We start from the raw sequence: 115,343 nt of genomic DNA on the forward strand, positions 1-115,343 counted from the left end.
TCTCGAATTGGTTGATAAACTAACTCAAATTCTCCTTGCTCTTCATTTTCTTCGATTCCTAATTCCACTAATGTTTCTTTACATAAAATTTCTCTTGCTTCAGCTTCTGTTACTTCTACTTTTGGATATGTAAGTTGATAATACTCTTGGAATATAGTAGCCGCTGTAATAGTACCGTATGAATTGATCTCTATAACTGCACCAGAATTAGGTAAAGGGAGTTTTAATTTTTTATCTATAGCTTCATAAACTACTAAATATTCCCCTTCGCCAATCTCAGAGAAATTACTAAATTGTACTGCTTCACGGCCGAAATCCTTCACAAAGGACTCTGTAATATGTAAAATTTCATCCATCCCAAGTTCTTCTAGACTTTCTAACTCTACATCGTTATTTTCTACTAATCTATCAAAATCAATATTGATGTTTGTCAGCTCTTTATCGTCCGTCACTTCAATATAACCGTATTTGACATCATTTCGTGCATCCAGTACTTCAATACTATCTTCCATCGTTTCATCCTCATTTATTACAATGGAAGGCTGTCCAATTAAATATTTCTTCAATTTCATTTCTATCTCTATCATACGATGCTCCCTTTCAAGAAATGTATTATTGTTACTATAATATTAACTTCTTAAACAGTGAATTACTATCAAATCGGACATAATATAAAAAAATTAACTACAAATAACGTCATATTTCTAATTTAACAGAAAAAAAACCAAAAAAAAGAAAAAAGACTCATCATTCGCAAGTCTTTTTTCCTGTCATTATCCAATTAAAACTAAATTAACCCATAAATATATTCTGTATGTGATAACTCTCCAATAAGCAGATATCCCTATATAAGTTATATTAAATTTATCGATTTAGCCTTTTATTACGTTATTGATACTCAAATATATATTATAAAATGCTCTTAGTATTTTGGGTCATCTAACGCCTGATAGTCTTGTTGATATTTACCGCCATCAGCAACTTCTGCATGATATAAAGCTTTCAATGCATAGTTTTTTTCAAGATCTAAAGATTTTTTCAACTCTTTAAATTTTGTATGCAATTCTTTGTTTTCATTTATTAATTGTTGCATTTGTGATTTAATGTATTTCAAAGATTTTCATCTCCTTTCAGATGGTTAATCTATTTAATTAGTATACCACTAAATGTAATGCTTTTTAATGTCCATAATTTGCTTAAATTAAAGTGAATATTTTGAAATTCTAAGAACAGAAATAATTAGAAGGAACTTTTCAATGTAACTACCAGTGATGAAGATCAAACTATACTACATACGATATTACTAAAAAGTTTTTAATAAATATGAATATAAACAGCGATTTACAAACTACCCTCTAAAACTTCAATGTATATTTTATCAAGATTTCCTAATGCTACTTTTAATAAATATCATCGTTTGACACTAATGGCTTCTCTCCCTTAAGAATCCCTAACATTAAACTCTTTTTTAACTTCCCAACGCGATTTTTTTATGAATATTTATTGAATAACTGCAGAAAAAGATGAAAACGCTTATTTTCTTTTGACATAAGGCCAAAAATAATGTAAATTACTAAAAGACGAACGTTTTATTTACAAGAATAATTATTATTCGGTTTTAGGAGTGTGTTTTATGGAAAATGTATTTGATTACGAAGATATTCAATTGGTTCCCGCAAAATGTATAGTAAATAGTAGATCTGAATGTGACACATCAGTTACTTTAGGTGAACATACATTTAAATTACCTGTAGTACCTGCAAATATGCAAACTATTATTGACGAAAAAGTAGCCATCCAATTAGCTGAAGATGGATATTTCTATATAATGCATCGTTTTGAACCACAAAAACGTGCAGATTTCACTAAAGATATGCAAGCTCGTGGATTAATCGCTTCAATTAGCGTAGGTGTAAAAGAAGAAGAGTATGCATTCATCGAAGAATTAGCAGCAGATAAGATAATTCCTGAATTCATCACAATCGATATTGCACACGGTCATTCAAATGCTGTAATCAATATGATTCAACATATTAAAAAACACTTACCTACTAGCTTTGTAATTGCTGGTAACGTTGGTACTCCAGAAGCTGTAAGAGAATTAGAAAACGCTGGCGCTGATGCTACTAAAGTGGGTATTGGACCAGGTAAAGTATGTATTACAAAAATCAAAACTGGCTTTGGTACAGGCGGCTGGCAATTAGCGGCTCTACGCTGGTGTGCAAAAGCTGCTACTAAACCAATCATTGCAGACGGTGGTATCCGTACTAATGGTGATATCGCTAAATCTGTACGCTTCGGTGCTTCAATGGTCATGATCGGTTCATTATTTGCTGGACACGAAGAATCTCCTGGTAAGACTATCGAAAAAGACGGTAAACTTCTGAAAGAATACTTTGGTTCAGCTTCTGAATTCCAAAAAGGTGAGAAGAAAAACGTAGAAGGTAAAAAACTGTATGTTGAACATAAGGGCTCTCTAAAAGATACTCTTACTGAAATGCAACAAGACCTTCAATCATCTATCTCTTATGCTGGCGGCAAAAAACTTGACGCTATCCGTACAGTAGATTATGTTGTCGTTAAAAACTCTATCTTTAATGGTGATAAAACGTACTAAGAACTTGAAACACATTAAAAACCGCCAAAAATTTTTTGGCGGTTTTTTCATTTATCTATATTTGATTATTTTCTACGATTTCAACAAATTTTGTTGAAGCTAGAGATAGAGGCACACTTTTTAAAAAGCATACGCCTATACTCCTTTTCGGTATATCTTCCATTAAAGGGACTTCATATAGTATTCCTTTATTTAAATACTCTTTGGAAAATTCTTTTGTTACACACGCTATTCCCAAATTTATTTTTGCAAACTCTAATAATAAATCATGGGAACCCAGTTCAAATTCTGGAGAAATCATAACACCCTTTGTCATCAGATAATCATCTACATATTTCCTCGAGACAGATTGGCGCTCAAGTAGTATTAGTGGCAAATCTACTATTGAAGCAAAGCTAAGTGGCTCCGTAATGGTCTTCATGTATTGCTCTCCACAAACGAATATGTCTTGAACATCAAGACAAGGTTTAAGCTCTAATGTTGGATCATCAATAGGGAAATTACAGAAGGCAATATCAACTTCTCCCGATTTTAATACTGTACAAAGCTCCATTGTCGTACCATTCATTATCTTAAATTTAATATTTGGATACTGATTATGAAAAGCTTCTAAATAAGGAAGTAAAAAATACTTTGAAATTGTATCACCCACACCTATTTTCAATTCGCCAGTAGTTAAATCTTTAAACTCTAAAAGCTTCTCTTCTCCAACACGAAGCAAATTAATAGCTGAATTTGCATATTCAAATAACAAACTACCTTCATATGTTAATGTGACCCCTTTAGGCGTTCTATTAAATAGGCGGATATCTAGTTCATTTTCTAATTGTTTAATAGCTTGACTAACAGCTGGCTGTGTCATATACAGATCATTTGCGGCTTTTGAAAAGCTTGAGCTTTTACCCACTTTACAAAACACTTTATATAAATCTAATTTACTCACCATATAACATCACCTTATACCTATCATTTGATATATTAATTTTACTTATATCACTATTTTGAGGTATATTACAAGTTGTGAGTTTTAAAAAAAATGATAGTAAACAATATAGCAATGAGGAGCGATTATTTTGGAAAGAGTAGTTGGAACAGTTGTAAGAGGTCTTCGTGGCCCAATCATCAATCAAGGCGATAGCATTGAAGATATCGTTGTAGAAAGTGTATTAAAAGCATCAGAAGTTGAAGGCTTTAATATTCAAGATAAAGATATCGTAACAGTAACAGAATCCATCGTTGCCCGCGCTCAAGGTAACTACGCTACAATCGATCACATCGCAAAAGATGTTAGTGCAAAATTCGGAGATGACACTGTAGGCGTTATTTTCCCTATCTTAAGCCGTAACCGCTTTGCTATCTGTCTTCGTGGTATTGCAAAAGGCGTTAAAAAAGTTGTTTTAATGCTTAGCTACCCATCAGATGAAGTAGGTAATCACTTAGTTGACCTTGATATACTTGATGAAAAAGGCGTTAACCCATGGACAGACGTTTTAACTGAAAAACAATTCCGCGAATTATTCGGACATAACAAACACACTTTCACTGGAGTTGACTATATCGATTACTACAAATCGTTAGTCGAAGAATACGGTGTTGAATGTGAAGTAATCTTCTCGAACAATCCAAAAACAATCTTAGAATATACTAAGAGCGTATTAACTTGTGATATCCATACAAGATTTAGAACAAAGAGAATTTTAGAAGCTAACGGTGGAGAAAAAATCTACAGCCTAGATAATATCCTAGCTGAATCAATTGATGGTAGTGGCTTCAACGAAAGTTACGGTCTACTAGGATCAAATAAATCAACAGAAAACAGTGTGAAGCTTTTCCCACGTAATTGCCAACCTGTTGTAGATAAAATTCAAGAAATGCTGAAAGAAAAAACAGGCAAAAATGTTGAAGTTATGATTTATGGTGATGGCGCATTTAAAGATCCGGTAGGTAAAATCTGGGAACTTGCTGATCCAGTTGTATCTCCTGCTTACACAGCTGGTCTTAATGGCACACCGAATGAAATCAAATTAAAATATCTTGCTGATAATAACTTTGCTGATTTAAGAGGCGAAGAACTTAAAAAAGCTATCTCTGAGTACATTGATAATAAAGGAACTGACCTTGTAGGAGCTATGGAAGCACAAGGTACTACACCTCGCCAACTAACTGACCTAATCGGTTCTTTATCTGATTTAACATCAGGCAGTGGTGACAAAGGTACTCCAATGATCTTTATCCAAGGTTACTTTGATAACTATACTAAATAAGATATTAATTTGCTGAGCGGGACTGTAAGAACCTAAATCAGTACTCTAATCAAAGAAGGGAGAATAGGCAATTGTCTATTCTCCCTTTTTATTTTATCGATCTATATTCCATAATCTGTAGTAATTCCTTTACTACTAGTTTTTTCATGCTGAAGTAGCCATTCTTTTCTCCACACGCCCCCTGCATAACCTGTTAATTTTCCGTTTGATCCAATAATTCGATGACAAGGTATAACAATACTTAATTTATTTTTTCCATTTGCATTTCCTACAGCTCTAATAGCCTTTTCATTTCCAATTGAAACTGCAATATCTTTATACGCCACTGTTTTTCCGTATGGAATACTTGTTAAGGCGTTCCACACAATTTTTTGAAAGTCTGTCCCTTCATATTTAATAGGAAGCGTAAATTCACGACGCTCTCCTTTAAAATATTCATCAAGTTGACAGTAGCAACTTTCTAAAACAATTGGCGTTTCGTCTAGCTTATTATTTACGGATCTGTCCTGTTCAGAAAACATAATAGAGTTAATTGCTTCATCTGTACCAGTTATTTCTATCACTCCAATTGGAGATTCATAATCTAATTTATATAACTTGCTCATATAAAGACCTCCATAGATAAAAGGTTGCGTATGCTTGCAGCCCTCCCCAATTTGCTGAGAGCTCTTTGATTTCAACTATTGTCGGCTTACGTCCTAGGCCTAAATGGATTTTCAGCGCATTGTGGAGACCGACATCCGTTATTGGAAAGGCAGATGGATGATGTAAGCATTTCATCATCACATAGTCAGCAGACCAAGCTCCTATTCCTCTAATCTTCATTAACGACTTTTGAATTTGTTGATAATTTTGATCGCCCAGTAGCAAATCCTTTGTTAATTCACCACTTGCCATGATCTTAGCTACGCCTATTACATATTCGGCCTTTCTAACTGAAAATTGCAGTTCCCTTAACTCATCCACACTTATAGTTGCGATCTTTTCATAGTTCGGGAATAGCCAAAAGGTGTCTCCTTTAAAGGTAAGACTTTCACCAAAGTTCTCAACAAAGCGTTTTTTTAATATGTAAGCAAATGTTAAATTTATTTGCTGTCCAATAATTGCCCATGATAGTGCTTCAAATAAATCTGGAATACACATGATCCTTAAGCCATAATATTTTTGAGCAAAACCCTGTAACACCTTGTCCCGCTTTGCTGCTTCATAAAACACTCGAAGATCTGTATCCAAATCAAACCATTCCCATATATACGATGCCACTTCTTCACGGATTCCTTTGGAGGGTGGAGTGATTGGAAAATCAACTAGAATTATATTTTGATTGCATCCAATCTTACACAAAATTAACTCTTGATTTACTTTTATTAATTTATATAAATATCCATCTTTTATTTGATGCAATATTTCTTGTTTAGACCTGCTTAAGAACAACAAACACTCTTCGAAACTGAATTCTTCAGGCGTATAAATTTCTATATATGATTGGTGATCAATCCAATTCATTTCAACAACTCCTTACCCCTCAAGGGTACGATATTCGCTAGGGGAACACTTTGTTAAACGGCGGAATGACTTATAAAAATTGGAAGTGCTTTGAAATCCAACTTCATAACAAATCTCGAGATTCGTGTGATTAGTATTTTTAAGAAGATGCATCGCCTTATCGATTCGAATTTTCTCTAAATAAGTACGCGGAGTTTCTGAAGTTTCCTGTTTAAATAGGCGATCAAGATGATATGGGCTTATACCGACATAATCAGCAATATCCTGTAATGCTACCTTTTGTTTATAGTTATTGACCAAATAGCTAGTTACATTTCTTACAAGTCCGATATGCGGGGTATGCTCAACTTCTGGCTGGCATCTCTTACAAGCACGGAACCCCGATTTTTCAACTTCAATTATGTCATAGTAGAATTCTACATTTATTTTTTTTGGTTTCCTTGATTTACATGAAGGACGGCAATAGATTTTTGTTGTTTTTACTGCTGTAAAAAACAGCCCATCGTATGTTCGATCACACGCAATAATCTTTTCCCACATTTCTTCAAAAGAGAGATTAATATTATTCACCTTTAATTTCTCCGTTCTTTTAGTTTAATCTTCATATAAAAGTGAAGTATCCTTCAACTCGAGTATTTGTGTCGCATTTTTCTCTAAAAAGGCAATTACTTTATCCGATAAAGCATTTCCAAAGCTAAACCGCTTCACACCTATATCCTTCAGCTTATTACAATTGGTTAAACCAGGTAAAGACAGTATATTAAGAGGGGCGCCTATAAGAAAAGCGATCTCTTTAATTTCATCCTCTTTTATTAATCCTGGGATAAATATTCCGCTAGCCCCACTTTCAACGTACGCCCGTGTTCGAATAATCGTTTCCGAAAGTGGATTTTCCATTTGTAAATAAGTATCCGTTCTTGCATTGATATAAAAATCTTTAAAACCATTTTGATCAAGAGTTGTTCTAATTTTCGTTAAAAGATTACAGTGATCTTTTAACTCTCTTAATCCTTGTTGTTTTTTTAGCGAATCCTCAATATTGATTCCTGCGACACCAATATCTGCTGTTCTTAATACATGATTAACAATTGTATCAATATCTTCACTATATCCCGCTTCAATGTCCCCTGAAACAGGTATTTTAACATTATCTGTAATAATCTTAATTATTTCTAAATGCTTCTCAAAATCAATTAGTTCACCATCCGCATATCCAAGTGAATTGGCAATCCCCCAACTGGTCGTACCAATTGCTTTGAATCCTGCTTTCTCGAGAATTAAGGCAGATAGTAGATCCCAAGCATTCCCCAAAAATAATGGTTCCGTCGACGAATGAAGTTCATTGAATTCCTGAATTGTTGTCATTTTATTTCCTCCTATAGTGTACTGAATCTCATTTTAACAAGGCATAAACATTCAATTCGTCCTCATTCTTGCTCTTATGGTCTAGAAACCAAAAAAAAGAAATCATTGATAACTTCTCCTTTAAATTTATTGAACAATTCTACCTAACTGTCTTAAGCTGATAATTAAAATAACGTCTTATGTCTTAACCACTCTTCTATATCCACGCTACCTTGAACGGCTAATAATCTGTATAAATATCGATACGGTATTCTACACTTTGTTAAATTTGGAATTTCCATTACCATTTCATAGCCCTTTTTAAAATCTTGAACTGATTTTACATCTAGCACATATTCTAATGCGATAAAATCTAACTCTCTAGGGGCTATAACATATGCTTCCGTATCGACAAGACCAGTGATTTCCCTACCATCTGATAAAAACTGTGTTGGATCCATATCAACGAGCACAAACGTCGAATATTCAGGTACAGATAATCCATTGATTAAATTATTTATTTCAGGGAGCTTGCTTTTTATTGCTTCGTCCTTAATGTGAAAACGGTTTACTAATTCAAATAAAGCATCCTTCATATGTTGATTAAATTCTTTCAAACTTACTTGATAGCTTCTTGATGGATTACCAACAAAATTTTCTTTATGCCGATGAATTTTAGCCAAACCTTCTCCTAAACTTTGCAAAACTGAAGATGGCTGATCAATAAAGGACTCGACTATTTGTCCTTTTAGTTTTTCTACAACAACAAATTCTTTTGTTAGAATCCTCCCTTTATCTATTACTCTTGGTATTGGTATTGAATTTAGCTTACTCAATGTATTATTTACGTGTTCTAATTCATAAACTTGCCTTGGGTCAATTCCAAATAACTTTTTGCATCCCCACCAAAATTCATTATTAGGATCTTCTTTCATTTTAGAAGAACGCACAACTACTTCTTGATTATTTGTTTTTACCAACCATACATCACTAGCATGGTCTTCATAACCAGGGCTTAATTCCAGTGTCTCTTTAATTGGCTCTTTAAATAAAAATTGTAAATCCATAGAATCTTCCTACTCTCATAATGCATACTTTACTAATATATTTTTCTATAACCGCTTTAAGTTCTCCTTTATAATTTTTTCTAAAAAATCCCAAGTTAAATAAAACTTTATTTTTGAAGACATGAAATATTGCTCAAAAAAGAATTATCCTACCATATAAAAGACTTATATTAATGTGCAATTTGTGCGATTTAAAATATTGAAAAAATTAGGGAGTTTCGTTTACAAAAAAAGGTAATAAAGTGTAAGCTTGTAAGGTATTATAGGGGGTAAACAATTTAAATGGTAAATCATTTTTTTCTTTTTTGAACAAAAATAAGGGGGTGTCCTCATATCTAATTTAAATAATCTAACCGAATTTGAAGAACTTTACGTGGAATTTCAGCGAAAAGTATCAGTTGAATGGAATAAGCATTTAGATAAGCTTGTTTCTGGATCACAAGCGATAATTTTACGAAATCTAGAAGAAAAAGGACCACAAAATGCATCTACATTGGCAAAACATTTGCGTATTACGCCAGGTGCAGTTACTAGCCTATCGGATAAATTGATTACCAATGGTTATGCACAAAGAAAAAGAGATAGTAATGATCGTAGAATGGTACTTTTAGAAATTACTGAACAGGGGCGTGAAATATTACAGTTATTTAAAGTAGAAATTAAAAGTGTCGTACAACAATTTTTCTCAGGTTTACCCGACGAAGATATTAACCATTTAATACGTATTTATCAGCATGTGTTAATGAATATTTCTACAAAGAAAGAGGAGAAAAGTTAATGACACATCTAACCAATAAAAAGAAAATTACCATTATGATAGCTATTCTTACTTCATTGTTTTTTGCTGCAATAAATCAAACAATCATCGGCATTGCCATGCCACGTATTATTGCTAAACTTGGAGGTATGGACTATTATTCATGGGCCATTACAATTTATCTGCTCACTTCAACAGTTTCATCAATTTTGGTTGGTAAACTTTCTGATATTTACGGTAGAAGACCATTTCTTCTATTAGGAATTAGCGTATTTATGATTGGAGCAATTTTATCTGGCTTTGCTACAAATATTTTTCAACTAATTTCCTTCCGTGCTATTCAAGGTGCTGGAGCTGGTATTATTATGTCTACCGTTTTCACTGCCGTAGGGGATTTATATGAGCCACGAGAGCGTGCTAAATGGTCTGGTGTAATGAGTGCAGTTTTTGGAATATCTAGTGTAGCAGGTCCTTTACTAGGCGGGTATATTGTTGATCATCTTGATTGGCATTGGGTATTTTGGATTTTCTTACCCCTTGGTATTATTGCTTTTATTTTAATACTCATCAACTTCCCTAAAGGTACGAAAAGAACTGGAGAATCGGTGGATTATTGGGGGTCATTCTTCCTGACATCAACCATTGTTCCTTTACTTCTTGCCGTATCATTGGCAGGCGACGGCCCTAACAAATATGCATGGGGATCGTGGCAAATCATTGGACTATTTACGATTACTATTGTTGCTTTAATATTCTTCATCTGGATTCAAACAAGAGTGAAAAGCCCAGTATTACCACTTGGTTTATTTAAAAACAGTATCTTTACTGTTTCCAACTTAGTTACTTTCTTTTTAAATGCAGGGATGATGGGCGCAATCATCTATGTACCATTCTTTGTACAGGGCGTAAAGGGAATCTCACCTACCATTGCAGGTTATGTAGCAATGCCGATGTCCATCGCTATGTTACTAGCTTCGGCGCTTTCTGGTAACCTCATGACCAAAACAGGGAAGTATAAAAAAAGAGGGATTCTAGGGTTAATCGTGATGACAATTGGCATCATGTTGCTGTATTTCATGACACCCGAGACACCTATATATGTCCTAATTGCATATCTACTTATACTAGGATTTGGACTCGGATTAGCAATGCCTGTATTTACTATAACAGTACAAAATGCAGTCGCACCTCAACAAATCGGTGTAGCAACAGCAACATCTCAACTATTCCGTAATCTTGGCGGAACTATTGGTATTGCTGTAATGGGAAGCATCCTGAGTACCAGCATCGCAAATAAGATGGCTGAGCTATCCGGAATAAAAGGTCAAAGTACAATACCTGTATCAACAGATCCTGCATTAGGAGAAGAACTTGCTCTTTTTAATAATCCACAGAACCTATTAGATCAACCCAAAATCGAAGCTACTTTAAAAAGTTTATCTCCTGAATCACAAGTAATATTTACGAAAATACTGGATACAGTTCAAGAAGCCCTGAGCTATGCCATTACAACTACCTTTTTAGTAGGGGCCATTATGGCTGCTGTGGCTGTTATTATTGCTTTATTTTTAAAAGAAATACCTTTACGTTCAGGTAAAAATATGGAAATAAAAGAGGAAAATATCAAATCTAAAGTTACTACTTCAAAGAAATAACTACGTAAATTTATTATGAAATAAGAGTGGGTTTAATCAACCCACTTTTATTTTTGGATACGAGTTACAGTTGGTGGATGCCATTAGCCATTTAGTGCACTCCTTTGCGAAGTATACATTCGATTCCTCCTACATAAATTGTTCTTGATAGAAGCCTACCTATATTTAGTTTGTGCAAAAAACTTAGAGAAACAGGCAATTATAGAATACTTAAAAAGGGGATAAGTAAGTATTGAAATCAAATGATAATAAAAAATATTCTTTTCAAACTCATGTTATAAGAAAAGGTATTAGCTATGGAACATGCTTATCTATGATTATTTCTTATACCGCATATCATTCCATAGGATGGGCTATCATACATGGGTGTTTTAGCTGGCTTTACGTCATCTATTACTTAATCAAATATTCACCTGGTTTATTTTAAAAAGCAGAAAAGACCTCTAACAAACTCTAGAAGTCTTTCTTTAATATTAATCAATGACTGTTTAATACATGCCTCATGGCTATTTATGAACGGGTTCATCTTGCTCTAAAGGCATCGTCACAAAAAATGTAGTTTGTTCACCTAGTTGGCTTTGCACTGAAATACTGCCATTATGCATGTTTATAATTTTTTGCACGATAGAAAGTCCTAAGCCACTGCCCCCGTTGGATACTGCTCTCGATTTATCGGCTTTAAAGAAACGTTCAAATATATGTTTTTGATCTTCTTCTGTCATTCCTATCCCAGTATCAGTAATAGAAATAGTCGCCGTATCATTTTGTTTGAATAAGCGAATGTAAATCGTTCCTCCATTAGAAGTGAACTTTATACTGTTACTAATTAAATTCATCCACACTTGATTCATCAAATCTTCATCAGCAAAAACCAGAACATTTTCCAAATCGAGTTCCATTTCAATATTTTTAGATATCCATCTAGGTTCACAGGATAAAACCACATTACGCAATTGTTTATCCAGACGATACGACTTCGGCTCAAATGGGTGATGTTGTGATTCTAATGATGTTAACTTTAGTAAATTATCACTAATTTTCGATAATCGGTGGCTTTCCATCTCAATAATCTCTAAATAATGCTCCCTTTTTTCATCAGTCAAATTAATGTTTTTCAAAGCTTTTGCAAATCCATTAATCGAGGTTAAAGGCGATTGAATTTCGTGCGAAACGTTGGATATAAATTCCTGACGCATTTTTTCTATTTCACCTAATTCAATTGCCATATGATTTATTCCGCTAATGAGTTGTCCAAAATGATCTTCGTCATCGTCTGATTTCAAGTCTAATTTGACGCTAAAATCCCCTTTCGCAATTCGCCCTATAGCATCAACCACCGTATCCCAATAATTACGCTGCCTTCTAAATCCAAATAAAAAGAGAACGGCAGCAGTACATGCAAAAAGGATAAATACACCTATTACAGTATAAAATTGTTGCCAAAAACCTTGGGGATGCTTGCCAAGCCAATCATATATCAATGAGGTCACGTGATAAGAAATAAATGCAAAGAGCGTATTAGTTAAAAGAAAAAGTATAAACATACTCAATACTTTTAACGAAATTACCCATTTCTTCATGCCCCTAACTCCAATCGATAACCGAGCCCCCGGATCGTCCGTATTGTGAATTCACTTTTATCTTCTGGGAATCGCTCTCGAATTCTTTTAATATGAACATCTACTGTACGATCATCACCTTCATAGTCATATCCCCAAATTTCTTCTATTAACTGTTCTCGTGAGAATGTCTTCCCAGGGTAACTAGCTAATGTAAATAATAATTCGAATTCTTTTAATCGAAGCGTAATATTTTCTCCTCTATAAATTAGTTCATAGGTTTCCCGATTCATCTTAACATTACCGACCTCTACTGTTTGGGATGCAGAAATACGATAACGCTTTAGAATAGATTTAACACGCACGATTAACTCTGCTGGCTCAAATGGTTTTACAAGATAATCATCTGTACCTAGATTAAATCCTTTTACCTTTTGAGCGGTTTCTCCTTTTGCAGTCAGCATAAGAATTGGCAAATCATTATTCAGCTTTCGTATTTCTCTGCATAATTCCCATCCATCCATATTCGGCATCATTATATCCATAATGACCATATCAATTTTTTCCGATTCTAGCTTGGACAGTGCATCAACACCGTCCACCGCTTCAAGTATACTTAGTCCTTCATTTTGTAAAAACACACTTACTAATTCTCTAATATGCTCATCATCATCCACAACTAACAATCTTGTCATGACAACAAATCCCTTCATATTTACTCTTGAATACGTAACTGTTGTTTCGCAAATTCTTTGTACATCTCATGTGATTGAAATAACGCATTATGCGTCCCGCTTCCCGTAATATGGCCCTTCTCAATAAATATAATATTGTCGGCATCGACAACGGTAGAGAGACGGTGAGCAATGACAAGTGTTGTTCGACCTTTCATCAAATTGTCTAATGCTTTTTGAACATAAATTTCTGAATTACTATCGAGACTAGAAGTTGCTTCATCAAGCATTAAAATTTGAGGGTCGCGTAATAGTGCTCTAGCAATTGCAATTCGCTGGCGCTGTCCGCCCGAAAGCTTGATTCCTCGCTCTCCTACTTCAGTGTCAAACTTATCAGGAAGTGCTTGAATAAATTGATCGGCATACGCCATTTTTACGACTTTTTCAAGTTCTTTATCTGTAACCTCTTTTTCTATTCCATAACAAATGTTATCGCGTATTGTTCCAGATATAAGAGCACTTTCCTGAGCAACATACCCAATTTTACGTCTCCAAGAATGTAAGGAGAATGTATCGATTGGTGTATCTCCTAATGTTATGCTTCCCTTCGTAGGTTGATAATACCGTTCTAAGAGAGAAAATGTAGTGGTCTTTCCCCCTCCACTAGGACCAACAATAGCCGTTACTTTACCGGGCTCAATTGTAAAATTAATATTAGATAAAATCGCTTCTTTTCCATATGCAAAATCCACATGATTCACATGAATAGGTTCTGTCACTAGATCTAACTCTTTACCTTCATATATATCTTCCTCATCATGATTAAGTACTGCACTAATTCGTTCAGTTGCTCCCATTGCTTTTTGTAATTGAGTAAAGAACATCGTTAATTGCGTCATCGGTATAATAATTTGAATTAAATATAAAATAAAAGCGACCATATCGCCAGCTGTTAATGCACCAGAAGAAACACGTACTCCTCCGTACCCAATAACTGCCACTAACACAATCATAAGGATAAATGAAATCAATGGTGAAATAAGTGCATGTATTTTAGCTTCTTTTAAACCAAAATTGAAAAGATTTGTAATACCTCTTTTTCCACGATTATATTCTATGTTCTCTGCATTTGAAGCTTTTACTAAACGTGATTCTGGTAATACTTGATTTAATACAGCAGTAAATTTTGCCGTTTCATCTTGCATTCCTTTTGAAATTACATACATTTTCTTACCTAACAACATTAATATCACCATTGCAACTGGAACAGCAACAAGCATTACTAAAGTCATTTTCCAATCTAAGAATAGCAAAATCGTAACAGAACCGATAATTGCAATAATGCCAGATAAACAATTAGCAAGATGTTCTGTAATGAGTTCCTTCACAACAGCAGTATCATTTGTTACACGGCTCAGTGTCTCCCCTGTATCATTCTTATCATAATAAGGTATTGGTAGGTGAAGTAGTTTTTTCCACAACCTATCTCTTAATCTTGCTACTACGTGATGACCAACACGATTTAACAAATAAATCGAGAGTCCGCTCGCTATTGCTTGGGCAATAAAAGCAATTACTAATAAAATTATTTGCCAATAGTTAAGTGAATCTAACGAAAAACCATCCACTAATTTTTTTGTAAACAACGGTACGACAAAGCCTACCCCTGTTGTCGCAAAACTCATACAAAGTGCGATAATTAACAAAAGCTTAGGCGGTTCAGTTTGTTTTATTAACTGCACAAACTGTCGCCAACCCTTTAATTTGTTTTCTTTTATATCTTCTTTCATTGTTCATATTCCTCCTTATATATTCCCAAACAACGGTTTAGCTATCTTATAATAGTTACTTTAGCATTTCATTATGAACTCAATATGAAGCGAACGTAGGTAGTGAGAATTAATGAAAATGATCTTCTTATTAATTTTACTATAGATAGAATCTCTTAGTATGTAAGCGAAGATTAATATAACTACTGAGGAAGTACAAGAGAGATTTAAGAGCTGCGAAATTAAAGTACCCTTCATTTTCATACTTAGATATAAATAAGAAAAAGAGAAGTAATATCATCACCAGTGGATGATATTACTTCTCCTTATATTAATCGAATTCAATTTTCCTACTATATTAATTTATACCTTTAACCCAGGTTTATTTTATCATTTAAAGCTCAGTATCGAAAAATCATTTCATTAGGATAAAACTTATTTATCCTTTTTATCCACTACAACATGCTCAAATTTTTCGCCAGATAAATCAATATCAAATGCTTGACCAAAGCCAACTACATAGCGACCTTCTTTTGGCGTAAGTTCAAATAAAGATAGATCTAATCCTCGTAAAACGCCCATCATTGGTGCGCCATGATTCTTTTCAAACTTAGCAAAAATTTCTTCATGGCCATCATTTCCGACATTCTCTGCAACACATTGGAAGCGAGCTCGCTCACGTGCAAATAAGTTTGGAGAATCTTGTTCATCTGTAATCATCATGATACTGATTAGATTATTATCTTCAATAAATTTATAATGGTCTGTTATGATACTTATATAGATATAAATCTTCCCATCATGCTGAACATACGGCGCATAACTAGTAAATGGGTTACCCTCGTTATCTAAGCTACTAATGACAACTGTCTTACACTTATCGATAAACTGTAAATATTGTTCCTTCTTTTTAGTGATATCAATTTGTTTTACCATTTGTTTTCCTCCTATTATTGAGCACTTACTTTTGAGATTCCTAATAAGTTTATACGTGGTTTTCCATGCTGGAAATGTGAATCAATTTCACATTCCACTCCGTAAACATTACGAATCATTTCTTGAGTCATTACTTCTTCTGGCGTACCGTATTTTACGACTATTCCCTTGGAAATAACGCATATTTTATCGCTATAAATACTCGCCTGATTTAAATCATGTAGTACCATTACAACCGTCATGCCTAATTCACGATTAACGGTGTGGACTAGTTCTAACAATTGAAGTTGATGAGCAATATCTAAGTAAGTTGTAGGTTCATCAAGCATCAAAATTTTCGGTCTCTGCGCTAAGGACATAGCAATCCAAGCTCTCTGCGCTTCTCCACCTGAAAGTGAGGCTACTAATCGGTCTTTCAAAGGTGTTAATCCTGTTTTTTCAATTGCCCATTCAACTATGCTTAAATCCTCATCACTCGTACGTTCATACCATTTCTTATGAGGTATACGTCCATATTTCACTAGTTCTTCAACTGTAATATCTGAAGGTGGCTCATTTGATTGAAATAAAACACTCATCATTTGTGAAATTGATTTTGTACCTAATGACTGTAAATCTCTACCATCTAAAAAAACTTTTTCTTTTTGCACCGGAATCAATCTAGACATCGCTTTTAAAGCAGTAGATTTCCCCGAACCATTCGGACCTATAATCGAAACGATTTCGCCTTTTTCTACGTTTATCTCAAAATTATCTAATATTTTTTTCTGATCATAGCTAATATCCAATGATTGAGCTTTTAGCATCTTAAATGTCACCCGCTCTCATTAAATATAAAAAGTAAGGTCCGCCTACCATTGCCATGACGATACCTGCTGGAATATCTAAAGGTGAGAATAGGGATCGTCCAATTGTATCCGCAACTAGCAGGACGACAGCCCCTAATACCATACTCATAGGCATTAGAAGACGATAATTTGAACCGACTATTAACCTCGACATATGTGGCACAATAAGTCCTACAAAACCTAATAATCCAACAATTGATACTGAAATAGCTGCTAAATACACGGCCACTAAAGACAAGATAATTCGGATTCTGTTTGTATTTTCCCCTAAGTTTACGGCCACATTTTCGCCTAAGCTCAAAATGTTCGCTGAACGAATACAAAATAATACGGCAATCCACCCAACAATGGAATATGGGAATAGAATACTTACATCTCCCATTCCTTTCGCTGATAAACTACCATTCATCCACTGTAAAGCTGAAGGAAGACGATCACTATAAAGAATCGATAGTAGCCCCGTTATTCCTCCGAAAACTGCATTCACCGCTACTCCTGATAAAATAATCCTAACAGGTGAAATACCATTCTTCTTCCACGCTAATGCATAAACGAGCGTAACAGCTATCAATCCACCTACTACAGCAGCAAGGGGAATCCACTTACCGAATTCAGGGAATAACAATAAGATAAATAATACTGTCACTGCAGCACCACTTGAAACCCCCGTTAAACCTGGATCTGCAAGAGGGTTTCTCATTACGGCTTGCAGTAATGCACCAGATATAGCTAAGTTTATGCCCACTATAGCAGCAATAAGGACTCTAGGTATCCGTAAATCCCAGACGATTGTTTCTGACAATGATTCACCAGAACCGAATATTGTTCTTATCGTTTCCATAGGTGACAGTTGCACACTTCCAATACCGATTGACAGAATCATAAAAATGATTAATAGAACAGCTGTTATACCTATGCTAAATTTTTTCTTCGGTTTCACTTTCATTACGTCCAACCCTCATCCTAAGTCATATTACTTATATAAAATTTCGTTTAACTGCTCTAATCCTTTTGTTGCTTTTTCAATTGAAGCATAACCGAATACTTCATAGTCAAGGGCTTGAACGCGATCTTCTTTAAAGGCTTGTAACTTCTCCCAAGCACCATTCTTCTTCACTTCTGCTTTAAATTGTTCTAATGCTGCTGTTGGATCACCGTGTGAAACAAGAAGGATTGCGTCTGGATTTGAAGCAACTACATCTTCCATATTCATCGGTACATATGCTTCTGTTGATTTTAACGCTTCATTAACTATATTCGTAGCACCTAACTTCTTCACCAAACTACCAACATATGTTTTTTCGCTCATTAACATGAATGACTCTCCTGAACCAAATAACACCATTACTTTAGATGCGTCTTTACCTTTCACCGCTTCTAATACTGCTGCCTCTTTCTCTTCTAATTGTGAAAGATATGTTTTTGCTGCATCTTCCTTATGTAAAACTTTCCCCATTACTTCAAATGAAATTTTTAGATCTTCATAAGAATCTGTTGGAATATATGCAGTTGCTACTTTACTATTTTTTATCTTCTTGTCTAAACTGTCTTTAATCGATTCTGGTCCGATTAAGATATCAGGTTTAAGACTTACAATTTTCTCTACATCTGGCTCGATAGTAGAACCAATTTGTTCAATTTTATCGAATCCCTCAGGTAATTTATGTGTTGAGGTTGGAATTCCAACTGGTTTTACATCTAAAATATTCATCATTTCTAAAATAGAAACTGAAGTTGTAACGATTGATGTAGGTTGTTCTGCTGGAAATTGTTTTAATAATTTTTCTACAGCTTTTGTATGTTCACTAGAAACCTTTTCATTGCTTTGAGATTTCGTAGCATCATTCTCTTGACTAGTTACAACTTTGTCTTTAGTTGTTTCTGATTCTGCCTTATCCTCTCCGCATCCACCTAAAACAAGTAATGCAGATAAAAATGCAGCTCCATATAAACCTTTTTTCATTATAAAAAAATCCCCCGTCCGATTTTAATTGAAAATAATTATCATTATCATCTAGAAATATATCAGACAATGGAAATGTTTACAACCACTTTTTCAAAAAAATATGATAAATACAATTAAAATATTTAGGATTCAAAGAAATTAACTAAAAAAATCGCACTCTATAGTTAGAGTGCGATTTGAAAGAGATTTGTATTAAATTGTCTACAATTTGATGCCAAATGATTTATATCCTCTACAAAAAAATAATGATAATCTCGATTCTTTTGTATAAATTAATCCCTAGTTATTTAATTTCAACAAACCATTATTCTCAATAAAGGTAGTTGTATTAAATAAAAATAATACATCTTCAATTTCATTTTTTGACATGTATTCTCTAATATTACCGTTATAATATCGAATATCAATCATATGAATTTCTGGCACATGATTTGTCAGAAAAGGGATTACGCTATGCGCATAAGAGTCTTTAATAACTAGTAGCTTCTCTTGCTCAACCTTACTCAATTCAAGCCGGGTTGAAAGCTTTATCAATGCATGGACACCACCTAAGAAATAAGAATATTGATCCTTCTTATTAAGAAAACTTGTATCATACATACTCGTGACAGTCTTATCAGTATCCGCAATATACATTTCTGTAGGTGAAGGTTTACGGGGCGTATAGGCTTGAATAGTATCAGGAGCTATTCCACTAAACTGCCCTTTTGTATGAAAACTACCTAGAAAAGAATTGCTCACCGTTGTAATCTCGAAGTCCTTTTGTTGAAGGGCATGCCAACCCTTCCGATCTGCATAGGCCTTGTAAGCTAAATAAGCTCCATAGGTCGTCCAATGATGATCCGTCCGATAATAAATGGGCTCTGCAGTATGTGCGCTAAAGACATCAAAACCATCTATAAAGGTTAACTTATTCTGTATTTGATCAGAGATGAATTGATGCACCTTTTTTTGAGGATACGAAGGTGCTAACCATGGCAAGCGTTCAGGATAAAGTCCAATTGATGTAGGTGCAAGTAGGAAGGTCATATTTACTTTTGAATGTTTGCTAGCAAATTGGTTTATTGATTCTGTGTATTTTTGTATTTGCATATAATTTGGCTCTGAGAATTTTTCAAATAAATAGCCATCTTTCCCTTTATAAATATCGTTATTCTCCTGCTGAAGCCGAGATTGTTCAACAGTCGACTTCACTGATATCCATTTTTCTCGAAAAGGAAAGTGGTCGGTAATGAAAATTTCAACATCTTCTGCGTATTTCTTTGACCATATGTTATTCCAAGTTAGCTGAGGAACGCCTTGTAAATACCTGTTTTCAAGTTCAGAAAACTTTTGTTTAGGTAAAATTAAAAAAATCAGCAGGAGTAGAAATAACGTTCCAACAAACCCCAGTACTAATATTCGATCTGTTTTTGCCTTCATGTTTTTCTCTCTCCTTAGAATCGGAAGTATAAGAATGGGTTAAAAGTTGCGTCTACCAAATAAGCAATGGAAAGAAAGAAAAGAAAACCATACCAAACTACAGAAAGAAGAGAAGTAAAATTATTAATTGGTATTTGTTTCTTAGGTAAAGAAGAAATAATCAGTATTATGAGCAAAATTCCATTCGTATAAGCGTAGTAAATCGTGCTGTCATTCCAAAGTGGCTGATGATTGAACCCGGACATAGCTTGCAAATAACTAACTATTAAAGTAGGTTTCTCAAAGACAAATAATACCCAACCAATCAAAATAAGTACGAGTGCATAAACGTGCCTCAACCAACGTGGCAATCGCTGCAACAACTGTAATCCCCACCACTTTTCAATTATAAGAATGACACCAAAATACAAACCCCATATTATAAAGTTCCAGCTTGCTCCATGCCAGAAACCTGTAAGTAACCAAACGATTAGTATATTACGCATTTGAATAGCTAACCCTCGTCGGTTGCCTCCAAGTGGAATATAAACGTAATCTCGAAACCAACTACTGAGGGAAATATGCCATCTTCTCCAGAAATCAGTAATACTTTCCGCTATATACGGTTTATTGAAGTTTTCTTTAAAACGGAAGCCAAACATGAGACCAAGCCCAATAGCCATATCAGAATAACCACTAAAATCAAAATAGATTTGGAAAGCAAATGCGATTATACCGATCCAAGCTGTTAATACAGGCATCGAATCTGCATTTGAAATAGAAATGGTATGCCAAAGTAAACCAATATTATTAGCCAGAAGTACTTTCTTAGCTAGTCCAATAATAAACCTGCGAACCCCTTCTGCGAACATTTCGATATTTTCGGATCGCTTTCGTAGCTGTTTTGCAATCGTGTTATATTGTACGATTGGACCGGCCACTAATTGCGGAAACAATGCCACATAAGTCCCGAAGTCAAGCCAATTTCGCTGTGCTCTAGCTGTGCCTCTATATACATCTATTATGTAAGACATAGATTGAAAGGTATAGAACGAGATTCCAATCGGTAAAGGCAGTTCATTAAATTGGATATGTGTACCAAGTAAAGTATTAATATTTTGTATAAGGAAATCTGCATATTTAAAATAAGAAAGTAATCCTAAGTTAACAATGATAGAAAGGGTAACAATTAACTTACGCTTCAAAGTAGACAGTTTCGGCCTATCAAGTAACAAACCGAAACTGTAATCTGTAATCGTGGATATTAGCATTAATACGATGTAAATTGGTTCGCCCCATGCATAAAAGAACAAACTTGTTAAAAACAAAATGCCATTTCTAAATCGCCTTGGTGAACAATAATAAAGAGCTAAAACTGTCGGCAAAAATAGGAATAAGAAAATCAGGCTACTGAATACCATGACCTATTATTTTTTTGCAAAGAAGCTTTCATATTCTTTTACAAGTTCATCTGATCTATCAGAGATAACTAATAAAACATATTTCCCTTTAGTTATTAGCTTATAGTTTTTTGCATTTTCATATTGATCAGGGAGATATGTTTCAAATTGCTTTTTAACATCTTCTGCTCGTTGTTTTACCGCCGATTCTACGTCTGAAATATCCTTAGCATCTTTTACTTTTAAGATAGCAATCTCATTGGTCTTGACGTTCATCATTGGTATTCTGATTGCATATTCTTCAAGCTTTTCAGGGTCCAGGTGGTATAACGTCTTTACTTCATCTGCTTTCAATTCTACTTGAGCAGGTTGTTCTACTTTCTCTACCATCTTATCAGCCATTTCTTTCGCAGATAGCTCAGGTTCAATTGCAGTTTCTTTTTTGCCTGAACAAGCTGTAAGTACACTCCCTAATATAACAGTTAACATAAAAATGATTATTCCTTTTTTCATAGTTAAGTACTCTCCATTCCGCATTTGTAATTTTAAAGTAAATAGATAAATTATTATCCAATATTGTTACATTATTTATACCCTTCCAGATGAAAATTTTAACACAACAGTTGCATAAAATTATTATCAACTGCTTAATTCAGAAATTTGAAGCATTAATAAAAATGAAAAACCGACAACATTTGCCGGTTTGGAAGACTAATTCTATTGTAAAAATTCCTTGAGTAGACTATTAAAGAAAGTCTGATTTTGATGGAGATGAGATAAATGTTTCATTCCATAAGCTCCATATTGTAAAAACAATCCCTCTTTATTTGCCTGGAAATCCAGGTGTTTATCTGGTACGGACATTCTTTGAGCCATAGTAGCATGATATACCCAAGATTTTAAATAACACTTTGGACGCCAATTAGTTCGGGTTCCCATATAATAAAGATAGCCTAGCAGTAAACTATCATCTTCATACCCTTGCTTTCCTTTAAAAAACTGAAGGTCATAGCCCCCAATAACTTTTAAAGCATTTGCCTTATGAATGACAGGATGAACAAATCGTTCACTCACTACCTCTTCAGCAAGACTTTCTAGTATTGAAATCATATTCTCTTTATTTTGTGGAAGGACTATAAAGCGCCCTAATGGTTGTAACTCCCCACTGCTTGTTAAAATACCAGGCGATACCATGGGTTCATCAGTAGTTTCTAAAAAATGAATTAGAGGTTCATACCAGTTTTTAGGGAACACCATATCCAGATGTATTTCAGAAATATAGCCTACTTCTTTAAAATTCCCCCAAATATACTCAAAACACTTTTGTCTCGCTTGGGCAATTCCAATGTTTTCTCCATCTCCTAAAATCACGTTAGGGATTTTGTAATGAGCGAGCTTTTCTTCTAAAACAGATTTACTAAGATTCCCTTGGTTATAGATAACAATAAATTTTTCATCCGATTCCCCTAAACTCTCAAAACATTGTTCAAATAATGTTAAGTCCGAGGACTGATACATAAGTGGCATTGTATGAATAATTTTCATTTGAATCACGCCCTTCTTTAAAAAGTTTATTAAAGTGGCAGTTATATTCCATTGAAAATGGTTATTTTAAATAACTAATAAACATGTACTTTCACTTGAAATATTTATAAATCGCAAATAAAGACCATCTCAATTACTATATGCTTGTTGCTGTATAAACGTTCAGATGATTGCGGAGAGAATCGTATCATTGCACCAAGTTCAAAGAAAAAACCCGTACCTACTTATGGTACGGGTTTTCTAATGTATCTAATATTTAATTACTGCTAATTTCATTACTAGTAAATATAACAAGTATGAAGCTTACTTCTTATTAGCTTCATATACCTTCAATAGTTTACCTTTTATAGTTGTATTCTTCATGTTTTTCAACACAATCGAACCTTTATCATTCAATATTTCAACATAAGAAAATGCATCTAAAATTGTGATTATTCCTATATCCTCTACTGTTACACCGTCGATTTTTGCAATCGTTCCAACAAAATCTACTGCTCTCAGTTTCTTTTTCTTACCACCATTAAAATACAATTTCATTATTTGTTTGTTTAATTTTTCGCTTTTCGCTTTTTTCAACATTGGTTCAATATTCATTTTTTCTTCAAAATCAGATTTCTTATTTAGAACTTCTTCTTTTGATGGAACTTCCATGTGCGGAATTTTAAAACCAATATACTCTTCAATTTCACTTAAAAATTTATCCTCAAATGGTGTCACTAACGTGATGGCTTTCCCTTTTTGACCCGCTCGTCCAGTTCTTCCTGTACGATGGACATAGCTTTCTTTCTCTAACGGAAGATCGTAGTTAATGACGTGAGTAATATTATCAATATCAATTCCTCTAGCAGCTACATCTGTTGCTATTAAATAACGGAAATCGCCACGTTTAAAATCATTCATCACTTCTAGGCGAATATCCTGTACCATGCCCCCATGAATCTTATCACAACTATAACCTAAATCTGCTAATTGTTCGCACAAAGTATCTACTCGATCTTTTGTTCGGCAAAAAATAATACAGCTATCTGGATTTTCTACAATTGTTACATCTTTCAGGATAGAAAGCTTATTATTCTCCTCTACAACGACTAGTGCATGGTCAATTTTATCCGTTGTAAGTCCAGTAGCCTTAATTTCAATATCAGTAGGTTTTTTCATATAGTTAAGAGCTAAGTTTTTAACTGCCTCTGGCAAAGTTGCAGAAAATAACATCGTCACTCTTTTTCGCGGTAATTCTTTAATAATAGCCTCCACTTGTTCAATGAATCCCATATTCAACATTTCATCTGCTTCATCAATTACAAGATAGCGAATCTGATCTAGAGCTAGAGTGCCTTTCTCAATATGATCCATGACACGACCTGGAGTACCCACAACTACATGCGTTTTTTGCTTTAATTCAGTCTTTTGGATGGCAAAGGGTTGTTTTCCATAAACAGCCGTTGCTTTAATACGTTTAAATCTACCTAAATTTGTGAAATCCTCTTTTACTTGAACAGCCAGTTCTCTAGTTGGTGTTAAGATTAATGCTTGAGGTTTATTTTCTTTCCAATCAACTAATTCACATATTGGAATTCCGTAAGAAGCCGTCTTACCACTACCTGTTTGGGATTTAACGACAAGGTCTTTATTCTCCAAGACTAGTGGTATTACTTTACTTTGAACCTCTGTTGGATTTTTGTATTCTAAGCTATTCAGCGCATTTACGATTTCATTACTTAATTTATAATCTTTAAAACTTTTTCCACTCATAACTAAGCCTCATTTTTAAATTATTTACTATTAATATTTCCGAAAAGATGATTATCTTATACAAACTTCAATTATACTCGAAAATTCACTCGCACAGGCATTTCTGCCACTAATAATATAACCAATAGAGTTTTAATGATGTACTCAAAGTGATTTCTCATCAATTAATGACTGTTCTCATAGAATGTAATGACATTATTATTTTTCCATACTAACTTTTAAAAAATTTAAATAGAATAGGAGAATCGAATGAATAAAAACAAAGTGAAATTGTCTGTAATTATAAAGAAAATACCAGTATTTTTACAGTTATTTCTAAATTCTTGTCTAGTTATTTTAGCGCTCATTTTATCATTCTTACTTGTGAAAGAGATAGTCGTGTTCTTGGAGATATTAATGACTCATGGTAGTAGTGATTATAAACTATTCCTCGAAAATATCCTTATCTTCTTTTTGTACTTCGAATTTATCACGATGATTGTGAAATACTTCAAAGAAGATTACCATTTTCCACTTAGATATTTTATATATATCGGCATTACTGCGATGATCCGACTTATTATTGTGGAGCACGATCATCCTACGGATACATTAATATATTCACTCATAATTTTAATTCTGATTATAGGTTATTTCATTATCAATATTACGCCACTAGAAAGACCTATTCATTTATGGTTCTTTAACAAGAAAGAAAAAAACTAAGTATCCTTAATAGTATTATATTAGAATTTCATTATTTGGAATAAAGATGTTATATAAGAGATTTAAGTAAAGACAAGATGCCCCTTCAATATCTCCAAAATAAAAGCAAGCCTAGGAACACTTCCTTTGGCTTGCTTTTATTTCGTGAACCCACAAAACACGTTTCTCTAAAAGTTTTTTCTATTTCTGTTTTTAATTATTAAACAGTTTCTGAAATTTACATCGCTTGTGTATATGCTCAATCTAAATTAGAAAAAAGACAAAAAGGATTTGTGCAACATTAGCCCCAAAAAATTACTACCTAACTCGATTTGGTGGCTTAATCATTTTTCATCTTACTTACATACTTTCTTTAAAAATTATGGGCATTATTAAGAATTTTATTGATAGTTTTAAGCGAAATTTTCAAAAATAGGTACAAAGCCAAAGCAAGTCTTATTAAATTTACATATAAATACAGAGTAATATAACTAAAAAATAAATAGTGGGGTGATAAAGGAAAACTCATTTTAAACAAAATATGTATTCAATTCATAACAATATTAAATAAACCTAGCTAGAAAGAAGGTAGAAAAATATGCAACCAATGGCTTGGGTGACCATTTTAACTTTCTTGGTTACTCTTGTATTTATTCTTTGGCGACCTAAAGGAATTAATGAAGCCATACCTGCTACAATCGGTGCTATTATTGTATTACTAAGTGGAAGTGTCTCGCTTACTGAGCTTGGCATAATTACAGGAACCATAAGTGGTGCAGCCATAACTATTATGGCAACTATTGTTATGGCAATAGTTTTAGAAAGCTTTGGGTTCTTTAACTGGGTCGCAGAAAAACTGGCTGAAAGAGCAAAAGGATCAGGTATCCGATTATTCTGGTATGTCAATCTTTTATGTTTTCTCATGACACTTTTTTTCAATAACGACGGCAGTATATTAATCACAACACCGATTTTGGTCATGTTACTAAACAATATGGGATTAAAAAACCATCAAAAAATCCCGTATTTACTATCTGGGGGCTTAATCGCAACCGCCTCAAGTGCTCCTATTGGCGTAAGTAACATTGTAAATCTAATTGCTCTAAAAATCGTTCATATGAGTTTATATGCGCATACGGCGATGATGTTTGTTCCAGCAACTCTAGGTTTACTATTATTAGTTGGGCTTCTGTTCCTACGATTTAAAAAAGACTTACCAAAAATCGTGCCTACTAAAGTAACCGGACTGTCACTGCCTTCTTACCATCCTCTCAAACAAAATTCTATCTATTCTTCGGAGAAGGATCGTTCAAAGTTTATGCGAAACATCCTACTATTTGTATTTGCAGTTCGTATCAGTCTCTTTGTCGCTTCATTCTTCTCAATTCCAGTCTCTGTCATGGCTGTTATTGGATCACTTGTACTTCTAGGTTGGAGATGGGCATATTTAAAAGTACCTCCTAGTGATATGCTAAAAAAAACCCCATGGTATATTATTATTTTCGCGTTTAGTATGTACATCATTATCTATGGGTTAAATAACATTGGTTTAACAGATTGGTTAATCGACTTTATGCGTCCTATGGTTTCTGGAAGTCTACTCCATACCAGCGTGTTAATGGGCGTATTACTATCTGTACTCTCCAACATTTTTAATAACCACCCAGCCCTTATGGTCGGAACTCTCACTTTAACAAGTATGAATTTAGATTTACTATCCTTAAAGGTTGCCTACCTAGCAAATGTTATTGGCAGTGACATAGGATCTTTACTACTTCCAATGGGAACGTTGGCAACGTTAATGTGGATGCACATTGTAAGACGCGGAAAAGTAAAAATCACATGGTGGCAATATATAAAAGTCACTATTGTCGTTATACCACCTACATTAATATTTACGTTAGTACTTTTGTATTATTGGGTTACTTGGCTATTTTGACAAGGAGCAAAACGATACTTCCAAAATAACTAGCACAAGTATTTCAAAAAAATTATTTGGAACTCGTCAAATGCATAATCTTCTTTTAGGTCTACCACATATGATTAGCATATGATTGAGATTAAATTTTGTTCAAAGTAGAGTTAATTTAGAAGTTGTAAATTCACATACTTTTATTATGAACTGTTTATGTCGTATCCAAGAAATCCCCTTAAATCTACATGCTTTATTTTTCTACTTAAGCTAATCAACTAGATTGGTTTAAGTAGAAACTTTAACAATCCCATTAATATAAACTGATTGATACATAATAAAACTCACATAAAAAGTAATATGAGTTGTGAAAATAAAGATTCTGCGTATCTTTCAATTTTCTTTTTGTTCAACTTTAATAACCGTACCTACACGTAGTACGGTTATTGGTCTTATAGAAGAGTAATTATTAAATTCCCCAGGCAATAACCATTAGTTTTTAATGGACATTCGCCTAACTCCCTTTTCAACCGCTGACCCTATTTATGAGTAGTATGTAAATCTACTCTATAACCATTTACTTTTCATGCCAAGATAATTGCATCTTACGTTTTCTACAAATCGTTAATCCTGGTGAAATCGGAATTGTCATCAATTCATATGATTCCGTATCCTTTGATAATTCTTCAATTGCCTGATAAGCAGTTTCACACAAAGCTGGATGCATCATGCTCTCATCTGCAGGGTGTGTATCATGCAACAAAATTAAGCCATGAGGAGCGACGAATGGAAAGAAATCTCTAAAATCCTGCAACACTGCATCTTTAGCATGATTTGCATCAATGAATAACATATCAATTTGCAATGGGTGAATTTCTAATTCCTTAGCAAATTCCTGCGTAGTACCATGGAAAAATTGAGCTTTCGCCGAATTTTTCATATAATTACCTGCATCTGCGTTAATATCTACGCCTATCAATTGGTCTGCGACGGAATCCATACGATTAAAAAGACCACAATGAAATAGTCCAAGTTCTACATATACCTTCGGGCGTACAAGACTTCCCAGTTGGAAAATAAAATCTTCATGCCATGCTGTTCCCACATTACTCAACCCTTTCAATTAAGTGTTGAATTGTTATCCACACTTAAAATTTCATCCATTCTGTTTGAATCTAATTGCCAAGCGTTAATCCTCTGCACTCCCCAAGACCAAGGAAACTTAAAGTTGTAGTCACTTTGAAGACCTACTTTTAAGCATTATTTATAATATTTAACCAGGCTAAAAATAGTTACAATCTCTGCTCCAGGAGTAAATAAAACGTTTAAAATTCAGCCCTATACGCATAAAAAAACACATTCGCTAATGCGAATGTGTTTTAAATCATTTTGATAAATCAATTCTTTTATTTAATAAGTAAATAGTAATACCTCCAACAATCATAGACAATAATTCCCCAATTCCTACTGTAAACCAAGTCGGCCAAAATGGAAGGTCATAAAGAATCGTTAATTGTCCTGCAACTGTAAACATTGATATAGCAAAAATCAATGCGGTAATTACCATCTTCAAAATATCATTTTTTATTTCTTTAGTTATTGCACGACAAAGAATTAATACAAGAAAAGTAGAAATACCACCGATTGGTACATCTAGTACCCAAGTTGGTGACATAAAATTCGCAAGTATTACCCCTATTGTTACTGCCACAACATAGCGCTTGTTATACAATGCCAGATAATTAAACATCTCGGACAAACGTAATTGCACTGCTCCAAAACTAATGACTGAAAACAAAACAGTCACTGCCACATATACGGCTGCTACAAGTGAAGTCTTTGTAAGCTCACTTACAGAAATACGAGTACGTGGTGAATCCTTTGAAATAGATGTATTCAATTTTAATTCTCCTTTGTAAAATAGCACATCCGCTATTCTAGTAATAACTACGACCAAAGGAAGAGAGCCTATCGCCCTATCTGAAGTGCCGTAGTGCAAGCCCTATTTGCTTACTTGCGTATTATATCAGAAGAATTTAACATTAAACAAGACTATCTTGCAATCCAGCCACCATCAATAGGTACAACAGCCCCATGAATATAATCAGATGCTTGACTAGCCAAATAAAGCGTTAAATTTGCCACTTCAATTGGTTGAGCCCAACGTCCTGCTGGTGTTTCTTTTGCTACCCATTTTGCTATTTCACCGTCTCCTTCAAAATCAGCCTTATTCATCGGTGTTTGAATCGCACCAGGTGCAATCGCATTTGCACGAATTCCTTCACGGCAATAATCTTGATCTAACTGCTTTGTATAACCAACAATTGCATGTTTAGAAGCTGTATAAGCTGCACCGCCACCGCCTGCCACAAGCCCTGCAATTGATGCCATATTAACGATTACGCCCGATTTTCGTTTTAACATTTGAGGTAATATTGCATTCGTTACAAAATACGTCCCCTTTACATTCGTGTTCATAATTTGATCCCAAAGATCCTCATCTGTATCGAGTGTTTTCGCAAATCCATCTAAAACTCCAGCGGTATTCAGTAAAATATCTATTTTCTTGAATGTAGCCACAGCTACTTCAAACGCTTGCACTACATCTTCCTTAATACAAACACTACCTATAGAGTGAGCAAAACGTGCACCATATTTTTGATTAATGCTTATTAAGCCCTGCTCATCTAAATCGAAACCAAATACATTCGCCCCATTCTCTAAAAAAGCAATTGCCTGAGCCTGCCCAATGCCGGATGAAGCACCTGTCACAAATACTGTTTTTCCCATGTACTCTTCAAATTTCAAAACTTCACTCCTCATAACAAAAAGCCCATGATTTCTCATGAGCTTTTCCTATTAATCGACGATTATCCAATCTTCTGCTAACAAATCACATACTGTTGGTGTGAACATTGTATAGCCCTCACCTTGTACATTAATTAAAAAGTATGGGTTTAAATTCTCGCCATCATGTTCGCTTTGCCCAACAAGTTTCACATACAATTCGGCACCGCCCCAGCCTTTACGAATCACTTTCTCGCCAGTTTTCAAACGTGGTAATACCTCTTCAAAAGTCAATTATTCTCATCCTTTATATCAGTAATATCATGCGTTCTTTACCGGGAAAAGTATACTGGATTGAGAAATTTTTTACAACTAAAGTTTGTATTGTATGGTTTGTTACTGTAGTTGGTTGATTGATTAATTTATTATTTACCTTGCACTTTACTTCAAGGTTAATATAGGTTATTGAAATTCAAACTATTTCCTTTCCGTTAATTTATTTGTGATAAAAAAATGTATCAATGCCATATTAAGAATAATTCAAAATGAAAGGAGCGATTTGGAATGGGAAGAGACAATAAGCAAGGGAAAAGTCATAACAAGGGTACATTACCTCAAACACCTAAAAATCAAAAAATAGCGCCAGACAAAGTTAATGAGGAATTCTCTCAAGAATTAGCTGAACTTGATACATTAGTTACTAAAAGCAAAAGAAAAAAATAGGTATTTTTGAGGTAATTATTTCTCTTCAAATAGAATTTGAATTCAGTTATAATATCTCTGGATGAATTGATGAGTTATTTGGAGAAGGCAATAGAACAACTATCCATTTAAGAAGTTCATTAAAAAATCTGAGATGGATATTACAATATCGAAAATAGAATTCCCCATACAATAATCAAATCATCCCATTGGATTAGCATCCAATGGGATTTTTTAGGGATTAGCTAAAATGAAATACTTCTTTAAATATCTCAAGGTATATTACAAATAAACAGTGCCAAACTACGCTTATTCATTTATAAAATTCTTTTAAACAAATGATAAGCATAGTAAAAATATAAAAATTGAATTGGAGGAATGTAAGTTGAATTTAACACAAGGAGATAAAGTTGTATTAGTTGGAACAGGTGCAGTAGGGTCTAGTTATGCGTATGCGTTGATCAATCAAGGGATATGTGAAGAACTTGTACTTGTTGATATAAACGAAGCTAAAACTAAAGCCGATGCAATGGATTTAAATCATGGACTTGTTTACGCTCCAATACCTCAAAAAATTAAATATGGGAATTACAGTGATTGTAAAGATGCGGCAATCGTTGTAATTTGTGCAGGGGCAGCACAAAAGCCTGGAGAAACACGACTGGACCTTGTAAGTAAAAACCTTGCAATTTTTAAATCCATTGTAGGAAGCATTATGGATTCTGGATTCAATGGTATATTCTTAGTCGCTTCAAATCCAGTAGATATTTTAGCTTATGCAACTTGGAAATACTCTGGTCTGCCAAAAGAAAGAGTTATTGGTTCAGGTACAATTTTAGACTCTGCTCGATTCCGCTTTTTATTGGGTGAAGAATTTGGCGTAGCACCAACAAGTGTTCATGCTTATATCATTGGTGAGCACGGCGATTCAGAACTTCCAGTTTGGAGTACTGCTAATATTTCAGGGAAGCTAATTGCCTCTGATTTAACTGATCAAAGAAAAGATGAAATTTTCGTCCAAGTTCGAGATGCAGCTTATGAGATTATTGAGTCAAAAGGAGCTACTTATTATGGAATCGCAATGGGGCTAGCTCGAATAACAAAAGCCATTTTACGAAATGAAGAGGTTGTATTACCGGTTGGCTCGTTGTTAGAAGGAGAATATGGTCACAGCGATGTATATGTTGGTGTTCCTACAATCATTAACCGTGGGGGAAGAAAGAGTATCGTAGAGCTTTCTTTAAACCCAGAGGAAAAGGAAAAATTGGCAAATTCCGTAAAAACATTGAAAGATGTTCAATCTCCATTTTGGAAGTAGTTCCGAAATGAAGTAGGAATTTCTAACAAAGGAGCCATGGACCATGTTGGTAGAAAATTACAACCCTTTTAATCAACTACTCATTTCCTCAATGGTTGCAGCAATTCCAATTATTGTTTTTATTTTGTGTTTAACCGTTTTTAAAATGAAAGGTATTTATGCAGCATTATTAAATTTAGTGATTACCTTCATTATCGCAATGATGGTGTTTAAATTACCTTTTAGCGAATCAGTTGGGAGTGTCATTCAAGGTACCATTCAAGGAATATGGCCCATTGGTTATATTATTGTTATGGCGGTTTGGTTATATAAAATCTCAGTTGACTCGGGGAAATTTGATGTATTACGTGCAAGTATCGCCGGTATTTCACAAGATCAACGACTGCAGCTTCTGCTAATAGGCTTTTGTTTCAATGCATTCCTTGAAGGAGCAGCTGGTTTTGGTGTTCCAATTGCAATCTGTGCGGTACTATTGGTTTCGTTAGGATTCAAACCTTTGCAAGCTGCTATGCTATGTCTTATAGCAAATGGTGCTTCTGGAGCGTTTGGTGCAATTGGTATACCTGTCGCAATTACTGGTACATTAAATTTAGAAGGCAATGTAACTGCCATGGATGTTTCCACGATGACAGCATTAACCTTACCTATTATTAATTTTACAATTCCCTTCTTACTTATCTTTTTAATTGATGGGTTAAAAGGGATTAAAGAAACATTACCAGCTATTCTCGTTGTTTCTACAACATATACGGTGACACAAGCTATTATCACTATTTCAATAGGTCCTGAACTAGCTGATATTATCCCTCCTTTACTTGCGATGGGGATTTTGGCTTTATTCTCAAAAAAATGGAAACCGAAGAATATCTTCTTACTCAACAACAAAGAGGTTAAGATTGAAAAACATACAACTGGTGATGTGATTAAAGCTTGGTCTCCGTTTTATTTATTAAGTTTATTTATCTTAATATGGAGTATTCCTCCTTTTAAAGCTTTATTTGCGGAAGGTGGAGCTCTAGACTTTACTAAAGTAACATTTGGCATACCTGGATCCACATTAAGTTCAAGCATTGAAGTAATAAGTGCAACAGGTACAGCAATATTACTTGCAGCTTTAACAACTATATTCACGACAAAAGCCATTGGAGTTGGACATGGTTTTAAGCTTTTAAGAAGAACAATTTCAGAATTTTGGATTCCTATTGTGATGATTTGTGCCATTCTTGGAATTGCTAAGCTAATGACTTATGCAGGATTAACAAGTGCATTAGGTGAAGCTGTAGCAACTACAGGAAATGCCTTCCCATTTTTATCACCAATACTAGGATGGATTGGGGTATTTATGACAGGATCAGTTGTTAATAACAATACCTTATTTGCACCAATTCAAGCTACAGCAGGTAATATTATTGGAGTAGATTCTGCTTTATTAGTATCCGCTAATACCGCTGGTGGGGTAATGGCAAAATTAATTTCCCCTCAATCAATTGCTATCGCAACTGCTGCTGTTGGGCAAACTGGTAAGGAATCCGAATTAACTAAAATGACCTTAAAATACAGCGTTGCATTACTCGCATTTGTTTGTATTTGGACATTTATATTATCCATTTTTTATTAAAATCAGTTGAGGCTTTCATCATTACAGATGAAAGCCTTTTTTCCTTTTCAAAGGATGTGGTCAAAAGAACTCCTGTAGAAAAGCAGTAAGATATAAAAAACTTCCTACAACTAATAGTAGAAAGCTTATACTTTATTTACTTTAATGGGATTTCCACAATGGCAGTCGTCTCTAACTCAGTTGTTGATTCAATTGAGATTTCCCCATTATATTTATTCACTATTTCCTTCACAATAAATAAGCCTTGCCCTCTGATTTTTCCGCGTTCTGCTTTTTTGGTTGAATACCCTTGTTTAAAGATTTGTTCATTCTCAATAATCTTTGGTCCTGTATTCGTTATCTCAAATATATATTGCACATCATCTGCTTTACAGCTAATCAGTATTTTACGTTTTTCCTCAGGTAATTCTACTGTTGCATCAATAGCATTATCAATTAAATTCGATAATATTTTGATTAAATCTGTTGTTTTTATTTTATCGAATGAATCTTGTGAAATCGTAAAATCCATATCAATATTATAATTTTGTGCAGCGAGTTTCTTTGTTTGTAACAATATAGAAAGACCAGGATGATCTATATTTAATTTTAAAGATTCAATTGCTTGAACTTCTTTAGAAAGTGATGATAAGTATTGTTTCGCCTGATCAGATTCTCCTAATTGCAGAAGTCCGTGTAAAACTTGAATATGGTTGGTGAAATCATGCCTTAAAGAGGATATAGAAGTAATTAATGTTCTAATTTCCGCTTGGTACGTATCTTCCGTATACCCTACTTCTTTAGTAACTTCTTTTTGATACCATCTTTGCATTAATAAAAAGGAGCCTATTACGACGAATATAAATATACCATTATAGAAAAAGAGGAGGATATTATTTTTCAGTACTTTCCCTTTGATATCATTCAGAGTATTAGCACTAATATCGATCCCTATATATCCGAGCACCTTACCTGATTCATCCTTTATAGGTGCTCCTACAGAAACGTAGAAACCTAAATCGGCATCTTCAATTACCCCTGTTACATATGTTTCTCCTTCATAGGCTCTTTTAACCTGTTCTTTAGGTACTGTACAAAAAGCACCTATAGAATAGTTTTCTTCTAGTGCATTGGGTAACCCGCTTATCATCACTTTCGATACTTCAGGATTATCAACCTCTAATGTATATACATATAATGCACCCAATTTTTCTCTTGCATCAACTAAGTAGTCTGTTAATTTCCAATAATATTCGTTTTTCATAGGATTATTCAAAAATTTCTTATATGTATCTATATCTATTTTTGACGCTATGGATTTTGCTGCTCCAAGACTTTGATTTGTGATTGATTCTTCAACCGTCTTTTTCATCTTTATATAAGAAGTAAAGACATTTAAACTTGTAAACAATACTAATAAGGCGGTCGATAACACAATAATGAGTTTTATTTTACGATTTTTCATAAACACAGGTACTTCCTCTTCTTTTTAAATTGAAAGATAAATAATCATATTAATGATCCGAATTTCAATTAAACTATTCAATTACACATGAAACGAAATCAAGAACTACCCTTCCAACAATAGCACTAAATTATAGTAAATATCAAAGTCTCATATTTGTTTAATCAGATTTTCTTAAAGACATTGTTTTTATATACTACTTTGGAAAATTAACAAAATCAATTTTTTATTGATTAAACTAAGTTAATTTATCATAAACAATCAAAATTTCGTATGTTACTGCATGTTCATTGTAATCATCACGAGATATCTAATTCCAATTTTCACTTGGAAGGATTTGCAAAACCATCTTAAAAACCATAAGTCATTAAATATCATTTTTTAAGTTCTTTTTTTATAGCACTATATATCCCATTTTATGATTCAACATTTAATTTTTACGATTTTTCTATAAACTGGCACCTAAGTTTTAGGCTAAATTGGCACTTTTAAAAACACCAATCCTTTGCTAAGGTTATCAGTAATTGATTACACGCTCTCTAATTATGTACTAGTAGAAATAACGGTATCCATAGTGAAGTTGCAACGTAATTAACCTGAATATTCAATTATTATATGTTAAAGAAAGTGATAACCTCACGATACTTGCCCAATACCTATTAAAAAAGATAAGGAAGGTTAATGATTATGCAAAAAACTACAAGTTATTCGAACGCACGTACTTTTAATTTAATTCTAACATCGATGTTAATTGCACTTGTATTCGTTGCCACGCTCTTGTTAAATATCAAACTACCTATTACGGCAAATGGCGGTTTAGTTCATCTCGGAACAGCTATGCTCTTTATTGTATCCATCTTATTTGGGCCTAAAAAAGGTGCCATTGCTGGTGCCGTTGGAATGGGGTTATTTGATCTAATCTCCGGTTGGACATTGTGGGCACCGTTCACCATTTTAACGCGCGGATTACAAGGCTATATAGTCGGAAAAATTGCCTGGTCAAATGGTCGCAACGGACGTAGTATAGGTTTCAATCTTTTCGCTACTATCATTTCGGTGCCTTTTATGATAGCAGGATATTACATTTGTGAAGGAGTTATATTTAGTAGTTGGATTGTACCAGCGGCTTCTATTCCCGGAAACATTGTTCAAAATGTTGTAGGTATCTGTGCAGCCATTCCAGTTTGTGCAGTACTTAAAAAACTTCCATTTTTTAAATAGTTATTAGAAGGATATACAACAACACAAATTGATTCTTATAAACATTATTTTTTATTAAGCTCCAAACTAGCCTAACTGTAAATTTTGAAAAAAAGAACCTTTGATCAATCTAAAGATTGATCAAAGGTTTTATGTTTTATTTCATTTAGTATTTTTATTTCTATATCCAAGAATTAATTATTGTCCTGCAAGTCCTCGCTTAGACGAAGTGCCTGCGCTGTTGAATTGTGAATTTCTTGGAAAAGCTCTGGGTTATTTGCTAGTGATACGCCATAAGAAGGAATCATTTCTTTTATTTTCGGTTCCCACTCTTTTATTTGTTGCGGGAAGCATTTATTTAATACCTCAAGCATTACGTGAACAGCAGTAGAAGCACCCGGAGAAGCACCTAGTAATGCTGCAATTGAACCATCGGCAGCGCTTACAACTTCCGTACCAAATTGAAGCGTTCCTTTACCTCCTGCTTCAGTATCTTTAATAACTTGTACACGTTGGCCAGCAACTACAATATCCCAATCCTCGCTCTTAGCGTTCGGGATAAACTCACGTAACTCTTCCATACGCTGTTCTTTCGATAACAGAAGTTGTTGGATCAGATATTTTGTCAATCCCATCTCTTTAACTCCTGCAGCCAATAATGTAGTAATATTATGTGGTTTTACAGAAGCAATTAAATCCATATTTGAACCTGTTTTTAAGAACTTAGGTGAGAACCCAGCAAACGGTCCAAATAGCAACGATTTTTTGTTATCAATATATCGTGTGTCAAGATGCGGAACAGACATTGGCGGAGCACCAACTTTAGCTTTTCCGTATACTTTTGCATGATGTTGCTCAGCAACTTCTTGGTTTTTACATACCAAGAATAATCCGCTGATCGGGAATCCACCAATGTGTTTACCTTCAGGAATACCTGTTTTTTGGAGTAACTCTAGACTTCCTCCGCCAGCTCCAAGGAAGACAAATTTCGCTTTATGATATTCCATTTTACAACCATCGATATCATTTACTTTTAATTCCCATGATCCATCTTTAGTACGCTTAATGCCTTCGACACTATGTTTGTAATTGATATCGACATTTTGAGTTTTTAAGTTATCGAATATCATACGCGTTAAAGCACCAAAGTTAACATCCGTTCCAATGTCCATTTTTGTTGCCGCAATTGCTTCATTCGCTGGACGGTCTTGCATAATAAGTGGAATCCATTTTTTCAGTGTTTCCGGATCATCAGAAAATTCCATGCCTTGGAACAATGGATTCTTTGTCATTGTTTCATGACGTTTCTTTAAAAACTCTACATTTTGTTCGCCTTGTACCATACTCATATGAGGCAATGGCATGATAAAGTCTTGAGGATTGCTAATCAGATTGTTTTTTACAAGATAAGACCAATATTGTCTTGAAAGTTGAAATTGTTCATTAACGTTTATCGCTTTGCTAATATCAATAGAGCCATCCGATTTTTCGGAAGTGTAGTTAAGTTCGCACAGTGCAGCGTGCCCTGTTCCCGCATTATTCCATTCGTTAGAGCTTTCCTCTCCCGCGTCTGCGAGCTTCTCAAATACTTTGATTTCCCATTCTGGTGCTAATTCTTTCAGTAACGATCCCAAAGTCGCACTCATGACTCCGGCACCAATTAAGATAACGTCTGTTTTATTCTGACTGTTGCTCATATTAACCTTCCTTATCTCCTAAAATTTTCAAAAAAGATGTAGGCGCTCATGCTTAGGCGTCATAGCAAGACAAGGTACAACCTAGGAAGACACCTTATCTATATTAATCATTATTCTATCCTAGTCTATCAAAGTTATGAAACAATTAAAACAGGTACTACTATTTGATAGTTATATGCTATTTAAAAGCTAGTAAAAAGTCCTTAACTGAGCATCTTGCAAAAATTAAAGTTTTGCTAGGCCTTTACCAGTGATCATCACTCTTATTAATTGCACTGTACTAGTATATTTGGATACGAAAAATATTCCCCTTTCTTTTCAGAATAAAGTCATATTATGAAGCTTTGACATATCCACAGTTTTTGGTTATTTTCTAAACCTAAAATAATACATTGAAACTATTATATAACATATTAAAAAAGTTATGTATCCGTTATCATTACTTATGAAAAAGCCTCTAGGACATTTTCAATTTAAAGCATCATAGCGAAATAATACTAAACACTGGTTATGGAAAAAATGGTCCCTATTAAAATGTAAAGTCCGATTAATTTAAAAATCAGTTTGCGAGTGGTGATCATTTTTGAAGACACTTCTGAAGAACGAAGTATGTTGTATATTGGTATCCATATTTTTGATATAATAATAATGATTGTAAATTCACTTATAAGTAGGTGGCTCTTTATGAATTTATTTATGGATATGAAGACAATTACTCTATTGCTTGGTATAGGCTACTTATTTACTTTAATCCTTATTATTGCTTATGGGCATAATCATACAAAGGGTTTAACAGTCAGAACTTTTTTTTAGCAAAAGGCTCTCAGACCATAGCATGGTTTTGTATGGTTTTTCGTGGAGAAATTCCCGACTTTCTATCCATCTCTTTTGCTAACTCCATACTATTTATTGGAACGTCCTTAGAAATTATAGCATTATTGTGTCTTCAAAATGCTTTCCGTCTAAAGACCAAGATGATAATGGTATATCTTGGTTTGACCCTACTCAGTATTATCGGTTTCCAACTCATTGTTCTTTTTTATAACGAAGAAAACGTACGAATTTCATATTATTCCTTTGTAATTGCGTTAATCTTAATGCCTGTTTCTCGTTTGGTTCTGGGGAAAGCTTCAACGTTTCTTATGAGAATCATTGGTAGTCTATATCTTCTTGTTATCGCAGCTTTTTTGATCAGAGGGGTGACTGCTCTACTTTCATCTACAGATTCGATAAACTTCTATACTCCTGGACTTTATCAATTAATTTCCTTACTATCTATTTATCTTCTTACAAATTTAGGAAATTTAGGGTTTGTCCTGTTAATGAAGGAAAAAGCAGACCATGAGTTAATCCGATTAGCTAGTTATGATGATTTAACGGGCACGTTGAACCGTAGAACTTTTACAGACAAGGCAAATAAGTATCTCACTGATTATTCTAAAAAAGGGCAGCCTCTATCCTACCTGTTTTTTGATATAGACAACTTTAAAACAATTAATGATACTTATGGTCATCACGTTGGAGACCAAGTACTACAAGACCTGACTACACGAATTAAGCTACATTTAGGTAAAGAAGATTTGTTTGTGCGTTATGGAGGCGATGAATTTGGAATCCTGATCCCAGGAAAAGATGAAACCGACTCAAATCAGATGGCTGAGCAAATCATTCAGACACTTAATGGAGCTATTAGCCGTAGTCTACCGATGACATATACAATTAGTTTGGGTGTCCTCACCGTATTTCCAAATCAGTATACGCAATTGGAAACACTATACACTACTTGCGACGAGGCTCTTTACAACGCTAAAAGTAACGGACGAAATGGTGTTTTTCGTGGCCAGATAGACGTACATAATGCTGTTTCATAATCGGAAATTCGAAATCGAAAAAATCATCCTATTTTTTGGGGGCCTTTTTCATGATTCTATGCAAAATGCTCCCTTTCATGTACACCATAATCTTATAAGCCGTTCTCAAATTATGAGGGGTTAAATCTTCATTTACTTATGATACGGTTCACCGTAACATATCTAAATGCGATTTTAAGAACAATTTACCGCTAATAAAAAAGGATTAAGAGAAGACCCCACTTCAGCAGCTACTAATGTACTGAAGTCTTCAAAATATTTTATCGCATATGCCTTATGAACATCCCAACGTATGAGTCCATCCATTTCCTCATGAATTTTTAATTTGTCCTACTAAAAAATCTTCTTCTTTAAAAACAATCTCCTCAACATATGAAATTGCATCACGGTGCTTAATGACTTCTAATTACTCACGTATTGTTTTACTGCCGACCGTGATACCCTCAAGCACCACTTTTATTTCACTAATCGTCAGCGTATAACTTTCAATCGCATCTTATAGAGATGTAACACTGAATGATTTAGATTTTAAAGAAGGCTAAAGTAAACTCTTGAATTTCAGCATTTTCAACTATGATTTTCCCTCGATGCGAATACAAGTTGGTACATGTTACAATAATTGTATGATGAACAGTTGGAGTGACGAAAATGAGTAAACGAGAACAACAAAAACAACAACGCCGTCAAAATATTATCCATATTGCAAAGGATTTATTTTTGGTTCAAGGTGTGAAAAATATACAAATGCAAGATGTTGCTGCTGCTGCTGGCGTTGGGATTGCGACGTTATTTCGCTATTTTCCTAAAAAAGAGTATTTAGTGATTGCGGCTACGAATGCTATTACTGATGAAATGGCCACTTATATAGGGCAGATTGTCGAGCAGACAATGCCTGCATATGAAAAAATCGAGCAAATTTTGGATTATTATATAGGCGTAACAAAGGATCGGCAGCTACGTTTAGCAAAATTTTACGAGTCCTTTAGTTTATATGAAAAAATAGCTGAGGAATCACCTGAGCAATATGCGGAATACTTATTTTCACGAAGTAAATTAGCCAGTATTTTATTAAGATTGGCTGAGCAGGGCAAGCAGGATGGCTCGTTAAGACCAGATGTTGATTTGGATGTATTTATCATGACCATGGTGCAAAATTTTAGCTTATTCGCATTCAAATCAAGCCTGACAACCCATGATACCAATCTCGCATCGATGCTTTCTGCGGACAAGCAACTCGCGATGATGAAGGATGTATTTTTATGCTATATTCAACCATCATAAATAACGACCGTTTGGATTGACATTCGGACGGGAAAGTTGTTTACTAGTAAGTGTAAAAAAGTGATAGTTAACTATCACTTTAAATAAGTCTAATTTAAGGGAGCTTTTTAAATGAGTCGTTTATCAGGTAAAGTAGCAATTATTACAGGAGCAGCACAAGGTATGGGTGCAGCACACGCAAAGTTATTCATAGAAAACGGTGCAAAGGTTATTTTAACAGATTTAAATGAAGAAAAAGGCAACGCTTTCGCCGCTGAATTAGGTGAAAATGCCCTATTCATTAAACAAAACGTAACATCAGAAGAAGATTGGGCAACTGTTATTGCGAAAGCTGAAAAAGCTTTCGGTCCAGTAAACGTATTAGTAAACAACGCCGGTATTACTATGGCGAAAAATATGCTTGATGTTACTGTCGAAGAATACCGTCGCATCTTAGATATTAACCAAGTGTCTGTATTCTTAGGTATGAAAACTGTAGCAGCTTCAATGATGAAAGCTGGTGGCGGTTCAATCGTCAACATTTCTTCAATGAACGGCTTAGTTGCTGGTGCTATAGGTTACACAGATACAAAATTCGCAGTACGTGGGATGACAAAAGCAGCTGCTATCAACTTAGCACCAATGGGTATCCGCGTAAACTCTGTACACCCGGGTGTAATCGCTACACCAATGGTAGTACAAGAAGATACAAAAGCAGCAGTTGAAGAATTTTCTAAACACATTCCATTAAAACGTGTTGCTCAACCAGAAGAAGTTTCAAAAATGGTATTATTCTTAGCTTCTGATGATTCAAGCTACTCAACAGGCTCTGAATTCATTATCGATGGCGGATTAACTGCACAGTAATAAAATTTCCTGAAAAAATATTTATATGATTTATAAAGGCCGATGTTCTATTAGTATAGAACATCGGCCTTATTTTTTATTTAATTAAAAACCGCACCTACTTATGGTACGGTTCACCCTTCATAATTCTGAAACTTCTATATATCTGCTCTACCAACACTAATTTCATCAACTGATGAGGTAATGTCATTTTACCGAATGACTGTTTTTCATTTGCGCGCTTCAAAACGTCGTCATGTAATCCAAGCGAACCTCCGATGACGAATGCAATTTTACTTTTACCATATGTCATAAGTGATTCGATGTCTTTGGACATTTCTTCGGACGTTTTCATTTTTCCATTGATAGCAAGAGCGATAACGTGAGTGTCAGGTGAAATTTTAGTTAAAATGCGTTCGCCTTCTTTTTTCTTAACAATTTCCATTTCAGCTTCGCTTAATTGTTCGGGTGCTTTCTCGTCTGGGACTTCAATGAGATCGATTTTTGCATAAGCGCCAAGTCGCTTGACATACTCCTCAATCCCCATCTTTAAGTACTTTTCTTTTAATTTCCCAACGGTAATAATCGCTATATTCACAAGTTATCCACCTTCACATTAAATTTACAAACACGTTATCCACAGAAGTTATACACATATCCACAAGCTGAATCAATATCTTGTGTACGCTCATTCGTTCGCCACAACATATGTTGCTGCCTCTTCACAATAAGTACAACTTGTGGATAACTTTTCTTCCTCTGTAGCCATTTCAAATAATGGCACCTCTTTTTGTTCTGCCACGAACATGTCTAAAGCGTGTCCTATATGCGTTTCACAGCTGTATATTTTCAAAATATTTCATCCTTTCAATTTTCGAAATTTCCGCAAACTTATGCACAATTCGGTCAATGTTATCCACAGTCTATTGTAACAAAGGAAAAGCGAGTAGGAAAGTCGTGGTTTCACGTTTCCTACTCGCCTGTTGATACGTTAGTAATTAAATTCTATTATCCACAAGATTAGCTTGTTGGACTATTCGTTAAAGTGAGTTCTTTTTCAATTATTTCCCCACCTCTGTAAGCTTTAACTTTCAATTTATCGCCGACTTTTTTCTTATTGTATAAATGTTTTCTAAGTTCAATTGAATTGTCTACTTTTTGACCATCAATCTCAACAATGACATCATATTGTTCTAAACCTGCTTTTTCAGCTGATGAGTTTTTAACAACACTACTAATAACAATACCTTCAGTTATTTCCGCCGGTAATTTTAATGTACGAGTTTGGTGGAATGCAGGAACATTTGTTAAATCAATTAGTGACACACCCATCGATGGGCGTTCTACCTTACCCGATTTTTGTAATTCATTGATAACAGGAATTGCTGAATTAATAGGAATTGCAAATCCTAAACCTTCAACAGTCGATTCAGAAATTTTCATTGAGTTTATGCCTATCACTTCTCCTGCAAGGTTTACAAGTGCACCACCACTGTTACCTGGGTTAATAGCTGCATCTGTTTGTAATACCTCTGCTTGCCAGTCTGGCTCATTATCACCGTTTAAATCAACTGGTACTGTACGGTCCTTGCCTGAAACGACACCTGTTGTAACAGATCCCGAAAAATCAAGACCTAATGGGTTACCAATTGCAATAACTGTCTCTCCTTGTTTTAAAACATCAGAGTTACCAAATGTAGCAACTGTATTTACCTTTTTACTTGAAATTGAAATAACTGCTAAGTCTGTCCAAACGTCGCTACCGATTAGTTTTGCTTCTGCTTTAGAACCATCTGCCAATGTCACTTCTAATCTCTTTGCGCCTTCAACAACGTGATTATTTGTCACGATATACGCTGTGTCACCAACTTTTTTATAAATGACACCTGAACCACTGCCAGCTTCTTGAGTAGTTGGTTCTGCTTGACTCCAAAAATCTTGTGTGGATTCTTGAATATTTGTAATACCAACAACTGCTCCTGCAACCTTTTCAACTGCTCCAGTAACATCCGTTGTTACCTCTGTTGTTACCTGCTTCGTTGTATTATTGCCTGTACCGATTGCCCCTGAACTATTTGGTAAACGATCTACCATCGATGGCATCAGAAGCCAAACAAGCAAAGCACCAATAATAACACCAATTAGTCCACTAAAAAAATAACCTGCTCTGCCACTTCTCTTTTTAGAACGACTTCTATCTTCTCCGTTAATGTTATCGTAATATCCCATACGTATCATCCCTCCGCTGTTTATCTGATAGTTATACTATATCTTTCGAAGATTAAAATCAGATGAAAATGGATTAAAAATCAGTTCAAAATTATTTACGTTATTTTTCATCTCCGTAGCATATATTTCCCTATAAGTGCATAAAAAAACCTCTCTTTTTAAGAGAGGTTAAAAATTATTATACTGTTACAACTTTAGTAGGTTCGTCTGCATCAGTATCTAATAACGTAACAAATTCGCCTGGCATGATTCCACATGATTGTAACGTTTGAGATACACTCATACGAGCCAAATCTTTCATATTATTATCTTTACTCAAATGTGAAAGATAAATACGTGTTGGTTTTTGTTCTACAACTTCGCTCATAGCAACAGCAGCATCTTCGTTTGATACATGTCCAACATCACTTAATATACGGCGTTTTGTGGACCAAGGATAACTCCCCATTTGTAGCATACTTACATCATGATTACTTTCAAAAACAAAGGAATCAGCACCTTTGATAATCCCTTTCATCCGATCACTGACATAACCAGTGTCTGTAATAACGACAAGTTTACGACCATTTTCATGGAAAGTATAAAACATAGGATCCGCAGCATCATGGGAAACAGCAAATGATTCGACATCTAATGAGCCAAATGATTGCACTGTCTCCATATCAAATTGGAAGCGTTGTTCTAATGGAATATTGCCCACTTTATCATCCATTGCAGCCCATGTTTTAGCGTTGGCGTAAACTGGAACATGATATTTACGTGCTAAAACACCCACGCCTCTTATGTGATCAATATGTTCATGCGTTACAAAAATACCGCTTAGTTTTTTTATATCGCGATCAACTTTTGCAAAAAGCTGCTCCATTTTCTTGCCTGTTAGACCCGCATCTACAATAAATGCATGGTCCTCATTTTCTACATAAATAGCATTACCCGTACTGCCACTTGCTAATACACTGAACTGCATAGTAAAGACTCCTTATTCACTTTCTAATTCTTTATTTCTATCTAGCTTTTCCTCATTTATTATTGCTTGAATATCGATAACTTGACCATCTACCGCATTAACAAAATAATCTGCTTCGTCACCCTCCGCAAAATTAACACGTATATGCCATGTTGGCGCAAGAACTTGCGTTTCCATTAAAGGCGCAAATGTATAATAGCCAAGCTGTGGTTTATTAATTATCGAATCTTGCTTTAACAATCCCTTTTCATATAGTACTTTAATTGCCTCACTAGCAGTGAAAACCGTACTTTTCGCACCAAATGCATCTAGTGATTCGAACATCGTTTGTTCATAACCTGTCACTGCTAAGTCTTTATTCCAATGCAATGTTACCCTCGCATTTTTATTAAAATAGATTACACGATTGTCAATTTGTTGAAAAAAAGTTGCCTCTCTTTTTTCTTCATCTATACGCCAAAGTTTATACGTTTCTCCCGCATACACATACTTTTGCATAAATTCTGCAAAGCTCGTGCCATCATTAATATTTCTGAGTGCTATTGGTTTATCAAATTTTAGAGTCCGTATAGAACCATTTGTGATGTCGTATTGCTGATTACCAATTTTATTGAAGTCGGTAGGTTTAAAACGCTTGATTTGACCAGAAATATATGAAATTTTTTCATCTTTAGCAGGTAAGCCTTTAACCGTAATGTTCTCATCCTCTAAGCGCTCTTCCAACGATGCTTCGCCAACTTTTTCAACATCTTGATCCTCATTGTATCGATTGACATAGAGTGAATAAAGGAAAGCGTTTAATAATGAAAATACAATGATGAAGATTGTTTTAGTTTTACTCCAATCCAATTTGGCCACCTCCCGCAATAACAGGTGATAAACGTTCCCACTTACCATTGATACTATAGAACCACATTGGCTCCAAAGTGAATAAATTTGGATTAGCATTTTTCGTTAAATAAAAACCAGAGCGTATTTCCTCAATATCTTCAAAGTTAATATCTTTTCTATCCTTTAGTTTCTCTATTGCCTCTGGTCCAGACATTAACTTTCCATCATTCCTTACTAAAGGAATAGGAACTGGTTGGTAATATGGGCGATAATACTTCGAGATGCGGTCGTTACCCCAATCCCAATAAGTCGAAATTTCTGTTAAGGTAACTGATCGGTCACTAAAGACTGGCTGATCTTTTAAATACATTTGATAAGTAACCTTCTGATTCCCGTAATCTACTTCGCTATAACGGAAATCGCCTGTCCAACCACCATGCTCATTAATAAAACTAAATGTATTTAAAATAAGATCCGACTCTAACGCCTTTTCTTTGTTTTCTACTATAGATGTATTAACGAAATTGAGCGTTTTCTTTGTAACATCAATAGTCATTAGTGATTTGTCACTTGTGTACTTTTCCGTACCAGTTACTTCATCTGGACTTCGTTTTACAATATTAGGGTTAGAGAAAAGAGCGTTTTTATAGCTATTAACAGGATCTGGTTCAATTATATACGTGTATTTAGGAATACTACTAGCCTTTGCTGGCAAATAGAAACTCTTTGCTCCCTCACGTTCAATTTCAAGATAATTTGGGAAGCTTTTAGCCACTGTTAAAACATTAGTCTGAAATTGTTTTCCGCTTTGGACTTTAATTTTAGCTTTATACAGTTTATTGTTTTTTGAATTAGCAAAAAAAACAATAAGCTCATTATTAGACATGCTACTATTGTTTAACTTATTCCAATCAATAATCATATGATTGAATGCTGCTTCATTTATTTTTTTATTCTGTGTAGGTAATAGGTTTTGAAGGAATACAGGGAAGGGAATTTCACCTGTATAAAACAAAGTCATGCGATTATTCACACCTATTAGTTCATTGAGCTTTTTATCATCTAAATTATTACTTACAAGTGTCAAATCTGATAGTTCCCATTTTTTCATTTCACTTAAAATAGATTCCATCTTAACATTTTCATTTGTGCCTTTCCACTTTCCATCCATATGAAAAAGCATTCGATAGGGTTTAATGATATCTGACATTTGAAGCTGCTTACCGATTGAACTATCAAAGACCTTCGGAGGTTCGATTGTGTCATAGTTTGGTTTGTAAGTCCAAATAGAAAATGTAAGTGTAATACTCAAAAAGACAAGGACGAATAGAGCGATAGACTTTATTTGCTCAACATACTTCAATCCCATTCACCTGCCTCATCTAATTCGTATGGCAATGTAAAGAAGATCGTTGTACCATGTCCTTCCTCACTTTCCGCCCAAATTTTACCGCCATGGGCATGGATCATCTCTCTAGAAATTGCTAAGCCCAGGCCAGTGCCTCCCATAGAACGTGCCCTAGCGCGGTCTACACGATAAAAACGGTCAAAGATACGCTCAACATTTTCCTTCGGTATGCCCATACCATCATCAGAAATCATGACTTTTAAAATTCCTTCTTGCGCTGTTACTCCGAAGCGAATATACCCACCATCTGGTGAGTATTTTAATGCATTCGAAATAATATTATCAATGACTTGTGTAATTTTATCAGTATCTAGTTCTACATAGCATGGTGTTTCAGAGATGTGTCGTTGGAATTCGACATTTTTTGATTTAGACATTTCAAAGCGATCAATAATACGATTAAAAAATTTATTGAAGTCTACAATATCTGCATTTAACTCATATTCTCTACTATCCATACGAGATAGTTGTAATAGATCATTTACAAGACGAATCATTCGTTCTGTTTCTGTTTGAGTAACATTTAAAAAAGTAGGCGCGATATTTTCATCTCGCCATGCACCATCCGCTAATGCTTCTAAGTAGCTACGCATCGTTGTTAATGGTGTACGAAGTTCATGCGAAACGTTAGATACGAATTCACGTCGCTCCATTTCTATTTTCTCTTGTTCCGTAATATCATGCAGAACTGTAATCAAACCATTTACAAAACCAGTTTCTTTTTGAATAACAGAGAAATTTGCCCGCCAAATATAAGGTCGTTCTTGTGAACTAAAATCTAAATTTACGGCATCTTTCATATGGATTAGATCTTCAAAAGTATATTCTTCTTCTAACCCTAAAACGGAAATAAGTGGGCGTCCCATCAGTTCATCATCTTCACTATTTAAAAGCTGTTGTGCAGGTGTATTGATTAGTATAATACGACCTTTTCGATCGGTAGCAATTACACCATCCGTCATATTAGCTAAAACCGATGCTAGCTTTCTTCGTTCACCCTCTGTTGTGGATTGCGCTTCCTGGAGCCTATTTGTTAAATGATTAAAAGCTATTGCAAGTTGGCCAATTTCATCATTGCCATAAACGCGTACTTTGCGCGAATAATTCCCTTTAGCCATTGCTTGAGCTTGTTTTCTCATATCTGATATTGGTTTTGTAATTGTTTTTGCGATGAAAATACCAAGTATTACTGTAATGGCTAAGGCAAGTGCTGTGCCTCCAGCCAAAATGCGATTGATCTCATTCATCTGTCCAAAAACACTTTCAATATTGGATTTTAAATAGACAGTTCCAATAACCTTACCATTGGAAGTAATAGGTGTAGCTACTAACCATACACGTGTTTTGGTTTGATCATCTAATGCAATTTTTTCCGTACGAGTTGGAGTAGCTATTGATTGGCGCACTAATTTCTCCGTCGCACGCTGTCCAACGATGGACTGATTACTCGCATCAGATGTGGCTAAAATCCGATAGCTTGCATTGATAACTTGAATTTCACTTATATCTGTAGAGGATATTCCGCCTAATACCGTTTTCAAACTTTGCTCTATCTTAGGATCAACTTCTGTTCTTTCTTTTAAAAGCTCCTCTTTAACACTAAATGTCACAAGTTTTAAACGGTCTTCAACAGATGATTGAAAATTTCCCTTTAATGTTTGTTCCAATTCGCGTACGAAATAGAATCCTATAATTTGCATAGCTATTAAAATTAATAGCACGTAAATAAGTACTAGTTTTACGTGCACGGATTTGAAAAAACGGACTTTCTGCATGTATTTTACTCCTGTTCAGGATTTCTTAAGTAATACCCTACGCCACGGCGCGTAACAATCCATGCTGGATGACTTGGGTTGTCTTCAATCTTCTCACGTAAACGACGGATTGTTACATCCACAGTACGTACATCCCCAAAATAGTCATAACCCCATACCGTCTGCAATAAATGCTCGCGTGTCATAACTTGACCAATATGTTTTGCTAGATAATGTAGTAACTCAAATTCACGATGTGTAAGTTCAATTGCTTCATCGCGTTTTAAAACTAAATACGCTTCTGGTTGAATGACAAGCGAGCCAACTACGATATCACTTGAAGTTTCTTCTTGCTCTTCAGTTGCTATAGTTGATTGATGGCGGCGCATATTCGCTTTTACTCGGGCGATTAATTCACGAGTACTAAAAGGTTTTGTCACATAATCATCCGCTCCTAATTCTAAACCTAATACTTTATCAATTTCGGAGTCTTTTGCTGTTAACATAATAATAGGTATATCATATTTCTTTCGTACTTCACGACATACTTCTATGCCATCTCTTTTCGGTAACATGATATCTAGAAGCATTAAATCTGGTTTGATTTCTTCCACTTTCTCAAGTGCTTCATCACCATCATAGGCACAAATAACTTTGTAACCCTCTTTTATTAAATTAAATTGTAGTATATCTGCAATCGGTTTTTCATCATCTACAACTAAAATTGTCTTGTCCATATTTATACTTCCCTTCATATATGAATTGGATTTATATTATCAATTAACGTTAGTTTTCTTATATTCCACATCTTTAACTCTATCATGCTTTAGCTTTGAGTGCATCTTTTGGAATTCAATGTACACTCATATTTCCTGGGGAATAATGTTGTTTTTAATGCATTTTACAAAGAACTCTATGTAAAAAAAACAGTCCACTTGCATAATGGACTGTATCGTTCTACTTTATTTTAATACATTTAACGGGTTTAGTAATTTTCCATTTTTAGACACTTCAAAATGTAAGTGTACACCTGTTGAATTACCTGTTGTACCCATGATTCCTAACTTCGATCCTTGCGCTACTACTTGTCCCACTTCCACATCAATCGATGCCAAGTGTCCATAGACTGTTTGAAAGCCATTATTATGATCAATTGTTACTTTATTGCCGTAAGATCCATCCACACCTGCAAACGTAACTTCGCCGTTATCAGCTGCTTTAATTGTAAAACCATCCGGTCTAGCAATATCGAGTCCTCGATGTAATTCGCCCCAACGGTAGCCCATTTCACTTGAAATGTAACCACCCTCTGCTGGCCATTCAAAGCTTCCGCTCCCACGTGAAGGTACTTCTTTTGTTCCCTTCACAATCACACGTGTTTCTGCTTCTTTCATAACAGATTGAGTTATTACTTTTTCTAAAGCAGGCTCACCATCTATTTCAGTTATTACATGCCTTACTAGTTTTTTACCGTCCTCGCCCTTTTGTTTTACTTTTTTCTCACCTGTTAGCATTTTTTTATCTTTTTTTATAATTGTTTTATGCTCTATTTTCTCTGACTTTATAGATTCTTTTGTTAGTTCGATATTAACCCAAGGCTCCAACTCTGCTACTTCAATGGTATTTCCAATTGTTAGAGATTTTTCATCAGTTAAATCTTCATTTAGTTTCAAAAGCTTAGAAGTTGAAAGTTTATATTTAGCTGCAATACTACTAAGTGTATCGCCTTTTTTAATGGTATAAGGTTTCTCTTGAAGCTTTCCTTTTGTTAATAATTTAACAGCTTCCTTTGGAGTTAATACATTAGCTGGATCTGTATACTCAGTCAAACCAGCTACTGATTGTTTGATAGAAATATCTACAATACGTGTTTCATTTTTCTTTAATGGTGGTAAAGTTTTATGATTTTTTTCCATAGTATCCAACGCCTTAAGCTCTTTGGCTGAAACATACTGTAATTTAAGCTGGCGAATTGTTTCATCATATGCATCGATATCTTTGACATAGGTAGCCACTTTACCATCGATAAGTAATGCAAATGCTGAAGCTTTAATTGTTAAAGTATCGTCTAGCTTTTTTAAAGTATCTTCATCATTTGTATCCTCTTGGAAAACTTGCTCTGATATAACGGATAAATCTGGCGTATCAAGAGATAGATCATCGTATTGTGTGCTAGCTTTTTTCACTTTGTCTTCAATATGTTGATCAATTAACTTTTCATTGGATACTGCTCCAATGTATTGATTCTTAATGTATATATGATAAATTTTATGCAATTGATTGTCTTTTTGAGCATTTGCATAACCATTATTCAATCCTACTAATGAAACGAGGAATATTACGATAGTTGCTACTTTCATCGTTGTTAATTGGCAAATTCGTTTAAAAAATATAGAGTTCTCACTACTATTCCGTTTCAAACCCATGGTAAGCTCCTTTCATTTTTTTGATATAAATCAGTTATTATTTACAAGAGTTATGTCGAAATCAAGCCTCTCTAATTTAACACAATCCAATTTCCAATTGAACACATTACACTTGATGTCACTAAAATGTATAATTAACTCCATTTATTTTAAAGTTTTTACAAATCAAGGGTTAAATTAGGTAATTTTTATATATTATAAACATTTTTTGTAAGCATTATTCACCATACTACTCTCTATATATACAAAAATCTCTTTTCATTTTTGTAATAATTGTTACAATATAACTCTTTTCACTTTTGCATTTTTGAAAATTCCGTTAAAATTAAGTTAGAATTATTAGTTTTTTAGAGAATGGGGAGATTAGTTTGAGTGACTCAAACAGGAGTATGGAAGACATTTTAGCAGAAGCAAAAAAAATCAATGATAGAAATAAGAAAACGTCTAAAACTCGTTTACTAAAACGTATTATTATGGTGATGACCGGTGCTATTATTATGGCAATTGGCTTGGAGCAATTTCTTGTACCAAACAATATTTTAGATGGTGGAATTGTTGGTATATCTATTATTGTTTCTCACCTTAGCGGTCTACCACTAGGATTATTTATTTTCCTCTTGAACATACCCTTCTTTTTCCTCGGTTATAAGCAAATAGGGAAGACCTTTGCCTTATCAACCGCGTTAGGAATTACTACTCTATCTATAGCAACGGTTCTATTACACCCAATTGAACCTTTCACGAAAGATTTACTATTATCTACAGTATTTGGTGGAATCGTCCTTGGTACGGGTGTCGGTATCGTTATTCGCTATGGTGGCTCTCTTGATGGGACCGAAATTATGGCCATTCTATTTAACAAAAATTCCCCGTTCTCCGTTGGCGAAATCATTATGTTCTTCAACTTAATCATTTTCGCTGTAGCTGGCTTCGTTTTCACTTGGGAACAAGCAATGTATTCAGTACTAGCCTATTTCATTGCTTACAAAACGATCGATGTAGTCATTCAAGGACTCGATGAATCGAAATCCGTCTATATTATCAGCGAAGAATATGAAGAAATTGGGCGCGCTATTATGGATCGTCTAGGCCGTGGGGTAACATATTTAATCGGAGAGGGCGCTTATACTGGAGACAGAAAAAAAGTGATTTTCACGGTTATCACTCGACTAGAAGAATCTAAACTAACAACAATTGTAGAAGAACTTGATGACCATGCATTCCTGGCAATTGGCAATATCGCCGAAGTTCGTGGTGGACGCTTTAAGAAGAAAGATATTCACTAAATGTAAAAGGCCAATTCTCTTTAGAGAATTAGCCTTTTTTATTTATACTAAATTATCAATCGCTATGCTCTTTACCGTTCTTTTTTGCATTTTCCGTAAATAAATGATAAAAACAATGTTAATAATGAGAGTTAATGCTGACATAATAAATAAGAAAGTGACTTGTAACATCCCTAATGTATTTATTATTAAAGTCATCGTAAACAGCGATAGCAAATGTATTGAAAGATACCAAACCCCTATCTGATTAGTTATTTTACTCAATTTCACAGCAGCTAAAGAGGTAAAAACTGACTGAATAACAACGAAGAGGAAATATACTTGAATAACTTGTAACAATGCATATCCTAAATCGTAGTATTCACCCCAGGTATAAGATGCCCTCACTTGATCTTGTAGGAAAAAATGCGGCAGTGAATACACAGCCAGTAATATTGCTAATAGTTGAGCTCTCATCGTTTCTTTTCCTTCAGCAGCTATTTTTGCAATACCGCTAGAAATTAAAATGTAACCTATAAAATTAGGCATTATATCTACAACTATATATATATTAATTAGAAGAAAGAGATATCCAATAAATAAATACTTAAAGCCTTCACTCATTTACGCTCCTCCTTTGCATCATACACAAGCTGATTTACTTGTCGTTGTGTTAATGAGGGCTCACTTCTAAAATGAAATACATAACCCATCTCTTTGTTCTTTTTATTTGTAGCAGACATTAAAATATCTGCATCTATATATTTACCAGGTTGAACTTTGCTTTTCCTCTTATATTGGGTTATTATCCTCTCTTTGGCTTTAACATCCATGGGCCAGGATTGATCCTCTATCGGAGTCATAGCGCCCTCCCCGCTTTTTCCAACGTTCACCTTATATAAAGAGGCAATCTCTTGTGGTAGTTCTAGTTTCTTCATATGCGCATCCTCAAGCAATTGTACATCTTCGGTTACATTACCTATATTGTCAACAGATCCCGAACTAAAATCTGATTTAATGGACCTTGGTTCATTATGTATTTCGAAATGTTCGATATTTGCATTTAAACTACGATGTCCCGAAAATTCCATCAATATTTTATTGGCATTAATTTTTGTACTTTTTAAATATGCTAGTTGCTCTTCATCAATATTAAAATCTACTTTTTTTAAATAATGATGTATGTATTCTGTATAATAACTCTCTTGTAACGCTACATAATTACCCATTTCTCCAAAATAACTATCATTACCTAAAGGATATAATATTTCTTGCCCTAATCGTAAGCTCATTACTTCCATATTTTCTCCTTTATTAGTTAAATAAAAGATCGAAAATGTTCTCTCATAGTCACTTATAATATTTATGTAAGAAGAAAGTATAATTGGATCCTTCAATTGCTTTGATTGATAATATAGTGTATTTCCTAACCAACTAATTAAAATGATACTTATTGCTCCCCAAAACCATTTCGCCTTCAAATAAACCCTCCTTTAATACAATATAGTTAATATTATACAGTGTCATGCCATAAAAAAAGCGGAGATAATTATCTCCGCTTTTTATCTTTTTATTAATTTATGCTTATTCTCCCCAAACGTCTACAAGGACATTTGTTTGATCACGGTCTGGACCTACTGAGAATGTAGCAATTTGAATGCCAGCTAGTTCACTAACGCGCTCAACATAGCGACGAGCGTTCACTGGTAATTCTTCTAGCGTTCTGCAGCCTGTAACATCTTCAGACCAACCTGGAAGTTCTTCATACACTGGTTCACATTGTTCAATAATGTGAAGGTTAGCAGGATATTCTGTCAGTACTTGACCATTGTATTTATAAGCTGTACATATTTTAACTGTTTCAAGACCTGATAATACATCGATTGAGTTTAACGATAAATCTGTAATACCACTTACTCGACGTGAGTGACGTACTACTACGCTATCAAACCAACCAACACGACGTGGACGACCTGTAGTCGTACCATATTCGCGACCAACTTCACGGATTTGGTGACCTACTTCATCAAATAATTCGGTTGGGAATGGTCCGTCACCAACACGAGATGTATAAGCTTTACAAACCCCTATAACGCGCATATCTCTAGATGGCCCAACTCCGGCACCAATTGTCACGCCTCCAGCTACTGGGTTTGAAGAAGTTACAAATGGATATGTTCCTTGATCGACATCAAGCATAACACCTTGTGCGCCTTCAAATAATACGCGACCACCTTCATCAAGAACATCATTTAAAATTTTTGAAGTGTCTGTTACATATTTAGCGATTTCTTGACCATAACCATAGTATTCCTCAAAGATATCGTCAAAATTTAACCCTTCTGTTTCATAAAACTTCTCAAAAAGGCGATTTTTAAGAGCCAAGTTTTCACGTAGTTTATGCTCAAATACTTCGCGGTCCAATAAGTCTGCCATACGGATTCCGATACGTGCTACTTTATCTTGATAGCAAGGTCCGATACCTTTAGCAGTTGTCCCAATTTTGTTGTCTCCACGGCTTTCTTCATCTACAATATCTTGTTTAATATGATAAGGAAGAATAATGTGTGCACGGTTAGAGATACGAAGATTTTCAGTGCTTACGCCTCTCTCTTGTAAATATTTCAATTCCGTTACGATGGATTTAGGGTTTACAACTAAACCATTACCGATAACTGAAATCTTATCTTTATAGAAAATACCCGATGGAATTAAGTGTAACTTGTACGTCTCACCATCAAATTTTATCGTATGGCCCGCATTGTCTCCACCCGCATAACGAGCAATTGCTTCTGCTTTTTTTGATAGGAAGTCGGTGATTTTACCTTTACCTTCATCTCCCCATTGAGTTCCCACTACTACTACTGATGTCATTACCAGCACCTCCGTCAGACGCTTTCAAGCATCCTGAATCAAACACGATAATTGTATCAACTGAAAAGGCAATAGTCAATCAAAAACAAACAAAAACACGAACGCACTATTATATATAGTAATTTAACGTTCGTGTTTCATATACTCTAGTATCCTCCAGCTGGCTCATGCTGCGACCAATCGACACTAACAAATTTGTTATGTTCTTTAACGAACGCAAGTTTAACCGTATCTGTTGGACCATTACGTTGCTTGGCTACAATAATTTCAATCGTATTAGCATCTTCCGTTTCTTTATCGTAATAATCTTCACGATATAGGAAAGAAACGATATCGGCATCTTGCTCAATACTTCCGGATTCACGTAAATCACTCATCATTGGTCGTTTATCTTGACGTTGTTCAACGCCACGCGACAGCTGAGATAAAGCAATAACAGGTACTTCTAATTCACGTGCTAATGCTTTGAGAGAGCGTGAGATTTCGGATACTTCTTGTTGACGGTTTTCGCGTCCACTACCACTGCCTTGAATAAGCTGCAAATAGTCAATTAAAATCATGCCCAGTCCATGTTCTTGTTTTAAACGGCGACACTTTGCTCGTATTTCATTAATACGTACACCTGGTGTATCGTCAATGAAAATGCCAGCCTTAGATAAACTGCCCATTGCCATTGTTAGTTTGCGCCAATCTTCAACATTTAACGCACCAGTTCGTAATACTTGTGCATCAATGTTACCTTCTGCACATATCATACGCATAACTAACTGTTCTGCACCCATTTCGAGTGAGAATATAGCAACATTTTCAGATGTCTTTGTTCCTACGTTTTGTGCAACATTCAAAGCAAATGCTGTTTTCCCAACTGAAGGTCGCGCTGCTACAATGATTAAATCCCCACGTTGGAACCCTGCTGTTAGACGATCCAAATCACGGAATCCAGTAGGAATACCTGTAACGTCACCTTTTCGGTGTTGTAACTGTTCAATGTTTTCATATGTTTGGACAAGTACATCCTTCACAGGCTTAAAGTCGCCTGCGTTTTTGCGGCTTGCCACTTCCATCATTTTACGTTCAGCTTCTGCTAAGAGTGCATCTACTTCATCTTCACGTGTATAACCATCTTCTACAATTTTCGTTGCTACTCTAATTAAGCGGCGTAGTAAAGCCTTCTCTGAAACGATTTGTGCATAATAAGCGACATTGGCTGCTGTTGGTACAGCATTGGCAAGTTCCGTTAAATAAGAAATGCCTCCTATGTCTTCTAACTCATTATGATTGGAAAGTTCCTCTGTCACTGTAACGACGTCTATTGCTTTACCTTGATCGCTTAGACGCAACATCGTCGAGAAGATTTTAACATGCGCAGATCTATAGAAATCATCTTCAAGAAGAATTTCTGAAGCCGTTATGAGTGATTGTGGTTCAAGAAAAATGGCTCCTATGACAGATTGTTCAGCTTCAAGATTATGAGGCGGAACTCGTTCCAATAATGGATCGTTCATATATGTCTCTCCTTACGCTTCTTCTGTAACATGTACTTTCAGTGTAGCTGTCACTTCATGATGTAGCTTCACTGGTACATTTGTAAATCCTAGTGCACGAATAGCGTCTGCTAATTCCATTTTACGTTTATCAATTTTGATACCATGTTGTTTATTTAAACCGTCTGCAATTTGTTTTGTAGTTACCGCACCAAATAAACGGCCACCCTCACCAGATTTTGCTTTTAGTATAACCGTTAATTCTTCAATTTTTGCTTTTAAATCTTGTGCAGCAGCTAATTCAGCGGCAGCATCTTTTGCGGCTTTTTTCTTTTGCCCATCTAATTGGCTAATTGCAGCTTGGTTTGCTTCAACAGCTAGATTATTTTTTAATAAGAAGTTATGTGCATAACCATCAGCTACATTTTTGATTTCACCTTTTTTACCTTTACCTTTAACGTCTTTTAAGAATACTACTTTCATGATTCCGAACTCCCTTCTAATACAACCTCTATTGCTTCTTTTAACATTTTAATAGCCTCATCGATTGTTGCTACGTCTAATTGGCATGCAGCATTTGTTAAGTGCCCACCACCGCCAAGCTCTTCCATTACAAGCTGGACGTTAATCTCTCCTAGCGAACGCGCACTAATACCAATGACTCCATCATGACGATGAGCAACTACAAATGATGCAGAAATATCTTTCATTGTTAATAATATATCTGCTGTTTGTGCAAGTAAAACTGAGTTATAAATCTTGTCATTATCCCCACGTGCTATAGCCAACCCTTGATGTACAAACTCCGCTGTTTGAACAATTTTAGAACGTTCAATATACGTATTGATATCTTCCTTCAATATACGTTGTACTAAGATTGTATCTGCTCCGTTTGTACGTAAATACGACGCTGCTTCAAACGTACGCGCTCCAGTACGTAAAGTAAAACTTTTTGTATCGACAATAATGCCTGCTAGAAGAGCCGTTGCCTCCAACATTGTTATTTTATCATTTTTTGGCTGATACTCTAATAATTCTGTTACCAGCTCCGCTGTAGATGACGCATAAGGTTCCATATAGACAAGCATCGGGTTTTTTACAAACTCTTCTCCACGTCGATGGTGGTCAATTACGACGACCTTTTCAGCCTTATTTATTAATTTCTCTTCAATAGTCATCGATGGCTTATGTGTATCAACAACGACTAATAATGACTTATCGGTAATTTTTGATAATGCTTCCTCTGGAGTAATAAATCGATCATAGAGGTCTGACTTTTCCTTGACCACATTCATTAAGCGGATAATGCTATTATCAATTTGATCAAAATCCATAACGACATAACCATCAATTTTATTCATCTGAGCCATTTTACGAACTCCAATGGCTGCTCCTATGGCGTCCATATCGGGCATTTTATGTCCCATTACGAATACTTGATCACTGTCCTGGATTAAATCACGCAGTGCATGAGAAATAACGCGCGCACGTACTCTAGTACGCTTTTCAACCGGGTTTGTTTTACCACCGTAAAATTTCACTTTACCATTGGGTTGCTTGATTGCAACTTGGTCACCGCCGCGCCCTAAAACAAGATCTAAACTAGATTGCGCTAGTTCACCAAGTTCTATAAGTGATTGTGAGCCAGTACCGACACCAATACTTAATGTTAAAGATAAACTTTGTTTTGCAGTAGTTTCACGAATATCATCTAAAATGGAGAATTTCTTCTTCTCGATTTCTTGTAAAATGGATTCATTTAATATCGCTATAAAACGATCCGTTGAAATACGTTTTATGAAAATACCATATTGTGTGCCCCAATTATTAATAAGTGATGTAATAAGTGAATTTGTTTGGCTACGATTTTGATCGTCCATACCTTGTGTAATTTCATCATAGTTATCGACAAAGAGAACAGCTATTACCGAACGATCTTCATAGTATAGCGTTTCAATTTCTACCTGCTCTGTTATATCAAAGAAATATAATAACCTTTCTTCGGGTTTATAAAATGCTCGATACTTACGATCCTTAAGTGTGACATTCATCTCATGCTTTTCATCATGTTTTATTAATGTATAGAGATCCTCTGAGAGTGTAAAAATTTCCTCGCCCATTAATGTGTCTACATCTAAAATACCTAGCATATATGGATTCGACCATTCAATCATATATTGAGTATCAATTAAAATGATACCAATAGGCATTTCAAGCAAGGCCTCTTCCCCTACTTTTTTCATACGATATGAGAGAGTTTCAATGTGCTTTTCTGTTTCTTCATAGGTTGTTTTTTCCGTTTTCCAAGTCGATATTAAAGCCAAAATCACTACAACACCATAAGCAATACCAATGAACGGATTCCACATTATACATGCAATTACGCTTGCTACACTAAGAAGAGACAGAATTAAAAGAGGATATCGAATTGGTCTTTTTCTGAACAAAGTACCCATAGAATTCAGCTCCTTATTTTCTCGGCGTTCCGGTTACAAGCGCACGAATATTAAATCCTAAATCCACAATACCAAGTAGCGTAACAAATGAGTATAAAGGTAACGCTAAAATAGTGCTTACTATTGCAATCCATTTAGGCCATTCTTGCTCATGTACATAGTAGTGAATAAATGAAATCCCTTGTAACAGCAGTAATGTGCTAAGTATAAATGACAGATTCAAAAAAGCCATATCAGCAAAAGAACCACTTTCGGGTTTTATAAATAATGTCACTATTAAAACTAGCATATAGTACCATAAGACCGATCTAGGCAATTGAAGGTCTTTAAATGGTGCAAATTTTGGAACAGTTATTCCAAAACGTTTTAATAACGGTAAATTAACTGTAATGATAATAAAAGTGATCATGAATACAGACATCGTAATCATAGTAGGCATTACCATAGTGACTAAATCAAACATCTGCTCTAACTGTTCAACAGTCAGCGCTTTAACACCCGGCATAGTCTTAGCCAATTCATTTGATCTTTCATAGCTTTCTCTGGCTATCTCCAACATAATCTTCAAACTATCTACATTGAATAACTTAACCGAGATAACATACATAATTGCCATAGATAGTAATACACTAATACCTGTAGTCATAAATAAATAAACTTTGCTTTTTTTCATACGAAGTGTATCGCCAATTAAAAATCCTGCAAGACAGAAAATAATAGCAAGTGGCAGAGACATAATACCCGTAACAAGTATAGAGACTCCTATACTAACAACAGCTACTATCATTGACGCTTTGCGATCATACATTGCACTATACCAAGCAATTGGAAAAGAAATAAACCAAATGGTTACCAAAGATAATATAGGAATATATGAAGTAATCGCTAAAAGGGCTGTAAATATTACGGCCATCATCGCCCCTTGTGTCAGTTGTTGCGTTTTATTTTTAGGCATCTATAACCTTCCTTTTTCCAAAAGACAATCTTTTATTTCATCTTATTATTGTACCATGTTTCATGTTCATGAACAAAAAAGCGCTAGGCTATACTTTTGCGGATTGTGGGGTGTACCATGGAGATATTTTATGCGGTACGTTTAACTATTATAGAGATTAAGTCGCAGAAGGTATTATTTTTGTAAAAAAAAAAAGACCGGTTACCCGGTCTTTAGAAAGTTATTATCTTTCTTCTGTGCTGAATGGAAGTAAGCCCATAATACGAGAAACTTTGATTGAAGCAGTAAGTTTACGTTGGTATTTTGCGCTAGTACCAGTTACACGGCGTGGAAGAATTTTTCCGCGCTCAGAGATGAATTTTTTCAACAAATCTACATCTTTATAGTCGATGTGTTTGATGTTGTTAGAAGTGAAATAGCAAACTTTACGGCGTTTGCGGCCTCCTCTACGTGGTGCCATAGTATTGTCGCCTCCTTAAGTATATTGGTATATATTGCGTGCAATGGATTTTTACTTAGAATGGTAAGTCATCTTCAGAAACTTCGATTGGACCACCATTGTTGTTAGCAAATGGATCTTCATCTACACGCGTATAGTTTTGCTGACTAGGTGATTGATTCTGTTGATAAGATGGTTGTTGCTGATAGTTGTTTTGTTGTGGAGCTTGGCCGTACGATTGTTCACCACCATATGATGGTTGTCCACCGTACTGTTGCTGTCCTTGCGAACGATCTCCTGCAGCACCGCGCGGCTCTAAGAACTGCACGCTATCTGCAACAACTTCAGTTGTGTAAACACGTTTACCATCCTGTCCTTCATAACTACCTGTTTGGATACGGCCTTCTATGCCTGCTAGGCTTCCTTTTTTCAAGAAGTTAGCAGTATTTTCAGCTTGTTTACGCCAAACAACACAGTTAATAAAGTCCGCTTGTTTTTCACCTTGTTGGTTAGCAAATGTTCTATTTACAGCGATTGTAAAGCGAGCAACAGCTGCGCCACTTGGTGTATAGCGAAGTTCCGGATCTTTTGTTAGTCTTCCGACTAATACGACTCGGTTAATCATCAGAATACAACCTCCTTTATCTGCGATTTTTATAAATTAAAATTATTTTTCTTCTTCGCGAACTGCAATGTGGCGAATAATGTCTTCGCTAATGTTAGCAAGACGAGTGTATTCGTTGATAGCTTTAGCGTCAGCGTTGATTTTCACGATTTGGTAGAAACCTTCACGGAAATCATTGATTTCGTAAGCTAAGCGGCGTTTGCCCCACTCTTTTGATTCGATGACTTCAGCGCCGTTTGAAGTTAAGATATCGTTGAAGCGTTCTACAAGAGCCTTCTTCGCATCTTCTTCAATGTTTGGGCGAATGATGTACATTAATTCGTACTTTTTCATCTATAAGCACCTCCTTATGGACTTTGGCCCGACTAGTTGCAGTGGGCAAGGAGCAAGTAAATTTATTACTCACATCAGTGAATTGTAGCACATTAATTTGAATATAGCAACCTTCATCCCTATACATTTCCAAGTGATTTCCATTATACTTAGGTTAGAGGTGATAAATTTGATAGAACATGAAGAACCTTCAATTATTGAGCTAGATTTAAAAAAAATAGCTTGGCAAAACATTATTATGACTGTTGGCTTAATGATCGGACTTATTCTTCTAAATGGTTGGATCCATAAAGTATTGGAACTACACTTCTCACTTTTAAGTATTATATTATTTATCGTATATTATATTATTTTAATTGTGTTACATGAAATTTTTCATTTAATTGGTTTTATGATTTTCGGTAAAGTACCTTTTCGCTCACTGGATTACGGTGTAAATTTGAAGATGGGTGTCGCCTACGCAACAACGAAAGAGCCTATTTGTAATAAGGCAATGAAAAAAGCACTTCTACTACCATTTTGGACAACCGGTGTGATTCCGGCTGCTTTTGGTCTCTACTTTAATAGTACGATGCTTGTTGTATTAGGAGCTTGGTTAATTGCTGGTGCAGTTGGGGATTTTGCTATGTATTTCGCACTTCGTAAATATCCAAATACATATTGGGTAAAAGATGACCCTGATTTCCCTAGATTATACTTGTACAAAAACAAAACATATTAAAGTAAAAAAGACAGTGCCGGATGCAACCAGCACTGTCTTTTGTTTATATATTATACGTTGAAGCGGAATAACATAACATCGCCATCTTGTACGATGTATTCTTTACCTTCTTGACGTACTTTACCTGCTTCTTTGGCTGCAGTCATTGAGCCGTGTTCCATTAAATCCTCATAAGCAACTGTTTCTGCACGGATAAACCCACGTTCAAAGTCAGAGTGGATAACACCAGCACATTGTGGTGCTTTCATACCTTTACGGAATGTCCATGCACGTACTTCTTGTACACCTGCTGTGAAGTAAGTTGCTAGTCCAAGTAGATTGTAGGCTGCACGAATTAATTGGTCTAAACCAGATTCTTCGATACCTAGCTCTTCAAGGAACATTGCTTTTTCTTCGTCATCAAGTTCTGCAATTTCTTCTTCGATTTTCGCACAAATAACAATCACTTCTGCGCCTTCAGCTTTTGCATATTCGCGTACTTTTTGTACGTATTCATTGTCATCAGCATTCGCTACTTCATCTTCAGAAACGTTTGCTACGTATAGCATAGGTTTTACAGTCAGTAAGTGGAATCCTTTAACGATTTTAAATTCTTCTTCAGTAAAGTCAATTGAGCGACCAGGTTTTTCGTCTTCAAAAGCCTCTTTTAAACGAGTTAAAATTGGTGCTTCTACCATTGCATCTTTATCTTTTTGTTTTGCTAACTTTTCAACACGAGATAGACGTTTTTCAACTGCTTCTAAATCTGCAAGAATTAACTCAAGGTTAATAACTTCGATATCTTCGATTGGATCTACTTTACCTGATACATGTGTGATATTATCGTCAGCGAAACAACGAACTACTTGTGTAATTGCATCTACTTCACGAATGTGTGCTAAGAACTTGTTACCAAGACCTTCACCTTTACTAGCGCCTTTTACAATTCCGGCAATATCAGTAAATTCAAAAGCTGTTGGTACAGTCTTCTTCGGTTCTACTAATTCCGTTAATTTTTGAAGACGATTATCTGGTACTTCAACGATTCCTACGTTTGGATCAATCGTACAGAATGGGTAGTTTGCAGATTCTGCTCCTGCTTTTGTAATTGCATTAAACAATGTTGATTTACCTACGTTCGGTAAACCTACGATGCCAGCTGTTAAAGCCATTCTTTTCACAACCTTTCAATTTTTCATAAACACTATTCTATTTACACGACTTGTTAATTATAGAGACTCATCTAGTAAAAGTCTAATTTTGCTCTTCTATTACTGGATTAGCAGGAATTAATATTTTCTTTAACTTTTTTTCAAATTCTCTTCGTGGAATCATAACGCTATGCTGACAACCTTCGCATTTAATCCTAATATCTGCACCCATTCGGATAATTTTCCACTCGTTTGTTCCACAAGGGTGTTGTTTTTTCATTTCTACAACATCGCCTAGCTCAAACTTTTTTGCTTCCATCATCATTCTCCTTCTTCGTTAAATGTTTGATTATTATCTCTTTCATAAACCATCATTTTAGGATAAGGAATTTCAATACGATTTCGATCGAAAATTTCTTTTACATCACGACGAACCATACGTGATATTGCAAAATGTTGCATTGGTAATGTCTCCACTGAAATACGAAGAGAAACTTCTGCACCTACGACATTTTGTACACCTAATAATGTAGGAGGCGCAGTTATTTCTTCATGTTTTTTTGGTAGTTCTTTAAGATATTCCTCTATCAAGCGCTCTGCTTTTGCAATATCTGAGCTATAAGCAACACTTACATCAATAATAGCAATTGAGTTATTTATAGAATAGTTTACAACATCAGTGATTGAACCATTTGGAACAATATTAATCTCTCCAGCAGCACCTTTAATTTTAGTTGTGCGTAACCCAATTTCGAGTACAGTACCTTCTACTGAAGTAATTTTAATATAGTCACCAACACCAAACTGATCTTCAAAAATAATGAAGAACCCCGTGATGACGTCTTTCACTAAGCTTTGTGCACCAAACCCGACTGCTAAACCTACGATTCCGGCACCTGCTAAAAGCCCTTTAACATCTATATTTACAGCTGATAATATCGCTAAAATCGCCGAAAAATAAACTACATATGAAACAATGCTTTGTACCAGTCTCAAAATAGTTCGATATCGTCTTTCAGATGCTGGTTGTAACGGGGCTGGCGCTTTCATACGGATTTCAAAGCCTTTACGAATAGCCATTTTAGCTACACGTACAACAACCATTGATAATATTGTGATTGCTGTGATTTTTATTGTAGCAAGACCAACACCTATCCACATGTCTTCACTAGTCAAAGTTGCCATAAACTTGTTATACATATTTTCCAATTTTGACGCTCCTCTTGCATAAAAAATTCTCGTTATGCGTATAATGCTGAAAAAAGAAAGAGAGATTCTGAATGCTTATAACTTCGAATCAACCATTTTCACATGTTCTTCATTATAAAGAATCAGGTGCCATTTGGAGGTTGAGCTCTTTCCTTTTAGAGCATATACCATTTCATCACGAAAATCTTGTATTTTGCTGTATTGGAACCGATCGCTCTACTGGAGACTCTCTCGGACCATTAGCCGGCAGTTTTTTAAAACAGTATGTTTCATTTCCTTATGACATTATTGGGACCTTAGAAAAACCTCTTCATGCACTTAATCTAACAGATACAGTTGATAATTTATCTACCCATGAAATAAAGCCGTTTGTAGTTGCCATTGATGCTTGTCTTGGTTCACAACAGCGCATTGGGGAAATTATTGTACATGAGGGACCTTTACTGCCCGGCAAAGCTGTGAAGAAGGAGCTCCCCCCTATTGGCGATATGTCTATAAAAGGCATAGTCAACATTGGGGGATTTATGGAGCATGCAGTTTTACAAAATACTCGTTTACATGTTACGTACGAAATGAGCCAACAAATTTCACGTGCCCTATTTTTGGCTTGGAGTCGTTATTCTTTAAAAAAGGTACATGAACATAACCGCGATGGCCACAACGAGTATTCCCGGAAGTAAGTTGGCCACGCGGATTTTTGTTAAGCCTACTAAATTAAGACCTATTGCGAGAATCATAACTCCACCTGTTGCTGTCATTTCTTGAATGAACATTTGTAGTGCAGCATCAGGTATAAATTGACTAATTTGTCCTGCAAAAACAGCAATAATACCTTGATACAAAAATACAGGAACAGCAGATAACATAACTCCTATCCCTAGTGTTGAAGCTAAAATAACCGCTGTAAAACCATCAATAATACCTTTTGTTATTAAAACAGAGTGATCATTACGTAGGCCACTATCTAACGCACCTATAATAGCCATTGAGCCGATAACAAAGATAAGAGTAGCATTAACAAAGCCTTGTGAAATATTCCCACCTTTAGCCTTGTTTCCTAATTTCTTTTCCATAAACTGACCTAGACGATTTAATTGTTTATCTAGATCAATCCATTCTCCAAGTATCGCACCAAACACAAGGCTAACAATAATGATGATAAAATTCTCGCTTTGTATGCCCATTTGAATACCCAATACCGCAACTGCCAGGCCTATTATACTCATCACTGTCTCTTTTGTATTATCAGGTATCCTCTGTAACAATCTACCAATTAATGTACCAATTACAATTAACAATGCATTTATTGCTGTACCTAATAGAACCAAATGAAATCCTCTCAATCTTCGAGTAATTCTAATATACGTTCTAAATCATCAGCAGAGAAAAATTCAATTTCAATTTTCCCTTTGTTTTTTGATTCTTTAATTGTCACGTTCGTACCAAAATAATCACGTAGCTGTGATTCCTTTTCGGCAATAAAAATATCTTTTTTCACTTTCTTCTTTGTTTCACGTGAAACATTGTCATTCATAGATTGTACTAATGCCTCTAACTGGCGAACGTTCAAATGCTGGGTTAGCACTTTTTCGGTTACTTGTGATATTAATTTTCTTCTTTTCAAACCTAGCAATGCACGACCATGCCCCATTGTGATTTTACCTTCTGATAAAAGAATACGTACATCTTCCGGTAATGCCAGCAGTCGAACATGGTTCGCAATATGTGGACGACTTTTCCCTAACCTAGCTGCCAACTGTTCCTGCGTTAAGTTTAAGTTATCCATTAGATTTGTATAAGCCTCAGCCTCTTCAATTGGGGTTAAGTCTTCACGTTGTAAATTCTCAAGAATTGCTAACTCCATCATCTGCTGATCATCCATTTCTCGGACAACAACTGGAATTTCTGTTAACCCTGCAAGTTTAGAAGCCCTAAATCTTCTTTCACCGACAACAATTTCATAAAAGTTAACTCGTTTACGAGCAATAATTGGTTGCAAAACGCCATGTTCTTTAATGGATATTGCCAATTCCTCGATTGCGGATTCATCAAAAATTCTTCGAGGTTGATATGGATTTGCCCGTAACTCTGTTAATGCCAAATGCTCTATTGTTTCATTACTAGATAAAGATTCACCTGGGAATAATGCGTTAATTCCCTTTCCTAGACCTTTAGCCATTTTTAATCACTTCCCTTGCAAGCTCTAAATACCCCTCTGCCCCACGCGATTTTGCATCATATACAATAATCGGTTCCCCGTGACTTGGCGCTTCACTTAAACGGACATTCCGCGGGATAACTGTTTTAAACACCTTATCTTGGAAATACTTTTTCACTTCTTCAATTACTTGAAGACCTAAATTGGTACGTGCGTCGAGCATCGTCAATAAAACACCTTCAATTGTTAGCTGATGATTTAAATGCTTCTGCACTAATCGTACAGTTGATAATAACTGACTTAATCCTTCTAAAGCGTAATATTCACATTGTACAGGAATCAGAATCGAATCAGATGCTGTTAATGAATTAATTGTTAATAAACCAAGAGATGGTGGACAGTCAATTACGATGTAATCATAGTCATTTTTTATATCTTCTATTGCATGTTTTAACCGTACTTCTCTTGAAATTGTTGATACCAGTTCTATTTCAGCTCCCGCTAACGCAATTGTAGCAGGTACTATATATAAATTGTTTACTTTTGTTTCTCGAATGACATCTTTAATTGGTTCATCATCAATTAGCACATCATAAATACATTTATGTACTTCACCTTTGTTAACCCCCACTCCACTTGTTGCATTACCTTGAGGGTCTGTATCAATCATTAATACTTTTTTACCTAAATGGGCGAGGCAAGCGCTAAGATTAACTGATGTTGTAGTTTTTCCTACGCCGCCTTTCTGGTTAGCGATTGCAATTGTTTTACCCACATGTGCACCTGCTTTCCAAAATCAATTTTATAAAAATAGGCAATATTAAATTAATTTGAGTACCTAATTTTAATTCTATCAAAAAAATGTACAATAGGCTCTTATTATAAAAGAAAAATATATAAAAAAACTCTTGTCCAAAATACTAGACAAGAGTTTAAAATAGATGAAATTATGATTTCTTTTTCGGTATCTTCACAGTGATTTGGTAAAACTCATCATGTTCTTCTTCTTCGGCTTCTACATTTATACCTGTTTTTGTGACCATCGTAAGTGATTGTCTAATTGTATTTAATGCGATACGAATGTCTTTACTAATTGCTTTACGGGTTGGTTTGTTTTTCTTTGGCTTTTCAGCAGGATTTAGAATTTCATCAATTCTTTGCTCCAATTGTCGTACATTATAATCATTGTCGATTATTTCTTGTAACAACGCTAATTGCAATTCCTTGTCTTTGACAGGTACCAAAGCACGTGCATGACGTTCTGAAATCTCCCTTTTTAAAATAGCCATTTGGATTTCTTCAGGTAGCTTTAATAAGCGTATTTTATTAGCTATTGTTGACTGACCTTTACCAAGCCTTTGGGCAAGTGCTTCTTGTGTTAAACCATGAAGTTCTAATAATTTTAGGTAAGCCTGTGCTTCCTCAATTGATGTAAGTTCTTCACGTTGTAAGTTTTCGATCAACGCCACTGAAGCTGTTTCTTTGTCGTTCATTTCACGGACAATCGCGGGCACTTCTGTCCACTCTAACATTTTCATCGCGCGATAACGACGCTCACCGGCAATTATTTCGTAATGACCTTCTTCCATTTTTCGAACGACGATTGGTTGAATTACACCGTGTGTACGGATTGTTCGTGCAAGCTCTTCAATCTTCGAATCATCGAAAATTGTACGTGGCTGATAACGATTCGGCTGGATCTCATCAATAAGGAGTTTGACAACCGATTCCGCACTTTCTACCTCATTTTTCGAGTCGTGTTCTACTTTCTCACCACTTCCAAAAAAACGTGAAAAAGTACTTTTCATCCCTTGGCACCACCTTTAACGATATTTCCAAGCATTCTCCATCTAATATCATAGGTAAAAGCCCGTTAGAAGGTGGAGAGAACTATTTATATTTTGACTATCATTGTGCAATAAGTAAAACTTCTACATATCATTATAGTTATTTTCTATAAAAAACGTAAGAACCCTTTTATGTTTCACGTGGAACGAAACAATTATTGGATTGGTGACTTGTTTGGTACACCTGGCTTACGTGGATATTTCTTTGGTGTAATTTTTGTTTTATTAAAAATAAAAATAGAACGTTCACTATCTTCGATTGGTAATAAGAATGAATAGCTATCTACTAATTTAGCACCTAATACTGTTAATGCTTTTTTTGCATCCTTCATCTCTTCATCACCACTTGCTGCTTTCATTGCAACAAAATGACCATTTGTTTTCACAAGCGGTATACATAACTCAGAAAGTACTGATAATCTAGCAACTGCACGAGCAGTTACAAGATCAAATTGTTCTCTATATTTCGGATTTTGACCAAAATCCTCTGCACGTGAATGAACAAATTCAACATGATCTAAATGTAGCTGTTCACTTAAATGTGTTAAGAATTGAATACGTTTATTTAATGAATCTACAATTGTCACTTGTAAATGTGGGAAACAGATTTTAATAGGAATACTCGGAAAACCTGCACCTGCTCCTACATCACATATAGATTGTACTTTATCGAAATCCATATAAAAAGCAGCACTAATAGAATCGTAGAAATGCTTTAAATAAACAGATGGCTGGTCAGTAATTGCAGTTAAGTTCATTTTCTCATTCCATTCAACTAATAGTTCAAAATAAGTATGAAATTGTTTTAACTGTCCCTCTGATAACTCAATTCCTTGTTCTTTTAAAGCCTGCACAAACTGTTCTTCGTTCATGATTTTCCCCTTCCATGTAGTGCCACTATTGGTTTTATCAAATTATTCGTTACTTGCTAATTTCGCTATTCTACCTTGTTCAATATACACTAGTAAAATTGAAATGTCAGCAGGGTTTACACCCGAGATGCGTGATGCCTGAGCAACAGATAGTGGTCTTACTTGTTTTAATTTTTGTTTTGCCTCAGTTGCAATTCCTGAAATTGCTTCATAATCAATATTCTCTGGAATTTTTTTGTTTTCCATTTTTTTTAGCTTATCTACTTGTTGAAGTGCTTTTTCAATATAGCCTTCATATTTTACCTGAATTTCAATTTGCTCTTTTTCTTCTGTTGATAACTCAACAGGTGACTCCGATAATGTTGACAATAATTCATACGTCATTTCTGGTCGTTTTAATAGATCAGCTGCACGGATACCATCTTTTAATTCACTACTACCTAAATCACGTAATACGCCTTGTGTTTTAGCATCTGGTTTTAAAATTGTATCACGAAGACGTTTAATTTCATTGTCTACTTTTTTACGCTTTGTATCAAATTTTTCATAACGTTCTTGGGAAATTAAACCTGCTTCATAAGCACGATCAGATAAACGTATATCCGCATTGTCATGACGTAGTAATAATCGGTATTCTGCACGAGATGTTAATAGACGATATGGTTCGTTTGTTCCTTTTGTTACAAGGTCATCGATTAACACACCTATATATGCATCTGCACGTCCTAGAATCATCTCTTCTTTACCAAGCGCTTTAGCAGCAGCGTTAATTCCAGCCATTAGACCTTGACCAGCAGCCTCTTCATAACCTGAAGTACCGTTAATTTGACCAGCTGTATATAAGTTAGCAATGCGTTTAGTTTCTAGTGTTGGCCATAATTGTGTTGGTACAATTGCATCGTATTCGATTGCGTAACCCGCTCTCATCATTTCTGCCTTTTCTAGACCTGGCACCGATTCCAACAGTTTGCGTTGTACATGTTCAGGTAAGCTTGTTGATAACCCTTGAACATACACTTCACGTGTATTACGGCCTTCTGGTTCTAAGAATAATTGATGACGAGGCTTATCACTAAATCGAACAACCTTATCTTCAATCGATGGGCAATAACGCGGACCCGTACCCTTAATCATCCCTGAATACATTGGAGATAAATGAAGATTATCATTAATGATTTCATGTGTTTCTTCACTTGTATATGTCAGCCAACATGGTAGTTGATCTGTAATATATTCAGTCGTTTCATAACTAAACGCACGAGGCTCTGTATCACCAGGCTGAATTTCAGTTTTACTGTAATCAATTGTATTGCTGTTAACACGTGGTGGTGTACCTGTTTTAAAGCGTACTAACTCAAAGCCAAGTTCTTTTAGATTATCCGCTAATTTAATAGATGGCTGCTGATTATTTGGACCACTTGAATACTTCAAGTCACCAATAATGATTTCACCACGTAGGAATGTACCTGTTGTAACAATAACTGTTTTTGCATGATAAACAGCACCAACTTGCGTAACGATACCTTTTATTTCGCCGTCTTCAACGATTAATTCATCTACCATTGCTTGGTGAATTGTAAGATTTTCTTCGTCTTCTAGTAACTTTTTCATTTCTTGTTGGTAAAGTACTTTATCTGCTTGTGCGCGTAGAGCACGTACTGCTGGACCTTTACCTGTATTTAACATACGCATTTGAATATGTGTTTTATCGATAATTTTACTCATCGCACCGCCTAATGCGTCAATTTCGCGTACAACAATCCCTTTAGCCGGGCCACCTACTGATGGATTACATGGCATAAAGGCAATCATATCAAGATTGATTGTTAACATAAGTGTTTTTGCACCCATTCTTGATGCAGCATATGCAGCTTCTACTCCTGCATGACCTGCTCCAATTACAATCACATCGAACGTGCCTGCTTCAAATTTTGTTGGCATGCTCGTTACTTCCTTTCTATATTTAAGTTTATTTCCCTAAACAGAATTGTGAAAATAGCTGATTAATTAAGCTTTCTTGCACGGTATCTCCAATAATTTCACCAAGAAGTTCCCATGTCCTAGTGACATCGATTTGAATCATATCGACAGGTACACCTGCATGAGCTGCTTCAATAGCATCCTTAATCGTTGAATGCGCTTGGTGTAGTAAAGCTATATGGCGTGCATTTGATACATATGTCATATCTCCAGCTTCCAATGATCCTTCAAAGAATAATGCCGCAATTGCTTCCTCAAGCTCTGTGACACCTTCTTCTTTAAGTAATGATGTTGTCACCACTTTGCGATTGCCCGCTAATGCTTGTACACGAGCTAAGTCGATCTGTTGTGGCAAATCTGTTTTATTAACAACGACTATATAGTCCATATTTTGAATCGTTTCGAAAAGACGTTCATCTTCCTCAGTAAGTTCATCTCCATAGTTCACAACCAGCAGAATTAAATCTGCTTCTTTCAATACTTGTCGAGAGCGTTCAACACCGATGCGCTCAACGATATCCTCGGTCTCGCGAATACCTGCAGTATCGACCAAACGTAATGGAACACCTCTTACATTTACGTATTCTTCTATAATATCACGCGTTGTACCAGCAACGTCTGTAACAATTGCTTTATTTTCTTGTACGAGGCTATTTAATAGTGACGATTTGCCGACATTCGGACGACCTAGTATAACAGTTGAAAGGCCCTCACGCAAAATTTTGCCCTGAGAAGATGTTTGTAAAAGTTTCTCGATTTCTTTCATTACCCATGTAGACTTTTCGAGCATAAGTGGAATTGTCATTTCTTCTACATCGTCATATTCTGGATAATCTATGTTAACTTCTACTTGCGCCAAAGTTTCTAATAGTGCTTGTCTAAGTTCACCGATTAATCGTGATAATTTCCCGTCCATTTGACCAAGCGCAACATTCATTGCACGGTCTGTTTTTGCACGAATCAAATCCATTACAGCTTCTGCTTGGGATAAATCGATTCGGCCATTTAAGAATGCTCTCTTAGTAAATTCGCCAGGCTCAGCTAATCGCGCACCATTCTTCAATACTAATTGCAGTACTCGATTCACTGAAACTATTCCACCATGACAGTTAATTTCTACTACATCTTCACGTGTAAATGTTTTTGGCCCTTTCATCATCGATAGCATAACTTCCTCTACTACCTCACCTGATTCAGGCTCCTGTAAATGTCCATAATGAATAGTATGTGACGGCTGTGTGGATAACTTTTTCCGACTCGGTGTATGAAACACACGATCTGCAATGGCAACAGCCTCATCCCCACTTAAACGGACAATGGCAATTGCCCCTTCACCCATTGGCGTTGAGATAGCCGCAATTGTATCGAACTCCATAGATAATACCTCCTAAAAAATTAAAAATTATCCACATGTGGATAACCTAAAAACGAACTAACTCTCTAACATACAATAATAGCATAAAAGCTCGAAAAGTAGAATTGTGGACAACTTTTTTAAATGCAGAAGGTGCTCATTTATCGACAAGGTCTTTGCCCCTCCGCTAAAACGTTCCGAGCAACCCGCTCCTAAAGTTGGATGACTTTTTTGATTGCTGCAGGCACTCGTTAATCTCAACAATCAATTGAAACCTCTAATCAAAATGCATTTTCAACTTTCTTTCGAGAGTCGAGGACATCAACTCCTGAAGTTCTCCACGACGTGCCATTACAGTTCCATGATTCCACGACTAACATTCTGTTAACTTAGGAGCTAATCTTGCCGCGAAACTTTCTGAGCAATAGCACTGAAACTAAATAGCTTAATTTAATAAAAAAACTACAATTTTTTATTAGTAAACTCTTTATTTAACAAATGGATACAGTCCAACCTACTAAAATTATCCATCAAAACAAACAAAAGCCCATCTCATTTAGAATGAGATGGACTTTAACAGAGTATTTCCTTTATCGAATTGGTTCAATAACTAAATAGCGTTTAGTATCCGATCCAACGGAATACGTCTCGATATCAATTCGATTGGCAAGAATATGATGGATAATTTTTCGCTCATTCGAAGGCATTGGCTCTAGCTCAATCTTTTTCCCTGTATAAACGGCCTTATCTGCCATACGATTTGCTAGCTGTTCCAATGATTCTTGGCGACGCTTACGATAATTTTCTACGTCTAATTTAACTAAGACGAATCGTTTTGCGTATTGATGCACAACTAATTGTGTCAATTCTTGAAGGGAGTTTAGCGTTTGGCCACGTTTACCTATTAGTAAAGCCGCCTTCTTGCTCTCTAAACTAATGTTAATAATTTTACCCTTTTCTTCAACATCAATAGTTAAGTCATTGATATCTAACTGCTTTGCTATATCTGTTAAATAAGTAACTGCATGCTCAATAGCAACTGTGTTATCGTTACGTTTCTCATCTATTAATTCATTTTCTTCAACTTCCAAAGTTGATTGTAGATTTTCAGTTGTTAATTCTTGTATATTTTCTACTTCACTTTTTGAAATAATCGCTACTGCTTCTGATGATTCTATTTCATTCAGTTTTTCCATTGCCTGTTGCACAGATTGTTGCTCTTGATCGGATTTCTCAAGTTGTTTTTCAGTTACACGTACATTTGCTTTACGTGAACCAAAACCTAAAAAACCCTTTTTACCTTCTTGAAGTATTTCAATTTCTACTTGCTCTCGGGTAAGGTCAAGCTCTTTTAACGCTATAGAGATCGCTTCTTCTACGGTTGCTCCCATTTGCGTAATCTGTTTCACTTTTTAGCCCCTCCTGTTTTTGCAGGTTTAGTTGTTTTGTTCCAAGGCTTATACATAACAAGATTTTGTATGAATGTAATAATATTACCAATTACCCAGTAAAGCGATAAAGCGGCAGGTAAATAACTACCTAATCCAATAATCATAAATGGCATGATATACATCATAATTCGCATTTGTGGATTATCCATCGCTGGGCCCGTACGTAGAACAATAAACTGCATGATACCTGCTAGAACAGCTAGTACAATACTCGATTCTGCTAATGGGAACATGAAAAAGTCGCCCAAGTTAATTTCTGGTGTCGAGTTCATACGACTAATTGCATGATAGAAACCAACTAGAATTGGCATTTGAATCAGCACTGGTAAACATCCAGCTGCTGGATTAGCACCAGATTCACTCATTAATTTCATCATTTCTTCTTGATACTTTTTCTGAGTTACTGCATCTTTAGAGCTGTATTTCTCTTTTAACTTCGCCAGTTTAGGCTGTAATTCTTGCATTTTCTTCGCACTTTTTGTCTGTTTAATCATTAACGGCAAAATAGCTAAGCGAATAATAATCGTTACGCAAACTATCCCCCAAGCATACGTGCCCAGTAATCCTTTAAATAGTGTTATGAAAGCTACGAATGGCCAAACGATATATTTGCTCCAAAAGCCTTCAGTGTCACTATAAATTGGTTGGTTATATTCTGTACACCCAGTTAATAACAATGTTAATGAAGTAAGTGCGAGAATGACCCAAAGTTTTTTCTTCAATCTTCATCCCCCTAAAATAACTTTCATTTTCTATCAGCTATTTTATCATGCACCTTCTATTACTCTCTACTACTTCTTTTTAAAACCTTCGCAATTTTTAAAACATGCTGTAAGCTCTTTTTTGTTTCATGAAAATCTATTGTGGCCGCCGGATGTCTGGCGATAATCACGTATTCCATATCATTTCTCAAATCACCTTGTAATTCGAAGAAACTTTGACGGATATAACGTTTAATTTGATTTCTAGTGACTGCCTTACCTATTTTCTTATTAATGGATAGTCCAATGCGAAATTCCTCTTGTCCCTCTTTTGGTAAACAGTAGACAACAAATTGACGATTTGCAAATGACTTCCCTTTACGAAATACTTTTTGAAAATCTTCATTCTTCTTAATTCTGCGGCGTTTTTTCATCTTTGCACCTGCTTATTCATTGTTCTTTCTTCTCTATAAGAAGGTTTCATTATACTGATCGTTGATTTTCTCCAAAACAATAGACTTTTACGATTACCTATTTAAACAGTGTAGAAGAAGTTAACCATAATTGTTTAACCGTTTTGGAGAGAAACCAACAATGCTAAACACTAATTTCTCCATAAAGAAAAAAAAGACCACTGATGTTGGTCAGTGGACTTATGCTGATAATACTTTTCTTCCTTTACGACGACGTGCAGCAAGTACTCTACGACCATTTTTAGAACTCATACGTGCGCGGAAGCCATGTACTTTACTATGTTTACGTTTTTTCGGTTGGTATGTGCGTTTCATTTATATGACACCTCCTGGAAAGTCTATTATAAAAAATACTACAGACAGTCTTGCATATTATATATAAATTCCTGTCATTCTGTCAATGCTTATTTAGAAAATACATTTTATAGCGATCCAGTTAGCAAAGTTTTTTTCACTAGTAAGTTATCCACAATCTAATACCCCACTATCAAAAACTAGTGTGGACACTATTTTACAACCTCAAAATTATCCACAAGACTTATAGACAGGTTCTTCACAAATTCACCCGTTGTGGATAAGTTTACTGTGCATATTTATGCAATTTGTGGATAACTTCGAAAACATCTTGAATTGCATGGTTTTTTTTGATAAGATTATTGTGTTTTACTCTGTAAATAAGTTTGTGTATGCAAAATGTTATCCACAATTGTTAATAATATGTGGATAGTTTTATCCACTAGCTAAGAATAACATTTATCCACAACTTGTTTTTATTGTGAGTATCTATCGTGTATAGTTCATTTATAAACATATTTTAACCGTATTTATAACCAAATATTCAATAGAGATATTTATGTAAAGGAGAAAGAAGCTTGGAACATTTAGAAGAGTTATGGGACAAAGTGCTCTCACAAGTTAAACAAAAGATCTCAAAACCAAGCTTTGAAACTTGGCTTAAATCCACGAAGCTACTTTCTTACAAAGGTGATACCGTAACTATTGCAGCGCCAAATTCATTTGGGCGTGAATGGTTGGAAAATCACTATGTACAGCTAATTGCTTCTATTTTGGCAGAATTAACAGGAAAAGATTTGCATATCCGTTTTGTCGTTCAACAAGACCCAGGCTTTGATGATTTTGATATTCCATCGCCACGTGTTCAAGAAAAACAAGATGATCGTCCAGATTTCTCCCCTGGTATGCTGAACTTAAAAAACACATTTGATACATTCGTTATTGGGTCTGGTAACCGCTTTGCACATGCCGCTTCACTAGCCGTTGCAGAAGCACCAGCAAAAGCATATAACCCATTATTTATATACGGGGGCGTAGGTTTAGGAAAAACCCATTTAATGCATGCAATTGGCCACTATGTATTGGAACATAACCCTAATGCTAAGGTGGTTTATTTGTCATCTGAAAAATTTACAAATGAGTTCATTAACTCTATCCGCGACAATAAAGCTGTGGAATTCCGTAATAAGTATCGTAGTGTAGATGTCCTCCTAATTGATGATATTCAATTCTTAGCCGGAAAAGAATCAACTCAGGAAGAATTTTTCCATACGTTTAATACTTTGCACGAGGAATCGAAGCAAATAGTTATTTCTAGTGATCGACCTCCAAAGGAGATTCCAACTTTGGAAGACCGCTTACGTTCACGCTTTGAATGGGGTCTAATAACAGATATTGCACCACCTGATTTAGAAACGAGAATTGCAATATTACGAAAAAAGGCAAAGGCTGATGGATTAGATATTCCAAATGAGGTTATGCTATATATTGCAAACCAAATTGATTCTAATATTCGTGAATTAGAAGGTGCTTTAATTCGCGTAGTTGCTTACTCATCGCTTGTAAATCAAGATATTACGGCTGAATTAGCTGCACAAGCGTTAAAGGATATTATTCCAAACTCCGTACCTAGAATGGTAACCATTTTAGATATTCAAAAGGCTGTTGGGGAACACTTCCATGTAAAATTAGAGGATTTTACTGCGAAAAAACGTACAAAATCAATTGCATTTCCACGTCAAATCGCTATGTATTTATCACGCGAGTTAACCGATTTTTCGTTACCTAAAATTGGCGAAGAATTTGGTGGTCGTGATCATACAACAGTCATCCATGCACATGAGAAAATCTCAACCATGTTTAAAGAAGATCAAAAATTGCAGCAAGATATTAAACAGATAAAAAGTATGCTAGGTAAGTAAAAAAACTGTGGATAACCTGGAAAGTTAACAACATACTTATACACAGCCTGTCTACACTCGGATAGGCTGATTTTATTCGTTAAATTAGACTTATCCACAAATCCACAGCCCCTACTACTATATCTATTAATCTTTTAATAAATAATAATATATATAAGTGAGGTATAATTTTATGAAATTTGATATCATGCGAGATCGTTTATTAGATGGACTAAATGATGTCATGAAGGCAGTTAGTTCAAAAACAACAATCCCTATTTTGACAGGGATAAAAATTGATGTAAGCGAAGAAGGAATGCGTTTAACTGGTAGTGATGCAGATATTACAATTCAAACGTATATACCTGTAGAAGAAAATGGAGAACAACTAATCAATGTTGAAAAACCAGGATCAATAGTACTGCAAGCAAAAATGTTCAATGAGATTGTTCGTAAGTTACCTACTAATGACGTTGAATTTGAAGTATCAGAGAAATTCCAAACACGTATCCGTTCAGGTAAATCCGATTTTCACTTAATTGGTTTAGATTCAACTGAATATCCTTTATTACCAGAGTTGAGTGAAGACAATCAATTTACTGTACCTGCTGATTTATTAAAATCAATTATTCGCGAAACAGTATTTGCAGTATCAACAAGTGAAAGTCGTCCAGTATTAACGGGTGTTCATTGGCAAATTAAAGACGGAGAACTTGTATGTGTTGCAACTGATAGTCACCGTCTTGCTCGTCGAAAAGTTACTTTAGAGCATTTACCAAGTGAACAATCTAGTGTTGTTGTACCTGGAAAGAGTTTGACCGAATTAAGTAAAATTTTGAACGATGCAACTACCCCTGTAGATATTGTTATGACAAACCAACAAGTTTTATTCAAAACAAATGATGTTTTATTCTTCTCACGCTTATTAGAAGGGAATTATCCTGATACATCTCGACTAATTCCTGAAGAATATAAAACAGATGTGACTGTAAATGGTCGATCTTTACTTCAAGCCATTGACCGTGCTTCTTTACTTGCACGTGAAGATCGTAACAATGTAGTACGTTTTACAACTATGCAAGATGACACGATTGAAATTTCTTCTAATTCACCTGAGGTAGGAAAAGTAGAAGAACAAATTCAAGTTAGTTCACTTGTAGGGGAAGAATTGAAAATTTCTTTCAGTGCAAAATATATGATGGATGCATTAAAGGCAATTGATGGACAAGATGTTGTCATTCAATTTACAGGTGCTATGAGACCATTTATTATTCGCTCTGTACATGACGATGCTATATTACAATTGATTTTGCCTGTACGTACTTACTAAAATTAATTATTTCAATATAACGATAGACGTGAATTATTTCCCAAGATTATTTATGACCTGGTCATAAATAACTGGTTTTACTAAAGGATAGTCGTTTCGATGACTATCCTTTTTACTTATGAACAAAAGTTCGGTAAAATATAGGGATAGAGAAAAATAGAAGAGGATGAAATTAACTGTGAATGAAATTGCTATTGATACTGAATTTGTAACGCTTGGCCAATTATTAAAAATAACAGATGCTATTAGCTCTGGGGGAATGGCTAAATGGTTCTTACAAGAGAACGATGTCTATGTAAACGGAGAAGTAGATAATCGCCGTGGACGTAAATTATATGTTGGTGATACTGTGAACATTCCTGGAACAGGGAGATTTCAGATAACTGGTCCAACGAACGGAGAATAACATGTATATAGATCGGTTAAAGCTGACGAATTACCGTAATTATGAATCGTTAGACTTGTCATTTTCCCCGAAAATTAATGTTTTCTTAGGGGAAAATGCACAGGGGAAAACAAATGTTATGGAATCTATATATGTTTTATCGATGGCAAAATCGCATCGTACTTCGAATGAGAAAGAATTGATACGGTGGAGCGAAGATTATGGTAAAATAGAAGGTGACGTTCAAAAAAAGTATGGTCATCTACCTTTGGAATTAACTCTTTCTAAAAAGGGGAAAAAAGCAAGGGTTAACCATTTAGAACAAAGCCGTTTAAGTGATTATATTGGACAGATGAATGTCGTAATGTTTGCCCCGGAAGATTTAACTGTAGTAAAAGGCAGTCCCCAAATCAGAAGACGTTTTCTCGATATGGAAATCGGGCAAATTTCTCCAGTATATTTACATGATCTATTAACATTTCAAAAGCTATTAAAGCAACGAAATCATTTATTGAAAAAAAACCAAGGAAAATCGGCATTGCAAGATGTAATGTTTGATGTATATACCGAACAATATATTCAAGCTGCAGTAAAAGTTATTCATAAGAGATTTCAATTTATGGATTTACTCCAGGAGTGGGCAGAGCCAATTCATTTTGGTATCTCTCGAAATTTAGAGAGATTACAAATTCGTTATCGACCAGTAAGTGGTATGAATCCTGATTGGACGATTGCTGAAATGGCTAATTTCTTAGAGAAGAAGTTACAGGATGCCTTGCCACGCGAGCTTGAACGGGGCGTCACATTAATTGGACCACACAGAGATGATTTGCAGTTCCTTGTGAATGACTATGATGTACAAACATATGGATCCCAAGGTCAGCAACGTACGACGGCCCTATCACTCAAATTAGCTGAAATTGAACTTATTAAACAAGAAGTTGGGGAAGCGCCAATTTTGTTACTAGATGATGTTCTTTCAGAGTTAGATGATTACCGTCAGTCACACTTACTGAATACTATTCAAGGTGAAGTTCAGACCTTTGTGACAACAACAAGTGTTGAAGGAATTGACCATGATACAATACGAGAAGCAGCTATGTTTCATGTGAAACAAGGTTCTGTTGAAGTAGAAGAAACCTAGTATTAATACAGGTCAGTGGTTAGTAAAATAATTTAAAACGCATACTGATGTCATGAAAGAGTAGGTGGAACAAATGGCAATGGAAGAGAATAAACAGCCTGCTGCATATGATGCAGATCAGATACAAGTATTAGAAGGTTTAGAAGCAGTTCGTAAGCGTCCAGGTATGTATATTGGTACTACGAGTTCTAAAGGTCTTCACCATTTGGTGTGGGAAATTGTAGATAACAGTATTGATGAAGCCTTAGCTGGATACTGTAATGAAATTAAAGTAACAATCGAAAAAGATAACTGGATTCGTGTCGACGATAACGGTCGTGGTATCCCTGTAAGCAATCAAGAAAAAATGGGAAAACCAGCTGTTGAGGTTATTATGACTGTGTTACATGCCGGAGGTAAATTTGGCGGTGGCGGATACAAAGTGTCTGGTGGTTTACATGGTGTTGGTGCATCTGTAGTAAATGCATTATCAGTTTCAACTGAAGTGTATGTAAAGCGCGATGGTCATATACATTTCTTAAGTTTTAGTCGCGGTAAAACAGATCAACCTCTTCAAATTATTGGCGATTCTGAAGAAACAGGAACAACAACACGCTTTAAAGCGGATCCTGAAATTTTCAAAGAAACAACAGTTTATGAATTTGATATATTAGCACACCGTATTCGCGAGCTAGCTTACTTAAATCGTGGTATTAGTATTACGATTGCAGATGAACGTGGTGAAGAAGTACGTTCAAATACATACCACTATGAAGGTGGTATTAAATCGTATGTTGAACATATTAACGAAAAGAAAGAACCTCTTCATGAAGCAATTGATTTAAAGGGCGAAAAAGATGGTATTTCGGTTGAAATCGCTATGCAGTATAATGCTGGATTTGCCTCAAATATTTTCTCGTTTGCTAACAATATCAATACGTACGAAGGTGGTACGCATGAATCTGGATTTAAAACAGCGTTAACACGTGTTATTAACGATTATGCGCGTAAAAATAATCTAATTAAAGATGCCGATGCGAATCTGTCAGGTGAAGATGTACGTGAAGGTTTAGTTGCTATCGTATCGATTAAACACCCAGATCCGCAGTTTGAGGGGCAAACGAAAACAAAATTAGGTAACTCTGAAGTAAGTACAATTACAAACTCATTGTTCTCAGAACGCTTTGAGCGATTTTTATTAGAAAATCCCGCAGTTTCTAGAACAATTGTTGATAAAGGTTTGATGGCAGCTAGAGCGCGTGTTGCAGCTAAAAAGGCACGTGAGTTTACTCGCCGTAAATCCGCTCTAGAAGTTTCTAGCTTACCAGGTAAACTAGCTGACTGTTCTTCTCGTCATCCTGATGAGAGTGAAATTTACATCGTAGAGGGTGACTCTGCCGGTGGTTCAGCTAAATCAGGTCGTGATCGTCATTTCCAGGCAATATTACCTTTGCGTGGTAAAATTTTAAACGTTGAAAAAGCACGTCTTGATAGAATTCTATCTAATGCTGAAATTCGAGCAATGATTACAGCAATTGGTACAGGTATTGGCGAAGATTTCGAACTAAAAAAAGCACGTTATCATAAAATCGTTATCATGACTGATGCAGACGTGGATGGAGCACATATTCGAACTCTATTATTAACATTCTTCTTCCGATTCTTGCGACCGATAATTGAAGCGGGATATATCTATATTGCACAGCCCCCTCTGTATCAAGTAAAACAAGGGAAACATATTGAATATTGCTATAGCGATGAAGAACTTCAAGAAATTTTAGAGCGTCTCCCAAAATTACCAAAGCCAGGTATTCAACGTTATAAAGGTCTTGGTGAAATGAATGCAGAGCAATTATGGGATACGACAATGGATCCAGAACATCGTACATTACTGCAAGTTGAACTAGATGACGCAATAGAAGCGGACCGCATATTTGAACAATTGATGGGGGACGAAGTAGAACCACGTCGTCAATTTATTGAGGAAAATGCTGTTTACGTGAAAAATCTAGATATTTAACGAGCTAGTGAAGGGAGGTAAGCACTTTGTCAGAAATTAATAATCCTGGTGTTAAGGGAATTAACATAAGTAAAGAAATTAAGACTTCATTTTTAAGTTATGCAATGAGTGTTATCGTCTCGCGTGCTTTACCTGATGTCCGCGATGGTTTAAAACCAGTACATCGTCGTATTTTGTACGGTATGCAAGAGTTAGGTAGTACCTCTGATAAACCATATAAAAAGTCAGCACGTATCGTTGGTGACGTAATGGGTAAGTATCACCCTCATGGTGACTCATCTATTTATGATGCTATGGTGCGTATGGCGCAAGATTTTAGCTATCGTTATATGCTAGTTGATGGTCATGGTAACTTCGGTTCTGTCGATGGTGATGGGGCTGCTGCCATGCGTTATACGGAATCCCGTATGTCTAAAATTGCAATGGAAATGCTGCGTGATATTAATAAAGACACGATCGATTACCAAGATAACTATGATGGCAATGAAAGAGAGCCAATTGTGTTACCAGCACGTTATCCAAATTTACTTGTTAACGGCGCTTCAGGTATTGCTGTTGGTATGGCTACTAATATTCCTCCTCATCAATTAGGTGAGGTTATTGATGGTGTTTTAGCAATCTCTGATAATCCGGCAATTACAACGGAAGAGCTAATGGAAATCATTCCAGGACCAGACTTCCCTACAGGTGGTACAATTCTAGGACGAAGCGGAATTCGTCGTGCTTATGAAACTGGCCGTGGTTCTATTATTATTCGTGCTAAAGTTGAAATAGAACAAAAATCAAATGGTAAAGATACAATTGTTATCCACGAGCTTCCTTACCAAGTAAATAAAGCAAAATTAATCGAAAAAATTGCGGAGTTAGTACGAGACAAAAAAATCGATGGTATTACAAATATTAACGATGAGTCTGACCGTAATGGTATGCGTGTAGCTATTGATATTCGCAAAGATGCAAATTCTAATGTTGTATTGAATAATTTATATAAACAAACAGCGATGCAATCAAGCTTTGGTATAAACATGCTTGCGTTAGTAGATGGGCAACCAAAAGTTTTAAGTTTGAAAGAATCTCTTTATCATTATTTAGAACACCAAAAAGTCGTAATTCGCAGACGTACGCAATTCGAACTGAAAAAGGCGGAAGACCGTGCACATATTTTAGAAGGTTTACGTATTGCACTTGATCATATTGATGAGATTATTCACTTAATTCGCAGCTCACAAACTGGTGACGAAGCGAAAAGTGGTTTAATGGACAAATTTAGCCTAAGTGAACGTCAAGCACAAGCGATTTTAGATATGCGTTTACAACGCTTAACAGGTTTAGAACGTGAGAAAATCGAAGGTGAATATCAAGAATTACAAGCATTAATTGCTAAGTTACGTGAAATTCTTGCGGACGAAGGTAAAATTCGCCAAATCATTCATGAAGAATTGCTTGAGGTAAAAGAACGTTTCAATGATAAACGTCGTACTGAGATTACTGCTGGCGGCATGGAAATGATTGAAGACGAAGATTTAATTCCTCGTGAAAATTCAGTTATTACCCTTACTCACAATGGCTATATCAAACGTTTACCTGCGAATACATATCGTAGTCAAAAGCGTGGCGGTCGTGGTGTTCAAGGGATGGGTACTAACGATGATGACTTCGTTGAACATCTAATGAATACGTCTACACATGATACTATTGTATTCTTTACATCTAAAGGTAAGGCGTTCCGTGCAAAAGGCTATGAAATTCCTGAATATGGTCGTACCGCTAAAGGATTACCAATTGTTAACTTATTAAGCGTTGATAAGGATGAACAAGTAACAGCAATGATTCGTGTTCCTTCGTTTGAAGATGATGCTTACTTTATCTTCACTACACGTACTGGTGTAACGAAGCGTACGCCAGTATCATACTTTGCTAATATTCGTAACAATGGTTTAATAGCTATTTCTCTACGTGAAGATGATGAATTAATCTCTGTTCGTCTTACAGACGGGAAAAAAGAAATCATTATTGGTACACGTAATGGTATGCTTGTACGATTTAATGAAGAAGACATTCGATCAATGGGGCGTACAGCTGCAGGGGTTCGTGGTATCCGCCTAAAAGATGATGACTATGTTGTCGGAATGGAAATGATTGAGCCAGGACAAGAAATTTTAGTTGTAACAGAAAAAGGTTACGGAAAACGTACACCAGAAGAAGAGTATAGAATTCAGACTCGCGGTGGCGTAGGTATTAAAACTTGTCAAATTACAGATAAGAACGGTCCTTTATCTGCTGTGAAGACAGTTGATGGTTCAGAAGACTTAATGCTCATTACAATTAACGGTATGCTAATTCGTATGGATATTAATGATATTTCTGTAACAGGACGTAGTACGCAAGGTGTCCGTCTAATTCGCCTAGGCGATGAAGAGCTTGTTGCAACAGTCGCAAAAGTTGCAAAGGAATCTGAAGAAGATGAAGAATTAGATGAAAGTGAAGAATCTGTTGAATTAGGAGAGGCAACAGTAGAAGAAACTGAAGCAGATTCTGAATCAACAGATGCAGAATAATTTTACTTATTAATATGAAGAATCTCGATTAAAACAAATCGGGGTTCTTTTTTTATTATTATTTTCATAACTTTATTAGACAGGGTTTAAAAGGAGATGGAAATTAACTGTAATTTTTATGACTTTAGGAAAGAGCAAATGATGAGGCGACAGATTAAACAAGGAAACCCAATATTATAGCGTTTTTCTAGGAAATTTTATTTATAATTCTACATAAAACGACAAAAATTGATTTATCTATGGGAACAAATAAAATACGGTAGAAAATCATATAGTATATTAATATATTTTATTCAAATACTTTTCCACTTTAATGTAATAGATTGATAGATGATATTAAACACTTTATACTACAAATAGATAGAATATTCTAATTCTTATATTATATTAAGAAAAAATAATTAAATAGTTTGACTTAAATTGGAATAAGTGTGTAAAATGTAAATCAATATATAACATTTGTATGAGGATTTTTAAGTAATTGACATATTTATTAAATTTATGTATATGATTTCGAACTAAATACTGTTATTATTTTCTTAATATTCTTTCTACAATACAAATATTCGAAAGGAGATATATTTTTGGCTAATAAGAAGAATTTACTAACCATCAAGAATCTACACACTAGTTTTCGAATAAAGGATACATATTATGATGCGGTTGATGACGTTTCAATAACTTTAAATAGGAATGAAATCCTGGCTATAGTTGGCGAATCTGGATGTGGAAAGAGTACGCTGGCCACATCAATTGTTGGTTTACATGTAGCAAACAATACTAGAGTTACAGGTGAGATTCTTTATAAAGATTTAAACCTTGCAGAACTTTCCGAAGATAAGTTTAATGATATTCGTGGAAATGATATCGGGATGATATTCCAAGACCCACTATCTGCATTAAATCCTTTAATGCGAATAGGTGATCAAATTTCAGAATCTTTAGTCTATCATACGGAGTTTACTATAAAACAACGAGAAGAACGTGTTCTTGAATTGTTAAATCAAGTTGGAATCCCGAATCCTGAAAGGGTAAGAAGGCAATTTCCACACCAATTATCAGGGGGCATGCGTCAACGTGTCATGATCGCTATTGCTATAGCTTGTAAGCCAGCAATTATCATAGCGGATGAACCAACAACAGCTTTAGACGTGACAATTCAAGCGCAAATACTAGATTTATTGAAAGAATTACAAACAGAAACTGAGAGTGGCATTATATTAATTACGCATGACCTTGGAGTTGTTGCAGAAGTGGCAGATCGTGTTGCGGTTATGTATGCAGGTCAAATTATTGAAGTTGCTCCAGTAGAAGAGTTATTCAATAATCCTAAACATCCATATACAAGATCATTACTAAATTCAATTCCACAGATGAATAGCGAAAACGAAAAGCTTCAAGTAATTCAAGGTTTAGTACCATCTCTTAAGAACCTACCACGTGAAGGTTGTCGTTTTTCACCTCGTGTACCGTGGCTTGCTGCAGATACTCATGAGGCTAACCCAGCATTACATGAAGTTGCCCCAGGTCACCTTGTAAGATGCACTTGCTGGAAACACTTTAATTTTGAAGTTGCAGAAGGGGGACAACTTGGATGAGCTTCATGCAAATAAAAGATTTATGTGTACATTATCCGATCCGTGGTGGGTTTTTCAATACAGTTGTTGATCATGTCTATGCGGTTGATGGAGTTAATATGGAATTTGAAAAAGGAAAAACGTACGGTCTAGTTGGTGAATCTGGTTCGGGTAAATCCACTACTGGGAAGGCAATTATAGGATTAGAGAAAATTACATCTGGAAGCATTATTTATGAAGGTGAAGATGTTACTAATCAGCGACGTGAAAGAAATTCATCTTATAACAGAGATATCCAAATGATTTTCCAAGATTCACATTCTAGTATGAATCCAAGGAAACGTATTAAGGATATTATTGCAGAACCTATTCGGAATTTTTTGAAATTAAGCGATCAAGAGGAAAATAAACGAATTAATGAGTTGTTAGAAATTGTGGGAATGCCAGAGGATGCTAAATATAAATATCCACATGAATTTTCTGGTGGACAAAAGCAACGCATAGGAATTGCCAGAGCAGTGGCTTGTAAGCCAAAAATGATAATTGCTGATGAGCCTGTTTCAGCACTTGATTTATCAGTTCAAGCACAGGTTTTAAACTTTATGAAGGATATCCAAGAAGAATATGGATTAAGCTATTTATTTATTTCACATGACTTAGGTGTCGTAAAACATATGTGTGACAATATTTCCATTATGTACAAAGGGAGATTTGTTGAAACGGGCCACCGCGAAGATATTTATAAAAACCCACAACATATTTATACGCAACGACTACTATCTGCCATACCTAATATTGAGCCATCTACTCGTATTGAACGTAAAAAGGAACGTCAAGGCGTAGAAGCTAAGTATAAAACTGAGCAACATAAATATTACGATGATGATGGCAAGGTATATGCCTTGAAGCAAATTAGTAATACTCATTCAGTTGCCATGAATATGCATGAAAAAGGAGGCAATTAAAATGTGGAAAACAATATTAAGAAGATTTTTAGTTATGATTCCACAACTATTTGTCCTTAGCTTACTAATTTTTATCATGGCGAAGTTTATGCCTGGTGATCCATTCACAGGTTTAATAACACCGGAAACAGATCCCAGTGTAATAGAAGAGTTAAGAGAGAAAGCTGGCTTAAACGACCCATGGTATACACAATACTATCATTGGATTACAAATGCTTTAAAAGGTGATTTTGGAGATAGCTATACATATAAGGTGGCCGTTTCAACACTTATTGGTGAGCGTGCTTTAAATACATTGTGGCTATCTTTATTAAGTGTCTTTTTATTATATGCAATTGGAATTCCATTAGGAGTTTTAGCAGGACGTTTCCAAGATACGATACTAGATAAGATTATTGTATTTTATAGTTTTATTAGTTATGCAATTCCAACCTTTGTATTGGCGTTAATATTCTTATTCCTATTTGGCTATCAATTTCCAATATTCCCGACCAGTGGAACAGTGGACGTTAAGTATGATCCCGGGACAATGGCGTATTATTGGAACAAAATATATCACATGTTATTACCAGCTATTACCTATGCTCTATTAGGCACCGTTGGTATCATCCAATACTTGCGTACGGAGATAATTGATTCTAAATCAATGGATTATGTTAAAACAGCGCGTAGTAAAGGACTTCCGATTTCGAAAGTGTACTCTAAACACATTTTCAGAAACTCAATATTACCAATTGCTGCATTCTTTGGATTTACCATAACAGGATTATTGGGTGGATCGATATTTATCGAAACAATCTTCGGATATCCGGGGATGGGGCAGTTATTTATTTCTTCAATTCAATCACGTGATTATAGTGTAATTACAACGCTAGTTATGTTATTTGGCTTCTTAGCGTTATTAGGTAGTCTACTGTCCGATATTATTATGAGTATTGTGGATCCACGAATTCGGATAGAATGATGAATTTTAATGACTAAGGAGAGGTGAATAGAGATGACACAACAATCAGGAAATACAATACTTATAGATCAAGATAGTAGTAAGAGTTCTCCACCTACTGGATTCCAAGTTGTAATGAGAGAGTTTAAAAAAGATAAATTGGCAATGTTTTCTCTAATTTTTTTAGTGTTAATCATTGTAGCTATATATATCGCTGCACTCTTCATTGATCAAAAAGAGGTTATGCATATTAATTTAAGAGGGAAATATGCAGAACCAGGAGATGGATATTTCCTTGGAGCAGATCATGGGGGAAGATCTATATTAGGTCAATTAATTATTGGCGCTAGAAACTCAATCACAATTGCCATTTTCATTACAATTATTACTGGATTTGTTGGTATCGTTATAGGTCTAGTAACAGGGTACTTTGGTGGTTTTATTGATAATTTATTTATGAGAATCATAGATTTTCTTATGACACTACCAACACTTATGATTATTATCGTGTTCGTTACAATTATACCTAAGTATAATATAGCGGCATTTATATTAATAATGAGCGCCTTCGCTTGGATAGGTACGGCAAGGCTTATTCGAAGTAAAGCTTTATCAGAAAGTAGAAGAGATTATGTTAGTGCTTCTAAGACAATGGGAACTCGTAACTCAACTATCATCTTTAAAGAAATCATGCCGAATTTAAGTTCAATACTTATTGTTGAAATGACATTGAACTTTGCAGGGTTTGTCGGCATTGAAACAGGATTATCCTTCCTTGGCTTTGGTCTTCCACCATCTACACCAAGTTTAGGGACTCTTGTTAGTTACGCAACAGATCCTGAAATATTGTCTACGAAGTTATGGGTTTGGTTACCTGCAGCATTACTAATTTTAGTATTGATGTTAGGAATAAATTATGTTGGACAGGCATTACGTCGTTCAGCAGATGCAAGACAGAGATTAGGATAATAAAGGAGGAAAAGAGATGAAGAAAAAGAATTGGTCGTTACTTGCAATGTTGTTAGTTTTAGTACTAGCACTAGCGGCATGTAGCGGAGACAAAGATGAAAAAGGTAAAACAGGTGAATCTGGCGGTGGTAGCAAAGATGTGCCCGAGAAAGTAGATTCTAGCAAATTCCCACTTGCTGTAGATAACAAAGATGAAGCGATCAAGGGTGGGACATTACAAGTTGCCCTAGTAGCTGAATCTCCATTTAAAGGGATTTTCTTACAAGAACTATCAGATGACGCTTACGATTCTGAAATTATGAATTATGCAAATAACTCTATTTTCGATACAAAAGAAGACTTTTTATTAAGCGATAAAGGTATTGCATCATTAAATGTTGATGCTGAAAACAATAAAGCAACCGTTACAATTCGCAAAGATGTAAAATGGTCTGATGGTGAGCCTTTAACTATTGATGATGTTATCTTCCCGTACGAAATTATTGGTCATAAAGACTATACAGGTGTTCGTTATGATGGTGACTTTAAAAACATCGTTGGTGCTGCTGAATACCATTCAGGTAAAGCGAAAACTATTTCTGGTTTAAAGAAAATTGACGATTATACTTTAGAAATTTCATTCAAAAAAGTATCACCTGCTATTTACAATGGCGGCGATGGTCTATGGGGATATGCACAACCAAAACACTATTTAAAAGATGTACCAGTTAAAGATTTAGTTAAATCTGATAAAATCCGTAAAGCTCCAGTTACTCTAGGTGCATTTAAATTTGATAAAATTGTTAATGGTGAGTCAGTTCAATTTGTTGCAAATGAAAACTATTGGAGAGGCAAACCAAAAATTGATAAGGTTGTATTAACATCTGTACCATCTACTCAAATTGTAGAAGCTTTAAAAGCAGGTAAATATGATATGGCAAGCTCAATTAGAGCAACTGCGTTTGATTCAATTAAAGATCTGAAGAACTTAACTATTCTAGGTAGACCAGAATTATCTTACAGTTATATGGGCTTCAAACTTGGTAAACTAAACAAAAAATCTGGTGAAAATGAAACAGATCCAAATGCTAAAATGAATGATATTCCATTACGCCAAGCAATTGCTTATGCGATGGATATCGAACAAGTAACAGATGTATATTATAATGGTTTAAAATCACGTGCTAATTCTTTAATTCCGCCAGTATTCTCTGCTTTCTATGACGATACATTAGAAGGTTTCAAATACGATCCTGAAAAAGCTAAAAAATTATTAGATGATGCAGGATATAAAGATGTTGATGGCGATGGAATTCGTGAAGATAAAAATGGCAAAAAATTCGAACTAAAACTAGCTGCAATGCAAGGTGATGATAAAACTGAAGCTATTATTCAGTTCTACTTACAAAACTTTAAAGATGTTGGTTTGAATGTTGTATTAACAACTGGTCGTTTAATCGAATTCAATAGCTTCTATGATAAAGTAAAAGCTGATGACAAAGAAATTGATATGTTCATGGGTGCATGGTCTACAGGTACAAATCCTTCACCATCTGGAATTTATGCCCATGATGCAGAATTTAACTTCAGTCGTTTTACTTCTCCTGAGTTAGATAAACTATTATCTGATATTGATTCACCGGAAGCGGTTGATGTAGATTTCCGTTCTAAAGCATTTAGAGATTGGCAAGTATATATGGCTGAACAAACGTCAGTATTCCCAATTTTCTATAGCATAGAAATTGTTCCGGTTAACAAACGTGTGAAAAACTATGATATTAACTACGTTGATCCTGTTCAAATGCAAGATTGGGAGCTTACTGCTGAAGAACCAATGAAATAATAAAGTAACTAAATTTTAAAAGACTCCGAGCAATTGCGCTATATGTGCAATGCTTGGAGTTTTTTTGTTCTAACAAAAATTTAAATGACATAAGGACTAAATATTTATATTACAATTAAAGTAAGTTTTAGATACAATATATACTAGGACAAACTAATTATTTTCGAAGGAGTGCGTACTTATGAGCGCTACATTAGTGAAGGTGGCTGATCTACGGTTGGGTAGTATTGTGGCCGAAGATATAATGGCAAATACACAATACCCTATTGTATATAAAGACACTAAAATTACTAGAGAGCATTTAATTGTATTTCAGGCTTTCCAAATCCCAAAAATCCCAGTGCTCACTACATCAATCATAGAAAAAAAAGAAAAGGAAATTACGTTAGTTCCTGAAAATGTTACAGAAGATGAAGTGATAGTTGAAAGTATGACGCCATTTGCTATCCAATATGTAAAGAGTGTTGCTGAATTTAAAGCAGAATTTTTTAAGTGGCAGGCGGGTAGTAAAGTTGATATTGTAAAGATTCGTACTATTATACTTCCGTTAATAGATTATGTATTGAGAGATCGCGCACTTATTTTTTCATTAAATGAACTTTCAGATTCTAAAAATTATATTTATCATCATTCAGTTGCACTTAGTTTAATCTCGGCTGCAATTGCGCACAAAATGTGCTTACCAAAAGGAGATATTATTCAAATTGCCAGCGCAGCTGCTTTGGCTGATTGCGGTATGGCAAAAGTGAATAAAAAGATTCTTGAAAAAGCAGGTGCGTTAACTGAGTTAGAACTTAAAGAAATTCAAGAACATCCTTTTTATAGTGCACAATTAGTAAAAGAAATTCCTCTTTTAAAATCTGATATGAAGATTGCTATATATCAGCATCATGAGCGATTAGATGGTAGTGGTTATCCATTAGGTGAGAAAGGTAATTCTATTGCTGTATACTCTCATATTATTGCAGTAGCTGATGTTTTCCATGCTATGACATGCGAACGGGTATACAGAGAAAAAGAATCATCATTTAAAGTATTAGAAATGATTCGAGAATCGCAATTTGGCAAATTTAATATTGAAGTTGTTCATACATTGTTTAGTTGTTTAGCTGATTTACCATTAGGAACAAAAGTAGAATTATCTAATTTTGCATTAGCAACAATTGTTTTTGTAAATAAGGATACCCCTACTCGTCCGGTTGTAAAGTTAATAGATACATCAGAAATCATAGACTTATCAAGGAATCGTATATTATATATCGAAAGATTAATCGTCGAATAGTTTTATTGATTCTATCCCTAAATTAAGTCGTTCTATAGGAAGAAACTCGTTAGAAAGATAATTAGCTTTATATGTTAGGGATAGAATTCTATTTTTTTATTAAAAAGTGTTGACAGTTATATAGAAAGTATTATATTATATTACTTGTCGCTAAGACGTACTGAACAAAACTTAATAACTTCGCTTCCAACAAAACTTTTTTAAAAAGTTGTTGACAGCAGAAGGTATAAATGTTAAGATTTAAAAGTCGTCAAAACAAAACGACAAAATGAACCTTGAAAACTGAACATGCAAGACGTTAATCAATAAATGTTTTTGAACATCAACTCTGTTGGTGGATCAAAACAAAAATAGATATCATCTTCGGATGATACGCTAGCAAAGCTAATGAGCTTTCAAACTACTTTTATGGAGAGTTTGATCCTGGCTCAGGACGAACGCTGGCGGCGTGCCTAATACATGCAAGTCGAGCGAATGATGAAGAAGCTTGCTTCTTCTGATTTAGCGGCGGACGGGTGAGTAACACGTGGGCAACCTACCTAGTAGATTGGGATAACTCCGGGAAACCGGGGCTAATACCGAATAATCCATTTTGTCACATGGCAAAATGCTGAAAGGCGGTTTCGGCTGTCACTACTAGATGGGCCCGCGGTGCATTAGCTAGTTGGTGGGGTAATGGCCTACCAAGGCAACGATGCATAGCCGACCTGAGAGGGTGATCGGCCACATTGGGACTGAGACACGGCCCAAACTCCTACGGGAGGCAGCAGTAGGGAATCTTCCACAATGGACGAAAGTCTGATGGAGCAACGCCGCGTGAGTGATGAAGGTTTTCGGATCGTAAAACTCTGTTGTAAGGGAAGAACAAGTACGTTAGTAACTGAACGTACCTTGACGGTACCTTATTAGAAAGCCACGGCTAACTACGTGCCAGCAGCCGCGGTAATACGTAGGTGGCAAGCGTTGTCCGGATTTATTGGGCGTAAAGCGCGCGCAGGTGGTTTCTTAAGTCTGATGTGAAAGCCCACGGCTCAACCGTGGAGGGTCATTGGAAACTGGGAGACTTGAGTGCAGAAGAGGAAAGTGGAATTCCAAGTGTAGCGGTGAAATGCGTAGAGATTTGGAGGAACACCAGTGGCGAAGGCGACTTTCTGGTCTGTAACTGACACTGAGGCGCGAAAGCGTGGGGAGCAAACAGGATTAGATACCCTGGTAGTCCACGCCGTAAACGATGAGTGCTAAGTGTTAGGGGGTTTCCGCCCCTTAGTGCTGCAGCTAACGCATTAAGCACTCCGCCTGGGGAGTACGGCCGCAAGGTTGAAACTCAAAGGAATTGACGGGGGCCCGCACAAGCGGTGGAGCATGTGGTTTAATTCGAAGCAACGCGAAGAACCTTACCAGGTCTTGACATCCCAATGACCGCTCTAGAGATAGAGTTTTCCCTTCGGGGACATTGGTGACAGGTGGTGCATGGTTGTCGTCAGCTCGTGTCGTGAGATGTTGGGTTAAGTCCCGCAACGAGCGCAACCCTTGATCTTAGTTGCCATCATTTAGTTGGGCACTCTAAGGTGACTGCCGGTGACAAACCGGAGGAAGGTGGGGATGACGTCAAATCATCATGCCCCTTATGACCTGGGCTACACACGTGCTACAATGGACGATACAAAGAGTCGCTAACTCGCGAGGGTATGCTAATCTCATAAAATCGTTCTCAGTTCGGATTGTAGGCTGCAACTCGCCTACATGAAGCCGGAATCGCTAGTAATCGTGGATCAGCATGCCACGGTGAATACGTTCCCGGGCCTTGTACACACCGCCCGTCACACCACGAGAGTTTGTAACACCCGAAGTCGGTGAGGTAACCTTTATGGGGCCAGCCGCCGAAGGTGGGATAGATGATTGGGGTGAAGTCGTAACAAGGTAGCCGTATCGGAAGGTGCGGCTGGATCACCTCCTTTCTAAGGATAATTACGGAAACAGATCTTGGATCTGTCGATTAACGTCTTGCGTTCAGTTTTGAAGGCTCATTGTAAAATGATCTTCAAAACCTTGTTCTTTGAAAACTGGATAAAACGACATTGAAGCAAATTAAGTAACACATTTTTTATTATTAAGTTTTTTAGGCTTAATAACTAACTTTTAGGTTAAGTTATTAAGGGCGCATGGCGGATGCCTTGGCACTAGGAGCCGAAGAAGGACGGCACTAACACCGATATGCTTCGGGGAGCTGTAAGTGAGCTTTGATCCGGAGATTTCCGAATGGGGGAACCCACTGTTCGTAATGGAGCAGTATCTTGACGTGAATACATAGCGTCTTGATGGCAGACCCAGGGAACTGAAACATCTAAGTACCTGGAGGAAGAGAAAGAAAAATCGATTCCCTGAGTAGCGGCGAGCGAAACGGGAATAGCCCAAACCAAGAGGCTTGCCTCTTGGGGTTGTAGGACACTCTATATGGAGTTACAAAGGAATGAGTTAAACGAAGCGGTCTGGAAAGGCCCGCCAGAGCAGGTAACAGCCCTGTAGTTGAAAGTTCATTCTCTCTTGAGTGTATCCTGAGTACGGCGGAACACGTGAAATTCCGTCGGAATCTGGGAGGACCATCTCCCAAGGCTAAATACTACCTAGTGACCGATAGTGAACCAGTACCGTGAGGGAAAGGTGAAAAGCACCCCGGAAGGGGAGTGAAATAGATCCTGAAACCATGTGCCTACAAGTAGTTAGAGCCCGTTAATGGGTGATAGCGTGCCTTTTGTAGAATGAACCGGCGAGTTACGATTACATGCGAGGTTAAGTTTTAGAAGACGGAGCCGTAGCGAAAGCGAGTCTGAATAGGGCGAATGAGTATGTGGTTGTAGACCCGAAACCAGGTGATCTACCCATGTCCAGGGTGAAGGTAAGGTAACACTTACTGGAGGCCCGAACCCACGTACGTTGAAAAGTGCGGGGATGAGGTGTGGGTAGCGGAGAAATTCCAATCGAACCTGGAGATAGCTGGTTCTCTCCGAAATAGCTTTAGGGCTAGCCTCGTGATAGAGAATCCTGGAGGTAGAGCACTGTTTGAACTAGGGGTCCATCCCGGATTACCGAATTCAGACAAACTCCGAATGCCAGTGATTTATGCACGGGAGTCAGACTGCGAGTGATAAGATCCGTAGTCAAAAGGGAAACAGCCCAGACCACCAGCTAAGGTCCCAAAGTAATTGTTAAGTGGAAAAGGATGTGACGTTGCTTAGACAACCAGGATGTTGGCTCAGAAGCAGCCATCATTTAAAGAGTGCGTAATAGCTCACTGGTCGAGTGACGCTGCGCCGAAAATGTATCGGGGCTAAACAATTCACCGAAGCTGTGGATGGACATCTTAGATGTCCGTGGTAGGAGAGCGTTCTAAGTGCTGTGAAGTCAGACCGGAAGGACTGGTGGAGCGCTTAGAAGTGAGAATGCCGGTATGAGTAGCGAAAGACGGGTGAGAATCCCGTCCACCGAATGACTAAGGTTTCCTGAGGAAGGCTCGTCCGCTCAGGGTTAGTCGGGACCTAAGCCGAGGCCGATAGGCGTAGGCGATGGACAACAGGTTGATATTCCTGTACCACCTATTTACCATTTGAGCAATGGGGGGACGCAGTAGGATAGGGTAAGCATGCTGTTGGTTATGCATGTTCAAGCAGTGAGGCGTGAAATGAGGCAAATCCCATTTCTATAACGTTGAGCTGTGATGACGAGGACGTATGTCCGGAGTTCCTGATTTCACACTGCCAAGAAAAGCCTCTAGCGAGGTAAAAGGTGCCCGTACCGCAAACCGACACAGGTAGTCGAGGAGAGAATCCTAAGGTGTGCGAGAGAACTCTCGTTAAGGAACTCGGCAAAATGACCCCGTAACTTCGGGAGAAGGGGTGCTCTAGTAGGGTGAAAGCCCGAGAGAGCCGCAGTGAATAGGCCCAGGCGACTGTTTAGCAAAAACACAGGTCTCTGCAAAACCGTAAGGTGACGTATAGGGGCTGACGCCTGCCCGGTGCTGGAAGGTTAAGAGGAGTGCTTAGCGCAAGCGAAGGTGCGAATTGAAGCCCCAGTAAACGGCGGCCGTAACTATAACGGTCCTAAGGTAGCGAAATTCCTTGTCGGGTAAGTTCCGACCCGCACGAAAGGCGTAACGATCTGGGCACTGTCTCAACGAGAGACTCGGTGAAATTATAGTACCTGTGAAGATGCAGGTTACCCGCGACAGGACGGAAAGACCCCGTGGAGCTTTACTGTAGCCTGATATTGAATTTTGATACATCTTGTACAGGATAGGTAGGAGCCAGAGATTCCGGAGCGCCAGCTTCGGAGGAGGCGTTGGTGGGATACTACCCTAGATGTATTGAACTTCTAACCCATGCCCCTTAGCGGGGTAGGAGACAGTGTCAGGCGGGCAGTTTGACTGGGGCGGTCGCCTCCTAAAGAGTAACGGAGGCGCCCAAAGGTTCCCTCAGAATGGTTGGAAATCATTCGTAGAGTGTAAAGGCATAAGGGAGCTTGACTGCGAGACCTACAAGTCGAGCAGGGTCGAAAGACGGGCTTAGTGATCCGGTGGTTCCGCATGGAAGGGCCATCGCTCAACGGATAAAAGCTACCCCGGGGATAACAGGCTTATCTCCCCCAAGAGTCCACATCGACGGGGAGGTTTGGCACCTCGATGTCGGCTCATCGCATCCTGGGGCTGTAGTCGGTCCCAAGGGTTGGGCTGTTCGCCCATTAAAGCGGTACGCGAGCTGGGTTCAGAACGTCGTGAGACAGTTCGGTCCCTATCCGTCGTGGGCGTAGGAAATTTGAGAGGAGCTGTCCTTAGTACGAGAGGACCGGGATGGACACACCGCTGGTGTACCAGTTGTTCTGCCAAGGGCATCGCTGGGTAGCTATGTGTGGACGGGATAAGTGCTGAAAGCATCTAAGCATGAAGCCCCCCTCAAGATGAGATTTCCCATTACGCAAGTAAGTAAGATCCCTCAAAGACGATGAGGTAGATAGGTTCGAGGTGGAAGTGTGGCGACATACGGAGCTGACGAATACTAATAGATCGAGGACTTAACCAAATTTTACTTAACTAACTTCAATGTAATTTATCCAGTTTTGAGAGAACAAGTTCTCTAAATAGTCTAGTGATGATGGCAAAGAGGTCACACCCGTTCCCATGCCGAACACGGAAGTTAAGCTCTTTAGCGCCGATGGTAGTTGGGGGTTTCCCCCTGTGAGAGTAGGACGTTGCTAGGCACATTAAAGCACAGCTGATTTAATCAGTTGTGCTTTTTTTATTACTTATTTTTATTATTAAGAGTATAATATTGTACTTAATTAAGTTTGAGATATTCTATGTATCTACCATGATTTATATTTATATCTTCTATTTGAATTCGTTTTTCTTGTACAAATATTAAATAAAACATATGGTTAAAAGAAGTACAATCAAATAGAATAGCAAAATTTATTCTAACAGGAGGTATGGAAAATGACAGTAGTCTATGATTTTACGGTTAAAAAGGTAGATGGAGAGCAACAAAATTTAAGTGATTTTACTGGTAAACCATTGCTAATTGTAAATACAGCAAGTAAATGTGGTTTTACACCACAATTTAAAGAACTACAAGCAATGTATGAAAAATATAACGAACAGGGATTTGAAATTTTAGGTTTTCCTTGTGATCAATTTAATAATCAAGAGTTTGCAGATATCGATGAAACAATGCAATTTTGCCAAAAGAATTACGGAGTAAATTTTCCAATGTTTGCAAAGGTAGATGTAAAGGGAGACAATGCTGATCCATTATTTAAATATCTAGTTTCAGAGAAAAAAGGTTTACTAACCGAGGGGATTAAATGGAATTTCACTAAGTTCTTAATAAATAAAGAGGGGAAGGTTGTAGCGCGTTATGCACCTCAAACTTCACCAGTTAAAATAGAAAATGACTTAAAATCTACATTGAAGTGAACAATTCTAAATAATCTTATTTATTGCTGAGTCCTTGACAAGTGAATAGCCACGTTGTTAATCTTACAATTAATATTCTTTTACAAAACAGGAGGAGTTACCGAAATGTGGGAAACGAAATTTGCCAAAGAAGGTTTAACGTTTGATGATGTATTGCTTGTACCAGCACATTCTGAAGTATTACCGAAAGATGTAAGTTTATCAGTTAATTTAACACCAAAAATTAAATTGAATATCCCTATTATTAGTGCTGGAATGGATACAGTAACTGAGGCACCAATGGCAATTTCTATGGCTCGTCAAGGTGGTATTGGTATTATCCACAAAAATATGAGCATTGAAGAGCAAGCGGATCAAGTAGAGAAAGTAAAACGCTCTGAAAATGGAGTTATTACGAATCCGTTTTTCCTAACACCATCTCATCAAGTATTTGATGCAGAACATTTAATGGGAAAATACCGTATTTCAGGTGTTCCAATTGTAAATAATGATAAAGATCTTAAATTAGTAGGAATTATTACAAACCGTGATTTACGCTTTGTACAAGACTACTCTCAAAAAATTGATGAAGTTATGACTAAAGAAGATCTAGTTACGGCTCCTGTTGGAACAACTTTAGACGATGCAGAAAAAATACTTCAACAATATAAAATCGAGAAATTACCAATCGTTGATGATGAAGGCGTCTTAAAAGGCTTAATCACAATTAAAGATATAGAAAAAGTTATGGAATTCCCGAACGCTGCTAAAGACCATCTAGGTCGTTTACTTGTAGGTGCTGCAGTTGGTGTTACGAAAGATTCTATGGTTCGTGTACAAAAATTAGTAGACGCACAAGTAGATGTAATTGTAATCGATACAGCACATGGTCACTCACAAGGTGTTTTAGAAGTAGTAAGAGATATTCGCGCAGCATTCCCAGATTTAGATATTATCGCTGGTAACGTTGCAACAGGTGAGGCTACAAAAGCTCTTTATGAAGCTGGAGCTGATGTAGTTAAAGTAGGGATTGGGCCTGGTTCAATTTGTACAACTCGTGTTGTTGCAGGTGTTGGTGTACCTCAAATTACAGCAATTTATGATTGCGCTGCAGAAGCTCGTAAACAAGGTAAAACAATTATTGCTGATGGCGGTATTAAATACTCAGGAGATATTATAAAAGCTTTAGCTGCTGGCGGACATGTAGTAATGTTAGGTAGCTTACTTGCAGGTACTTCTGAATCTCCAGGAGAAACTGAAATCTACCAAGGTCGTCGCTTTAAAGTATATCGTGGTATGGGTTCAGTAGGAGCTATGGAAAAAGGTTCAAAAGATCGCTACTTCCAAGAGGATGCGAAAAAACTTGTTCCAGAAGGTATTGAAGGACGTCTTCCTTACAAAGGACCTTTAGCAGATACGATCCACCAATTAGTTGGAGGTATTCGCTCAGGTATGGGGTATTGTGGTACGAAGGATCTTCGTGATTTACGTGAAAATGCACAGTTCGTTCGTATGACTGGTGCTGGGTTACGTGAAAGTCATCCACATGATGTTCAGATTACGAAAGAATCACCAAACTACTCAATCTCATAATTTCGAAACTTTCCCACCCTTTCTACGTCAAACTAGATGTAGAAAGGGTGTTTTTTTATACACCGTAGTTGTGGGCCCTGAATCTATGTTAAAATGAGCGGAGTAAGAGGAGTAATATGAACACATATGGAGGTATTATGGTGAAAACATCAAGAAAAAACACATGGTTACGATTAATCATGGTTTCTGCTTTGCTGTTAAGTATGTTTGTAACAATACCGAAGGCAGCGAATGCAGAAGACGAGCTTAATTTGCGCGTTAAAGGCGCCATTTTAATCGATGCAGACTCAGGTAAAATTTTATATCAAAAGAATGCGGACAAGTCTTTAGGAATTGCTAGTATGTCAAAAATGATGACAGAATATATATTACTAGATGCAATTAATGAAGGTAAAATTACTTGGGATCAAAAATATAAAGTGTCAGATTACGCATATAAAATTTCCCAAAATCGTGCACTTAGTAACGTGCCTCTACGTGCTGACGGTGAATATACAATTCGTGAATTGTATGAAGCAATGGCAATTTACTCAGCAAATGGAGCGACTATTGGAATTGCAGAAACAATTGCTGGCTCAGAAACAGAATTTGTTAACATGATGAATAAAAAAGCAAAAAAAATGGGTTTGAAGAATTATACTTTCGTTAATTCAACAGGCTTAAATAATGCACAACTAGATGGTATGGAACCAGCAGGTACTGGTAAAACTGCGGAGAATAAGATGCCCGCAAAATCTGTTGCTAAATTAGCCTATCATTTATTAAAAGATCACCCTGATGTATTGAAAACTTCAAGCATTACGAAAAAAACATTCCGTGAAGGTACAGATGATGCAATTAAAATGTCTAACTGGAATTTCATGCTACCTGGTCTAGTATTTGAATATGAAGGTGTAGATGGATTAAAAACAGGTACAACTGATTTTGCTGGTTACTGTTTCACAGGTACTGCAACACGTAATGGAACACGTCTAATTGCAGTTGTTTTAGATGCTGTAGATGCTAATGGTGAAGGAACATATAAATCTCGTTTTGATGCAACACGCACATTATTCGACTATGGTTTCAATCAATTTACGACAGAAGAAATTGTCCCGGCCAACTATACGTTTAAAGGACAAAAATCGATACCTGTAATTGATGGTAAAGAAGATAAAGTGAACATTGCTACAAAAGAAGCTATTTCAATTATGGTTAAAACTTCAGATAGAGATTTATATAAACCAAAATTAGTTTTAGATAAAAAAGAACTAGACGCACCTGTTAAAAAAGGCGCTGTTGTTGGACATGTTGAAATTGAAAAAACTGAAGGTAAAGATTATGGATTTATTGATGGAGAAGTAAACAATGCAGAGGTAGTCACTACAGCTACTGTTGAGAAATCTGGATGGATTTCCCGAGCATTCAAAGGTATTGGCAACTTCTTCTCTGATTTATGGAATAAAATATTCTAATATAAAAAAGGCAATCATGACGATTGCCTTTTTTTATGCTCTAATTCCCCAAGCCTCCATTAATTGTTGTACAGATTGACTAATTTCTTCGTCTTTAATTCCCCCAAAACCGAGCAGAAACTGTATGGGTTTTTCATTTAATATTGGATCCATCATATATTCTTGAATAGGTATAATACGAATGCCTTTTTCTTTTGCTAAGTTTTTCAATTCTGTTGCATTTTTTGTGTGGGAAATTGTTAGTACGATATGCATACCTGCTTGTTCGCCGGAAATTTTAACAGTTGGTGAAAATGGTTCTAGAGCCATTGTAAGCTTTTCTAATTTTTTACGATAGATTTTACGCATTCGATTTAAATGCTTCGCAAAATGGCCATCCCGCATGAATTGTGCGAGAATATGCTGTTCGAAGCGAGGTACAGTCGATGTATAGTAATTAAACGCCTGATTGTACACTTCTACTAATTTTGGAGGCAGTACAAAATAGGCAATGCGTAGTGAAGGCATAAGTGATTTAGAAAATGTACTTATGTAAATCACGCTGTCACTTTTATCCATTCCTTGTAATGCAGCAATTGGTTTCCCAATATAACGAAATTCACTATCATAATCATCTTCAATGATATAACGATCACCCTTTTGGGAAGCCCAGTTTAAAAGCTGTGCTCTGCGAGGGGCAGATAATACTGCACCAGTCGGAAATTGATGTGAGGGCGTGACATAGACAATATTAGCCTTAGAGTGCTCCAAATCATTGACCAATAGCCCTTCATCATCTACATTGATTGGTATTGCAGGACGATCTGTTTGCTTAAAGATGTGATGGGTTAATGGATAACCTGGATTTTCAATTCCAAAGCGAGAAGAGGCTCCTAGAAGGCGAATAATCATAGGCATAAGTTGTTCTGTCCCAGAGCCAATTACAATTTGATTCGGCGCACATATAACACCTCTTGATTGATACAAATACGTAGCAATTTCCTCGCGTAATTCTTGCTCTCCTTGGGGCGAACCAATTAGTAATAACTCTTGAGATTGCTCATCAATTGCTTCCTTCGCATATTTCCTCCAAAGATGGAATGGAAATGATTCTGTATCAATTTGTCCCGGATTAAAATCTATGTTAAATGTTTCGCGGGATAAGGAAGTTGGAATCACTGGATATTGAATATTTTTTTCTACATAGGCAAGTTCCTCAACAGCTTCAACGAAATATCCGACACGGGGCTTTGAAGCAATAAAGCCTTCTGCTAACAACTGTGCATAGGCAAGTTCAATTGTCGTTTGACTAATATTTAAAAATTCAGCTAATTTTCTCTTTGAAGGAAGTTTAGATTCAGTTGGTATTGTACCTTCTGTAATCCCCTTCTTAATGCCTTCGTAGAGCTGTTCGTACATAGGTTTACTAGAATTTCTCTCTAGCTGAAACATAAGCATATCCATCAGATCACCTCTTCTGACCATGTAAGTAATATAAAAACTGAATCTTTTTATATGGTCAATTTTCATTATACTAACATCATACAAGAAAATGGAGGCGATGGAAATGACAAATCAAACAGCTACAGATCGAGTAAAACGCGGAATGGCAGAAATGCAAAAGGGTGGCGTAATTATGGATGTAATTAATGCTGAGCAGGCGAAAATTGCGGAGGAAGCTGGCGCAGTTGCTGTTATGGCTCTTGAGCGTGTTCCTTCTGATATTCGAGCTGCTGGTGAAGTAGCACGTATGGCAGATCCTCGTATTGTGGAAGAAGTGATGTCAGCCGTATCAATTCCTGTAATGGCGAAAGCGCGTATTGGCCATATTGTAGAAGCCCGTGTTTTAGAAGCAATGGGGGTAGATTACATAGATGAAAGTGAAGTGTTAACACCAGCAGATGAAGAATATCATTTGTTAAAAAGCGATTATAAAGTGCCCTTTGTTTGTGGGTGTCGTGATTTAGGTGAAGCAACACGTCGTATTGGTGAAGGGGCATCGATGCTTCGTACAAAGGGGGAGCCAGGAACGGGTAATATAGTTGAAGCTGTTCGTCATATACGTCAAGTGAATGCACAGGTACGTAAAGTTGCAAACATGACACCGGATGAGCTAATGACAGAGGCAAAAATTTTAGGTGCACCTTATGAGCTTTTATTAGAAATCAATCGTTTAGGTCGATTGCCGGTTGTGAATTTTGCTGCTGGTGGAGTAGCAACTCCTGCTGATGCAGCGTTAATGATGGAGCTTGGGGCAGATGGTGTTTTTGTAGGATCAGGTATTTTCAAATCTGAAAATCCTGCCAAGTTTGCAAAAGCTATTGTAGAATCAACTACTCATTATAAGGATTATAAATTAATCGCTGAAATTTCGAAGGAACTTGGAGTTCCGATGAAAGGTATTGAAATCTCTCGCTTAAATCCACAAGATCGTATGCAAGAGCGAGGCTGGTAAGATGGTGAAAATCGGTGTTTTAGGGCTGCAAGGAGCTGTACGTGAGCATGTTCAGGCTATAGAAGCAGCTGGTGCTGTTGCAATCATTGTAAAGCATGCAGAACAACTAAAGGAACTTGAAGGTCTTGTATTACCGGGTGGTGAAAGTACAACGATGCGAAGGTTAATTGATCGTTACGGGATGATGGAACCCCTTCGTCAATTCGCTGGTGATGGTAAACCAATATTCGGTACTTGTGCAGGATTAATATTATTAGCGAAAAATATCATTGGTCAGCAATCACCACATATTGGTGTAATGGATGTTATTGTTGAGCGGAATTCATTTGGTAGACAGATTGATAGCTTTGAAATACCTCTCTCTATAAAAAATATTGGTGAAAACTTTCCGGCAATATTTATACGTGCTCCTCATATTGTAACTGTGGGATCGAACGTTGAAGTATTAGCACAGTATGATGGGCGCATTGTTTTAGCGAAAGATGGTCAGTTTCTAGGCTGTTCTTTTCATCCCGAATTGACAGAAGATCAACGAATTATGGCATACTTTGTGCAAATGGTTGAGCAAAGTGTTTTGACCATACTTGCAAAACGTTGAAATCTATTGTAAAGTATGGATAAAATTCATATTAAACACGATGATAGGAAGTAGTAGCAAGTAAGTTTTTTTATAGAGAGTCGACGGTTGGTGTAAGTCGATAAAAAACCTTGTGAATCCGTCCTGGAGTTGCTCAGCTGAATCTTTAGTAGGCTGTGGCCGGCCAACAAGCCGTTATGAAACAAGTGGATTGCATCTAGATGCAATCAATTAGGGTGGCAACGCGGGTATGCTCTCGTCCCTTTCATGGGGATGAGGGCTTTTTTGTTGCTTATTTTTAATGCGACCTAGACCTAAAGTATTGTTTTGTAAGATAACCTTGATACATTTCTATTATCGAATTTACAAAACTGGAGGAATGGACATATGTTAGATATTAAACGAATCCGTGATAATTATACGGAAATTAAAGAAAAGCTATCACACCGTAATGAAGATTTAGGTACCTTCGATCAATTTGAAACTCTTGATCAACAACGACGCGATTTAATCGCAAAAACAGAAGTATTAAAAGCTGAGCGTAACCAAGTTTCTGAACAAATTGCTCAAAAGAAACGTAATAAAGAAAATGCTGATGCTGAAATCGCGCATATGCGTAAAGTTGGCGATGACATTAAAGCATTAGATACAGATCTTCGTGAAGTAGAAGGTAAATTCCAAGATATGATGATGCGCTTACCAAATATTCCACATGAAAGTGTACCAGTAGGAGACACGGAAGATGATAATGTGGAAGTAGCTAAATGGGGCGACATTCCAGAGTTTGACTTTGAGGTTAAAGCGCACTGGGATTTAGGTACAGATTTGAACATCATCGACTTTGAAAGTGCTGCAAAAACAACAGGTAGCCGTTTTGTATTTTATCGTGGTCTAGGTGCTCGTTTAGAACGTGCTTTAATGAGTTTCATGATGGATTTACATTCTGAAGAACATGGTTATGAAGAAATGTTACCACCGGTAATTGTTAACCGTGATAGCTTAACAGGTACGGGCCAGCTTCCGAAATTTGAAGAAGATGTATTCAAATTAGCGGATACAGATTACTTCTTAATCCCAACAGCAGAAGTACCGGTAACAAACTTCTTCCGTGATGAAATTTTAGATGCTGATGTTTTACCGAAAGGCTTTTCAGCTTATAGTGCTTCTTTCCGTTCTGAAGCGGGATCAGCAGGCCGTGATACACGTGGTTTAATTCGCCAACACCAATTTAACAAAGTAGAACTTGTGCGTTTCGTGAAACCAGAAGATTCTTATGAAGAATTAGAAAAATTAACAGGCCATGCTGAAAAAGTTCTCCAACTTTTAGGATTACCATATCGTAAATTAAAAATGTGTACATCTGATTTAGGATTCACTGCTGCAAAAAAATACGATTTAGAAGTATGGATTCCAGCCCAAGGTACGTACCGTGAAATTTCTTCTTGCTCTAATTTTGAAGATTTCCAAGCGCGTCGTGCCAATATTCGTTTCCGCCGTGAAACAGGAGCAAAACCTGAATATGTGCACACATTAAATGGTAGTGGTTTAGCAATTGGTCGTACAGTTGCAGCACTTCTTGAAAACTATCAACAAGCGGATGGCTCTGTAGTTATTCCTGAAGTTTTACGTCCATATATGGGCGGTAAAGAAGTAATTCAAGCTCCAACTAAATAATTTATACATGAAAAGGCTAATGCTATGGAGTTTTCTCCTGCAGTAGCCTTTTTCTGTTTTTTAAATACCTTCTGCATCACAACGGATTTGGTAAAATTGCTGAATAGTAGGATGAGCTCTATCGATGTTTAAATTTTGTAATCTGCGTTTTCCTATACGGTAATCAAACATGGCTAAAGCTTGAATGAGTACATTTTCTGATAGTAATGATTCTTCAATGGGGAATTGAGTATAGTGTATGATTGCTTCATACAAGTAAAAGCTTTCGAAATTTCCGAGGTCCATTAAAGTTGCTTCAGCTAAATCATAGGCATCTACTAATGCTCGTCTTTCAGGGGATTCTAACATTACATTGAAGTCTCTATTATATGGTATGGGTTTTAGCCTATGTTGTTCTTTTAGTTGTGCATATAGTGTGTTCCTCGGAACGATAAAACTTAAATCATCTGCATTTAAAATCTTCTGCTTATCTAATGTAAGCCAAATACTTGCTGGGTTGTCATGTGCTTTACGATATGTTGTTGCATAAAGCTTCACACGACCTTGCAATTTTTTGCAAAGAAAACTTTCGTATCTTTTTTTGATTTTGCTGAATTGCATAGGTTATCTCCCTTGAGTTTAATAGTGAATACCCTCTGCCTCACAACGGATTTGATAAAACTTTCTTTCTAATGAAGACTGTGGTGCAGTCATGTTTTTTAATTTACGTTTCCCCACACGACGATCAAGTAATGCATATGCACGGATAATTGGGTTTGTAGAAGCTAGTGCATCTACAATTGATAAATGAGGATATTGAGTAAATGCTTCATATAAATGTAAGCTGGCCATTTTGTTTTGTTCGTCTATTTGTACTTCTGTAGAGAGTAGTTCGGGATTTTTATTCCCTTGAAATTGTTCGTTAATAAATTTTAAATCAGCTACATTAAAAATTTGGTCTTTATTTAGTGTTAACCAAATGTGTGGTCTATCATCACGAGATTGATTATGTGTAGCGGATTGAAGTTCGACCTTTCCTTGTAACGGCTCGCATAAGAAACGTTCAACGTCGGATTTTAATTTGGAAAAGGGTATAACTTTAGGGGCAGAAGTTGCTCGTTCGGTTTTTTTCTTACTACGTAGACTACTGAAGAAATCACTTAATAATTGACCACATTCAGCTGTTAATATGCCCTCCGTTACTTCGCACTTATGATTAAATCGTGAGTCATCTAATAAATGATAGAGTGAATCTACACAACCTGCTTTGCTATCTCTAGCTCCATAAACGACACGTGGCACTCTAGATTGTAAAATTGCTCCTGCGCACATAGGGCAAGGTTCTAAAGTAACGTAGAGAGTTGTTTCTTCTAATCGCCAACTACCAATTTTGTTACAAGCTTGTTGAATTGCCATGAGTTCAGCGTGGGTAACTGCATTCTGTGAAGTTTCGCGTAAATTGTGTGCACTGGCGATGACTTCATCCTTGTAGACAATAACGGCACCGATGGGCACCTCTCCTAGTGCTGCGGCCTTTTTTGCTTCTTTGATGGCCAATTGCATAAAGTGTAGATCTTTTTTTAATACGTCCATAGATTCATCGCTCCTTGCCAAATAGTGTAGCACGGTTTAAACCCAATTCGCATATATTACTGGAGAAATAATGCTAGAGGAGGTTGCACTTGATTTATGTAGTGAGGCAAGGTGATAACTTATATAATATCGCCAGGGCGCATAATACGACAGTCGCGACGATTGTTGCACTTAATGAAATTCCAGATCCAGATGTTCTAGTTGTTGGGCAAGCACTTGTATTACCTGAAACACCAGATCCAAATCGCCCTACAATTGATACAAATGGTTATGTTGAATGGTATACAGCTGAAATTCCAGAAAGTTTAATAGCTCAGCTGAGAAGACGTGCACCACTATTAACTTATATGATGCCATTTTCATATGAAGTGAAACGTGATGGCACTCTTACACCGCTGGACTGGGGAAGTATATCAGAGATAGCGAATGCTAATCAGTCGGCAACGGCCATCGTATTAACAAATATAGAGAATAACGCTTTTAGTGATACATTAGCACATACTATTTTAAATGATACTACATTACAAGATTTAATCATTGGAGCTGCTTTAAGTGAAGCTTCTAAAAAAGGGGCAAAAGATATTCACTTAGATTTTGAATACTTGTTAGCTGAGGATAAGCAACGTTACGTTGATTTTTTGAACAGGTTCAGACAAAGAGCTCATGCTCAAGGATTAACAATTTCAGCAGCAGTACCACCCAAGACAAGTGCAAATCAGCCAGGGAAATGGTATCAGGGGCACGACTATAAAGGGATAGGTGAAGCGGTTGATTTTGTTGTCATTATGACATATGAATGGGGATATAGCGGAGGTCCACCAATGGCGGTATCACCAATTGGTCCAGTACGTCAGGTGTTAGAATATACTATAACTGAAATACCTGCTGAAAAAGTAATGATGGGACAAAATTTATATGGATATGATTGGACATTACCATATAAAGCAGGAAATCCACCTGCAAGGGGATTGAGTCCTCAACAGGCTGTTGCTTTGGCAAGAAATCAAAATGCGGCGATTTCGTATGACCCAATAGCTGAAGCGCCATTTTTCCATTATTGGAGTAATGGAGTAGAACATGTGGTGTGGTTTGAAGATGCACGTTCTATTGAAGCGAAGTTCAATTTGCTAAAGGAACTAAAGTTAAGGGGTATAAGTTATTGGCATATGGGTTTTGCCTTCCCTCAAAACTGGGCACTTTTACAAGAGATGTTCCACGTGAAAAAACGATAATATTAAAACCTTCAGTTGATACTGGGGGTTTTTTTGCACACATTGATGTCATTAAACTTTAGGGTATAAGTTGCTTTTTATAAATCATCTGTACTTAACTAGTCGCTTCTGCTTTTCTTGTTACTATGATAAAATGATAAGCACTGATTAAAAAGACGATGAAGGGGGACTTCTGATGCCTGTACCATTTATCACGGTTGAGGGGCCAATTGGCGTCGGAAAAACGTCACTTTCTAAAATAGTTGCTGAGACTTTTCAGTTTCACTTATTAAAAGAAATCGTGGACGAAAATCCGTTTTTAAATAAATTTTATGAAGACATTGATGAATGGAGTTTCCAGACAGAGATGTTTTTCTTGTGTAATCGCTATAAACAATTAACAGATATAAAGAATCATATACTATCGCATGAAAAATCTGCAGTTGCAGATTATCACATTTTTAAAAATTTAATCTTTGCTAAACGAACATTAAAAGAATCTGAATTTCACAAGTATGAAGAAATATATCGAATATTAACTACTGATATGCCATGTCCAAATGTAGTCGTTTATCTTCATGCAAGTGTCGATACTTTGATGAAACGAATTGCCATGAGGGGTCGCGAATTTGAAAAAATGATTTCAAGAGATTATATGGAACAGCTCGTTGCGGATTACCATGTATTTATTGAACGATTTGAAAAACAAAATCCAGATATTCCGGTAATACGAATCAATGGTGATGAAATTGATTTTGTAAAAAACCCATTGGATTTACAAAAAATCTTAAGAACTATTGAAGAAACATTAGAAAAAGGGAGTTTCGAGTCATGAATTTAAGAGAAAAATACGGCATTCCTGCTAATGCAGTTATTACAATTGCGGGAACAGTAGGAGTCGGCAAATCGACAATGACGAAGGCGTTAGCAAATGCATTAAATTTCCGTACGTCATTTGAAAAGGTCGATTCTAATCCTTACTTGGACAAGTTCTACGATGATTTTGAAAAATGGAGCTTTCATTTACAAATTTATTTCTTAGCTGAACGTTTCAAGGAGCAAAAACGTATTTTTGAATATGGTGGTGGCTTTATTCAAGATCGTTCTATCTATGAGGACACAGGGATTTTTGCTAAAATGCATGAAGAAAAAGGCACGATGAGCAAAACTGACTATGAAACATATAAAAACTTATTCGATGCAATGGTCATGACACCATATTTTCCTCATCCAGATTTGCTAATTTACTTGGAAGGACCAATTGAAGATATTTTAGAGCGTATTGAAGAACGTGGTCGTCCAATGGAACAACAAACACCAAGGGATTATTGGTATGAAATGCACGGACGTTACGAAAACTGGATCGACAGTTTTAATGCATGTCCGGTATTGCGTTTAGACATCAACGACTATGACTTGATGAAAAATCCAGATACAGTAGAAGTGATTGTGGAACGCATAAGTCATTTTATGGAGCAGACATCACATTTACGTCGTAAATAAATTGTAAGACTGTCAACTACATGACAGTCTTTTTTTATAGCAATTAATAATACGTTTAAAATTAATATAAGAAATGGAAGGAAATAATCATATATAGGTGCATCTTTTTATATTTTCATAAGAGGGGGTGCATTTTATGAGAGTAGGAATTTACTGCGGATCCAAGGTGGGGGCAAATCCTATATATGCTGAAAAGGCTATGGAGCTCGGAAGGGTTTTGGCTATGCATGGTGTTGGTGTTGTTTATGGAGGATCAATGGTAGGACTAATGGGGAAAGTAGCAGACGTAGTATTATCTAACGGAGGAGAAGTAATTGGGGTTATGCCGACTTTTTTGGAATGGAAAGAGATTACACATCAAGGTTTATCAAAATTAGTTTTTGTAGATACTATGTATGAGCGAAAGGCTAAAATGATTGAATTAGCAGATGCCTTTATAGCGTTGCCAGGTGGAGCGGGAACAATGGATGAGTTTTTTGATGTACTCACACTTTCCCAAGTTGGTCAGCATACGAAAGCAGTATGCTTATACAATATCAATCATTATTATGATTTCCTTCAAGCTCATTTACAACATACTGTGGATGAAGGCTTTATGTTGAAAAGTCAGCAGGGTCAAATAGGTGTGGTAAGTTCTCCTGAAGAGCTCTTATTATTTATAAATGAATTATAGAAGTAATCGATGGGTGCGGATATATTGATTTTGCTTTTGAAAAGAACTATATCAATTTAGGTAGCACATTTTTTACGGAAGACAAAAAAAGAAACAAACATAAATGTTTGTTTCTAAAATTTCTGACTATATGTATTAGAGAAAAAATTCGTCACTTTAGCAACGAATACAATCTCAATATTATGCGCGTGTTTTTAAAAATAAAATGGAGGAGGAAGAGGGATTCGAACCCCCGCGCGGTATGACCCGCCTGTCGGTTTTCAAGACCGATCCCTTCAGCCAGACTTGGGTATTCCTCCGAAGAAAATATGTTGTTGTCTTTCTGACAAGTAATACTTTATCATGTATTAAATACCTCGTCAACACTTTTTAATAAAAAATTTCAAATAATATTTAGAATGCCTATTTAACGAGGTTTTTTAAAGCGAAAAGTATTTTAATTAGAGGGTGAAGAATAGCTTGAAATAAGATGTTAATCGATCTTAGAACCATCCTTTTATTAATTGTAATATTTCGTTTCATGCTTTTATATTGATTTTTTTCATTATTCTTCGTATACTAATAGATGCCGTGCTAGGTGGGAAGGTAGCGGTGTCCTATAACTCGCAATCCGCTCTAGCGAGACTGAAGTCCTTTTCTAAGGCTGTCCGTATGTTTGGTCTGCCTTTTGCACGTAGTGTTGACGATTGGGTCCTACGCAATGCGTACCCGCGAACCATGTCAGGTCCGGAAGGAAGCAGCATTAAGCGGCTTATCGCATGTGCCGTAGGGTTGCCTAATCAGAGCTAACGACAAAAGTAACGCTTATGTACGGCTGTCGAAGGAAGGTGCACGGCATTTATCGTGCAAATTTCAAACTCATTCGTCGTTTTCGGCGAATGAGTTTTTCTTTTATCTAAAGGTATTGAGCGGCTTTCAGAAGCGCTCTTATGGTATAATATACACATTAAACTAATCGGCAAAAAAGGAGAGGTAAACGTTGACGTATCAAGCTTTTTATCGTGTGTATCGCCCACAATCATTCAGAGAAATGTCAGGACAGTCGCATGTTAAACGGACACTCCAAAATGCTCTCCTTGCCAATAAAACTACGCATGCTTATTTATTCTCTGGCCCTCGAGGTACAGGGAAAACAAGTACAGCGAAAATATTTGCAAAAGCATTAAATTGTGAGCATGCACCAACTGAGGAACCGTGTAATACATGTGCAACATGTCTTAGTATCACAAATGGGTCACATCCTGACGTCATTGAGTTTGATGCTGCATCCAACTCTCGCGTGGAAGAAATGCGTGAGATTATTGAAAAAGTACGTTTTGCACCTGCAAGCGCTCGTTTTAAAGTGTATATCATCGATGAAGTTCATATGCTATCTACAAGTGCATTTAATGCTTTACTTAAAACTTTAGAAGAACCACCTGCGCATGTTGTTTTCATATTGGCAACGACGGAACCCCATAAGTTGCCGGCGACGATTATTTCACGTTGTCAAAGGTTTGATTTTAAACGCCTTTCTTCTATTGACTTGTTAGAACGTATGAAAATTGTTTTAGAAGATATAGAACTACAATATGATGAGCAAGCGCTAAAAGTCATTGCACAGTCTGCTGCCGGAGGAATGCGCGACGCGTTGAGTATGCTGGACCAAGTTGTATCTTTCAGTGGGGACAAGTTAACACTAGAGGATGCACTATTCGTGACAGGCTCTATAAGCCAGGAAGTCTTCTATGATTTAGCAAAAGCATTAGGAGACAAAGATATTGCACAAGTATTAGCTCTTTTAGAAAAGCTAATGAGCGAAGGGAAAGATGCAGTTCGTCTATCAGAGGATCTCATCACATTTTTCCGTGACCTATTACTAATTCAAACAGCTCCTGATTTAGAGGATCTACTTGAGCTTGCCTCGTCTGATGAAAAGTTCAAAACTCTAGCCAACCAATTTACCACTGATACATTATATGGCTATGTTGATATCCTTTCAAAGACGCAACAAGAGATGCGCTTTTCACATCATTCCAAAATTTATTTAGAAACAGCCATGTTGAAAATGGCGCAATTTGCTCCAGGCCAACCCATCATTCAAGCGTCTACTCAAGCAAATAGTCCACTGATGCAAACTACCGGGGAATCATCTAATGTTGCAGATCTTGAAGCGAAGATTGCTTCATTAGAACAAATTGTTCACCAACTACAACAAGGTGGCCAACAACGCAATACAGCACCGGCCCAACAACGACAACGACCAAAAGTAGATAGTGGTATGAAAATTAATGTTGGTCGTATCCAAGAAGTACTTAAAGTAGCAACGAAAACAGATTTACAAATGATAAAATCAGCATGGTCTGATGTGCTAAATCAACTTCAAAAATCGCAATCAGCGCTTTTAGAAGACGCTGAACCTGTGGCAGCATCTTCTAATGCGTTTGTGTTAAAATTAAAGCAAGGAGTTTATTGCACGATAGGTACTAATAATGGTACATTTTCAGCGATGTCTACAATCTTACAACCATTAACAGGTGTGGCCTATGAAATTGTAGTAGTGCCCGAAGATAATTGGCTGAAAATACGTGCAGACTTCATTCGTCAGCATGGTCTGGACAAACAGGTTCATTCACTAGAAGAAACACCTGCAGATAATGTAAACGAAATGGCAGAACCTCTTTTTGTAGAGGAGCGAATTCCTTCAGAGGACCCGCTTGTCGCAAAAGCAGAGGAGCTTTTTGGTAAAGGTTTTGTAGAAATACTAGAAGAGTAAATTTTAATCATTTTGAGGAGGAAACTAATATGCGTGGTATGGGAAATATGAATAACATGATGAAACAAATGCAAAAAATGCAAAAGAAAATGATGGAAGCTCAAGAAGAACTAGCTGCTCAGGTGTTTGAAGGTATAGCTGGTGGTGGTATGGTGAAAGTAGTTATATCTGGTGAGAAGAAAGTAACTGACGTTATTCTTGATGAATCAGTAGTAGATCCAGAAGATATTGAAATGTTACAAGATCTAATTATCATTGCTACAAACGAAGCAATCAAAAAAGTAGACGAAACTACAAATGCTACAATGGGACAATTCACGAAAGGCATGAACCTTCCCGGCATGTTCTAGGAGGAATTGATATGCATTACCCTGAACCGATATCAAAACTAATCGATAGTTTTATGAAATTGCCAGGTATCGGGCCGAAAACCGCGGCTCGTC

At 36.1% G+C, this 115,343-nt stretch carries 103 protein-coding genes, 1 tRNA gene, 3 rRNA genes, 1 other RNA gene, 1 pseudogene and 1 other annotated feature (2 of these 110 cut by a window edge); of the genes and pseudogenes, 45 read left to right on the forward strand and 64 right to left on the reverse strand.

Features of this window, described 5'->3' with window-relative positions; translation table 11 throughout:
* A protein-coding gene (locus MHH85_RS19710; RefSeq protein WP_340708265.1) for a hypothetical protein crosses the window boundary here: on the reverse strand, positions 1–587 show its beginning. The gene continues 862 nt to the left of window position 1, outside the view; the window shows 587 of its 1,449 coding nt (coding positions 1–587); it begins with the start codon at positions 585–587; its stop codon lies beyond the left edge, outside the window.
* Positions 588–922: 335 nt separating this feature from the next.
* Positions 923–1,114, reverse strand: coding sequence for a hypothetical protein (locus MHH85_RS19715; RefSeq protein WP_038178903.1), 192 nt, complete (start codon positions 1,112–1,114; stop codon positions 923–925).
* A 519-nt stretch (positions 1,115–1,633) separates the two neighbouring features.
* On the opposite strand from MHH85_RS19715, the gene guaC reads away from it, so the two are divergent.
* A complete protein-coding gene (gene guaC / locus MHH85_RS19720; protein ID WP_053418465.1) occupies positions 1,634–2,617 on the forward strand; it encodes a GMP reductase in 984 nt (327 codons plus the stop codon).
* A 55-nt stretch (positions 2,618–2,672) separates the two neighbouring features.
* Here guaC and MHH85_RS19725 read toward each other — a convergent pair whose 3' ends face one another.
* Positions 2,673–3,563, reverse strand: coding sequence for a LysR family transcriptional regulator (locus tag MHH85_RS19725; RefSeq protein ID WP_340708266.1), 891 nt, complete (start codon positions 3,561–3,563; stop codon positions 2,673–2,675).
* 127 nt (positions 3,564–3,690) lie between these two features.
* Here MHH85_RS19725 and MHH85_RS19730 point away from each other — a divergent pair, with 127 nt between their 5' ends.
* The gene (locus tag MHH85_RS19730) at positions 3,691–4,881 is read left to right on the forward strand and encodes a coenzyme F420-0:L-glutamate ligase (protein WP_053418463.1); all 1,191 of its coding nucleotides are present in this window, start codon (positions 3,691–3,693) and stop codon (positions 4,879–4,881) included.
* 101 nt (positions 4,882–4,982) lie between these two features.
* On the opposite strand, the gene MHH85_RS19735 is transcribed toward MHH85_RS19730, so the two are convergent.
* The 5 genes from MHH85_RS19735 to MHH85_RS19755 form a co-directional block, all read right to left on the reverse strand.
* Positions 4,983–5,486, reverse strand: a complete 504-nt coding sequence (locus MHH85_RS19735; protein WP_340708267.1) for a methylated-DNA--[protein]-cysteine S-methyltransferase — start codon at positions 5,484–5,486, stop codon at positions 4,983–4,985.
* Positions 5,470–6,387, reverse strand: a complete 918-nt coding sequence (locus MHH85_RS19740) for a DNA-3-methyladenine glycosylase family protein (protein WP_340708268.1) — start codon at positions 6,385–6,387, stop codon at positions 5,470–5,472. The genes MHH85_RS19735 and MHH85_RS19740 overlap by 17 nt, the downstream gene beginning before the upstream one ends.
* Positions 6,388–6,399: 12 nt before the next feature.
* Positions 6,400–6,927, reverse strand: coding sequence for a bifunctional transcriptional activator/DNA repair enzyme AdaA (locus MHH85_RS19745; RefSeq protein ID WP_340708533.1), 528 nt, complete (start codon positions 6,925–6,927; stop codon positions 6,400–6,402).
* A 54-nt stretch (positions 6,928–6,981) separates the two neighbouring features.
* The gene (locus MHH85_RS19750; protein ID WP_340708269.1) at positions 6,982–7,752 is read right to left on the reverse strand and encodes an isocitrate lyase/PEP mutase family protein; all 771 of its coding nucleotides are present in this window, start codon (positions 7,750–7,752) and stop codon (positions 6,982–6,984) included.
* A gap of 164 nt (positions 7,753–7,916) precedes the next feature.
* A complete protein-coding gene (locus MHH85_RS19755) occupies positions 7,917–8,798 on the reverse strand; it encodes a phosphotransferase (protein WP_340708270.1) in 882 nt (293 codons plus the stop codon).
* A gap of 373 nt (positions 8,799–9,171) precedes the next feature.
* Between MHH85_RS19755 and MHH85_RS19760 the strand changes: the two genes are divergently transcribed.
* Together MHH85_RS19760 and MHH85_RS19765 are read left to right on the forward strand one after the other, a co-directional pair.
* Entirely contained in the window at positions 9,172–9,576 is a 405-nt protein-coding gene (locus MHH85_RS19760; protein WP_340708271.1) for a MarR family winged helix-turn-helix transcriptional regulator, read from the forward strand.
* Entirely contained in the window at positions 9,576–11,210 is a 1,635-nt protein-coding gene (locus MHH85_RS19765) for an MDR family MFS transporter (protein WP_340708272.1), read from the forward strand. Before MHH85_RS19760 ends, MHH85_RS19765 begins: the two co-directional genes overlap by 1 nt.
* Before the next feature lie 506 nt (positions 11,211–11,716).
* On the opposite strand, the gene MHH85_RS19770 is transcribed toward MHH85_RS19765, so the two are convergent.
* The 12 genes from MHH85_RS19770 to MHH85_RS19825 form a co-directional block, all read right to left on the reverse strand.
* Positions 11,717–12,790, reverse strand: coding sequence for a sensor histidine kinase (locus MHH85_RS19770; protein WP_340708273.1), 1,074 nt, complete (start codon positions 12,788–12,790; stop codon positions 11,717–11,719).
* Complete coding sequence (locus MHH85_RS19775; protein ID WP_340708274.1) at positions 12,787–13,464, reverse strand: response regulator transcription factor; 678 nt, start codon at positions 13,462–13,464, stop codon at positions 12,787–12,789. Before MHH85_RS19775 ends, MHH85_RS19770 begins: the two co-directional genes overlap by 4 nt.
* A 20-nt stretch (positions 13,465–13,484) precedes the next feature.
* Complete coding sequence (locus MHH85_RS19780; protein WP_340708275.1) at positions 13,485–15,233, reverse strand: ABC transporter ATP-binding protein; 1,749 nt, start codon at positions 15,231–15,233, stop codon at positions 13,485–13,487.
* A 414-nt stretch (positions 15,234–15,647) separates the two neighbouring features.
* The gene (locus MHH85_RS19785; RefSeq protein WP_340708276.1) at positions 15,648–16,148 is read right to left on the reverse strand and encodes a HugZ family pyridoxamine 5'-phosphate oxidase; all 501 of its coding nucleotides are present in this window, start codon (positions 16,146–16,148) and stop codon (positions 15,648–15,650) included.
* A 14-nt stretch (positions 16,149–16,162) separates the two neighbouring features.
* Positions 16,163–16,954: an ABC transporter ATP-binding protein gene (locus tag MHH85_RS19790; RefSeq protein ID WP_053418453.1), complete on the reverse strand. Its 792-nt coding sequence runs from the start codon at positions 16,952–16,954 to the stop codon at positions 16,163–16,165.
* A 1-nt stretch (position 16,955) separates the two neighbouring features.
* On the reverse strand, positions 16,956–17,942 hold the full coding sequence (locus tag MHH85_RS19795; protein WP_193737936.1) for a FecCD family ABC transporter permease: 987 nt from the start codon (positions 17,940–17,942) through the stop codon (positions 16,956–16,958).
* Positions 17,943–17,969: 27 nt separating this feature from the next.
* Positions 17,970–18,959: an ABC transporter substrate-binding protein gene (locus tag MHH85_RS19800; RefSeq protein WP_340708277.1), complete on the reverse strand. Its 990-nt coding sequence runs from the start codon at positions 18,957–18,959 to the stop codon at positions 17,970–17,972.
* 282 nt (positions 18,960–19,241) lie between these two features.
* On the reverse strand, positions 19,242–20,384 hold the full coding sequence (locus MHH85_RS19805; RefSeq protein WP_340708278.1) for a DHHW family protein: 1,143 nt from the start codon (positions 20,382–20,384) through the stop codon (positions 19,242–19,244).
* A gap of 14 nt (positions 20,385–20,398) precedes the next feature.
* Positions 20,399–21,784, reverse strand: coding sequence for an MBOAT family O-acyltransferase (locus MHH85_RS19810; RefSeq protein ID WP_340708279.1), 1,386 nt, complete (start codon positions 21,782–21,784; stop codon positions 20,399–20,401).
* Positions 21,785–21,790: 6 nt separating this feature from the next.
* The gene (locus tag MHH85_RS19815; RefSeq protein ID WP_340708280.1) at positions 21,791–22,276 is read right to left on the reverse strand and encodes a DUF4358 domain-containing protein; all 486 of its coding nucleotides are present in this window, start codon (positions 22,274–22,276) and stop codon (positions 21,791–21,793) included.
* 204 nt (positions 22,277–22,480) lie between these two features.
* Complete coding sequence (locus MHH85_RS19820; protein ID WP_340708281.1) at positions 22,481–23,308, reverse strand: hypothetical protein; 828 nt, start codon at positions 23,306–23,308, stop codon at positions 22,481–22,483.
* 303 nt (positions 23,309–23,611) lie between these two features.
* A complete protein-coding gene (locus MHH85_RS19825; RefSeq protein ID WP_340708282.1) occupies positions 23,612–25,060 on the reverse strand; it encodes a DEAD/DEAH box helicase in 1,449 nt (482 codons plus the stop codon).
* A gap of 249 nt (positions 25,061–25,309) precedes the next feature.
* On the opposite strand from MHH85_RS19825, the gene psiE reads away from it, so the two are divergent.
* Together psiE and MHH85_RS19835 are read left to right on the forward strand one after the other, a co-directional pair.
* Positions 25,310–25,765 (forward strand): phosphate-starvation-inducible protein PsiE, encoded by a 456-nt coding sequence (gene psiE, locus MHH85_RS19830; protein WP_193737929.1) that lies wholly within the window; start codon positions 25,310–25,312, stop codon positions 25,763–25,765.
* A 586-nt stretch (positions 25,766–26,351) separates the two neighbouring features.
* Positions 26,352–27,683 carry an arsenic transporter gene (locus tag MHH85_RS19835; protein ID WP_403982622.1) on the forward strand — a complete coding sequence of 444 codons (1,332 nt, stop codon included), beginning with the start codon at positions 26,352–26,354 and terminating at the stop codon, positions 27,681–27,683.
* 550 nt (positions 27,684–28,233) lie between these two features.
* Here MHH85_RS19835 and MHH85_RS19840 read toward each other — a convergent pair.
* From MHH85_RS19840 to MHH85_RS19855, 4 genes are all read right to left on the reverse strand, one after another.
* Complete coding sequence (locus MHH85_RS19840; protein ID WP_340708284.1) at positions 28,234–28,761, reverse strand: class I SAM-dependent methyltransferase; 528 nt, start codon at positions 28,759–28,761, stop codon at positions 28,234–28,236.
* Positions 28,762–29,040: 279 nt separating this feature from the next.
* Positions 29,041–29,556: a QueT transporter family protein gene (locus MHH85_RS19845; RefSeq protein ID WP_340708285.1), complete on the reverse strand. Its 516-nt coding sequence runs from the start codon at positions 29,554–29,556 to the stop codon at positions 29,041–29,043.
* Between the two features lie 152 nt (positions 29,557–29,708).
* Positions 29,709–30,464 (reverse strand): 3-oxoacyl-ACP reductase, encoded by a 756-nt coding sequence (locus tag MHH85_RS19850; protein ID WP_340708286.1) that lies wholly within the window; start codon positions 30,462–30,464, stop codon positions 29,709–29,711.
* Between the two features lie 51 nt (positions 30,465–30,515).
* The gene (locus MHH85_RS19855) at positions 30,516–30,737 is read right to left on the reverse strand and encodes a DUF2829 domain-containing protein (RefSeq protein ID WP_340708287.1); all 222 of its coding nucleotides are present in this window, start codon (positions 30,735–30,737) and stop codon (positions 30,516–30,518) included.
* Positions 30,738–31,007: 270 nt separating this feature from the next.
* On the opposite strand from MHH85_RS19855, the gene MHH85_RS19860 reads away from it, so the two are divergent.
* The 3 genes from MHH85_RS19860 to MHH85_RS19870 all read left to right on the forward strand — a co-directional run bounded on the left by MHH85_RS19860 (position 31,008) and on the right by MHH85_RS19870 (position 34,081).
* Positions 31,008–31,166: a YfhD family protein gene (locus MHH85_RS19860; protein WP_193737923.1), complete on the forward strand. Its 159-nt coding sequence runs from the start codon at positions 31,008–31,010 to the stop codon at positions 31,164–31,166.
* Positions 31,167–31,530: 364 nt separating this feature from the next.
* Positions 31,531–32,463: an L-lactate dehydrogenase gene (locus MHH85_RS19865; RefSeq protein ID WP_193737922.1), complete on the forward strand. Its 933-nt coding sequence runs from the start codon at positions 31,531–31,533 to the stop codon at positions 32,461–32,463.
* Positions 32,464–32,506: 43 nt separating this feature from the next.
* Positions 32,507–34,081 carry an L-lactate permease gene (locus MHH85_RS19870; RefSeq protein ID WP_340708288.1) on the forward strand — a complete coding sequence of 525 codons (1,575 nt, stop codon included), beginning with the start codon at positions 32,507–32,509 and terminating at the stop codon, positions 34,079–34,081.
* Between the two features lie 136 nt (positions 34,082–34,217).
* Here the strand turns inward: MHH85_RS19870 and MHH85_RS19875 are convergent, their stop codons facing one another.
* Entirely contained in the window at positions 34,218–35,525 is a 1,308-nt protein-coding gene (locus MHH85_RS19875) for a sensor histidine kinase (protein WP_340708289.1), read from the reverse strand.
* A gap of 687 nt (positions 35,526–36,212) precedes the next feature.
* Between MHH85_RS19875 and MHH85_RS19880 the strand changes: the two genes are divergently transcribed.
* Complete coding sequence (locus MHH85_RS19880) at positions 36,213–36,746, forward strand: ECF transporter S component (RefSeq protein ID WP_193737919.1); 534 nt, start codon at positions 36,213–36,215, stop codon at positions 36,744–36,746.
* Positions 36,747–36,919: 173 nt separating this feature from the next.
* Here MHH85_RS19880 and MHH85_RS19885 read toward each other — a convergent pair whose 3' ends face one another.
* Entirely contained in the window at positions 36,920–38,422 is a 1,503-nt protein-coding gene (locus tag MHH85_RS19885) for a malate:quinone oxidoreductase (protein WP_340708290.1), read from the reverse strand.
* A 995-nt stretch (positions 38,423–39,417) separates the two neighbouring features.
* On the opposite strand from MHH85_RS19885, the gene MHH85_RS19890 reads away from it, so the two are divergent.
* The 3 genes from MHH85_RS19890 (at position 39,418) to MHH85_RS19900 (ending at position 42,420) form a co-directional block, all read left to right on the forward strand.
* Complete coding sequence (locus tag MHH85_RS19890; RefSeq protein ID WP_340708291.1) at positions 39,418–40,293, forward strand: GGDEF domain-containing protein; 876 nt, start codon at positions 39,418–39,420, stop codon at positions 40,291–40,293.
* 648 nt (positions 40,294–40,941) lie between these two features.
* On the forward strand, positions 40,942–41,574 hold the full coding sequence (locus MHH85_RS19895) for a TetR/AcrR family transcriptional regulator (protein WP_340708292.1): 633 nt from the start codon (positions 40,942–40,944) through the stop codon (positions 41,572–41,574).
* A 111-nt stretch (positions 41,575–41,685) separates the two neighbouring features.
* On the forward strand, positions 41,686–42,420 hold the full coding sequence (locus tag MHH85_RS19900) for a glucose 1-dehydrogenase (RefSeq protein ID WP_340708293.1): 735 nt from the start codon (positions 41,686–41,688) through the stop codon (positions 42,418–42,420).
* Between the two features lie 97 nt (positions 42,421–42,517).
* Here MHH85_RS19900 and rlmH read toward each other — a convergent pair whose 3' ends face one another.
* From rlmH to MHH85_RS19945, 9 genes are all read right to left on the reverse strand, one after another.
* Positions 42,518–42,997 carry a 23S rRNA (pseudouridine(1915)-N(3))-methyltransferase RlmH gene (rlmH, locus tag MHH85_RS19905; RefSeq protein ID WP_340708294.1) on the reverse strand — a complete coding sequence of 160 codons (480 nt, stop codon included), beginning with the start codon at positions 42,995–42,997 and terminating at the stop codon, positions 42,518–42,520.
* Between the two features lie 90 nt (positions 42,998–43,087).
* The gene (locus MHH85_RS19910) at positions 43,088–43,252 is read right to left on the reverse strand and encodes a CxxH/CxxC protein (protein ID WP_038178832.1); all 165 of its coding nucleotides are present in this window, start codon (positions 43,250–43,252) and stop codon (positions 43,088–43,090) included.
* A 167-nt stretch (positions 43,253–43,419) separates the two neighbouring features.
* Positions 43,420–44,628, reverse strand: coding sequence for a S1C family serine protease (locus tag MHH85_RS19915; RefSeq protein WP_193737913.1), 1,209 nt, complete (start codon positions 44,626–44,628; stop codon positions 43,420–43,422).
* A gap of 178 nt (positions 44,629–44,806) precedes the next feature.
* Positions 44,807–45,595 carry an MBL fold metallo-hydrolase gene (locus MHH85_RS19920; RefSeq protein ID WP_053418440.1) on the reverse strand — a complete coding sequence of 263 codons (789 nt, stop codon included), beginning with the start codon at positions 45,593–45,595 and terminating at the stop codon, positions 44,807–44,809.
* Between the two features lie 12 nt (positions 45,596–45,607).
* On the reverse strand, positions 45,608–46,444 hold the full coding sequence (locus tag MHH85_RS19925) for a two-component system regulatory protein YycI (RefSeq protein WP_340708295.1): 837 nt from the start codon (positions 46,442–46,444) through the stop codon (positions 45,608–45,610).
* Positions 46,431–47,795 carry a YycH family regulatory protein gene (locus MHH85_RS19930; RefSeq protein ID WP_340708296.1) on the reverse strand — a complete coding sequence of 455 codons (1,365 nt, stop codon included), beginning with the start codon at positions 47,793–47,795 and terminating at the stop codon, positions 46,431–46,433. The genes MHH85_RS19925 and MHH85_RS19930 overlap by 14 nt, the downstream gene beginning before the upstream one ends.
* The gene (walK, locus tag MHH85_RS19935) at positions 47,786–49,609 is read right to left on the reverse strand and encodes a cell wall metabolism sensor histidine kinase WalK (protein WP_340708297.1); all 1,824 of its coding nucleotides are present in this window, start codon (positions 49,607–49,609) and stop codon (positions 47,786–47,788) included. Before walK ends, MHH85_RS19930 begins: the two co-directional genes overlap by 10 nt.
* 5 nt (positions 49,610–49,614) lie before the next feature.
* The gene (gene yycF / locus MHH85_RS19940) at positions 49,615–50,325 is read right to left on the reverse strand and encodes a response regulator YycF (protein WP_193737909.1); all 711 of its coding nucleotides are present in this window, start codon (positions 50,323–50,325) and stop codon (positions 49,615–49,617) included.
* Positions 50,326–50,550: 225 nt separating this feature from the next.
* A complete protein-coding gene (locus MHH85_RS19945) occupies positions 50,551–52,014 on the reverse strand; it encodes a peptidoglycan DD-metalloendopeptidase family protein (protein WP_340708298.1) in 1,464 nt (487 codons plus the stop codon).
* A gap of 473 nt (positions 52,015–52,487) precedes the next feature.
* Between MHH85_RS19945 and MHH85_RS19950 the strand changes: the two genes are divergently transcribed.
* A complete protein-coding gene (locus MHH85_RS19950) occupies positions 52,488–53,300 on the forward strand; it encodes a YitT family protein (RefSeq protein ID WP_445684133.1) in 813 nt (270 codons plus the stop codon).
* 42 nt (positions 53,301–53,342) lie between these two features.
* Here the strand turns inward: MHH85_RS19950 and MHH85_RS19955 are convergent, their stop codons facing one another.
* From MHH85_RS19955 to rpsF, 10 genes are all read right to left on the reverse strand, one after another.
* On the reverse strand, positions 53,343–53,903 hold the full coding sequence (locus MHH85_RS19955) for a hypothetical protein (protein ID WP_340708300.1): 561 nt from the start codon (positions 53,901–53,903) through the stop codon (positions 53,343–53,345).
* Complete coding sequence (locus tag MHH85_RS19960) at positions 53,900–54,760, reverse strand: hypothetical protein (RefSeq protein WP_340708301.1); 861 nt, start codon at positions 54,758–54,760, stop codon at positions 53,900–53,902. Before MHH85_RS19960 ends, MHH85_RS19955 begins: the two co-directional genes overlap by 4 nt.
* Positions 54,761–54,863: 103 nt before the next feature.
* Entirely contained in the window at positions 54,864–56,153 is a 1,290-nt protein-coding gene (locus tag MHH85_RS19965) for an adenylosuccinate synthase (protein WP_193737905.1), read from the reverse strand.
* A gap of 146 nt (positions 56,154–56,299) precedes the next feature.
* Positions 56,300–57,658, reverse strand: a complete 1,359-nt coding sequence (gene dnaB / locus MHH85_RS19970; RefSeq protein ID WP_038178807.1) for a replicative DNA helicase — start codon at positions 57,656–57,658, stop codon at positions 56,300–56,302.
* A 12-nt stretch (positions 57,659–57,670) separates the two neighbouring features.
* A complete protein-coding gene (gene rplI / locus MHH85_RS19975) occupies positions 57,671–58,120 on the reverse strand; it encodes a 50S ribosomal protein L9 (protein WP_053418430.1) in 450 nt (149 codons plus the stop codon).
* Positions 58,117–60,093, reverse strand: coding sequence for a DHH family phosphoesterase (locus tag MHH85_RS19980; RefSeq protein WP_193737903.1), 1,977 nt, complete (start codon positions 60,091–60,093; stop codon positions 58,117–58,119). The genes rplI and MHH85_RS19980 overlap by 4 nt, the downstream gene beginning before the upstream one ends.
* Before the next feature lie 13 nt (positions 60,094–60,106).
* Positions 60,107–61,048, reverse strand: coding sequence for a YybS family protein (locus MHH85_RS19985; RefSeq protein ID WP_340708302.1), 942 nt, complete (start codon positions 61,046–61,048; stop codon positions 60,107–60,109).
* Positions 61,049–61,271: 223 nt separating this feature from the next.
* Positions 61,272–61,508, reverse strand: coding sequence for a 30S ribosomal protein S18 (gene rpsR / locus MHH85_RS19990; protein ID WP_038178800.1), 237 nt, complete (start codon positions 61,506–61,508; stop codon positions 61,272–61,274).
* A 55-nt stretch (positions 61,509–61,563) separates the two neighbouring features.
* Positions 61,564–62,112 (reverse strand): single-stranded DNA-binding protein, encoded by a 549-nt coding sequence (gene ssb, locus MHH85_RS19995; protein WP_053418427.1) that lies wholly within the window; start codon positions 62,110–62,112, stop codon positions 61,564–61,566.
* A gap of 42 nt (positions 62,113–62,154) precedes the next feature.
* Positions 62,155–62,445 (reverse strand): 30S ribosomal protein S6, encoded by a 291-nt coding sequence (gene rpsF, locus MHH85_RS20000; RefSeq protein ID WP_193737901.1) that lies wholly within the window; start codon positions 62,443–62,445, stop codon positions 62,155–62,157.
* A gap of 169 nt (positions 62,446–62,614) precedes the next feature.
* On the opposite strand from rpsF, the gene MHH85_RS20005 reads away from it, so the two are divergent.
* A complete protein-coding gene (locus MHH85_RS20005; protein ID WP_340708303.1) occupies positions 62,615–63,166 on the forward strand; it encodes a DUF3267 domain-containing protein in 552 nt (183 codons plus the stop codon).
* A 50-nt stretch (positions 63,167–63,216) separates the two neighbouring features.
* On the opposite strand, the gene ychF is transcribed toward MHH85_RS20005, so the two are convergent.
* The 3 genes from ychF to MHH85_RS20020 all read right to left on the reverse strand — a co-directional run bounded on the left by ychF (position 63,217) and on the right by MHH85_RS20020 (position 65,496).
* Positions 63,217–64,317 carry a redox-regulated ATPase YchF gene (gene ychF, locus MHH85_RS20010; RefSeq protein ID WP_340708304.1) on the reverse strand — a complete coding sequence of 367 codons (1,101 nt, stop codon included), beginning with the start codon at positions 64,315–64,317 and terminating at the stop codon, positions 63,217–63,219.
* 82 nt (positions 64,318–64,399) lie between these two features.
* Entirely contained in the window at positions 64,400–64,615 is a 216-nt protein-coding gene (locus MHH85_RS20015; RefSeq protein WP_340708305.1) for a DUF951 domain-containing protein, read from the reverse strand.
* A 2-nt stretch (positions 64,616–64,617) separates the two neighbouring features.
* A complete protein-coding gene (locus MHH85_RS20020; RefSeq protein WP_193741110.1) occupies positions 64,618–65,496 on the reverse strand; it encodes a mechanosensitive ion channel family protein in 879 nt (292 codons plus the stop codon).
* An 80-nt stretch (positions 65,497–65,576) separates the two neighbouring features.
* Here MHH85_RS20020 and yyaC point away from each other — a divergent pair, with 80 nt between their 5' ends.
* Positions 65,577–66,185 (forward strand): spore protease YyaC, encoded by a 609-nt coding sequence (yyaC, locus tag MHH85_RS20025; RefSeq protein WP_193737899.1) that lies wholly within the window; start codon positions 65,577–65,579, stop codon positions 66,183–66,185.
* Here the strand turns inward: yyaC and MHH85_RS20030 are convergent.
* The 11 genes from MHH85_RS20030 to rpmH all read right to left on the reverse strand — a co-directional run bounded on the left by MHH85_RS20030 (position 66,129) and on the right by rpmH (position 76,656).
* Complete coding sequence (locus MHH85_RS20030) at positions 66,129–66,833, reverse strand: DUF554 domain-containing protein (protein WP_193737898.1); 705 nt, start codon at positions 66,831–66,833, stop codon at positions 66,129–66,131. The two genes, yyaC and MHH85_RS20030, sit on opposite strands and share 57 nt — an antisense overlap.
* Positions 66,834–66,844: 11 nt before the next feature.
* Complete coding sequence (locus MHH85_RS20035; RefSeq protein WP_193737897.1) at positions 66,845–67,684, reverse strand: ParB/RepB/Spo0J family partition protein; 840 nt, start codon at positions 67,682–67,684, stop codon at positions 66,845–66,847.
* Positions 67,677–68,438, reverse strand: coding sequence for a ParA family protein (locus MHH85_RS20040; RefSeq protein ID WP_340708306.1), 762 nt, complete (start codon positions 68,436–68,438; stop codon positions 67,677–67,679). The genes MHH85_RS20035 and MHH85_RS20040 overlap by 8 nt, the downstream gene beginning before the upstream one ends.
* Positions 68,439–68,610: 172 nt before the next feature.
* Positions 68,611–69,471 carry a nucleoid occlusion protein gene (gene noc / locus MHH85_RS20045; RefSeq protein WP_053418420.1) on the reverse strand — a complete coding sequence of 287 codons (861 nt, stop codon included), beginning with the start codon at positions 69,469–69,471 and terminating at the stop codon, positions 68,611–68,613.
* A 194-nt stretch (positions 69,472–69,665) separates the two neighbouring features.
* Positions 69,666–70,382: a 16S rRNA (guanine(527)-N(7))-methyltransferase RsmG gene (rsmG, locus tag MHH85_RS20050; protein ID WP_340708307.1), complete on the reverse strand. Its 717-nt coding sequence runs from the start codon at positions 70,380–70,382 to the stop codon at positions 69,666–69,668.
* A gap of 42 nt (positions 70,383–70,424) precedes the next feature.
* Positions 70,425–72,323 (reverse strand): tRNA uridine-5-carboxymethylaminomethyl(34) synthesis enzyme MnmG, encoded by a 1,899-nt coding sequence (gene mnmG / locus MHH85_RS20055; protein WP_340708308.1) that lies wholly within the window; start codon positions 72,321–72,323, stop codon positions 70,425–70,427.
* 28 nt (positions 72,324–72,351) lie between these two features.
* A complete protein-coding gene (gene mnmE, locus MHH85_RS20060; protein ID WP_340708309.1) occupies positions 72,352–73,737 on the reverse strand; it encodes a tRNA uridine-5-carboxymethylaminomethyl(34) synthesis GTPase MnmE in 1,386 nt (461 codons plus the stop codon).
* Between the two features lie 569 nt (positions 73,738–74,306).
* Positions 74,307–75,125 carry an RNA-binding cell elongation regulator Jag/EloR gene (gene jag / locus MHH85_RS20065; protein WP_193737895.1) on the reverse strand — a complete coding sequence of 273 codons (819 nt, stop codon included), beginning with the start codon at positions 75,123–75,125 and terminating at the stop codon, positions 74,307–74,309.
* Complete coding sequence (yidC, locus tag MHH85_RS20070) at positions 75,122–75,889, reverse strand: membrane protein insertase YidC (RefSeq protein ID WP_053418415.1); 768 nt, start codon at positions 75,887–75,889, stop codon at positions 75,122–75,124. The genes jag and yidC overlap by 4 nt, the downstream gene beginning before the upstream one ends.
* Before the next feature lie 59 nt (positions 75,890–75,948).
* A complete protein-coding gene (gene rnpA, locus MHH85_RS20075) occupies positions 75,949–76,302 on the reverse strand; it encodes a ribonuclease P protein component (protein WP_193737894.1) in 354 nt (117 codons plus the stop codon).
* Between the two features lie 219 nt (positions 76,303–76,521).
* Positions 76,522–76,656 (reverse strand): 50S ribosomal protein L34, encoded by a 135-nt coding sequence (gene rpmH / locus MHH85_RS20080; protein ID WP_036200974.1) that lies wholly within the window; start codon positions 76,654–76,656, stop codon positions 76,522–76,524.
* Positions 76,657–77,213: 557 nt separating this feature from the next.
* On the opposite strand from rpmH, the gene dnaA reads away from it, so the two are divergent.
* The 18 genes from dnaA to MHH85_RS20170 all read left to right on the forward strand — a co-directional run bounded on the left by dnaA (position 77,214) and on the right by MHH85_RS20170 (position 102,501).
* On the forward strand, positions 77,214–78,557 hold the full coding sequence (gene dnaA, locus MHH85_RS20085) for a chromosomal replication initiator protein DnaA (RefSeq protein ID WP_038178759.1): 1,344 nt from the start codon (positions 77,214–77,216) through the stop codon (positions 78,555–78,557).
* A 172-nt stretch (positions 78,558–78,729) separates the two neighbouring features.
* The gene (gene dnaN, locus MHH85_RS20090; protein ID WP_038178757.1) at positions 78,730–79,866 is read left to right on the forward strand and encodes a DNA polymerase III subunit beta; all 1,137 of its coding nucleotides are present in this window, start codon (positions 78,730–78,732) and stop codon (positions 79,864–79,866) included.
* Between the two features lie 178 nt (positions 79,867–80,044).
* The gene (yaaA, locus tag MHH85_RS20095; protein WP_038179148.1) at positions 80,045–80,272 is read left to right on the forward strand and encodes a S4 domain-containing protein YaaA; all 228 of its coding nucleotides are present in this window, start codon (positions 80,045–80,047) and stop codon (positions 80,270–80,272) included.
* A gap of 1 nt (position 80,273) precedes the next feature.
* Positions 80,274–81,395, forward strand: coding sequence for a DNA replication/repair protein RecF (gene recF / locus MHH85_RS20100; protein ID WP_193737893.1), 1,122 nt, complete (start codon positions 80,274–80,276; stop codon positions 81,393–81,395).
* Positions 81,396–81,468: 73 nt separating this feature from the next.
* Positions 81,469–83,394 (forward strand): DNA topoisomerase (ATP-hydrolyzing) subunit B, encoded by a 1,926-nt coding sequence (gene gyrB / locus MHH85_RS20105; RefSeq protein WP_193737892.1) that lies wholly within the window; start codon positions 81,469–81,471, stop codon positions 83,392–83,394.
* 26 nt (positions 83,395–83,420) lie between these two features.
* Positions 83,421–85,952 carry a DNA gyrase subunit A gene (gene gyrA / locus MHH85_RS20110; RefSeq protein ID WP_340708310.1) on the forward strand — a complete coding sequence of 844 codons (2,532 nt, stop codon included), beginning with the start codon at positions 83,421–83,423 and terminating at the stop codon, positions 85,950–85,952.
* A 584-nt stretch (positions 85,953–86,536) separates the two neighbouring features.
* Positions 86,537–87,550, forward strand: a complete 1,014-nt coding sequence (locus MHH85_RS20115; protein WP_340708311.1) for an ABC transporter ATP-binding protein — start codon at positions 86,537–86,539, stop codon at positions 87,548–87,550.
* On the forward strand, positions 87,547–88,494 hold the full coding sequence (locus MHH85_RS20120) for an ATP-binding cassette domain-containing protein (RefSeq protein ID WP_193737889.1): 948 nt from the start codon (positions 87,547–87,549) through the stop codon (positions 88,492–88,494). The genes MHH85_RS20115 and MHH85_RS20120 overlap by 4 nt, the downstream gene beginning before the upstream one ends.
* 1 nt (position 88,495) lies before the next feature.
* Entirely contained in the window at positions 88,496–89,458 is a 963-nt protein-coding gene (gene opp4B / locus MHH85_RS20125; RefSeq protein ID WP_193737888.1) for an oligopeptide ABC transporter permease, read from the forward strand.
* Between the two features lie 33 nt (positions 89,459–89,491).
* Positions 89,492–90,406, forward strand: a complete 915-nt coding sequence (locus MHH85_RS20130; RefSeq protein ID WP_340708312.1) for an ABC transporter permease — start codon at positions 89,492–89,494, stop codon at positions 90,404–90,406.
* 16 nt (positions 90,407–90,422) lie between these two features.
* Positions 90,423–92,228 carry an oligopeptide ABC transporter substrate-binding protein gene (locus tag MHH85_RS20135; RefSeq protein WP_340708313.1) on the forward strand — a complete coding sequence of 602 codons (1,806 nt, stop codon included), beginning with the start codon at positions 90,423–90,425 and terminating at the stop codon, positions 92,226–92,228.
* A 181-nt stretch (positions 92,229–92,409) separates the two neighbouring features.
* Complete coding sequence (locus MHH85_RS20140; protein ID WP_340708314.1) at positions 92,410–93,510, forward strand: HD-GYP domain-containing protein; 1,101 nt, start codon at positions 92,410–92,412, stop codon at positions 93,508–93,510.
* A 405-nt stretch (positions 93,511–93,915) separates the two neighbouring features.
* A 16S ribosomal RNA gene (locus MHH85_RS20145) occupies positions 93,916–95,468 on the forward strand.
* A 184-nt stretch (positions 95,469–95,652) separates the two neighbouring features.
* Positions 95,653–98,582: ribosomal RNA gene (locus MHH85_RS20150) — 23S ribosomal RNA — on the forward strand.
* Between the two features lie 62 nt (positions 98,583–98,644).
* Positions 98,645–98,760, forward strand: a 5S ribosomal RNA gene (gene rrf / locus MHH85_RS20155).
* Together the 16S, 23S and 5S rRNA genes form the textbook arrangement of a ribosomal RNA operon.
* Before the next feature lie 235 nt (positions 98,761–98,995).
* Entirely contained in the window at positions 98,996–99,475 is a 480-nt protein-coding gene (locus tag MHH85_RS20160; RefSeq protein WP_193737884.1) for a glutathione peroxidase, read from the forward strand.
* Between the two features lie 105 nt (positions 99,476–99,580).
* On the forward strand, positions 99,581–101,047 hold the full coding sequence (guaB, locus tag MHH85_RS20165; protein ID WP_053418405.1) for an IMP dehydrogenase: 1,467 nt from the start codon (positions 99,581–99,583) through the stop codon (positions 101,045–101,047).
* A 116-nt stretch (positions 101,048–101,163) separates the two neighbouring features.
* Complete coding sequence (locus MHH85_RS20170; RefSeq protein ID WP_340708315.1) at positions 101,164–102,501, forward strand: serine hydrolase; 1,338 nt, start codon at positions 101,164–101,166, stop codon at positions 102,499–102,501.
* A gap of 33 nt (positions 102,502–102,534) precedes the next feature.
* Here the strand turns inward: MHH85_RS20170 and pdxR are convergent, their stop codons facing one another.
* A complete protein-coding gene (gene pdxR, locus MHH85_RS20175; RefSeq protein ID WP_340708316.1) occupies positions 102,535–103,944 on the reverse strand; it encodes a MocR-like pyridoxine biosynthesis transcription factor PdxR in 1,410 nt (469 codons plus the stop codon).
* Between the two features lie 103 nt (positions 103,945–104,047).
* On the opposite strand from pdxR, the gene pdxS reads away from it, so the two are divergent.
* The 3 genes from pdxS (at position 104,048) to serS (ending at position 107,186) form a co-directional block, all read left to right on the forward strand.
* Positions 104,048–104,935: a pyridoxal 5'-phosphate synthase lyase subunit PdxS gene (pdxS, locus tag MHH85_RS20180; protein ID WP_340708317.1), complete on the forward strand. Its 888-nt coding sequence runs from the start codon at positions 104,048–104,050 to the stop codon at positions 104,933–104,935.
* 4 nt (positions 104,936–104,939) lie between these two features.
* Positions 104,940–105,533 carry a pyridoxal 5'-phosphate synthase glutaminase subunit PdxT gene (gene pdxT, locus MHH85_RS20185; protein WP_304952547.1) on the forward strand — a complete coding sequence of 198 codons (594 nt, stop codon included), beginning with the start codon at positions 104,940–104,942 and terminating at the stop codon, positions 105,531–105,533.
* A 31-nt stretch (positions 105,534–105,564) separates the two neighbouring features.
* Positions 105,565–105,779: a binding site (T-box leader), on the forward strand.
* A gap of 120 nt (positions 105,780–105,899) precedes the next feature.
* On the forward strand, positions 105,900–107,186 hold the full coding sequence (serS, locus tag MHH85_RS20190) for a serine--tRNA ligase (protein ID WP_193737880.1): 1,287 nt from the start codon (positions 105,900–105,902) through the stop codon (positions 107,184–107,186).
* Positions 107,187–107,246: 60 nt separating this feature from the next.
* On the opposite strand, the gene MHH85_RS20195 is transcribed toward serS, so the two are convergent.
* The 3 genes and pseudogenes from MHH85_RS20195 to tadA all read right to left on the reverse strand — a co-directional run.
* A complete protein-coding gene (locus MHH85_RS20195) occupies positions 107,247–107,786 on the reverse strand; it encodes an SF0329 family protein (RefSeq protein ID WP_340708318.1) in 540 nt (179 codons plus the stop codon).
* 18 nt (positions 107,787–107,804) lie between these two features.
* The gene (locus tag MHH85_RS22330) at positions 107,805–108,260 is read right to left on the reverse strand and encodes an SF0329 family protein (RefSeq protein ID WP_445684134.1); all 456 of its coding nucleotides are present in this window, start codon (positions 108,258–108,260) and stop codon (positions 107,805–107,807) included.
* 21 nt (positions 108,261–108,281) lie between these two features.
* Positions 108,282–108,758, reverse strand: a pseudogene (gene tadA, locus MHH85_RS20200) (tRNA adenosine(34) deaminase TadA); the annotation flags it as partial.
* 89 nt (positions 108,759–108,847) lie between these two features.
* On the opposite strand from tadA, the gene MHH85_RS20205 reads away from it, so the two are divergent.
* The 4 genes from MHH85_RS20205 (at position 108,848) to MHH85_RS20220 (ending at position 112,145) form a co-directional block, all read left to right on the forward strand.
* Positions 108,848–109,990 (forward strand): glycosyl hydrolase family 18 protein, encoded by a 1,143-nt coding sequence (locus MHH85_RS20205; protein WP_193737878.1) that lies wholly within the window; start codon positions 108,848–108,850, stop codon positions 109,988–109,990.
* A 175-nt stretch (positions 109,991–110,165) separates the two neighbouring features.
* The gene (locus MHH85_RS20210; protein WP_340708319.1) at positions 110,166–110,804 is read left to right on the forward strand and encodes a deoxynucleoside kinase; all 639 of its coding nucleotides are present in this window, start codon (positions 110,166–110,168) and stop codon (positions 110,802–110,804) included.
* Positions 110,801–111,472 carry a deoxynucleoside kinase gene (locus tag MHH85_RS20215; protein ID WP_340708320.1) on the forward strand — a complete coding sequence of 224 codons (672 nt, stop codon included), beginning with the start codon at positions 110,801–110,803 and terminating at the stop codon, positions 111,470–111,472. Before MHH85_RS20210 ends, MHH85_RS20215 begins: the two co-directional genes overlap by 4 nt.
* Before the next feature lie 136 nt (positions 111,473–111,608).
* Positions 111,609–112,145, forward strand: a complete 537-nt coding sequence (locus MHH85_RS20220; RefSeq protein ID WP_340708321.1) for an LOG family protein — start codon at positions 111,609–111,611, stop codon at positions 112,143–112,145.
* 206 nt (positions 112,146–112,351) lie between these two features.
* On the opposite strand, the gene MHH85_RS20225 is transcribed toward MHH85_RS20220, so the two are convergent.
* A tRNA-Ser gene (locus tag MHH85_RS20225) sits at positions 112,352–112,444 on the reverse strand.
* Between the two features lie 269 nt (positions 112,445–112,713).
* On the opposite strand from MHH85_RS20225, the gene ffs reads away from it, so the two are divergent.
* From ffs to recR, 4 genes are all read left to right on the forward strand, one after another.
* An RNA gene (gene ffs, locus MHH85_RS20230) (signal recognition particle sRNA large type) lies at positions 112,714–112,980 on the forward strand.
* 144 nt (positions 112,981–113,124) lie between these two features.
* Positions 113,125–114,900, forward strand: a complete 1,776-nt coding sequence (dnaX, locus tag MHH85_RS20235) for a DNA polymerase III subunit gamma/tau (RefSeq protein WP_193737874.1) — start codon at positions 113,125–113,127, stop codon at positions 114,898–114,900.
* Positions 114,901–114,929: 29 nt separating this feature from the next.
* Positions 114,930–115,250, forward strand: a complete 321-nt coding sequence (locus MHH85_RS20240) for a YbaB/EbfC family nucleoid-associated protein (RefSeq protein WP_340708322.1) — start codon at positions 114,930–114,932, stop codon at positions 115,248–115,250.
* Positions 115,251–115,261: 11 nt separating this feature from the next.
* Positions 115,262–115,343: the beginning of a recombination mediator RecR gene (gene recR, locus MHH85_RS20245; protein WP_038181014.1), read on the forward strand. Its footprint extends 515 nt past the window's final position; 82 of the gene's 597 nt are visible here — the first part of the coding sequence; the start codon lies at positions 115,262–115,264; its stop codon lies off the right edge, out of view.

Source organism: Viridibacillus sp. FSL E2-0187 (assembly GCF_038006425.1).
Classification (GTDB): domain Bacteria; phylum Bacillota; class Bacilli; order Bacillales_A; family Planococcaceae; genus Viridibacillus; species Viridibacillus arvi.

Excerpts from the sequence above, each read along its gene's own strand:
- guaC (WP_053418465.1), top strand. The coding sequence starts at position 1,634 with ATGGAAAATGTATTTGATTACGAAGATATTCAATTGGTTCCCGCAAAA.
- MHH85_RS19725 (WP_340708266.1), bottom strand. The coding sequence starts at position 3,563 with ATGGTGAGTAAATTAGATTTATATAAAGTGTTTTGTAAAGTGGGTAAA.
- MHH85_RS19735 (WP_340708267.1), bottom strand. The coding sequence starts at position 5,486 with ATGAGCAAGTTATATAAATTAGATTATGAATCTCCAATTGGAGTGATA.
- MHH85_RS19740 (WP_340708268.1), bottom strand. The coding sequence starts at position 6,387 with ATGAATTGGATTGATCACCAATCATATATAGAAATTTATACGCCTGAA.
- MHH85_RS19745 (WP_340708533.1), bottom strand. The coding sequence starts at position 6,927 with ATGTGGGAAAAGATTATTGCGTGTGATCGAACATACGATGGGCTGTTT.
- MHH85_RS19750 (WP_340708269.1), bottom strand. The coding sequence starts at position 7,752 with ATGACAACAATTCAGGAATTCAATGAACTTCATTCGTCGACGGAACCA.
- MHH85_RS19755 (WP_340708270.1), bottom strand. The coding sequence starts at position 8,798 with ATGGATTTACAATTTTTATTTAAAGAGCCAATTAAAGAGACACTGGAA.
- MHH85_RS19765 (WP_340708272.1), top strand. The coding sequence starts at position 9,576 with ATGACACATCTAACCAATAAAAAGAAAATTACCATTATGATAGCTATT.
- MHH85_RS19770 (WP_340708273.1), bottom strand. The coding sequence starts at position 12,790 with ATGAAGAAATGGGTAATTTCGTTAAAAGTATTGAGTATGTTTATACTT.
- MHH85_RS19775 (WP_340708274.1), bottom strand. The coding sequence starts at position 13,464 with ATGACAAGATTGTTAGTTGTGGATGATGATGAGCATATTAGAGAATTA.
- MHH85_RS19780 (WP_340708275.1), bottom strand. The coding sequence starts at position 15,233 with ATGAAAGAAGATATAAAAGAAAACAAATTAAAGGGTTGGCGACAGTTT.
- MHH85_RS19785 (WP_340708276.1), bottom strand. The coding sequence starts at position 16,148 with ATGGTAAAACAAATTGATATCACTAAAAAGAAGGAACAATATTTACAG.
- MHH85_RS19790 (WP_053418453.1), bottom strand. The coding sequence starts at position 16,954 with ATGCTAAAAGCTCAATCATTGGATATTAGCTATGATCAGAAAAAAATA.
- MHH85_RS19795 (WP_193737936.1), bottom strand. The coding sequence starts at position 17,942 with ATGAAAGTGAAACCGAAGAAAAAATTTAGCATAGGTATAACAGCTGTT.
- MHH85_RS19800 (WP_340708277.1), bottom strand. The coding sequence starts at position 18,959 with ATGAAAAAAGGTTTATATGGAGCTGCATTTTTATCTGCATTACTTGTT.
- MHH85_RS19805 (WP_340708278.1), bottom strand. The coding sequence starts at position 20,384 with ATGAAGGCAAAAACAGATCGAATATTAGTACTGGGGTTTGTTGGAACG.
- MHH85_RS19810 (WP_340708279.1), bottom strand. The coding sequence starts at position 21,784 with ATGGTATTCAGTAGCCTGATTTTCTTATTCCTATTTTTGCCGACAGTT.
- MHH85_RS19815 (WP_340708280.1), bottom strand. The coding sequence starts at position 22,276 with ATGAAAAAAGGAATAATCATTTTTATGTTAACTGTTATATTAGGGAGT.
- MHH85_RS19820 (WP_340708281.1), bottom strand. The coding sequence starts at position 23,308 with ATGAAAATTATTCATACAATGCCACTTATGTATCAGTCCTCGGACTTA.
- MHH85_RS19825 (WP_340708282.1), bottom strand. The coding sequence starts at position 25,060 with ATGAGTGGAAAAAGTTTTAAAGATTATAAATTAAGTAATGAAATCGTA.
- psiE (WP_193737929.1), top strand. The coding sequence starts at position 25,310 with ATGAATAAAAACAAAGTGAAATTGTCTGTAATTATAAAGAAAATACCA.
- MHH85_RS19835 (WP_403982622.1), top strand. The coding sequence starts at position 26,352 with ATGGCTTGGGTGACCATTTTAACTTTCTTGGTTACTCTTGTATTTATT.
- MHH85_RS19860 (WP_193737923.1), top strand. The coding sequence starts at position 31,008 with ATGGGAAGAGACAATAAGCAAGGGAAAAGTCATAACAAGGGTACATTA.
- MHH85_RS19870 (WP_340708288.1), top strand. The coding sequence starts at position 32,507 with ATGTTGGTAGAAAATTACAACCCTTTTAATCAACTACTCATTTCCTCA.
- MHH85_RS19875 (WP_340708289.1), bottom strand. The coding sequence starts at position 35,525 with ATGAAAAATCGTAAAATAAAACTCATTATTGTGTTATCGACCGCCTTA.
- MHH85_RS19880 (WP_193737919.1), top strand. The coding sequence starts at position 36,213 with ATGCAAAAAACTACAAGTTATTCGAACGCACGTACTTTTAATTTAATT.
- MHH85_RS19885 (WP_340708290.1), bottom strand. The coding sequence starts at position 38,422 with ATGAGCAACAGTCAGAATAAAACAGACGTTATCTTAATTGGTGCCGGA.
- MHH85_RS19895 (WP_340708292.1), top strand. The coding sequence starts at position 40,942 with ATGAGTAAACGAGAACAACAAAAACAACAACGCCGTCAAAATATTATC.
- MHH85_RS19900 (WP_340708293.1), top strand. The coding sequence starts at position 41,686 with ATGAGTCGTTTATCAGGTAAAGTAGCAATTATTACAGGAGCAGCACAA.
- MHH85_RS19915 (WP_193737913.1), bottom strand. The coding sequence starts at position 44,628 with ATGGGATATTACGATAACATTAACGGAGAAGATAGAAGTCGTTCTAAA.
- MHH85_RS19920 (WP_053418440.1), bottom strand. The coding sequence starts at position 45,595 with ATGCAGTTCAGTGTATTAGCAAGTGGCAGTACGGGTAATGCTATTTAT.
- MHH85_RS19930 (WP_340708296.1), bottom strand. The coding sequence starts at position 47,795 with ATGGGATTGAAGTATGTTGAGCAAATAAAGTCTATCGCTCTATTCGTC.
- walK (WP_340708297.1), bottom strand. The coding sequence starts at position 49,609 with ATGCAGAAAGTCCGTTTTTTCAAATCCGTGCACGTAAAACTAGTACTT.
- yycF (WP_193737909.1), bottom strand. The coding sequence starts at position 50,325 with ATGGACAAGACAATTTTAGTTGTAGATGATGAAAAACCGATTGCAGAT.
- MHH85_RS19945 (WP_340708298.1), bottom strand. The coding sequence starts at position 52,014 with ATGGGTTTGAAACGGAATAGTAGTGAGAACTCTATATTTTTTAAACGA.
- MHH85_RS19950 (WP_445684133.1), top strand. The coding sequence starts at position 52,488 with ATGGTGATGACCGGTGCTATTATTATGGCAATTGGCTTGGAGCAATTT.
- MHH85_RS19955 (WP_340708300.1), bottom strand. The coding sequence starts at position 53,903 with ATGAGTGAAGGCTTTAAGTATTTATTTATTGGATATCTCTTTCTTCTA.
- MHH85_RS19965 (WP_193737905.1), bottom strand. The coding sequence starts at position 56,153 with ATGACATCAGTAGTAGTAGTGGGAACTCAATGGGGAGATGAAGGTAAA.
- dnaB (WP_038178807.1), bottom strand. The coding sequence starts at position 57,658 with ATGAACGATCCATTATTGGAACGAGTTCCGCCTCATAATCTTGAAGCT.
- rplI (WP_053418430.1), bottom strand. The coding sequence starts at position 58,120 with ATGAAAGTAGTATTCTTAAAAGACGTTAAAGGTAAAGGTAAAAAAGGT.
- MHH85_RS19980 (WP_193737903.1), bottom strand. The coding sequence starts at position 60,093 with ATGGGTACTTTGTTCAGAAAAAGACCAATTCGATATCCTCTTTTAATT.
- MHH85_RS19985 (WP_340708302.1), bottom strand. The coding sequence starts at position 61,048 with ATGCCTAAAAATAAAACGCAACAACTGACACAAGGGGCGATGATGGCC.
- rpsR (WP_038178800.1), bottom strand. The coding sequence starts at position 61,508 with ATGGCACCACGTAGAGGAGGCCGCAAACGCCGTAAAGTTTGCTATTTC.
- ssb (WP_053418427.1), bottom strand. The coding sequence starts at position 62,112 with ATGATTAACCGAGTCGTATTAGTCGGAAGACTAACAAAAGATCCGGAA.
- rpsF (WP_193737901.1), bottom strand. The coding sequence starts at position 62,445 with ATGAAAAAGTACGAATTAATGTACATCATTCGCCCAAACATTGAAGAA.
- ychF (WP_340708304.1), bottom strand. The coding sequence starts at position 64,317 with ATGGCTTTAACAGCTGGCATCGTAGGTTTACCGAACGTAGGTAAATCA.
- MHH85_RS20015 (WP_340708305.1), bottom strand. The coding sequence starts at position 64,615 with ATGGAAGCAAAAAAGTTTGAGCTAGGCGATGTTGTAGAAATGAAAAAA.
- MHH85_RS20020 (WP_193741110.1), bottom strand. The coding sequence starts at position 65,496 with ATGTATAACAAGTTTATGGCAACTTTGACTAGTGAAGACATGTGGATA.
- yyaC (WP_193737899.1), top strand. The coding sequence starts at position 65,577 with ATGCTTATAACTTCGAATCAACCATTTTCACATGTTCTTCATTATAAA.
- MHH85_RS20035 (WP_193737897.1), bottom strand. The coding sequence starts at position 67,684 with ATGGCTAAAGGTCTAGGAAAGGGAATTAACGCATTATTCCCAGGTGAA.
- noc (WP_053418420.1), bottom strand. The coding sequence starts at position 69,471 with ATGAAAAGTACTTTTTCACGTTTTTTTGGAAGTGGTGAGAAAGTAGAA.
- rsmG (WP_340708307.1), bottom strand. The coding sequence starts at position 70,382 with ATGAACGAAGAACAGTTTGTGCAGGCTTTAAAAGAACAAGGAATTGAG.
- mnmG (WP_340708308.1), bottom strand. The coding sequence starts at position 72,323 with ATGCCAACAAAATTTGAAGCAGGCACGTTCGATGTGATTGTAATTGGA.
- mnmE (WP_340708309.1), bottom strand. The coding sequence starts at position 73,737 with ATGGAGTTCGATACAATTGCGGCTATCTCAACGCCAATGGGTGAAGGG.
- rnpA (WP_193737894.1), bottom strand. The coding sequence starts at position 76,302 with ATGAAAAAACGCCGCAGAATTAAGAAGAATGAAGATTTTCAAAAAGTA.
- rpmH (WP_036200974.1), bottom strand. The coding sequence starts at position 76,656 with ATGAAACGCACATACCAACCGAAAAAACGTAAACATAGTAAAGTACAT.
- dnaN (WP_038178757.1), top strand. The coding sequence starts at position 78,730 with ATGAAATTTGATATCATGCGAGATCGTTTATTAGATGGACTAAATGAT.
- recF (WP_193737893.1), top strand. The coding sequence starts at position 80,274 with ATGTATATAGATCGGTTAAAGCTGACGAATTACCGTAATTATGAATCG.
- gyrB (WP_193737892.1), top strand. The coding sequence starts at position 81,469 with ATGGCAATGGAAGAGAATAAACAGCCTGCTGCATATGATGCAGATCAG.
- MHH85_RS20120 (WP_193737889.1), top strand. The coding sequence starts at position 87,547 with ATGAGCTTCATGCAAATAAAAGATTTATGTGTACATTATCCGATCCGT.
- opp4B (WP_193737888.1), top strand. The coding sequence starts at position 88,496 with ATGTGGAAAACAATATTAAGAAGATTTTTAGTTATGATTCCACAACTA.
- MHH85_RS20130 (WP_340708312.1), top strand. The coding sequence starts at position 89,492 with ATGACACAACAATCAGGAAATACAATACTTATAGATCAAGATAGTAGT.
- MHH85_RS20135 (WP_340708313.1), top strand. The coding sequence starts at position 90,423 with ATGAAGAAAAAGAATTGGTCGTTACTTGCAATGTTGTTAGTTTTAGTA.
- MHH85_RS20140 (WP_340708314.1), top strand. The coding sequence starts at position 92,410 with ATGAGCGCTACATTAGTGAAGGTGGCTGATCTACGGTTGGGTAGTATT.
- MHH85_RS20160 (WP_193737884.1), top strand. The coding sequence starts at position 98,996 with ATGACAGTAGTCTATGATTTTACGGTTAAAAAGGTAGATGGAGAGCAA.
- guaB (WP_053418405.1), top strand. The coding sequence starts at position 99,581 with ATGTGGGAAACGAAATTTGCCAAAGAAGGTTTAACGTTTGATGATGTA.
- MHH85_RS20170 (WP_340708315.1), top strand. The coding sequence starts at position 101,164 with ATGAACACATATGGAGGTATTATGGTGAAAACATCAAGAAAAAACACA.
- pdxR (WP_340708316.1), bottom strand. The coding sequence starts at position 103,944 with ATGGATATGCTTATGTTTCAGCTAGAGAGAAATTCTAGTAAACCTATG.
- pdxS (WP_340708317.1), top strand. The coding sequence starts at position 104,048 with ATGACAAATCAAACAGCTACAGATCGAGTAAAACGCGGAATGGCAGAA.
- serS (WP_193737880.1), top strand. The coding sequence starts at position 105,900 with ATGTTAGATATTAAACGAATCCGTGATAATTATACGGAAATTAAAGAA.
- MHH85_RS20195 (WP_340708318.1), bottom strand. The coding sequence starts at position 107,786 with ATGCAATTCAGCAAAATCAAAAAAAGATACGAAAGTTTTCTTTGCAAA.
- MHH85_RS20210 (WP_340708319.1), top strand. The coding sequence starts at position 110,166 with ATGCCTGTACCATTTATCACGGTTGAGGGGCCAATTGGCGTCGGAAAA.
- MHH85_RS20215 (WP_340708320.1), top strand. The coding sequence starts at position 110,801 with ATGAATTTAAGAGAAAAATACGGCATTCCTGCTAATGCAGTTATTACA.
- MHH85_RS20220 (WP_340708321.1), top strand. The coding sequence starts at position 111,609 with ATGAGAGTAGGAATTTACTGCGGATCCAAGGTGGGGGCAAATCCTATA.
- MHH85_RS20240 (WP_340708322.1), top strand. The coding sequence starts at position 114,930 with ATGCGTGGTATGGGAAATATGAATAACATGATGAAACAAATGCAAAAA.